This is a genomic window from Klebsiella sp. BIGb0399 (assembly GCF_003752615.1).
Classification (GTDB): Bacteria; Pseudomonadota; Gammaproteobacteria; order Enterobacterales; family Enterobacteriaceae; genus Klebsiella; species Klebsiella lignicola.
On record NZ_RKHT01000010.1, the window covers coordinates 115,344 to 230,686 of the forward strand.

The 115,343-nt window shown below is 55.6% G+C and carries 105 protein-coding genes, 4 tRNA genes and 1 pseudogene (2 of these 110 cut by a window edge); 56 read left to right on the forward strand and 54 right to left on the reverse strand.

From position 1 onward, the window contains the following. On the reverse strand, positions 1-22 hold the start of the coding sequence (locus EDF82_RS23000) for a zinc ribbon domain-containing protein YjdM (protein ID WP_123757800.1). It extends 314 nt beyond the left edge of the window; the window shows 22 of its 336 coding nt (coding positions 1-22); the start codon lies at positions 20-22; the stop codon falls past the left edge of the window. Between the two features lie 543 nt (positions 23-565). Here EDF82_RS23000 and proP point away from each other — a divergent pair. Further along, positions 566-2,068 (forward strand): glycine betaine/L-proline transporter ProP, encoded by a 1,503-nt coding sequence (gene proP / locus EDF82_RS23005; protein ID WP_123757801.1) that lies wholly within the window; start codon positions 566-568, stop codon positions 2,066-2,068. 59 nt (positions 2,069-2,127) lie between these two features. Here proP and melR read toward each other — a convergent pair whose 3' ends face one another. Then, on the reverse strand, positions 2,128-3,036 hold the full coding sequence (gene melR, locus EDF82_RS23010; RefSeq protein ID WP_123757977.1) for a transcriptional regulator MelR: 909 nt from the start codon (positions 3,034-3,036) through the stop codon (positions 2,128-2,130). A 241-nt stretch (positions 3,037-3,277) separates the two neighbouring features. On the opposite strand from melR, the gene EDF82_RS23015 reads away from it, so the two are divergent. Continuing rightward, positions 3,278-4,624: an alpha-glucosidase/alpha-galactosidase gene (locus EDF82_RS23015; RefSeq protein ID WP_123757802.1), complete on the forward strand. Its 1,347-nt coding sequence runs from the start codon at positions 3,278-3,280 to the stop codon at positions 4,622-4,624. A gap of 67 nt (positions 4,625-4,691) precedes the next feature. Here the strand turns inward: EDF82_RS23015 and cbpM are convergent, their stop codons facing one another. The 3 genes from cbpM to EDF82_RS23030 all read right to left on the reverse strand — a co-directional run bounded on the left by cbpM (position 4,692) and on the right by EDF82_RS23030 (position 6,735). After that, complete coding sequence (gene cbpM / locus EDF82_RS23020) at positions 4,692-4,997, reverse strand: chaperone modulator CbpM (RefSeq protein ID WP_123757803.1); 306 nt, start codon at positions 4,995-4,997, stop codon at positions 4,692-4,694. Continuing rightward, positions 4,997-5,914: a curved DNA-binding protein gene (gene cbpA / locus EDF82_RS23025; protein WP_123757804.1), complete on the reverse strand. Its 918-nt coding sequence runs from the start codon at positions 5,912-5,914 to the stop codon at positions 4,997-4,999. Before cbpA ends, cbpM begins: the two co-directional genes overlap by 1 nt. Positions 5,915-6,051: 137 nt before the next feature. After that, positions 6,052-6,735 carry a TerC family protein gene (locus EDF82_RS23030; RefSeq protein ID WP_123757805.1) on the reverse strand — a complete coding sequence of 228 codons (684 nt, stop codon included), beginning with the start codon at positions 6,733-6,735 and terminating at the stop codon, positions 6,052-6,054. A 181-nt stretch (positions 6,736-6,916) separates the two neighbouring features. On the opposite strand from EDF82_RS23030, the gene EDF82_RS23035 reads away from it, so the two are divergent. Beyond that, entirely contained in the window at positions 6,917-7,708 is a 792-nt protein-coding gene (locus EDF82_RS23035) for a DsbA family protein (RefSeq protein WP_123757806.1), read from the forward strand. 116 nt (positions 7,709-7,824) lie between these two features. Here the strand turns inward: EDF82_RS23035 and EDF82_RS23040 are convergent, their stop codons facing one another. Genes EDF82_RS23040 through EDF82_RS23080 form a run of 9 tightly spaced genes read right to left on the reverse strand, consistent with a single transcriptional unit; the run spans position 7,825 to position 16,925 of the window. Next, the gene (locus EDF82_RS23040) at positions 7,825-8,541 is read right to left on the reverse strand and encodes an EAL domain-containing protein (RefSeq protein WP_123757807.1); all 717 of its coding nucleotides are present in this window, start codon (positions 8,539-8,541) and stop codon (positions 7,825-7,827) included. Between the two features lies 1 nt (position 8,542). Beyond that, positions 8,543-10,204, reverse strand: a complete 1,662-nt coding sequence (locus EDF82_RS23045) for an O-antigen ligase (protein WP_123757808.1) — start codon at positions 10,202-10,204, stop codon at positions 8,543-8,545. Position 10,205: 1 nt separating this feature from the next. Continuing rightward, on the reverse strand, positions 10,206-10,730 hold the full coding sequence (locus EDF82_RS23050; protein WP_227540164.1) for a fimbrial protein: 525 nt from the start codon (positions 10,728-10,730) through the stop codon (positions 10,206-10,208). A 26-nt stretch (positions 10,731-10,756) separates the two neighbouring features. Continuing rightward, entirely contained in the window at positions 10,757-11,821 is a 1,065-nt protein-coding gene (locus EDF82_RS23055) for a fimbrial protein (protein ID WP_123757810.1), read from the reverse strand. Continuing rightward, positions 11,818-12,423 (reverse strand): fimbrial protein, encoded by a 606-nt coding sequence (locus EDF82_RS23060; protein ID WP_123757811.1) that lies wholly within the window; start codon positions 12,421-12,423, stop codon positions 11,818-11,820. The genes EDF82_RS23055 and EDF82_RS23060 overlap by 4 nt, the downstream gene beginning before the upstream one ends. A 23-nt stretch (positions 12,424-12,446) precedes the next feature. Beyond that, entirely contained in the window at positions 12,447-13,235 is a 789-nt protein-coding gene (locus EDF82_RS23065) for a molecular chaperone (protein WP_123757812.1), read from the reverse strand. Then, positions 13,232-15,718 (reverse strand): fimbria/pilus outer membrane usher protein, encoded by a 2,487-nt coding sequence (locus EDF82_RS23070; protein ID WP_123757813.1) that lies wholly within the window; start codon positions 15,716-15,718, stop codon positions 13,232-13,234. The genes EDF82_RS23065 and EDF82_RS23070 overlap by 4 nt, the downstream gene beginning before the upstream one ends. A gap of 40 nt (positions 15,719-15,758) precedes the next feature. Next, entirely contained in the window at positions 15,759-16,355 is a 597-nt protein-coding gene (locus EDF82_RS23075) for a fimbrial protein (RefSeq protein ID WP_227540165.1), read from the reverse strand. 21 nt (positions 16,356-16,376) lie between these two features. Then, positions 16,377-16,925: a fimbrial protein gene (locus tag EDF82_RS23080; RefSeq protein ID WP_123757814.1), complete on the reverse strand. Its 549-nt coding sequence runs from the start codon at positions 16,923-16,925 to the stop codon at positions 16,377-16,379. Between the two features lie 585 nt (positions 16,926-17,510). Here EDF82_RS23080 and EDF82_RS23085 point away from each other — a divergent pair. From EDF82_RS23085 to EDF82_RS23095, 3 genes are all read left to right on the forward strand, one after another. Then, positions 17,511-18,371 carry a winged helix-turn-helix domain-containing protein gene (locus tag EDF82_RS23085; RefSeq protein ID WP_227540166.1) on the forward strand — a complete coding sequence of 287 codons (861 nt, stop codon included), beginning with the start codon at positions 17,511-17,513 and terminating at the stop codon, positions 18,369-18,371. Further along, entirely contained in the window at positions 18,361-18,879 is a 519-nt protein-coding gene (locus EDF82_RS23090; RefSeq protein WP_123757815.1) for a FidL-like protein, read from the forward strand. The genes EDF82_RS23085 and EDF82_RS23090 overlap by 11 nt, the downstream gene beginning before the upstream one ends. 464 nt (positions 18,880-19,343) lie before the next feature. After that, positions 19,344-20,786 (forward strand): bifunctional UDP-sugar hydrolase/5'-nucleotidase, encoded by a 1,443-nt coding sequence (locus EDF82_RS23095; RefSeq protein WP_227540167.1) that lies wholly within the window; start codon positions 19,344-19,346, stop codon positions 20,784-20,786. 874 nt (positions 20,787-21,660) lie between these two features. Here the strand turns inward: EDF82_RS23095 and EDF82_RS23100 are convergent. The 7 genes from EDF82_RS23100 to aspA form a co-directional block, all read right to left on the reverse strand. Then, positions 21,661-21,736: transfer RNA gene (locus EDF82_RS23100), tRNA-Phe, on the reverse strand. A 115-nt stretch (positions 21,737-21,851) separates the two neighbouring features. After that, positions 21,852-23,939 (reverse strand): DUF1176 domain-containing protein, encoded by a 2,088-nt coding sequence (locus EDF82_RS23105; protein WP_123757817.1) that lies wholly within the window; start codon positions 23,937-23,939, stop codon positions 21,852-21,854. A 151-nt stretch (positions 23,940-24,090) separates the two neighbouring features. Then, the gene (locus EDF82_RS23110; protein ID WP_123757980.1) at positions 24,091-24,666 is read right to left on the reverse strand and encodes a transcriptional regulator; all 576 of its coding nucleotides are present in this window, start codon (positions 24,664-24,666) and stop codon (positions 24,091-24,093) included. A 35-nt stretch (positions 24,667-24,701) separates the two neighbouring features. Then, a complete protein-coding gene (locus tag EDF82_RS23115) occupies positions 24,702-26,513 on the reverse strand; it encodes a protein-disulfide reductase DsbD (protein ID WP_123757818.1) in 1,812 nt (603 codons plus the stop codon). After that, positions 26,489-26,812, reverse strand: a complete 324-nt coding sequence (gene cutA / locus EDF82_RS23120) for a divalent cation tolerance protein CutA (RefSeq protein WP_123757819.1) — start codon at positions 26,810-26,812, stop codon at positions 26,489-26,491. Before cutA ends, EDF82_RS23115 begins: the two co-directional genes overlap by 25 nt. Positions 26,813-26,904: 92 nt before the next feature. Further along, on the reverse strand, positions 26,905-28,206 hold the full coding sequence (locus EDF82_RS23125) for an anaerobic C4-dicarboxylate transporter (RefSeq protein ID WP_123757820.1): 1,302 nt from the start codon (positions 28,204-28,206) through the stop codon (positions 26,905-26,907). Between the two features lie 117 nt (positions 28,207-28,323). Then, on the reverse strand, positions 28,324-29,760 hold the full coding sequence (gene aspA / locus EDF82_RS23130; RefSeq protein ID WP_123757821.1) for an aspartate ammonia-lyase: 1,437 nt from the start codon (positions 29,758-29,760) through the stop codon (positions 28,324-28,326). Between the two features lie 337 nt (positions 29,761-30,097). On the opposite strand from aspA, the gene EDF82_RS23140 reads away from it, so the two are divergent. Next, entirely contained in the window at positions 30,098-30,568 is a 471-nt protein-coding gene (locus tag EDF82_RS23140) for an FxsA family protein (RefSeq protein WP_174509907.1), read from the forward strand. 75 nt (positions 30,569-30,643) lie between these two features. Here the strand turns inward: EDF82_RS23140 and yjeH are convergent, their stop codons facing one another. Then, the gene (gene yjeH, locus EDF82_RS23145) at positions 30,644-31,915 is read right to left on the reverse strand and encodes an L-methionine/branched-chain amino acid transporter (RefSeq protein WP_123757823.1); all 1,272 of its coding nucleotides are present in this window, start codon (positions 31,913-31,915) and stop codon (positions 30,644-30,646) included. A 218-nt stretch (positions 31,916-32,133) separates the two neighbouring features. Here yjeH and EDF82_RS23150 point away from each other — a divergent pair, with 218 nt between their 5' ends. The 3 genes from EDF82_RS23150 (at position 32,134) to EDF82_RS23160 (ending at position 34,600) form a co-directional block, all read left to right on the forward strand. After that, positions 32,134-32,427, forward strand: coding sequence for a co-chaperone GroES (locus tag EDF82_RS23150; RefSeq protein ID WP_003855929.1), 294 nt, complete (start codon positions 32,134-32,136; stop codon positions 32,425-32,427). Between the two features lie 39 nt (positions 32,428-32,466). Beyond that, positions 32,467-34,113, forward strand: coding sequence for a chaperonin GroEL (groL, locus tag EDF82_RS23155; RefSeq protein WP_123757824.1), 1,647 nt, complete (start codon positions 32,467-32,469; stop codon positions 34,111-34,113). A 133-nt stretch (positions 34,114-34,246) separates the two neighbouring features. Next, positions 34,247-34,600 (forward strand): DUF4156 domain-containing protein, encoded by a 354-nt coding sequence (locus EDF82_RS23160; protein WP_004856962.1) that lies wholly within the window; start codon positions 34,247-34,249, stop codon positions 34,598-34,600. 82 nt (positions 34,601-34,682) lie between these two features. Here EDF82_RS23160 and epmB read toward each other — a convergent pair whose 3' ends face one another. Further along, the gene (epmB, locus tag EDF82_RS23165; RefSeq protein ID WP_123757825.1) at positions 34,683-35,714 is read right to left on the reverse strand and encodes an EF-P beta-lysylation protein EpmB; all 1,032 of its coding nucleotides are present in this window, start codon (positions 35,712-35,714) and stop codon (positions 34,683-34,685) included. A gap of 40 nt (positions 35,715-35,754) precedes the next feature. Here epmB and efp point away from each other — a divergent pair, with 40 nt between their 5' ends. The 4 genes and pseudogenes from efp (at position 35,755) to sugE (ending at position 37,309) form a co-directional block, all read left to right on the forward strand. Continuing rightward, positions 35,755-36,321: an elongation factor P gene (efp, locus tag EDF82_RS23170; RefSeq protein WP_123757826.1), complete on the forward strand. Its 567-nt coding sequence runs from the start codon at positions 35,755-35,757 to the stop codon at positions 36,319-36,321. Between the two features lie 91 nt (positions 36,322-36,412). Then, positions 36,413-36,533 (forward strand): annotated as a pseudogene (locus tag EDF82_RS23175) (entericidin A/B family lipoprotein). Positions 36,534-36,704: 171 nt separating this feature from the next. Then, positions 36,705-36,851 carry a lipoprotein toxin entericidin B gene (ecnB, locus tag EDF82_RS23180; protein WP_004097935.1) on the forward strand — a complete coding sequence of 49 codons (147 nt, stop codon included), beginning with the start codon at positions 36,705-36,707 and terminating at the stop codon, positions 36,849-36,851. A gap of 140 nt (positions 36,852-36,991) precedes the next feature. Further along, the gene (gene sugE, locus EDF82_RS23185; protein WP_123757827.1) at positions 36,992-37,309 is read left to right on the forward strand and encodes a quaternary ammonium compound efflux SMR transporter SugE; all 318 of its coding nucleotides are present in this window, start codon (positions 36,992-36,994) and stop codon (positions 37,307-37,309) included. On the opposite strand, the gene EDF82_RS23190 is transcribed toward sugE, so the two are convergent. The 5 genes from EDF82_RS23190 to frdA all read right to left on the reverse strand — a co-directional run bounded on the left by EDF82_RS23190 (position 37,310) and on the right by frdA (position 41,246). Continuing rightward, positions 37,310-37,840 carry a lipocalin family protein gene (locus EDF82_RS23190; RefSeq protein WP_123757828.1) on the reverse strand — a complete coding sequence of 177 codons (531 nt, stop codon included), beginning with the start codon at positions 37,838-37,840 and terminating at the stop codon, positions 37,310-37,312. Positions 37,841-37,952: 112 nt separating this feature from the next. Next, complete coding sequence (gene frdD, locus EDF82_RS23195) at positions 37,953-38,312, reverse strand: fumarate reductase subunit FrdD (protein WP_004856982.1); 360 nt, start codon at positions 38,310-38,312, stop codon at positions 37,953-37,955. Between the two features lie 10 nt (positions 38,313-38,322). Next, on the reverse strand, positions 38,323-38,718 hold the full coding sequence (gene frdC, locus EDF82_RS23200; RefSeq protein ID WP_123757829.1) for a fumarate reductase subunit FrdC: 396 nt from the start codon (positions 38,716-38,718) through the stop codon (positions 38,323-38,325). A 10-nt stretch (positions 38,719-38,728) separates the two neighbouring features. Further along, positions 38,729-39,463, reverse strand: coding sequence for a fumarate reductase iron-sulfur protein (gene frdB / locus EDF82_RS23205; protein WP_032689849.1), 735 nt, complete (start codon positions 39,461-39,463; stop codon positions 38,729-38,731). Further along, the gene (frdA, locus tag EDF82_RS23210; protein ID WP_123757830.1) at positions 39,456-41,246 is read right to left on the reverse strand and encodes a fumarate reductase (quinol) flavoprotein subunit; all 1,791 of its coding nucleotides are present in this window, start codon (positions 41,244-41,246) and stop codon (positions 39,456-39,458) included. Before frdA ends, frdB begins: the two co-directional genes overlap by 8 nt. A gap of 276 nt (positions 41,247-41,522) precedes the next feature. Here frdA and epmA point away from each other — a divergent pair, with 276 nt between their 5' ends. Continuing rightward, positions 41,523-42,500, forward strand: a complete 978-nt coding sequence (epmA, locus tag EDF82_RS23215; RefSeq protein WP_123757831.1) for an elongation factor P--(R)-beta-lysine ligase — start codon at positions 41,523-41,525, stop codon at positions 42,498-42,500. Between the two features lie 80 nt (positions 42,501-42,580). Here the strand turns inward: epmA and EDF82_RS23220 are convergent, their stop codons facing one another. Beyond that, complete coding sequence (locus EDF82_RS23220; protein WP_123757832.1) at positions 42,581-44,680, reverse strand: alpha-galactosidase; 2,100 nt, start codon at positions 44,678-44,680, stop codon at positions 42,581-42,583. A 21-nt stretch (positions 44,681-44,701) separates the two neighbouring features. Then, entirely contained in the window at positions 44,702-45,940 is a 1,239-nt protein-coding gene (locus tag EDF82_RS23225; protein ID WP_123757833.1) for an oligosaccharide MFS transporter, read from the reverse strand. Positions 45,941-46,190: 250 nt separating this feature from the next. Here EDF82_RS23225 and EDF82_RS23230 point away from each other — a divergent pair, with 250 nt between their 5' ends. Continuing rightward, positions 46,191-47,171: a LacI family DNA-binding transcriptional regulator gene (locus EDF82_RS23230; RefSeq protein WP_123757834.1), complete on the forward strand. Its 981-nt coding sequence runs from the start codon at positions 46,191-46,193 to the stop codon at positions 47,169-47,171. A 15-nt stretch (positions 47,172-47,186) separates the two neighbouring features. Here the strand turns inward: EDF82_RS23230 and mscM are convergent, their stop codons facing one another. The 3 genes from mscM to rsgA all read right to left on the reverse strand — a co-directional run bounded on the left by mscM (position 47,187) and on the right by rsgA (position 52,621). Then, a complete protein-coding gene (gene mscM / locus EDF82_RS23235) occupies positions 47,187-50,513 on the reverse strand; it encodes a miniconductance mechanosensitive channel MscM (protein ID WP_123757835.1) in 3,327 nt (1,108 codons plus the stop codon). Between the two features lie 24 nt (positions 50,514-50,537). Further along, complete coding sequence (asd, locus tag EDF82_RS23240; protein WP_123757836.1) at positions 50,538-51,464, reverse strand: archaetidylserine decarboxylase; 927 nt, start codon at positions 51,462-51,464, stop codon at positions 50,538-50,540. A 95-nt stretch (positions 51,465-51,559) separates the two neighbouring features. Beyond that, the gene (gene rsgA, locus EDF82_RS23245) at positions 51,560-52,621 is read right to left on the reverse strand and encodes a small ribosomal subunit biogenesis GTPase RsgA (protein WP_123757837.1); all 1,062 of its coding nucleotides are present in this window, start codon (positions 52,619-52,621) and stop codon (positions 51,560-51,562) included. Positions 52,622-52,781: 160 nt separating this feature from the next. Between rsgA and orn the strand changes: the two genes are divergently transcribed. After that, entirely contained in the window at positions 52,782-53,327 is a 546-nt protein-coding gene (gene orn / locus EDF82_RS23255) for an oligoribonuclease (RefSeq protein ID WP_123757839.1), read from the forward strand. Positions 53,328-53,365: 38 nt separating this feature from the next. Here the strand turns inward: orn and EDF82_RS23260 are convergent, their stop codons facing one another. Continuing rightward, the gene (locus EDF82_RS23260) at positions 53,366-54,097 is read right to left on the reverse strand and encodes an arginine ABC transporter substrate-binding protein (protein WP_123757840.1); all 732 of its coding nucleotides are present in this window, start codon (positions 54,095-54,097) and stop codon (positions 53,366-53,368) included. A 295-nt stretch (positions 54,098-54,392) separates the two neighbouring features. Here EDF82_RS23260 and EDF82_RS23265 point away from each other — a divergent pair. From EDF82_RS23265 to EDF82_RS23275, 3 genes are all read left to right on the forward strand, one after another. Beyond that, a tRNA-Gly gene (locus tag EDF82_RS23265) sits at positions 54,393-54,468 on the forward strand. Positions 54,469-54,492: 24 nt separating this feature from the next. Beyond that, positions 54,493-54,568 (forward strand) — tRNA-Gly (locus EDF82_RS23270). A gap of 24 nt (positions 54,569-54,592) precedes the next feature. Further along, a tRNA-Gly gene (locus EDF82_RS23275) sits at positions 54,593-54,668 on the forward strand. Between the two features lie 270 nt (positions 54,669-54,938). Here EDF82_RS23275 and queG read toward each other — a convergent pair. Beyond that, on the reverse strand, positions 54,939-56,078 hold the full coding sequence (gene queG, locus EDF82_RS23280) for a tRNA epoxyqueuosine(34) reductase QueG (protein ID WP_123757841.1): 1,140 nt from the start codon (positions 56,076-56,078) through the stop codon (positions 54,939-54,941). A gap of 13 nt (positions 56,079-56,091) precedes the next feature. Here queG and nnr point away from each other — a divergent pair, with 13 nt between their 5' ends. The 15 genes from nnr to EDF82_RS23355 all read left to right on the forward strand — a co-directional run bounded on the left by nnr (position 56,092) and on the right by EDF82_RS23355 (position 73,981). After that, on the forward strand, positions 56,092-57,603 hold the full coding sequence (gene nnr, locus EDF82_RS23285; protein WP_187042226.1) for a bifunctional ADP-dependent NAD(P)H-hydrate dehydratase/NAD(P)H-hydrate epimerase: 1,512 nt from the start codon (positions 56,092-56,094) through the stop codon (positions 57,601-57,603). Then, positions 57,596-58,054 carry a tRNA (adenosine(37)-N6)-threonylcarbamoyltransferase complex ATPase subunit type 1 TsaE gene (gene tsaE, locus EDF82_RS23290; RefSeq protein ID WP_123757843.1) on the forward strand — a complete coding sequence of 153 codons (459 nt, stop codon included), beginning with the start codon at positions 57,596-57,598 and terminating at the stop codon, positions 58,052-58,054. Before nnr ends, tsaE begins: the two co-directional genes overlap by 8 nt. A gap of 11 nt (positions 58,055-58,065) precedes the next feature. Then, the gene (gene amiB, locus EDF82_RS23295; RefSeq protein ID WP_123757844.1) at positions 58,066-59,400 is read left to right on the forward strand and encodes an N-acetylmuramoyl-L-alanine amidase AmiB; all 1,335 of its coding nucleotides are present in this window, start codon (positions 58,066-58,068) and stop codon (positions 59,398-59,400) included. 10 nt (positions 59,401-59,410) lie between these two features. Continuing rightward, the gene (gene mutL, locus EDF82_RS23300) at positions 59,411-61,279 is read left to right on the forward strand and encodes a DNA mismatch repair endonuclease MutL (RefSeq protein WP_123757845.1); all 1,869 of its coding nucleotides are present in this window, start codon (positions 59,411-59,413) and stop codon (positions 61,277-61,279) included. Then, positions 61,272-62,222: a tRNA (adenosine(37)-N6)-dimethylallyltransferase MiaA gene (gene miaA, locus EDF82_RS23305; protein WP_123757846.1), complete on the forward strand. Its 951-nt coding sequence runs from the start codon at positions 61,272-61,274 to the stop codon at positions 62,220-62,222. Before mutL ends, miaA begins: the two co-directional genes overlap by 8 nt. 92 nt (positions 62,223-62,314) lie before the next feature. After that, a complete protein-coding gene (gene hfq, locus EDF82_RS23310) occupies positions 62,315-62,623 on the forward strand; it encodes an RNA chaperone Hfq (protein WP_004857035.1) in 309 nt (102 codons plus the stop codon). Between the two features lie 241 nt (positions 62,624-62,864). Continuing rightward, positions 62,865-64,145: a ribosome rescue GTPase HflX gene (gene hflX / locus EDF82_RS23315; RefSeq protein ID WP_123757847.1), complete on the forward strand. Its 1,281-nt coding sequence runs from the start codon at positions 62,865-62,867 to the stop codon at positions 64,143-64,145. Between the two features lie 65 nt (positions 64,146-64,210). Further along, a complete protein-coding gene (hflK, locus tag EDF82_RS23320; protein WP_123757848.1) occupies positions 64,211-65,467 on the forward strand; it encodes an FtsH protease activity modulator HflK in 1,257 nt (418 codons plus the stop codon). Between the two features lie 2 nt (positions 65,468-65,469). Then, positions 65,470-66,474, forward strand: a complete 1,005-nt coding sequence (gene hflC, locus EDF82_RS23325; RefSeq protein ID WP_123757849.1) for a protease modulator HflC — start codon at positions 65,470-65,472, stop codon at positions 66,472-66,474. A gap of 203 nt (positions 66,475-66,677) precedes the next feature. Beyond that, positions 66,678-66,875: a DUF2065 domain-containing protein gene (locus tag EDF82_RS23330; RefSeq protein ID WP_123757850.1), complete on the forward strand. Its 198-nt coding sequence runs from the start codon at positions 66,678-66,680 to the stop codon at positions 66,873-66,875. A 102-nt stretch (positions 66,876-66,977) separates the two neighbouring features. Then, positions 66,978-68,276, forward strand: coding sequence for an adenylosuccinate synthase (locus EDF82_RS23335; protein ID WP_123757851.1), 1,299 nt, complete (start codon positions 66,978-66,980; stop codon positions 68,274-68,276). Between the two features lie 217 nt (positions 68,277-68,493). After that, positions 68,494-68,919, forward strand: coding sequence for a nitric oxide-sensing transcriptional repressor NsrR (gene nsrR, locus EDF82_RS23340; RefSeq protein ID WP_123757981.1), 426 nt, complete (start codon positions 68,494-68,496; stop codon positions 68,917-68,919). Between the two features lie 38 nt (positions 68,920-68,957). Then, positions 68,958-71,402, forward strand: a complete 2,445-nt coding sequence (gene rnr, locus EDF82_RS23345) for a ribonuclease R (protein WP_123757852.1) — start codon at positions 68,958-68,960, stop codon at positions 71,400-71,402. Between the two features lie 78 nt (positions 71,403-71,480). Next, complete coding sequence (gene rlmB, locus EDF82_RS23350) at positions 71,481-72,212, forward strand: 23S rRNA (guanosine(2251)-2'-O)-methyltransferase RlmB (RefSeq protein WP_123757853.1); 732 nt, start codon at positions 71,481-71,483, stop codon at positions 72,210-72,212. Positions 72,213-72,343: 131 nt separating this feature from the next. Continuing rightward, positions 72,344-73,981, forward strand: coding sequence for an isovaleryl-CoA dehydrogenase (locus tag EDF82_RS23355; RefSeq protein WP_123757854.1), 1,638 nt, complete (start codon positions 72,344-72,346; stop codon positions 73,979-73,981). On the opposite strand, the gene yjfN is transcribed toward EDF82_RS23355, so the two are convergent. Both yjfN and bsmA read right to left on the reverse strand, forming a co-directional pair. Continuing rightward, complete coding sequence (gene yjfN / locus EDF82_RS23360; protein ID WP_174509889.1) at positions 73,972-74,247, reverse strand: DUF1471 family protease activator YjfN; 276 nt, start codon at positions 74,245-74,247, stop codon at positions 73,972-73,974. The genes EDF82_RS23355 and yjfN overlap by 10 nt on opposite strands. 137 nt (positions 74,248-74,384) lie before the next feature. Then, the gene (gene bsmA / locus EDF82_RS23365) at positions 74,385-74,693 is read right to left on the reverse strand and encodes a biofilm peroxide resistance protein BsmA (protein ID WP_222618205.1); all 309 of its coding nucleotides are present in this window, start codon (positions 74,691-74,693) and stop codon (positions 74,385-74,387) included. A 209-nt stretch (positions 74,694-74,902) separates the two neighbouring features. Between bsmA and yjfP the strand changes: the two genes are divergently transcribed. Next, a complete protein-coding gene (gene yjfP, locus EDF82_RS23370; protein ID WP_123757857.1) occupies positions 74,903-75,610 on the forward strand; it encodes an esterase in 708 nt (235 codons plus the stop codon). A gap of 65 nt (positions 75,611-75,675) precedes the next feature. Here the strand turns inward: yjfP and EDF82_RS23375 are convergent, their stop codons facing one another. Continuing rightward, complete coding sequence (locus tag EDF82_RS23375; RefSeq protein WP_123757858.1) at positions 75,676-76,869, reverse strand: MFS transporter; 1,194 nt, start codon at positions 76,867-76,869, stop codon at positions 75,676-75,678. A 138-nt stretch (positions 76,870-77,007) separates the two neighbouring features. Continuing rightward, on the reverse strand, positions 77,008-77,283 hold the full coding sequence (locus EDF82_RS23380; RefSeq protein WP_123757859.1) for a DUF1471 domain-containing protein: 276 nt from the start codon (positions 77,281-77,283) through the stop codon (positions 77,008-77,010). A 347-nt stretch (positions 77,284-77,630) separates the two neighbouring features. Here EDF82_RS23380 and rpsF point away from each other — a divergent pair, with 347 nt between their 5' ends. From rpsF to EDF82_RS23405, 5 genes are all read left to right on the forward strand, one after another. After that, positions 77,631-78,026, forward strand: coding sequence for a 30S ribosomal protein S6 (gene rpsF, locus EDF82_RS23385; RefSeq protein ID WP_004098001.1), 396 nt, complete (start codon positions 77,631-77,633; stop codon positions 78,024-78,026). Positions 78,027-78,031: 5 nt separating this feature from the next. Further along, positions 78,032-78,346, forward strand: coding sequence for a primosomal replication protein N (gene priB, locus EDF82_RS23390; RefSeq protein WP_041143726.1), 315 nt, complete (start codon positions 78,032-78,034; stop codon positions 78,344-78,346). A gap of 4 nt (positions 78,347-78,350) precedes the next feature. Further along, positions 78,351-78,578, forward strand: coding sequence for a 30S ribosomal protein S18 (gene rpsR / locus EDF82_RS23395; protein ID WP_002210155.1), 228 nt, complete (start codon positions 78,351-78,353; stop codon positions 78,576-78,578). Between the two features lie 39 nt (positions 78,579-78,617). Beyond that, a complete protein-coding gene (gene rplI, locus EDF82_RS23400) occupies positions 78,618-79,067 on the forward strand; it encodes a 50S ribosomal protein L9 (protein WP_041143727.1) in 450 nt (149 codons plus the stop codon). A 152-nt stretch (positions 79,068-79,219) separates the two neighbouring features. Next, the gene (locus tag EDF82_RS23405) at positions 79,220-80,170 is read left to right on the forward strand and encodes a DMT family transporter (RefSeq protein ID WP_123757860.1); all 951 of its coding nucleotides are present in this window, start codon (positions 79,220-79,222) and stop codon (positions 80,168-80,170) included. A gap of 33 nt (positions 80,171-80,203) precedes the next feature. Here the strand turns inward: EDF82_RS23405 and EDF82_RS23410 are convergent, their stop codons facing one another. Further along, positions 80,204-80,887, reverse strand: coding sequence for a LysM-like peptidoglycan-binding domain-containing protein (locus tag EDF82_RS23410; RefSeq protein ID WP_123757861.1), 684 nt, complete (start codon positions 80,885-80,887; stop codon positions 80,204-80,206). A 328-nt stretch (positions 80,888-81,215) separates the two neighbouring features. Between EDF82_RS23410 and fklB the strand changes: the two genes are divergently transcribed. Both fklB and cycA read left to right on the forward strand, forming a co-directional pair. Next, positions 81,216-81,836 carry an FKBP-type peptidyl-prolyl cis-trans isomerase gene (fklB, locus tag EDF82_RS23420; protein WP_123757862.1) on the forward strand — a complete coding sequence of 207 codons (621 nt, stop codon included), beginning with the start codon at positions 81,216-81,218 and terminating at the stop codon, positions 81,834-81,836. 306 nt (positions 81,837-82,142) lie between these two features. After that, the gene (cycA, locus tag EDF82_RS23425) at positions 82,143-83,546 is read left to right on the forward strand and encodes a D-serine/D-alanine/glycine transporter (RefSeq protein WP_123757863.1); all 1,404 of its coding nucleotides are present in this window, start codon (positions 82,143-82,145) and stop codon (positions 83,544-83,546) included. 123 nt (positions 83,547-83,669) lie between these two features. On the opposite strand, the gene ytfE is transcribed toward cycA, so the two are convergent. The 4 genes from ytfE to EDF82_RS23445 form a co-directional block, all read right to left on the reverse strand. Beyond that, positions 83,670-84,332, reverse strand: a complete 663-nt coding sequence (gene ytfE, locus EDF82_RS23430) for an iron-sulfur cluster repair protein YtfE (RefSeq protein ID WP_123757864.1) — start codon at positions 84,330-84,332, stop codon at positions 83,670-83,672. Between the two features lie 82 nt (positions 84,333-84,414). Continuing rightward, the gene (locus EDF82_RS23435) at positions 84,415-85,389 is read right to left on the reverse strand and encodes a DMT family transporter (RefSeq protein WP_123757865.1); all 975 of its coding nucleotides are present in this window, start codon (positions 85,387-85,389) and stop codon (positions 84,415-84,417) included. A 76-nt stretch (positions 85,390-85,465) separates the two neighbouring features. Next, positions 85,466-86,290, reverse strand: a complete 825-nt coding sequence (locus EDF82_RS23440; RefSeq protein WP_123757866.1) for an AraC family transcriptional regulator — start codon at positions 86,288-86,290, stop codon at positions 85,466-85,468. Between the two features lie 80 nt (positions 86,291-86,370). Further along, positions 86,371-87,219, reverse strand: a complete 849-nt coding sequence (locus EDF82_RS23445; protein WP_123757867.1) for an SDR family oxidoreductase — start codon at positions 87,217-87,219, stop codon at positions 86,371-86,373. Between the two features lie 84 nt (positions 87,220-87,303). On the opposite strand from EDF82_RS23445, the gene EDF82_RS23450 reads away from it, so the two are divergent. After that, complete coding sequence (locus tag EDF82_RS23450) at positions 87,304-87,693, forward strand: helix-turn-helix domain-containing protein (protein WP_123757868.1); 390 nt, start codon at positions 87,304-87,306, stop codon at positions 87,691-87,693. On the opposite strand, the gene EDF82_RS23455 is transcribed toward EDF82_RS23450, so the two are convergent. Then, entirely contained in the window at positions 87,690-89,642 is a 1,953-nt protein-coding gene (locus tag EDF82_RS23455) for a bifunctional 2',3'-cyclic-nucleotide 2'-phosphodiesterase/3'-nucleotidase (RefSeq protein WP_123757869.1), read from the reverse strand. The two genes, EDF82_RS23450 and EDF82_RS23455, sit on opposite strands and share 4 nt — an antisense overlap. A 189-nt stretch (positions 89,643-89,831) precedes the next feature. On the opposite strand from EDF82_RS23455, the gene cysQ reads away from it, so the two are divergent. Beyond that, positions 89,832-90,575 carry a 3'(2'),5'-bisphosphate nucleotidase CysQ gene (gene cysQ / locus EDF82_RS23460; RefSeq protein ID WP_123757870.1) on the forward strand — a complete coding sequence of 248 codons (744 nt, stop codon included), beginning with the start codon at positions 89,832-89,834 and terminating at the stop codon, positions 90,573-90,575. Here the strand turns inward: cysQ and EDF82_RS23465 are convergent. Further along, positions 90,565-91,122, reverse strand: a complete 558-nt coding sequence (locus EDF82_RS23465; RefSeq protein WP_123757871.1) for a YtfJ family protein — start codon at positions 91,120-91,122, stop codon at positions 90,565-90,567. The genes cysQ and EDF82_RS23465 overlap by 11 nt on opposite strands. Before the next feature lie 318 nt (positions 91,123-91,440). Between EDF82_RS23465 and EDF82_RS23470 the strand changes: the two genes are divergently transcribed. Further along, positions 91,441-91,647 carry a DUF1107 domain-containing protein gene (locus EDF82_RS23470; RefSeq protein ID WP_004857160.1) on the forward strand — a complete coding sequence of 69 codons (207 nt, stop codon included), beginning with the start codon at positions 91,441-91,443 and terminating at the stop codon, positions 91,645-91,647. 63 nt (positions 91,648-91,710) lie between these two features. Here EDF82_RS23470 and araC read toward each other — a convergent pair whose 3' ends face one another. From araC to msrA, 5 genes are all read right to left on the reverse strand, one after another. Continuing rightward, on the reverse strand, positions 91,711-92,583 hold the full coding sequence (gene araC, locus EDF82_RS23475; protein ID WP_123757872.1) for an arabinose operon transcriptional regulator AraC: 873 nt from the start codon (positions 92,581-92,583) through the stop codon (positions 91,711-91,713). A 29-nt stretch (positions 92,584-92,612) separates the two neighbouring features. Then, complete coding sequence (locus EDF82_RS23480) at positions 92,613-94,622, reverse strand: beta-galactosidase (protein WP_123757873.1); 2,010 nt, start codon at positions 94,620-94,622, stop codon at positions 92,613-92,615. Between the two features lie 18 nt (positions 94,623-94,640). After that, positions 94,641-95,876 carry an oligosaccharide MFS transporter gene (locus EDF82_RS23485; RefSeq protein WP_123757874.1) on the reverse strand — a complete coding sequence of 412 codons (1,236 nt, stop codon included), beginning with the start codon at positions 95,874-95,876 and terminating at the stop codon, positions 94,641-94,643. Between the two features lie 197 nt (positions 95,877-96,073). Continuing rightward, the gene (locus EDF82_RS23490) at positions 96,074-97,417 is read right to left on the reverse strand and encodes a hemolysin family protein (protein ID WP_123757875.1); all 1,344 of its coding nucleotides are present in this window, start codon (positions 97,415-97,417) and stop codon (positions 96,074-96,076) included. Between the two features lie 172 nt (positions 97,418-97,589). Then, complete coding sequence (gene msrA, locus EDF82_RS23495; protein ID WP_123757876.1) at positions 97,590-98,228, reverse strand: peptide-methionine (S)-S-oxide reductase MsrA; 639 nt, start codon at positions 98,226-98,228, stop codon at positions 97,590-97,592. Positions 98,229-98,438: 210 nt separating this feature from the next. Here msrA and tamA point away from each other — a divergent pair, with 210 nt between their 5' ends. Genes tamA through EDF82_RS23510 form a run of 3 tightly spaced genes read left to right on the forward strand, consistent with a single transcriptional unit; the run spans position 98,439 to position 104,292 of the window. Continuing rightward, positions 98,439-100,172: an autotransporter assembly complex protein TamA gene (gene tamA, locus EDF82_RS23500; protein ID WP_123757877.1), complete on the forward strand. Its 1,734-nt coding sequence runs from the start codon at positions 98,439-98,441 to the stop codon at positions 100,170-100,172. Further along, a complete protein-coding gene (gene tamB, locus EDF82_RS23505) occupies positions 100,169-103,945 on the forward strand; it encodes an autotransporter assembly complex protein TamB (RefSeq protein WP_123757878.1) in 3,777 nt (1,258 codons plus the stop codon). Before tamA ends, tamB begins: the two co-directional genes overlap by 4 nt. A 2-nt stretch (positions 103,946-103,947) precedes the next feature. Beyond that, on the forward strand, positions 103,948-104,292 hold the full coding sequence (locus EDF82_RS23510) for a gamma-glutamylcyclotransferase (protein ID WP_123757879.1): 345 nt from the start codon (positions 103,948-103,950) through the stop codon (positions 104,290-104,292). Positions 104,293-104,420: 128 nt separating this feature from the next. On the opposite strand, the gene ppa is transcribed toward EDF82_RS23510, so the two are convergent. After that, positions 104,421-104,948, reverse strand: a complete 528-nt coding sequence (gene ppa, locus EDF82_RS23515) for an inorganic diphosphatase (protein WP_123757880.1) — start codon at positions 104,946-104,948, stop codon at positions 104,421-104,423. A 403-nt stretch (positions 104,949-105,351) separates the two neighbouring features. Between ppa and ytfQ the strand changes: the two genes are divergently transcribed. From ytfQ to yjfF, 4 genes are all read left to right on the forward strand, one after another. Further along, positions 105,352-106,308 (forward strand): galactofuranose ABC transporter, galactofuranose-binding protein YtfQ, encoded by a 957-nt coding sequence (ytfQ, locus tag EDF82_RS23520; RefSeq protein WP_123757881.1) that lies wholly within the window; start codon positions 105,352-105,354, stop codon positions 106,306-106,308. A 182-nt stretch (positions 106,309-106,490) separates the two neighbouring features. Then, a complete protein-coding gene (gene ytfR / locus EDF82_RS23525; RefSeq protein WP_123757882.1) occupies positions 106,491-107,993 on the forward strand; it encodes a galactofuranose ABC transporter, ATP-binding protein YtfR in 1,503 nt (500 codons plus the stop codon). Positions 107,994-108,003: 10 nt separating this feature from the next. After that, positions 108,004-109,029, forward strand: a complete 1,026-nt coding sequence (gene ytfT, locus EDF82_RS23530) for a galactofuranose ABC transporter, ATP-binding protein YtfT (protein WP_123757883.1) — start codon at positions 108,004-108,006, stop codon at positions 109,027-109,029. Next, positions 109,016-110,014 (forward strand): galactofuranose ABC transporter, permease protein YjfF, encoded by a 999-nt coding sequence (gene yjfF / locus EDF82_RS23535; protein WP_123757884.1) that lies wholly within the window; start codon positions 109,016-109,018, stop codon positions 110,012-110,014. Before ytfT ends, yjfF begins: the two co-directional genes overlap by 14 nt. Positions 110,015-110,053: 39 nt before the next feature. Here yjfF and fbp read toward each other — a convergent pair whose 3' ends face one another. Next, positions 110,054-111,052, reverse strand: a complete 999-nt coding sequence (gene fbp, locus EDF82_RS23540; RefSeq protein ID WP_123757885.1) for a class 1 fructose-bisphosphatase — start codon at positions 111,050-111,052, stop codon at positions 110,054-110,056. Positions 111,053-111,227: 175 nt separating this feature from the next. Between fbp and mpl the strand changes: the two genes are divergently transcribed. Together mpl and EDF82_RS23550 are read left to right on the forward strand one after the other, a co-directional pair. Continuing rightward, entirely contained in the window at positions 111,228-112,601 is a 1,374-nt protein-coding gene (gene mpl / locus EDF82_RS23545; RefSeq protein WP_123757886.1) for a UDP-N-acetylmuramate:L-alanyl-gamma-D-glutamyl-meso-diaminopimelate ligase, read from the forward strand. Positions 112,602-112,674: 73 nt separating this feature from the next. Then, positions 112,675-113,217, forward strand: coding sequence for a GNAT family N-acetyltransferase (locus EDF82_RS23550; RefSeq protein WP_123757887.1), 543 nt, complete (start codon positions 112,675-112,677; stop codon positions 113,215-113,217). A 295-nt stretch (positions 113,218-113,512) separates the two neighbouring features. On the opposite strand, the gene yjgA is transcribed toward EDF82_RS23550, so the two are convergent. Continuing rightward, positions 113,513-114,064: a ribosome biogenesis factor YjgA gene (gene yjgA, locus EDF82_RS23555; RefSeq protein ID WP_123757888.1), complete on the reverse strand. Its 552-nt coding sequence runs from the start codon at positions 114,062-114,064 to the stop codon at positions 113,513-113,515. A 95-nt stretch (positions 114,065-114,159) separates the two neighbouring features. Between yjgA and pmbA the strand changes: the two genes are divergently transcribed. Further along, positions 114,160-115,343 carry the 5' portion of a metalloprotease PmbA gene (gene pmbA, locus EDF82_RS23560; protein ID WP_123757889.1) on the forward strand. The gene runs 169 nt beyond the window's last position, so only the first 1,184 of its 1,353 coding nucleotides appear in the window; its start codon is at positions 114,160-114,162; the stop codon falls past the right edge of the window.

Here is a 115,343-nt window from a genome sequence, read left to right on the forward strand (position 1 = left end):
GTGGGCAGTGTGGCAGTTGCATGGCGTTCCTCGTGATGGCTGATGAAAATAGGGCGTTGGCCCTTTAAACAGCGGCTGATAGCCGAAAGTGGGGGTGATTATAGCCTATTCACGTACTTTTGTCGGGCCTTTTTTTATGATAATAGCACCAGGGAAATGGCCGAATTAACCAGCGGTTATGCCAGAAATATGGCGCGCTGGCTATCACCCTGCTTATCCAGAAATAAACCATTCTGCGGTTATGTTCATGGAACCTATTAATTTTTCTCGACTAAACTATACGGTCTGTAATTTTTCGTGAAGTTGATCCCAAATTTAAACGCTGTTAGGGTAAAAAAGGAGAGTTCGTAAATTCAGCAAATTTATGACTAACGCTATTTATTGATAAATGCCATAGAGCAGGCGTCAACAGGTTCGGTTGTACGGACTGTCAGCAGACAGTGCAGGCAAACCTGCTACGCTTGAAAAGAGGAGCACAGCAACTCGCCGCTCCCAACGCACAACGCCACGGCTTTGCCGTATGGCGGCGATCTGTGCGCTCACGGCGAAGCTTTAGAGGAAAAATATGCTTAAAAGAAAAAAAATAAAGCCAATCACGTTGCGTGATGTCACCATCATTGACGATGGTAAGCTTAAGAAAGCCATCACCGCAGCATCGCTGGGTAATGCGATGGAGTGGTTTGATTTTGGTGTGTATGGTTTTGTGGCGTATGCTTTAGGTAAAGTCTTCTTCCCCGATGCCGACCCCAGCGTGCAGATGATTGCCGCGCTTGGGACATTCTCCGTTCCGTTCTTAATCCGTCCGCTAGGTGGCCTGTTCTTCGGCATGCTGGGGGATAAATATGGTCGACAAAAAATACTGGCTATCACCATTGTCATTATGTCGATCAGTACCTTCTGTATCGGCTTGATTCCGTCCTACGCCTCGATTGGTATCTGGGCGCCGATTCTGCTGCTGCTGTGTAAAATGGCGCAGGGCTTTTCGGTTGGCGGAGAGTACACCGGTGCATCGATCTTCGTTGCCGAATACTCACCTGACCGTAAGCGTGGCTTTATGGGCAGCTGGCTGGACTTCGGTTCGATAGCCGGGTTTGTGCTTGGTGCCGGCGTGGTGGTGCTGATCTCCAGCATCGTGGGTGAAGAGAGCTTCCTCGAGTGGGGCTGGCGCTTGCCGTTCTTCCTGGCGCTGCCGTTAGGGCTGATTGGCCTCTATCTGCGCCATGCGCTGGAAGAGACCCCGGCGTTCCAGCAGCACGTTGAAACCCTGGAGCAGGGCGACCGTGAAGGATTGCAGGAAGGGCCAAAAGTCTCGTTCAAAGAGATTGCGACCAAACACTGGCGTAGCCTGCTGACCTGTATTGGTCTGGTGATTTCCACCAACGTGACCTACTACATGCTGCTCACCTACATGCCGAGCTACCTGTCGCATAACCTGCATTACTCGGAAGATCATGGGGTGCTGATTATTATCGCCATCATGATCGGGATGCTGTTCGTCCAGCCGATTATCGGCCTGCTCAGCGACCGTTTTGGCCGCCGCCCGTTTATTCTTATCGGTAGCGTCGCGCTGTTCGTGTTGTCGATTCCGGCCTTTATCATGATTAACAGCAACGTGATCAGCCTGATTTTCGCCGGTCTGCTGTTGCTGGCGGTGGTGCTTAACTGCTTTATCGGCGTGATGGCCTCATCGCTGCCGGCGATGTTCCCGACCCATATCCGCTTTAGCGCCCTGGCGAGTGCCTTTAACATCTCGGTGCTGGTGGCGGGTCTGACGCCAACGCTGGCGGCCTGGCTGGTGGAAACCTCACAGAACCTGATGATGCCGGCGTACTATCTGATGGTGATTGCGGTTATCGGCCTGATGACCGGTCTGACGATGAAAGAGACGGCAAACCGCCCGCTGAAAGGGGCGACGCCTGCCGCATCGGATATCCAGGAAGCGAAAGAGATCCTGCGCGAGCATCACGATAATATTGAGCACAAAATCGAAGATCTCGACCAGGAAATCGCGGAACTGCAGGAAAAACGTTCCCGTCTGGTACAGCAGCATCCGCGTATCAACGAGTAAGCGCAGCCTCTGCTAAACATGCCGCCGTGGGCTTCCCCGGCGGCATTTTTTTTGCTGGTTTACAGGCCCTGTCGCCGCTGCTGGCTGAGTTTGCGGTACTGCTGCGGCGGCATGCCGACGTAGCGGGTAAAGGTGCTGTAGAAGCGGCTGCTGGAGCGAAACCCGGCGATCAGCGCAATGTCGAGAATCGTTTTGTCGGTATCGCTGAGCAGGGCGCGGACGTGGTTAATCCGCATCGCGGTGATGTACTGCTTCATGGTCTGCTGCATCACCCGCTGAAAAATCCCCATCGCATAGTTCGCGTTGAGTTTGACGTGTTCGGCGACGTCGGCGACGGTCAGCGCCTGATCGTAGTGGCTGGCGATAAACTCAAGCATCTGGCTGACGTAAAACTGGGCATGGCGCGAGACGCTGTGCTTGTGGGTGCGTGAGGTTTTGTTCACCAGAATCGGCTGCCAGCCGGAAAGGCTAAAGCGCTTAAGCATCAGGGCGATTTCATCGATGGCCAGCTGGCGGATCTGTTCGTTGTCGCTGTTCAGCTCCTGCTGCCAGCGCTGCACCTCAAAGGCGCTGAGCTGCTGGGCAGAGAGCGATTTGATGACCATCCCGTGAGTGACGTTATTGATCAGCTCACGGTCGAGCGGCCACGACAAAAACAGGTGCATCGGCAGGTTGAAGATCGCCATTTGCTGGCAATTGCCGGGGCGCGTCAGCTGATGCGGCGTACAGGCCCAGAACAGGCTGATATAGCCCTGTTTAATTTGCACCGCTTCGTTGTTGATGAGGTATTCGACATCGCCGTCAAAGGGGACGTTGACCTCAACCTGGCCGTGCCAGTGGCTGGTGGTCATGGCGTGCGGCGGGCGCAGTTCGATATCCATCCGCTGGTATTCGGAGTAGAGCGCCAGCGGGCTGCGGGTGTCTTTCTCGTCGCTGCTGCTCATGTACGGATCGTGATGTTTTTCCATGCAGAAATAGGTTCCTGAATCGTCACAGTTGCTGTTTTTTTGCACCGACATGCGTCTATCTTAGCGGAGAAAACGGCCCGTTTTCTCTCCTTTTCCGCCAATTTATTCTCATAAACTCAGATTTTGTGTGCGCCCACCGGCGATCTGAGTTTTCGGGAATGCTCCGTGGGGAAGGGGGCAGCGAGCCGAGCGGCGGGCATGTCACTCTACATGGACACAATGACATGATGGAGAACGCTCTATGTCTGCCCCAAAAATTACCTTTATCGGCGCGGGTTCAACGGTTTTTGTTAAAAATATCCTCGGTGACGTTTTTCAGCGCCCGGCGCTGAAATCGGCCCATATCGCGTTAATGGATATCGATACGACGCGGCTGGAAGAGTCGCATATTGTGGTGCGCAAGCTGATGGATTCCGTCGGCGCCGATGGTGAAATCAGCTGCCATCGTGACCAGCGGGTCGCGCTGCAGGATGCGGATTTTGTGGTGGTGGCCTTCCAGATTGGCGGCTATCAGCCCTGTACCGTGACCGATTTTGAAGTCTGTAAGCTGCACGGCCTGGAGCAAACGATCGCCGATACCCTCGGGCCTGGGGGGATCATGCGGGCGTTACGCACCATTCCGCACCTGTGGCAGATTTGCGACGACATGACCGCCGTGTGCCCGCAGGCCACCATGCTGAACTACGTCAATCCGATGGCGATGAACACCTGGGCGATGTATGCGCGTTACCCGCATATCAAGCAGGTGGGGCTGTGCCATTCGGTACAGGGAACGGCGGAAGAGCTGGCGCACGACCTTGACCTCGATCCGGCGGATTTACGCTATCGCTGCGCGGGGATCAACCATATGGCGTTCTATCTGTCGCTGGAGAGAAAGCTGGCGGACGGCAGCTACACTGACCTGTACCCGGAGATGCTCCAGGCCTACGCCGACGGGCGGGCGCCGAAACATCGCGAGAATTCGCGCTGCCAGAATATCGTGCGCTATGAGATGTTTAAAAAGCTCGGCTACTTCGTCACCGAGTCCTCTGAGCACTTCGCTGAATATACGCCGTGGTTTATCAAACCGGGGCGGGAAGACCTGATTACCCGTTACCAGGTGCCGCTGGATGAGTACCCGAAACGCTGCGTAGAGCAGGTGGCGAACTGGCATAAAGAGCTGGAGCTGTATAAATCCAGCGAGCGGATCGAGATTAAGCCGTCTCGTGAATATGCCAGCACCATCATGAACGCGATCTGGACCGGCGAGCCGAGCGTGGTTTACGGCAACGTTCGCAACGACGGGTTGATCGATAACCTGCCGCAGGGCTGCTGCGTGGAGGTGGCCTGCCTGGTGGATGCCAACGGCATTCAGCCCACCAAAGTCGGGAAACTGCCGGCCCATCTGGCCGCCTTAATGCAGACCAACGTCAACGTTCAGACGTTGCTGACCGAGGCGATCCTCAACGAAAATCGCGACTATATCTATTATGCGACGATGATGGATCCGCACACTGCGGCGGCGCTGGGGATCGAGGAGATCTATGCTCTGGTGGACGATCTGATTGCCAGCCACGGCGACTGGTTGCCGGAGTGGGTTCATCGTTAAGGGTATCGTTAAAGGAATCGTTAAAGAACCGTCGGGCCGTCTGGCCCGACGTTGCGGTTGCACGGGGTTAACCGTGAGTCAGAAAGCGGGCCAGCTGTTGCTGCAGCAGCCGGTTCTCGCGGGTCAGGCGGGCGTTTTCATCCAGTAGCGTTAAGGCTACCGCGATGCCCGGCCAGTCCAGCTCCAGCTCCCGACGCAGGCGCAGCGCGCGATGGACAATCACCACCGCGCTGTCATCGAACAGCCAGGCTTCAGCCTGCGGCTGGCGTGGCTCAATCACGCCCAGGCCGACGATCTCCCTCAGGTCATCCTCAGACACGCCGGTATGCAGACAAACTTCGCTTATGGTGAACGTCACCGTCATCTTAGTCATTATGCTTTCTCCCATGCTTTACGCGGCGCGAAGCCAGCCTCTGCATCGGCCAGCTGTTGCCAGAGTGCGCTGGTTTTGTCGTTCGGTTTCGGCGGCATGACGATTTTTATCACTGCATATAAATCGCCGGTCGTCGTTTTGCTTGCCAGCCCTTTACCTTTGATGCGCAGGCGTTGCCCCGCCTGGCTGCCCGGCGGGATAGTCAGGAGGATGCTCTCTTTGAGCGTCGGGATGGTGACCTTCGCACCCAGCGCGGCTTCCCACGGCGCCAGCGGCAGGACGATTTCCAGGTTATGACCGACAATATCGAACAGCGGATGCGGAGCAATATGGATAACCAGCCACAGATCGCCGTTCGGCCCGCCGTTTTCCCCCGGCGTCCCCTGGCCTTTCAGGCGGATACGCTGGCCGTCGCTGACCCCGGCGGGGATTTTCACATTCAGCGTTTTCGGGGTTTCGCTCTCGACCATCCCGAAGACGTTATAGACCGGCAGGGAGTAGCTGATGGTGCGGGTCTGCTCGGCGAGGGTCTCTTCGAGGAAGACCGCGACTTCAATCTCCAGATCGTGGCCGCGCGCGGCATGCTGGCGGCGGGCGTGGTGCGCCTGCTGGCCAAACATCGATGAGAAGATATCGTCAAAGTCCTGCTGGCTGTAGCTCTGCTCGTGGGTCTGCTGCTGACGACCAAACTGCGGATCGTTGCGGTGCTGCCAGAGCTGGTCATACTCGGCGCGACGCTGTTCATCTTTGAGCACTTCCCAGGCTTCGGCGAGGTCTTTGAATTGCGCTTCGGCATCGGTTTCTTTGCTGACATCGGGGTGATATTTGCGTGCCAGACGGCGGTAGGCGGTCTTGATGGTTTTTAGATCGTCCGTTGGCTTAACCCCTAGAATAGTATAATAGTCCTTTAATTCCATGGCGTTATCTCATTTGGATTGATGCAGTGGTCACAGCTTTCACCTCTAAGCTTAGGGCAAATGAGGGCGCGCGGAGCAGGAATGTGCGGGAAACTTGACGCCGTCGGGGTTGACGGCGTGTGTCGCGGGCAGGGTGGTTATTTGGCCGGGCGGGTCCGGTAGTTGCGGCGCAGTCCTTCCAGCAGCACCAGCGCGGCGCCAAGGGCGCCGGCAATCAGCGAGAGTGAGTCGGGCGCGTGCGGGAACAGGCGCACGATGGTCGGGTCGGTCACCCACATCGACCCGGCAATCCAGCCGATCAGCGCGCCGCCCAGCAGGATAACCACCGGGAAGCGGTTGAGGATAGCCAGCACCAGTTTGCTACCGGCAACGATAATCGGGATGCTGATCAGCACACCCAGCGCTACCAGCAGCAGGTGGCCTTTACCGGCGGCGGCGACGGCCAGCACGTTATCCAGCGACATGATTACATCGGCGACGGTTATGGTGACGGCGGTCCGCCACAGGCTGCCTGAGCTGCTGACCTCTTCATTCTCTTCCTGATTGGCAACCAGCTTGATGCCGATCCACAGCAGCAACAGGGCGCCAACAATTTTCAGCCACGGCAGTGAGAGCAGGTAGAGGGCGATGGCCAGCAGCAAAACCCGCGCTACGATGGCGCCGGCGGTGCCAATAATAATGGCTTTGGTCCGCAGTTCCGGCGGCAGCTTACGACACGCCATGGCAATCACCACCGCGTTGTCGCCGCCAAGCAGCAGATCGATTGCGATGATTTGCAGCAAAATGACGACGATATCCCACTGATTAACTAACTCATTCATGCCTGACTCATATCATTAAAAAAGATCTCAACGGGAAAGCGTACCCCTGTTGCGCCATCGTGTCATATTGAAAGACAAAGTTACTAATCAATGCATCGTGTCACGATGATTCCCTGGTAAAGAGTGTTACCTTGTCCCGTTAGGCTCACCTGCCGTTTTACTCATCGCAAGGATTACCCTCATGGCTGGCATGAAAAAAATACTGACTGGCGCATTGCTTGGCGTCACGTTACTTCCGGTTCTGGCAACGGCCGCAGAGGCTCCCGCCGCAACATTTACGCCGGAGCAAGAAGCGCGCATTGGCAAAATTGCCGCGGATTATTTAGTCGCGCACCCGGAGGTGCTGTTACAGGCCAGCCAGAAGCTGCAGCAAATTCAGCAAGAGCAGCAGGCGAGCGCGGCAACCCAGGCGGTAATGAAAAACCAGGCTGCGCTGACCCAGGATAAAAATACCCCGACCTATGGCCCGGCGGATGGTAAGGTCACCGTTATCGAGTTCTTTGATTACCAGTGCATCTACTGCAGCCGTCTGGCGCCGGTGATGGAGCAGGTGATCAAAGCGCATCCGCAGACCCGTTTTGCGTTTAAAGAGTGGCCTATTTTCGGCAGCCGTTGGGAAACCTCGCTGACCGCCGCGAAGACCGGCCTGCAAATTTATCAGCAGAAAGGGGCAGAAGCTTACCTGACCTACCATAACGGGATTTATGCTACCGGGCATAACGAAGGCAAGCTGACGGCGGCAGATGTTCAGCAGCAGGCGAAGAAAGTGAATTTCGACGCTAAAAAAGCGGCGGATGTTGACGCGGTGCTGCAGAGCACCAACACGCTGGCCCAGGAGATTGGTCTGAGCGGCACGCCGGGGGTGATCGTCATGCCGACCACCGGCGCGACCGAAGCGACTATTACCGTCTTCCCAGGGCTTGCAGATAAAGACTCGCTGGAAGCGGCGATTAAGAAGGCCGGCGGCAACTGATTGCTGGTCGTCGACAGCACCGCGAACCCGCCATTCGGCGGGTTTTTTATCGTGACGGCCTCCCGTCTTACAGCCCCGTTTGCAATATGTTGGTTGTGGTTCGCATACGCGATGCATCACGCGTGTTGATGGGACGTCGGCATGGTGCCGCGAAGTAAAAATCCTTGTACCGCATCGGCACCGCTCTCGAGGCTGAGGGCATAATCTTGCCGGGTCTCAACCCCTTCAATCACCACACGGCGGCCTATCTGGCGATAGCGGGCGATCAGTCGCGTCAGCTGGTGCTCTGCGGTTCTGAACTGGTGGAACAGCGTGTTCGAGATTTTTACGGCATCAAAGCCCATTCCTGATGATTGCCAGGCGGGCAGTTGCTGCGGATATAGATCATCCAGCCAGACGTTAAACCCTGCCCGACGGAGTATGCGCAGGGAGGTCAGCACATTGTGTTGTTCGCTGTGGCCGAGGTGCAGCAGGGTCCCTGGATCCTGGATTTCAATGATAATCCGCGCCGGGTCTGCCTGGGTTACCAGGGACTGCACAAAGGTCGGCTGAATGATCATGTTGAGAGAGAGATTGATCGAGAATCGCCCTGAGAGAGGGGTAACCTGGCGGACTTGCCACAAAAAGAGCTGCTGCTTCGCCTGAGCAGAAAGATGACGAAAGAACGCATCCAGTGAATCGCGCGTCTTGACCTGGCTTAAGACTTCCTGGACGTTGGGTTCAGCATCGGCGAAGAAGTGGATTAATTCCAGCCGGATGCCGCAAATTTGCTCCAGTTCATGATGACGCTCCGTTGCTGGCGGGGTCAGGGTATTGGCTCTCTGTCTGCTCATGTTAATCATTCCGTTGATTGAAAGGGCGTCGTTGGTCCTGTAGCCAGGCGATCCGACGGTCAAGCGGGTATTCAAGATAAAAGCGGGCCGCCAGCTGGCGGGCCGTGGCGACATCTTGCTGATGCAGGGCAATCAGAATGCGTGTGAAAGAGACATTCGGATCGGGGTGAATGCGGACGTAGTCGGTTGCCCAGCGGCGAAACGCGAGGAGCCAGCGCTCGTCTTTCGTCTGCTGGTAGCGCTGCAGATAGCCCATGTTGATATCGAACCGGTAGCGAGTGGCAAGCAGCCAGGCGTCAGGGGGGACCGGTGCCTGAAGTCGATACTGTTCGCCACGTCTTTCAAGGGCGGTCAGGCGCTGTTGGGTGTGCAGCGTGGTTAGCAGAAGCGGGATGAGCAGCAGCGTCAGGATTAGGGTTGTGATGCGGATCGTCGCCGTTGCGGTCCCGGTAAGCCGTTTTCCCTGAACCGGGCGATCGGCACAGCGTATCAGGATGATCAGTAGCAGCCAGTGCGGCGTTGATTGCCAGACAGGGTATTCCGTTAGCATATGAATCAAGACCGGCGTCCCGGCCAGTAAACAGGCGCGACGCCAGATATTGCCCGTCAGCCAGAGCCAGAGGCCGCCGGCGATAAAACAGGCAACCCCGAGTAGCCCGACAATGCCACCTTCCACCCACCACAGTATCAACTCGTTATGCGGGTGCGAAATCCGGCTCAGCCCGGTGTGGCCAAACTGCGTCAGGAACAGAGACGGAAAGCTGCCAACCCCGGAGCCTGACCAGGGATGGCGGGCAATCAGCGCCCATGAAAAGCGCAGGATCTCCCAGCGTGTCGAGGCGGAGGTCAGATGGTCAATTGTTGCGACGGACAGCAGGCGGTGCATGGCTTCGCCAGCGGCGACCCCCAGTAACAGCAGCAGCAATAACCGGAACAACGGCTGGCGTGCAGGAACCACCAGCAGCAGCAGGGGCCAGCCGATAAACAGGGCCAGGTATCCGGTTTGCGACTGGCACCCATGCACCACAAATCCCATCAGCACCATGCCAATACCGATGGCGATACGGTATCGGGGGCCGGTTCGCAAGGCCAGTACGGCGGAGATCAGCGTGCCGCTGGCCGTGAAGCTGGCCATCAGATTGACCTGCTGGAAAACGCCATACGGACGAGTCTCTCGCCATAACGGAAATTCCCAGAGCTGCGCGAGGGGCAGATGCAGGTACTGGATGAGAAACACCAGGCACTGGATCAGGCTGGCTCCCCATAGCATTGAGAGCAGGGCGGTCAGCGTTTTTCCCGTGAGCGGTATCTGCAGCAGCACCAGGTAAAAGAGGGCTCCGCCGATGAGCGCGCCGGCGACAAGTGTGGCCTCTGCACGCCAGATCGCTGCCGTCAGCAAACACAGCATCGTCAGCAGGAGCGTGCCCGCGAGCATAAAGCGCAATGGCGTGGTGATGCGCCAGGGGTGTCGGCGTAGCACGCAGGAGGCGCCGCCCATCACCAGCGCGGCATAGAGCCAGGCGATGATATTCAGCGGTAGCGACAGGCCACTCCCTCCGTTATTGGGCCAGTAAAGAGGGAGCGCCGCTCCCCAGAATGCCAGGCTCAGGCCCAGCAGGAAGCGGCGTGCCGGGGAGCGTGTCGGAGAAAAAAGAAGACTCATGCTATTGATAATTCAGGGTCCAGGTTCCACTGGCGCTGAAAGGACCATACTCGATGGTCTGGTTTTTCAGGGCCTCTGGCTCCGCCTCTACCCAGCTCAGGAAGGTTAAATCCATGGGGCCTTCGGTAATGGTCTGACGGGAAGTGCTTTGGCCCAATTGAATGGCATCGCCATTCTGCTCACTCAGCCCAATGGCGATGCCCGATGCGCTACCTGGCCCTGCGGAATTTAACGCCAGGTGGTTGGGCAGGTTCGCATTTTCTGTGCCGTTAAAGGTGACGGACAGGGTGGCAAAAACGTTGGGATTACAATCCCGTAATGAGAGGGTGAATGCGTGCGGCTGGCTACGCCCGGTCAGGTAGAGGTCTTTCACGGCAATATGGCCGAAATCAACTTCAATTTTGTCCGCGTTGGGCGCAAGGCTGCAGGCCAACGCCATGACGGTGCCGTGAAAATGCATATCGCCGCCAACGAGTTTGGTATCCGCTTTGACGGAACTGACGGGCAGCAGAAGGAGCAACGTCATGAATAGCCGGTATGTCATCAGGTACCTCACTGAAACTGTGCCACGACGGTGGCAGAGGCTTCAAATTCCCCCTCTTTCACACTGCCGACCCCGGGACTGGCAACCGGCGCGGCGGTGATATTCCAGTCCCCCTGGTTTTGATAGAACCCTTTGATGTTATAGAACTGATTGGGTACCACGGTGCGGCCGCTTTCCTCTTTGAGGATGATGCCGAGATCGTCGCGCTTTTGTCCGTTGCTCAGCGTGCCGAGAAACTGGTTGTTGAAACTGGCGGTTCCGGAGGCGGTACTGGTCTGGACCGCCAGATTGATATTCAGCGCGCCCTGGTCAAAGCTCCCGCCCTCGCATTCAACATGGATGGGGATGGATTTGCTAAAGTTGGTGCCGTTGAGCTTATCGCCAGAGCCGGGTAAGTTACCGAATTCAATCGTGATTTTGTCACCACGGTTAAAGGTGCATTTGTCCGGTACGGTAATAATCCCGGATTTAATCACCACGCGAGAAATAGAGGTGGTCGGCGTGGGACCGACCGTGCCCATTCGTCCCGCCACGTCGAGCAGCGACTGAGAGGCGATGTTGATGCCGTTAATAATCGGTTTGGTGACGATAAAGACCACTTTTCCTTTGGAGCCGCTTTCCACGTTTCTGACCTTCGCGACACCCGTGCGCGTCGAGCACGAGTTGTTGGTCAGGCGATTGGAGACATTGGTGAACGGCGCCCGGACGTAGTCGCGGTAATTTCCGGCAATCCACACCGACACTTCAACATCGAGGTATTCATTCAGGCGATAGCGATTGGGCCCCTCTGATGAGAGCGGCATGGTTGAAAGCGTGGAGTAATGGATCGCTCCCCGGCGAATATTCTCCAGGGGGCAGTGGAAATTGACCGTATACTGGCCGTTCAGATTCCAGGTGAAAGGGTTAGTCCGGCCACCGATATGGTTCTTGCTCATATCTAACGATTTCAGTTCGATATCATACTGATGCGGCATTCCCCCCTGCGGTTCACCTTCCCCTTGGGTGAATGCTGACGCGGCCAGAGGGCTGAGCAATAACGCCGAGCCGAGCAGCGCGTTGAAAAATACGGTCATAAATACTCCAGCTGCAGTCTGAGCAATCCGTGAAACTCACCCGCGCTCACTTCCGTCCCGGTCGATTCCAGCGCGGCGAGAAAGTGAATCGCATTGTTGCCAGGCTTAACGATCCACATGCGTTGTGGCTGGCTGAGGTGGATCAGCTGTTGGCCTTCATTCATCACACGGATGCCCGCTCCCTCGACATCACCATGAATACGCGCGAGATCGCTATTTTCCCGTGCGCTCTCCGCCATCAACGTTAATGACACCCCTTGTCCCGTTGTACTGTGTGCGAACAACGGGGCGGCAGAGGTTTGCCCGGCGACGTCCTGGAGCTTGTGGCCCGACCCTTTCAGACAATCGTTGAGGTTTAAGGTCACCAGCACCGGGTGGCTGCGATCGCCTGCCTGATGAAAAGCCCTGGCGGAAATCTCCCCGAGGTCGATGCTTTGGTCACGCGACGCCATGTCCAGCACGCACGGAGAAACATAAACACGCCCGTGGAAGTGAACGTTGCCATATTCACCAGAGACATGGCTCATATCCCGGCGGCCGTTATCGGCCTGAACCGCGCAGGCGTAGCCGGCCAGCAGCAGCGCGCATAGATGCTTTTTCATTGTTGAACCCCCGATCACGCGTGTTACCTGGGCTGCTGGGCGGCCGGCAATGCCCGGCAGGTATCGCCTGTGCAGCGGTATTTGAGTTCTGGATGACCGCCAAAATCATTCACGTACATCATGGTGAACTGGCTGATGCTGGCGTCGGTGACCTTGAAGTCCATCGAGGATTTGGGGGCCACCATCATTCCCGGGAAATCCGTCAGCCTGCCGCTGCCTTCTGCTTCCGGTTTGCGGCTTAGCCCAATCACGGTCACAAAGTAGGGGGTCGGGTTTTCCACTGACCACTGGCGCCCTTTTTTGTGAAACACCACCTGGTTTTGCCACACCGCACCGGGCTCCGGCGGCACAATGGCGGAAGGGCGATAGAACAGTTTGATGCGGGACTGCATCGCCAGCTGCAGCACATTGGGCTTATCCGGCTTGGGGGGAATTTCACGCACGTTAAGGTAGAACAGGCTTTCACGGTCCTGCGGTAACGCGGTAATCCCGCTGGTTTTGGTGACGCGGGCAATCCCTTTCTGGCCGCCATTAATGCGCTGCAAAGGCGGGAGCACCATCAACGGCGATGTCACTTTGGCGCCGCTGGCATCCTCTACCCAGGATTGCGCCAGGAATGGGGTCGTGGGGCTGGTATTCGATAAATTCGCGCTCACCGAGCGATCGTTCTCGTTGATGATGAGTCGGGTGCGGTCAAGGGCAACGCCTGCCCAGGCGGAATCGACGGCGGCGGCCAGTAGCAGGCCGCATGTAACGGACATCAGCCAACGCCGGACAGATAAATAAGATTGTTTTTTCATCACGCTATTCATTTTGCTGGTTGAGAGAATTGGCAAGGCAGTAAGACATTGCCCTGGGGGTTGATTTGTCGGGGAACCTGCAGGTGACACTGCGTCCGGCCTCCCCATACAACGGAGAGCGTTTCATCCGGCTTAACGCCAGCGATCCAGCTTTCACCGTTGTCCATGACCATGGCGACGCTGACGCCGTTGGCATTAAACACTTCTGCACCAAAAGGAGGGGCCGAACCGTCGGCAAGACGCAGCATGGCCATCATCTTTTCCCCTTGCGCCACGGCAAAGCGTTGGTAGCCGATGGCTCCTTCCGTTAGCGTGCTGGTGACAATCGCTTTGGTGGCGGCGATATCTTCATCCATGGCATCGACGTCAATCCGGGTATCAAAGCTGTTGTAGCTGACGATGTCTGGCACGACCGCAATCCCATAGCGGTTTGAGTGAGCCTGTTCGCCGTTGAGCGGGACGTTGGCGACGCCATCGGTATCGACCATCACGCGGGCGGTGTTCATCGAGGCCTGGCTGTTGTGCAGCGCGGCACCATGCCGCGTGGCGGTAAAACCACCGCGCACGGTGCCCCCGACGGAAAGGTAGCGATCCTGCTGCCAGCTGACGTTGGACTCCAGTTCCGCCATCATGCTGCGGTGCTGGTAGTAACCATCAAAGGCCGTTCGCCCCTCATCTGACAGGCCTGCACGTATGCGCCATGGGTTATTGCGATCGCGGTTATCCGAATAGGAAACCATCTGGCTGGTCCGGTTGCCGCTGTTTTGCAGTTGATATTCAGTCGAGCGCCCGTCTCGCCACGGGATGGACAGGGACAGAGAAAGACTGTCATCGCGCTTTCCCTGATATTCAGAACGATACGCCGCAAGGTTAGCGCTGACCCCTTCCACTCCGGCGAACGAGAAGGTATGCCCGACGGACAGGCCATAGCGGTCCTGCGAGCGCCGATCCCAGTAGTTCTGGTGGGCATAGGTCAGATACAGCGTGGTGGCAAGGCGCGGATCGTCAGCAAAAAAGGTTTTATTCCCGGTGAGGGTATACATCTCTTTTTCACGCCCGGAGCTGTCGTTGTTTTCATACTGCTCATCGAGGAACTGCGAGAAAGAGCGGAAATTTCGCTGGGAAAAACGATATCCGGCAAAGGTAATGGCGCTGTTGTACTCGTCAAAGGTCTTGGCGTAGCTGAGCTTGAAGGACAAGCCTTTTTGTTGGTTTTGATCTTTTACCCGGCTTATCGACTGGGTGACATCCGCCGAGAGTGCGCCAAGCAGGCTCAGGTCACGCCCGATCCCCACAGACCAGGCGTTGTAGCGATTACCGGTCAGCAGCGCGCCGCCATACAGGGACCACGCGTTGCTGACCCCCCATGAAAAGTCACCACTGTAAAACGTAGGCCCCTGGAGGTCGTGATTGTAGCGCGAAGGTTTCCCGACCGAGGTGTTGTAACGTACATAGCCCGGGCGCGTCAGATAGGGGATATCCGCGGTATTGACCTGAAAGGTCTGCACTGTCCCATCCTGCTCTTCCACCCGGACATCCAGGGTACCGCGCACCGAACTGCGTAAGTCTTCGATATTGAAGGGGCCTGCCGGGACGGTGGTTTGATAGATCACGCGTTGCTGTTGGCTCACCGTCACTTTGGCATTACTTCTGGCAATGCCGTGCACCTGTGGAGCATAGCCCTGCAGATTCGGCGGCAGCATACGCTCGTCGCTGGCGAGATTCGCGCCAGTAAAGCGAATAGAATCAAAGAGCTGTGAATTCAGGTAGATTTCACCAAGCGTGAGCTTTGCCGCCAGCATGGGCAGTGGGCGATAGGCGTAAAACTGATCCCAGTCGAAGCGTGTGCCTTGCGTATCGGAGGTGTAATTAGCCTGATACTGGCTACGAAAACGCCAGGCACCGATGTTAAATCCCGTCTGACCATAGCCGGACAGGGACTGGTAGCTACCGCCATCCTGCTGATAGCGTGTTGCCTGGCCGGACAGGTTGTAGTCAAAAATGAGCCCGGCGATACCGTTGTCCCAACGTTCAGGCGGCGTCCAGTTTGGGTCGCTGTATTTCATCCATGCCTGGGGGATGGTGATGTCCAGGACCCCGGCGCTATTGTTCAGCACAATGCCGGGTAAGTGCGAGATGTCGAGGCAGCGTTCAGAACGCGCCCGGACGTAGGTCAGCGCCTCTTCCTTTAGCGCTAACAGGTCGAGTTGTTCTGCGCTGAGGCAGGCCACTGTTTTATGCGGGTGGTCGGCATCGGTAATGTAGTGGATCTGCTGCTGAGCGATCTCCTGGCCGTTGATGTGCACATCCAGCAAATACTCTCCTGGAGCCACATAGTTACCTTCTGAAAAACGCTGTAAATCAACGTTTTGTCGGTCGCTGGCATCCAGTACGGCAGTATTGAATTCCACGGCATCGTCAGCGGTGGCTGGAGAAGAGCAGGCGAGGGTAATAAAAAGTGCCAGAAGCGTTTTGGATGTATTCAGATTAGTCATCTTTTTTACTCACCTTCAGGACCTTTATTACCAGAACTGCTTAGAGATAATTCACAACAAAATGCATGTTGGCGTTAAATTCACCGGAGCTGATATGTCCGTCCTCGGAAATCAAATGCGCGGTAAATCTGAGCGTATTTTTCCCTGGATTTAGCGCATAATCCGGCGAGGGAACGCCAAGTTGAATGGGGTTGCCATATTTATCAAATATCGTGATTGATAAATCTCCAGCATCAGTTTTCACACTTAAATGATCTTTGCGCTGGCGATCTGAGACACTATAAAAAGTAATGCTGGCACTATGAAATATACTGCCAGGGTGTTGTGAGTCGCCTAATGAACATCCCAGTAAATGAATGCTAAAATCATGTGCTGAAATATTTCTAGGGGAACCGCTGATATCTCTTGCTGAAATACTATTGAATTCCACCGTGAGATCCTGGTCATCATGATCAACATAACAAGCGGCTTCGATTATTGTTCCCTGCAAATGCATTTTCCCTGGCGTTTTGGCGTTGTTGCCGGTATTAGCCAGAGTCCATGTCGATGGAAGGAAAATAAAAAGCAAGAGCATCCGCCATCCAGGCATCACCGCACTCCCTTTATCGCATTGATAAAACGTTTTGAGCAGGTGCACTGAGGCACCTGCCCGATATCGTTACTGGTAATCGATCTGGAAGTTCACGGTGGACTCAAAGTCACCTGGTGTTACGGTATCGGAGGCGTTATTTGCCTGTAAATAAGCAACGAAGTCGATATCGGTTTTGCCATTAGCAATATTGACCTGGGATGCTGCTTCGCCCCATTTCACGTCCTGGTTACCGCTGTCAATCATGCCAATACCTGCGCCATGGGCAGTACCGGAAGTGAAGGCGGCGAGAGCGGCATTGTCCGGGTCGATGGTTGCCGGGGTATAGGTCACGGTTGCTGTTTTAGCGACGGTAGTATCGCAACCCTGCAGCATAATTTTTGCATGCTTGGTTCCGGCGCGCTGATTGTCTTTTAATTGCGATGTCGGGATTTCACCAAAATTAACCTGTACCGGGCTGGATTCCGGAGCCAGACCGCACGCAGAGTTGACCAGGGTACCGCTAAACTGAATTTTACCATTGGTCGGGTCAACATTTTTTGCTGCGAAAGCAGAGGTTGCAGTCATTGTCATACCGGCCATCAGCGCACAGGCGACAGCTACATTTTTCATATTCATGTTTATTCTAACCTTGTTTCTGTTTTGGGTTATTACAACGATGCTTCTGCAAAAGGTATTTCTTCGCCAGAAATACCTTTTTAGCGAATGGTCACGTCAGTTTCTTTACATCTTCTGGTGAAGACGGTCTGTGTGTCAGCCGGTAAATAATTAAAGTGTCATTATCTTGAGCTGCCATGTGCATCGTTTCGGTGACCTATATTAAGTCGGTAAGAAAATGAGACAATGCAAAGTTCGGGTTTGAATCAAACTCAGGGGAACCTGTTGCGGTGATGACGTTGTGGTGCGTTTTTATGCGAATTTAGCTGTATTTGTGCGCTGCGTGTGGATTTATATACTGTATTTATCTGTTTTTATGGTGCTTTTATCTGTCTTTGTGATTTTTATTTATCTGTGAACCCCATCTTCAGATATTTATAAATTCTTTGTAAATAAAAACAGGGAGATCAAAGTGTAGGGGTGACAATAAGATAGCCACTTTTTGCATGCAGAGTATTCAGTCATGAGGAAGGGGTTAATAAAATGTTATTAAGTGGATAATAAAGTGATCTTTGGCAAACGCAAAAATGATAAATGAATTGTGATATGCTTACGCCTCAATCATTTATTCAGGGAGATTCCTGTATCAAGGAGACATCATTGGTTTCTCATATCCCAATATGCAAGATTAAATCTGTGATAATTGACGGCGGGCTGGTGTTCAGGCCGCAAAAGAATTCGTTAAAAGACGTTGGGTCCGGGAAGACAGGCAATCTCAATAATGTCGCATCACAATTACTACTTTATTTGTTGCAAAACGGTAGTGAAGTGTCCACACGCGATGAGGTTCTGCTTAATGTTTTTCAACGTAATGGCGCCAGGGCAACGGATGCGAACCTGAATCAGCATATCTCTTTTATACGTAAAGTGATCACCTCTATTGGCCATCCGGCTGAGGTGATTGTGACGGTACCGCGAATGGGATTCAAAATCGGCGAGTTTGGTATTAATTTTCAGTTGCTCGAAGCACCTGAAAACGAGAAGGGACTCGCTGTTGATGCCGTTAACATAAAAGAACACAGCAGGAAAACAAGCCGCTGGGCGATCGGACTGACGGGATTAATTACCAGCATTGCGGTGCTGGCAACATACTGGTGGACCTGGATACCCAATAACATTCCGATGATTGACGTTTCGGTCCTGAGGACCATCGAGTGGCAACAATGCCACATTCATATTCTCGGGAATGCCAGTACCGACAATATTACGGATAAAAGTGCTCAGGATATTTTTAAGGATACCGGGATTGCGCCGGACTGTTCTGTGAAAAAAGACCTGTATCTCAATGCCTGGGCCAGTAATCATGATCTGATCAACTGGAAATTTGCTGCTGAGTGTGGGCGTAACAATGGCTATTACTATTGCCACAGCCAGTATCATCATCGTGAGGAGTGGTATGAAGACTGAGAGGGATCTGTCGCCATTTTTTTGGTCACTGGTGATCATCATTATTGGAGGGGCGGTGATAGCTTTTTTACTGGTAAGCCGTGATGCCAAAAAAAATGAAATTAGCTTTTCCTGTTCATCTGAATTCAGCTCATCTCTTGATATCCATAAATCAAAGATGAATCTTGAGGGGATTTTGTTGATTACCAGCTATCACTCCGGTAATTTTTCCTTGTCTGTACAGGGAACGCTGAAAGCTGAAGGTGGCCAGTATGTTGTTAACCGCAAGCTTTTCTTTCGCTATTCCCGGCCACTGGGACACGCGGCGGGCGTGTACAACATTAATCCATCAGGTCGTGAAAAGTCGCCGGATGATAATGCGCCAGATGCCATCGATTATCTTTTCTTTGATGCCTATGAGCGTGGGGATAAGCTGTATATGGTCAAACGCATTGATCGTGAAACGGTCATCATCGGTGACCAGTTTTCACCACGCTACGCCTGTGTGATGAACCATTTTACCCACTAGCGATAGCGTCATATCTTCTGGCATAAGACCGAATCCGTGAGAGGCAATAGGGAGGATGTTGTGTTCTCCTCCTTTAGTCGCTTTTGGTAAGAGACTGGAACATTTACGTTGAGGTCTGGAAGCGTTGTTTATAACTACAAATAGTGCCCTGATAACGATGAAACGGCTAAGAGAAACTGACAAATATAAAGTGATAAACTTCACATAACTAAATTCATTCGCTTTTATTCAGTCTGGCTGGTTCGATAAATTAAGTCATTACAGGATTGTGACTGAAAACAGGCAAAACCTGAAATCTGAATGACTCCGTCTGACGGGGGAGTGTGGATTTCAGGTTTTTTTGTTTTTGTTAACAGAAGGGAATGATTATTCGCTAGCTGAATATAAACAGGTAAGCGCTAAAGCTTTTAACAGGGAAAAATAAAATGCTGATAAGAAAATGGTTAGTATCCGCTTTGTTAATAATGAGTTCATGCTCATTATATGCCAGTGAAGTTGTCACGCTGACGCTGTTTCATACAGGGGACACCCACGGCAGAGGGATGAGCGATGAGAACATCGGATACGGAAAAATGAGTAAGTATATCAATACCTTTAGAGAGAAGTCAGAGCATGTTCTTTTGCTGGACGTTGGTGACGCGGTCAGTGGTATTCCCGTGACGGATCTGAGTGCTGGCCAGACAAATATCGATGCAATGAATATTATGAAGTATGATGTCTTTACGCCAGGAAACGCAGACTTTATTTTTGGCGGCCAGGCATTGCTGGCATTGAAAGAAAAATCCCGGTTTCCGTTTGTCACATCTAATGTCTGGTATCAGGATAAGCCAGCGTTTAATCCATTTATCATTAAAAACGTCGGCGGACTGAATATCGGTATTATTGGCGTCTCTCCGCTAAATGCGATGGTTGCAACGACGGATAATAAACTATCAGGCTTTCGGGTCAGCGATCCGCTTGAAGCCGTGCAGGAAGCCGTTGCCCGGATTAAAAACCAGACAGACCTTATCATTGTGCTGGCTCATCTGGGGAAAACAGACCCCGAAGTGAATATTACTAAGCTGACTGATGCCGTGGCGGATATCGATGTCATTATCGACGGGCATGACCATATTGCCGTGCCGGGTGGAAAACAGCTGGGTAAGACAATCATGGTGAATGCCGGGCAGTATGGCGAATATCTGGGACAACTCACCCTGACCGTTAAAGATAAAAAGATTACGGCCTGGCATGAACAATTGCTGGATAAGGCCGCATTGTCCCAGCTGGTTCCGGACCCGGAAACGCAGTCTCTTATCGACCGGGTGAATGCAGAAAATCAGGCGGTCCTTAGCCAGATCGTCATGACGCTGCCTTTTGCGCTGGATGGCGAGCGGGCGCATGTCCGGTCCGGGCAGACAAACCTGGGGTCAGTGCTGGCCGATGCTGAGCGTGAACACGCAAAGGCGGATATTGCCTTTACGGTCGGCGCTTTCCTGCGTGACAGTATCAGTGCCGGGCCGGTGACTTTTGGTCAGGTACTTAACGCGGTGCCATTCTCTCTGCCTCTGGTGACGCGGGATATGACCGGTCGTCAGGTCAAAGATTTTATCGAACATAATTATAGCGAGCCAAAGGTCTATACCGGTGCCTATGCCCATGTCAGCGGGCTGGCGTTTGAGGTGGATTTCTCCCGTCCTGTGGGCGACAGAATGATGAATATTCGTGTGAATGGTTCACCGTTTGAGATGAACAAAACATACCGGGTGGCCTGCAATGAACAGGTCAGCGACTTCGGGATCCGGGATATCGCCATCCGTGACCGCTATGAGGTGACGATGTCCACGGTGTTGACGGACTACGTCAAGCGCCATCCGGAGTTGATGCCGCCGAAAGCCCGGGTCCACTTTATCGGCCTGGAAAAGTAGCGCTGTGGGAAATTTAATTGTCCTGCCCGCACGCTTGTCGAGCGGGTCAGAAAGGGTGAGCGGTTTAGTGAGAATTACCTAATCAACACTGTGTTAAAACACAGTATTGACAGTGGGTTAATAACGAGTAGATTGACCTTATGGCCGGTAAGGAATTAATTTAGTTAGAGTGTTATAACCGGTATGATTTATCAGGTAAAACTTACCTGATAAAGTAAGTCAGATGCGATAAAGGCCACGAAGTAATTGTTGTTTGGGCTCTTCAGCATTGAGCAGAAAGTTTATGCCATGATATGAAGAGGTTTTAAGGCCACGTAGTAAAGCTCTACAATCGCATAATGTGGACGATGGCGCGATGATGTAAGGCCTTGTTGTTGATGGTTATTTTGCGGTTCGATTGGTGGCAGTTATGGCAACCAAAAGACAGCGAAGATAGTAAGGCAACGCATCAAAGAGTATATATCGCGCGGGCGATGTACTTAATTGAGAATCGTCGTCAGGATAATTCTCAATGAAATAAACAGGATAGAAATTTGTCTACTAGGATTTCAGGAGGATAGCAGCATCTGAAGTACCGATATATCCTGTGAAAACATGTACATCTTTAGCAGTAGTATTAAATAATTAAGTTGATTAATGTTAGATATTAATTTGAAAGTATCATAAAAGCCCCGGTGTTTTATTGCTGGGGCTTTTTCATTTTTGCGGCTAGTGGTGCCCGGACCCGGACTAACGCCGCAGGCGTTGAACAGCGCGCTTGTCGCGCTGGCCCCGAAGGGGTGAGCGGTTTACCGCGAATAATCGAACGGAGTTCGATGAAGAGTCCGGCTCTCAGAAAGCAAAAAACCCGCCATAGGCGGGTTCTTCTAAATAGTGGTGCCCGGACTCGGAATCGAACCAAGGACACGGGGATTTTCAATCCCCTGCTCTACCGACTGAGCTATCCGGGCAACGGGGCGCATTAAACCGTAATCCACTCTGTGCGTCAACCAAATTTCTTGATTTTCCTGCTGATTGCTTAACTTTGCGGCAGTTACGCCGCAAAAGGAGTATTTTACCTGGGTATCACATCATTCCGTTGTCGCCTTCACGGGGCTTCCAGCCGCTGATGGCCGAGATCGCATGGCGTACGCCGGAAATCGTGTAGCCGCCGATGACATCTTCATCTTCGCGGGGGGAGCTGATCATGATCTCGGCATCGACACCGTGACGATAGGCGCCGTGATGGCTGACCACCGTGCCGATAAAGCATTTTCCGGCGATCCAGACGGGAATATAGGCTACCGTTTCATAGACATAATAAGAGGCTACGCCGCTGTAGTAGTTATCCGCTTCATCAGATGAGGTGCCGGGCGGTATCGGGCAGATTGGCTCATCCCCGGCGTTGGCTTTTTTGTCTTTCAGCAGATTGCTTTGCATCAGATCCAGCGACTTGAGCAGGTCTGCCTGATCCTGGGGATTCAGCGCCGGGGAGAGCGGCTGGCCCTGTTCCGGTGAACTCAGGGTTTTCAGCGCATAACGATAGCGAATCGTCACCGCTGGCGTTCTGTCGGTCGGGCTGAAGGGCCGCAGCAGATAAAGATTGTCCTCGCCAAACTGGCCGTTGTACCACAGCGCATACACCTGGCCGTTGATTCTGACCCACTGATTCCACTGATTGGCGCCGCGCCCGTTGAGTGAAAACAGTGCGCCAGGTACTCCGGCGTCAAAATCATCGTCGTCGTCGCTGTCGCCCTGAACGACGCTATCAAACGTACTGTCGCCGCGTTTCAGTACCCCGGTATAGCTGAAGAGCCCGGTGCCGCCGATATAGCTGTCGATGATTAAATCGCGCTTGCCGTCGTTATCCAGATCGACCAGCGTAAAGCTGACCTTGCCATTTTCCGAGTCGGCATCGATATCGGAGTGGAGGAATGCCTGCCATTCATCGTCGCTGATATCGACAGCGGGTTTGCTGGTCGATACCAGGGAGTCATCGGCGTAGGTCAACGTGAAGTTGGTGATGTGCCCGGTCAGGGGGAATTGCTCGACCACCTTTTTTAATGCCAGCTCAGGGTTGGCCTTCTGCTCTTTCAGCACCGCGTTATACAACGCTTTCAGCGCGATGTTATCGGCCTCTTTCTGCTGTTTTGGCCGTACCTGGCTGACGAAGGTTGGCAACATCCAGGTGCCGCCAGGCGTGATTTCACGGCACATCCCGGTGCTGTACTTCAGACTCTGAACAAAGGTGGTGCCGTCCCAGACCCGCTCTTCACCGCTGACGCAGTCGGCGATGCCGCGGCCTTTATTGAAGAACGTGATCACGCCGTCGGCGTAGCTGGAGGCATCGGTGGTAATGGCGACAGGTGGCGTACGCAGGGCGTTATCCACCACCCACATCGCGTAGCCGTCGTTATAGGCCGCACGCCAGCACAGTGCCTGAATGAGTGAATGGCTCTTATCCAGCGGCGTAGATGTTATCTGGCGCTCCTGCGCTGGAATTGCGTTGTTCTGCCAGTCGTCACAATGGCTGTTCAGCTGCGGGATGAGCGCCGGCAACAGCTTCTGGCGCTGTTTTGCCGTCAACGGCTCGGCCGACGCGTTGTGTGGCGTTGGGGCGGCGATAATCTCCGGTGCAGGAAGTGGGTTAAGCGTGCCGTCATCGTCGGCATCGCCTTTGCGGACCAGCGCATCTGCGGTTCCGAGACGTTGCTGAAACTCATCTATCTTGAGGAATACCGCGCTGCTGCCGGCGCTGGAGAGCGGCTTACGCTGGCCATTGAGCGCGATCTCAATCTGCCGGCTGTGCTCCAGCGCCTCAATTAGCGCGGCGGTCTGGGGACTATCGAAACGGAAGTGGCTGTCGTCTTTCGCCTCCAGGGTGCCGCGATCCTGGCCGTCGATCAGCAGGCTCACCGTGGCATCGGAGGGAATATCATTATCGGTCTGGGCGAAAGTCACCTGGGCGTTTACGCGCTGCCCGGCGCCGGCGTCACGGGTCAGCAGGACGCTAATTTCACCGATGTTGACGCCATAGCCCGCGGCCCGGCAGGTGCCGGTGTTATCGCAGGCGACTTCCCAGTCTTTATAGGCGAAAGAAAACCCTTGAAGTGGTGCAGCCTGGAGCAATAACGGACACAGCCCGATGATGGCAGCCCAAAGGAGACGTCGCATTTCAATCCCGGTAGACAGAGTGGTGTAGGGGGATTATACGCTGCGGACATCAAGTTGCATCTGTGTTAGTCGGCCGTTCATTCCCCGTTTACCCACCAACGGGCATCGCCCTGAATGTCAGGCGCGTGTAACGACGACCTGCCGACCACGATCAGGTTAACGCACCGCCGCTCCGGCACTGGGCAAAGCGCAGAATGTCTTCTGCCAGCCGCTGCGCGGTATCGACATCTTCCTGGCTACGTTTGACCAGCATACGGCTCAGGCAGCCTTCGACGATCAGCTCCATCTGTTTGGCGACCATCGCTGGATCGTCCACTTCCAGCAGCGTCAGCAACTCGTGAGTATAGGCCAGCGAGGCCTGTTTTTGCTGTTCCGCCAGTTGATGGACAGGATGCTGCGCGTCCGGGAAAAAGGTACAGGCGGCGATAAACAAACAGCCGGGATAGCGATGGTTGCTCACGCATTTGGTCAATGCGCCGTAGCGAGCCAGCAGCTTTTGTTCCGGCGTGAGCGAGTCGTCGAGCAGCAACTGCCGACGCCAGACATCAACCTGATGGCTGAGATAGCGCAGCGCATCGTACAGCAGCGCGTCGCGATCGGGCCAAAAACGTTTGAGGTCATCGAGCGGGTAAGAGACGCGTTCGGCGACCATTTCCAGCGTGGTGTTGGCAATACCTTCGATTTCGAGAATTTGTATGGCTTCACCCAGGACATCTTCACGTTGCACGGTCTTCTCCTCCATTTTTCCTCCTAAAGTGTCGTTCACGGTTGCCAATCACGCAAATGGGCGCTGAATGCGGCTGCATCCATAAACCCGGTCACACGTTGCGCGGGCTGTTCTTCTCCCCGTGTATTAAAGAACAGAATCGTGGGCAGGCCGAGCACCTGCAGGTGCTTCAGCAATGCCACATCGTCGGCGCTGTTCTTCGTCACATCGATCTGCAGCAGAACGGTCCCTTTCAGGGCCTGTTGTACCTCTGCAGCGCTAAAGGTGTATTTCTCGAACTCTTTGCATGCCACGCACCAGTCGGCGTACAGGTCGAGCATCACCGGCTTGCCTTTTGCCTGTGCCAGCGCGCGATCGAGTTCTGCGACGTTACTGACGCGCGTAAAGGCCAGGTGCGCCTGCTGTTGCGCGGCGGGCGCGCCGAATGCCCAGTCCTGCAGCGGGCGAGCACTGACCAGCGCGGCGCCGAACATCATGATTTGCGCGATGCGCAGCCACGGACGAGTGGCGCCGAGCAAGGTAATAAAGGCCCAGCTAAAGAAGGCTACGCCCAGCATCGACCACAGGCGCAGCCCCCAGGGTTCACCGACGATACGCTCCAGTAAAAAGACCGGCAGCGCCAGGATCACAAAACCAAATGCGCTCTTCACGTGGCCCATCCATGGCCCGCTCTTCGGCAACAGACGGTTGCCAAAAACGGTCACCAGGATCAGCGGCAGCCCCATGCCCAGCGCATAGAGATACAGCGTGCCGCCGCCGAGCCACAGATTACCGCTTTGGGCAATATACAGCAGGATGGCGCTCAGCGGTGCGGTGGTGCAGGGCGAGCAGATCAGCCCGGCAATGGCCCCCATCGCAAAGACGCCGCCGGGGGAACCGCCCTGGCGTTTGTTGCTCATCAGCGTCAGGCGGGTCTGCACGGCAGAGGGGAGTTGCAGGGTAAACAGGCCAAACATCGACAGCGCCAGCAGGATAAAGACCACCGAGAGGCCAATCAGCACATAGGGGTGCTGCAGCGCCGCCTGGAACTGTAAACCGGCGGCGGCGACCACCAGGCCCAGCGCGGTATAGGTCAGCGCCATCCCCTGGACGTAGATAAACGCCAGCAGCAACGCCCGGGCAGTGGACAGCCGCTGTTTACCGCCGAGCACTATGCCGGAGATCAGCGGGTACATCGGCAAGACGCACGGCGTGAAGGCGATACCGATGCCGATCAGCAGCGCCCAAAGGGCAGTGAAGGGCAGGCTGGCCGGATCATCGCTGGCGTCGGGCTTCTCCTGTGGCGGAGTCGGCTGTACCGGCGGGGCGGTTTTGGCGATCAGCTCCGGACGTTTTTCTACCGGCAGAGGCGGATTAAATTTCGGCTGCCCGACGGCAGGAAGCGCTGCCGGAGTCGACGTTGACTCGCTGCCGGACGTCGCCAGCACCGCGCGAAGCGGGACGATTTTGGTCTCTGGCGGATAGCAAAAACCGGCGTCGGCGCAGCCCTGGTAGGTGACGGTGAGCGTCGCGCCTTTTGCCGCCTGGCTGAAGGTCACCGGTACGCTCAGGCTCTGACGATAGATCTCGCTCTTGCCGTAAAACTCATCTTCATGCCAGGTGCCCGGAGGCAACGTTGGTTCGACGAGCGTGGCCTCTGCCGCCGTCAGTTTGATCTGCTGGCGATAGAGGTAGTAACCATCCTTGATGTGCCAGGTCAGGTTGACGTCGTGCTGGTTCTGCTGGAAATCAAAAGCAAAAGCCTGATCCGCAGGAACGAAATTAGAACGACCAGGGGCGTCAAATAACCCGGCGAAAGCGGATGTGCTGCACAGCAGCAGAATCAGCGTAATGATGCGTTGAGCCATGAGAGGTAATCAGTGTCTCCGTGGGTGACGGGTAAAACCAAGAGTTCGGGTGTTTGATACGGGTGATGGGCCTTCAGACATTCCAGTAAGGCCTGCTGGTGAGCCAGGTCGGTTTTCAGCAGCATTTGAACTTCATACTCCTGTTCCAGCTTCCCTTCCCAGTAGTAGAGCGATGTTGCACCTGGCAGGAGGGTGGCGCAGGCGGCGAGCTTTTCTGCCAGCACTTTTGCCGCCAGATCCTGGGCGGTGGCTTCATCGGGCGCGGTACAGAGAACAACAACAGCATCAGGCGTAGTCATCGTGAACCTCGTATCAGCGAAAAGAGGCACTATAGCACGCAAGGTGGGGGATTAATGAAACGGGCCAGGAACTGGCCCGAATTTAAGCAGATTTACAGCATGATGCCGCCGAAAATGAACCCCAGAATGACGCACAGGGTAATGGCAATCACGCCGGGGATCAGGAACGCGTGGTTAAAGACGTATTTGCCGATGCGCGTTGAACCGGTGTCGTCCATCTCAACCGCCGCCAGCAGCGTCGGGTAGGTCGGCAGGACGAACAGCGCGGATACCGCCGCAAACGAGGCGATAGCGGTCAGCGGGGTGACGCCGAGCAGCAGCGCCGCCGGCATCAGCGCTTTGGTGGTGGCAGCCTGGGAGTACAGCAGGGTTGCCGCGAAGAACAACACCACCGCCAGCAGCCACGGATAGTTGTGCAGCAGGTCGCCGGCAACGGCCTGGATATCGGTGATATGCGCTTTGACGAAGGTATCGCCGAGCCAGGCGACGCCCAGCACGCAGACACAGGCGCTCATCCCGGATTTAAAGGTGCTGGCGTTGAGCACTTCGCCAGTATCGATTTTACAGGTGATGCTGATAAGCGTCGCAATGGTCAGCATGAACACCACGATCGCTTCGTTACGCGGCAGTACCGGGTTCTGAATCAGCCCGACGGTATCGCTGATCGCCGTAGCGTAGAACATTACCGCGACAATACCGACGAGAAACAGCAGCACCGAGCGTTTCGCATGAGGTTTCAGTTCGAACACCTGACTGCCGCGCAGCCTCACTTCACCTTTTGCCTGGCGCTCCTGGTAAATCGGGTCGTCTTTCAGTTCACAGCCGAGGAAGTTACAGACCACGGCGGTGAGCATCACGGCAATCAGCGTCACCGGAATACAGATCGCCAGCAGCGTCAGGTAGCTGACGCCAAGCGGTTCGAGGATCCCGGCAAAAAAGACCACGGCGGCGGAAATCGGCGAGGCGGTAATCGCAATCTGCGAGGCGACAACGGCGATAGACAGCGGGCGGGACGGGCGAATACCTTGCTCTTTCGCCACTTCGGTAATCACCGGCAGGGTCGAGAATGCGGTATGTCCGGTTCCCGCCAGAACGGTCATAAACCAGGTGACCAACGGGGCAAGGAAGGTGATGTATTTGGGATGGCGTCGGAGCATGCGCTCGGCCAGGCTGACCAGATAGTCCATGCCGCCGGCCACCTGCATCGCAGCAATCGCGGCGATAACCGCCATGATGATTTCAATGACGTCGAAAGGGATCGCGCCGGGTTTAATTTGAAAGATGAGCGTCAGGACGAGCACGCCCAGACCACCGGCAAAGCCAATGCCGATGCCGCCGAGCCTGGCTCCCAAATAGATAGCCAGCAGGACAACCACGAGTTCTGCTCCAAACATATGCGCCTTCCTTGTTTTTTAACAAGTTGATATTGAATTGTTGTGATTTGGTAAACCTAAGAATGCAAAAAAGGCATGTCATTGCTGACATGCCTTTTGGTAGTTTAACCCGAAAGCTTACTGTTCGCTTTCATCGGTATATCGCTTCGCTTTATAGGCCGGATGCATCAGGTTCTGGGCAGAGAAAATATCGTCCAGCTCTGCTTCGGTGAGCAGCCCGCGCTCCAGTACGACTTCGCGTACGCTCTTGCCCGTTTCGGCGCAAATCTTGCCGACGATATCGCCATTGTGGTGGCCGATAAACGGGTTCAGGTAGGTGACAATCCCAATTGAGTTATAGACATAGCCTTCACAGACTGCTTTGTTGGCGGTAATGCCGTTGATGCATTTTTCCAGCAGGTTGTAGCAGGCGTTGGTCAGGATATGGATAGACTCGAACATGGCCTGGCCAATCACCGGCTCCATGACGTTCAGCTGCAGCTGACCGGCTTCGGAAGCCATTGTGACCGTGGTGTCGTTGCCGATAACCTTAAAGCAGACCTGGTTAACCACTTCTGGCACCACCGGGTTGACTTTGGCCGGCATGATGGATGAACCCGCCTGCAGCTCCGGCAGGTTGATTTCGTTCAGGCCAGCGCGCGGACCGGAAGAGAGCAGGCGCAGGTCATTACAGATTTTGGACAGTTTCACCGCCAGGCGTTTCAGCGAGCTGTGGACCATCACGTAGGCGCCACAGTCTGAGGTCGCTTCAATCAGGTCTTCCGCCGGAATCACCGGCAAACCGCTGACTTCCGCCAGTTTTTGCACTGCCAGCTGCTGATAGCCATCCGGGGTATTCAGACGCGTACCGATGGCGGTGGCGCCGAGGTTCACTTCCAGCAGCAGCTCAGCGGTGCGCAGAATGCATTTGGTCTCTTCATTCAGCAGAACGTTAAAGGCGTGGAACTCCTGGCCGAGGGTCATCGGTACCGCGTCCTGCAGCTGGGTACGGCCCATTTTCAGGACGTCCTGGAATTCAACGGCTTTATGCTGGAAGCCTTCGCCCAACTGGTTGATGGCGTCGGTTAATTTCAGCAGTGAGGCATAAACGGCGATACGGAAGCCGGTCGGGTAGGCATCGTTGGTGGACTGGCATTTGTTAACGTGATCGTTGGGGTTCAGATACTGGTATTCACCCTTCTGATGGCCCATCAGCTCAAGGCCGATGTTAGCCAGAACCTCGTTGGTGTTCATGTTGACGGAGGTACCCGCGCCACCCTGGAACACATCAACCGGGAACTGGTCCATGCATTTACCGTTATTCAGTACTTCGTCACATGCGGCAATAATGGTGTTTGCGACGCTTTTAGGAATGGTTTGCAGTTCCTTGTTGGCCATCGCAGCGGCCTTTTTCACCATCACCATACCGCGCACAAACTCAGGTATATCACTGATTTTGCTATTGCTGATGTAGAAGTTTTCAATCGCTCTCAGAGTATGAACACCATAGTAGGCGTCAGCTGGAACTTCCCTGGTACCCAACAGATCTTCTTCGATACGAATGTTGTTTAACATGTGAACCTTCTTTTTCAAGCTGCCAATGAATTCACCAAATACACAGAATTTATGAGATTTAGCGTATTTTCTTGCCGAAGATTATTTCCTTAATCGGCCCGGTGCCCACGATCATATGCTGATGATAGCGAATGTCAGCAACCTTGATCACTTATTATGTATTGCAGGGTATAAGAATTATTAATCTGTGAAATGAGTCACCGCTTTGCCATTCATGACAAAATAAGCCTTTCCACAGATTGAAATCTGGCGTTTTAGCCCAATATTGATGTGATGCGAAAAGCAAACCAATGACTGCGGGGGCCGATAATGGCCGCCGCTAATGAAGGAGACGCCGGTGCGTTGGATTCCGTTAATTGCCATTTTTTTATACGTTTACATCGAGATATCGATCTTCATCCAGGTGGCCCACGTGCTTGGCGTGTTCATGACGCTGATTCTGGTGATCTTTAGCTCGGTGGTCGGGATGTCGCTGGTGCGTAACCAGGGCTTCAAAAACTTGATGCTGATGCAGCAGAAGATGGCGGCAGGGGAAAGCCCGGCCGCCGAAATGATCAAAAGCGTCTCGCTGATCATTGCCGGTCTGTTGCTGCTGCTGCCGGGGTTCTTTACCGACTTCCTCGGCCTGCTGTTGCTGTTGCCGCCGGTGCAAAAGCACCTGACCCTGAAGCTGATGCCGCATTTGCGCTTTAACCGGATGCCGGGCGGCGGTTTTAGTGCCGGAACCGGGGGCGGTGAGACCTTTGACGGCGAATACCAGCGCAAAGATGAAGAGCGCGACCGTCTGGACCACAAAGACGACCGCTAAGCTGTTCAGCCCGGTCATCCATTGCCGGGCACAACAGTTTATGAGCCGGATACGCGTTGCGCGGTCCGGCTTTTTTTATCGGTTTTTTATCGCAGATGAAGGCGTCTGGGCCGGTGGGCGGCGCTTCGGCAGCCACAACCAAAGGGCGGCCATCACGACCAGGGCATACAGACTTTTCCAGCCCACCATCGTCAACAGCAGCAGACAAAGTCCGCTCCCGACGATCGCCAGCACCCGGTAGCGCCCCTGTAACAAGCGGCAGCCTGCCAGCATGCACAGCAGATAAATCATAATAAAGATGCCGTTGGCATAGACGATCAGCGCGTCGAGATTGATATCAAGCCAGTAGATGCACAGCGTGCTGATGACGCAGCAGCCCAGTACCGCATTGAGCGCATTGCGGGGAATACGCTGCGGCGAAAGTTGCGCGAGGTAGCTTTCGGGCTTGTACTGCGCCTGGGACCAGACCAGGCGGGCAAAGCTCTGGATATAAATATTGAGGCTGGCGAAGCAGGCGAGATAGCCAATTACGCAGGCGACCCACAGTGCCTGCACGCCAAATAAGTGCACTACGATGGTCGGTAACGATGCGGCCGCGGCCATGTCGTCCCCGAAGGCATGAAAATGCAGAACCAGCACGGTGCAGGCCCAGTACACCGACCCGGCCAGTAACAGGCCGATCATCAGTGCGCGGGGGAAATCGCGCTCCGGGCGTTTAAATTCCGATGCCAGATGGGCAAAGGCTTCGAGACCGACAAAGCACCAGAACATCACCGATAGCGCAGAGAAAAGCTGGGAGCGATCGATTTCCGTCGTCGCCGGAAAGGGGATGTGCGCGAGGTTAATCCCACCGCGCCACCAGATGGCGGCGATCAGCGCTACGATAAGGATCGCGACCAGCGTTTGCAGGTTAGCGCTGGAGCTGGCGCCCCGCGAGCCGACCCACCAGACGATGGCCAGGGTGCCCAGCTCTGCCAGCAGCAGCTGGCTGTCGTGCCAGCCAAACAGGGCCTGCCCGAAGCCGGTAGCGATATGCAGGGCGGCAGGTAGCCCCACCGGAATGACCGACAGGAACAGCCAGCCGGTGACGCGTTCCATACGGGAACCGAACGCCATATTGACGAAGTGCGCGACGCCGCCGGCGCTGGGGAAATGGCGGCCCAGTACGGCAAAGACAATGGCAATCGGGAAGACCAGCAAAATCAGCGCAGGCCAGGCCCACAGGCTGTTGTCTCCCGCCACCAGGGCCGCCAGCGCAGGCACTGCGAAGACGCCGGTGCCAAGTAGCGACGTCGAAAGCAGCCCCACTCCCTGAGCCAGACCTAACTCCTGCTTCAAACCACTCATGATGCAATCCTGTCCCTGAAAAAATCGATGGTATCACAATCGTTTTTACTTATGACGACGGCCGTTTTTGTGAGTCAGCGCACGCGGAAAAAATTTTTTTTAACTTTGCCCCTTGAAGCGGGAAAACCTACCCCCATCTCTCAGGCACTAGCCGGAAAACCTTATACGGGCCGGTGTCACCCATAACTGATAATGACTTTCTCGAAGGAGAGCTATCAATGAGTATTCGTCCGTTACATGATCGTGTGATCGTCAAACGTAAAGAAGTTGAAACCAAATCTGCAGGCGGCATCGTTCTGACTGGTTCTGCAGCAGCCAAATCAACTCGTGGCGAAATCATCGCTGTCGGTAAGGGCCGCATCCTGGAGAACGGCACTGTGCAGCCGCTGGACGTTAAAGTTGGCGACATCGTTATTTTTAACGACGGCTACGGTGTGAAGTCGGAAAAAATCGACAATGAAGAAGTGCTGATCATGTCTGAAAGCGACATTCTGGCAATTGTTGAAGCGTAATTCGCGCGCGAAACTGAACGAATTTGAGGAATAGAAAAAATGGCAGCTAAAGACGTAAAATTCGGTAACGACGCTCGTGTAAAAATGCTGCGCGGCGTGAACGTACTGGCAGATGCAGTGAAAGTGACCCTGGGTCCGAAAGGCCGTAACGTGGTACTGGATAAATCCTTCGGTGCACCGACCATCACCAAAGACGGCGTGTCCGTTGCACGTGAAATCGAGCTGGAAGACAAGTTCGAAAACATGGGCGCGCAGATGGTTAAAGAAGTTGCCTCTAAAGCGAACGACGCTGCAGGCGACGGTACTACCACCGCAACCGTACTGGCTCAGGCGATCATTGCAGAAGGCCTGAAAGCCGTTGCTGCTGGCATGAACCCGATGGATCTGAAACGTGGTATCGACAAAGCTGTCGTTGCTGCTGTTGAAGAACTGAAAACGCTGTCCGTACCGTGCTCCGACTCTAAAGCTATTGCTCAGGTTGGTACCATCTCCGCTAACTCCGACGAAACTGTAGGTAAACTGATCGCTGAAGCGATGGATAAAGTCGGTAAAGAAGGCGTGATCACCGTTGAAGACGGTACCGGTCTGGAAGACGAACTGGACGTGGTTGAAGGTATGCAGTTCGACCGCGGTTACCTGTCCCCATACTTCATCAACAAGCCGGAAACTGGCGCTGTTGAGCTGGAAAGCCCGTTCATCCTGCTGGCTGACAAAAAAGTCTCCAACATCCGCGAAATGCTGCCAGTGCTGGAAGCCGTTGCGAAAGCAGGCAAACCGCTGGTTATCATCGCTGAAGACGTTGAAGGCGAAGCGCTGGCTACTCTGGTGGTCAACACCATGCGTGGCATCGTGAAAGTGGCTGCAGTTAAAGCACCGGGCTTCGGCGACCGTCGTAAAGCTATGCTGCAGGACATCGCTACCCTGACCGGCGGTACCGTTATCTCTGAAGAGATCGGTATGGAGCTGGAAAAAGCAACTCTGGAAGACCTGGGTCAGGCAAAACGCGTTGTGATCAACAAAGACACCACCACCATCATTGATGGCGTGGGTGAAGAAGGCGCTATCCAGGGCCGTGTTGCTCAGATTCGTAAGCAGATCGAAGAAGCAACTTCTGACTACGACCGTGAAAAACTGCAGGAACGCGTTGCTAAACTGGCAGGCGGCGTTGCAGTAATCAAAGTCGGTGCTGCTACCGAAGTTGAAATGAAAGAGAAGAAAGCACGCGTTGACGATGCGCTGCACGCGACCCGTGCTGCGGTAGAAGAAGGTGTTGTTGCTGGTGGTGGTGTGGCGCTGGTTCGCGTTGCCGCTAAACTGGCTAACCTGACTGCTCAGAACGAAGATCAGAACGTCGGTATCAAAGTTGCGCTGCGCGCAATGGAAGCTCCGCTGCGTCAGATCGTTTCCAACGCCGGTGAAGAGCCGTCTGTCGTTGCTAACAACGTGAAAGCGGGCGAAGGTAACTACGGTTACAACGCAGCAACTGAAGAATACGGCAACATGATCGACTTCGGTATCCTGGACCCAACTAAAGTGACCCGTTCTGCTCTGCAGTACGCGGCATCCGTTGCTGGTCTGATGATCACCACCGAGTGCATGGTTACCGACCTGCCGAAAAGCGATGCGCCTGATTTAGGTGCTGCTGGCGGTATGGGCGGCATGGGTGGTATGGGCGGCATGATGTAATCGTGCGCTATACCCCTTAGAAACAAAGAAACCCCCGGGCAGAAATGCTCGGGGGTTTTTCTTTTTCTCCTCTTTTTAGTATAAGGTGTACATCCGGGCCAGCGCGTCCAGCTCATTGATCATGGGGAATAACATGCAGGTAAGATATTTAGCAGGGATTGTCGGCGCAGCACTATTGTTAGCGGGTTGCAGTTCCAGCAACGAACTGAGCTCAGGCGGACAGAGCGTACGCTTTGTTGAAGACAAGCCGGGTGCGGATTGCCAGCTGTTGGGGACCGCGACTGGCAAGCAGAGCAACTGGTTGTCTGGTCAGAACGGTGATGAAGGCGGCTCCATGCGTGGCGCAGCTAACGCACTGCGTAACCAGGCAGCGGCAATGGGTGGCAACGTGATTTATGGCGTCAGCAGCCCGACGCAGAATCTGCTGTCGAGCTTTGTCCCGACCGACAGCGAAATGAACGGTCAGGTTTATAAGTGCCCGAACTGATGTGAGGTTGTGCCTTTCTCACCGTCGGTGAGAAAGCGGCCTGCACGTCGAGGGTCTGCCAGTTTATCCCCGGCAGACCTTTTCACGAATGTTGTTTCAAGCCTAAATCCAGCGGCGTCTTGCTTGGTTCGCCGCCAATCTCACGCGCCAGTTTTGGCACCATATAGCCTGACACCAGGGTCAACAGTTCGCGCATAATCGCCCGTGCTTCTTCATCATCGACCATAAAATGGGCCGCGCCCTGGACCTTATCCAGCACGTGCAGATAGTAGGGGATGACGCCAGCATCAAACAGCGCGTTGCTGAGATTCGCCAGCGTTTGCGCATTATCGTTAATGCCGCGCAGCAGGACGCTTTGATTCAGGAGCGTGACGCCCGCTTTACGTAAGCGCATCATCGCTTCACGAAAGTCGTTATCGATCTCATTGGCATGGTTAATGTGGTTCACCAGCAGTATCTGCAGCGACGATTGTTCAAACCGCGATACCAGCGTAGCGGTGATGCGCGCCGGAATGACAATTGGCAGACGGCTGTGGATGCGCAGACGCTTGATGTGCGGGATACCTTCCAGCTGCGTCAGCAGCCAGTCGAGCTCATGATCTTTCGCCATCAGCGGGTCACCGCCGGAAAAAATGATCTCATCGAGCTGCGGATGGGCGGCGATATACTCCAGCGCGGCCTGCCAGTTGCGTTTATTGCCCTGGTTTTCAGCATAGGGGAAGTGCCGACGGAAACAATATCGACAATTTACCGCGCAGCCGCCTTTCACCAAAAGCAGCGCCCGGTTGCGGTATTTATGCAACAAGCCAGGCACGACGCTGTGCTGTTCTTCCAGTGGATCGGTGGAGTATCCAGGGGCAGAGACAAACTCTTCCTGCGAGGTAAGTACCTGACGAAGAAGAGGATCATTGGGGTTTCCCGGTTCCATGCGAGCGATAAATGCCCGTGGAACACGCAGCGCAAACAGGCGCTTCGCATCACGCCCCGCCAATAAGTTTGCATCAGCGTCTACATTTAAAAGATGCAGCAGTTCATCAGGACTGGTCACAACATCGGCAAGTTGCGTTAACCAATCTTCTCTGGATGGGGTATTTAGGGTTACAATATGCGCCATTTTGTGGCTTAGCTACCAATTAACAATTTCAGAGGGCCTTATGGCGACTTACTATAGCAACGATTTTCGTGCCGGTCTTAAAATCATGATGGACGGCGAACCTTATGCGGTTGAAGCGAGTGAATTCGTGAAACCAGGTAAAGGTCAGGCTTTTGCTCGCGTTAAGCTGCGTCGTCTGCTGACCGGTACCCGCGTAGAGAAAACCTTCAAATCTACCGATTCCGCTGAAGGCGCAGACGTTGTCGATATGAACCTGACTTACCTGTACAACGACGGTGAGTTCTTCCACTTCATGAACAACTCTACTTTCGAGCAGCTGGCTGCCGACGAGAAAGCCGTAGGCGATAACGCTAAATGGCTGCTGGATCAGGCTGAGTGCATCGTGACCCTGTGGAATGGTCAGCCTATCTCCGTGACTCCGCCGAACTTTGTTGAACTGGAAATCGTTGAAACCGATCCAGGTCTGAAAGGCGACACCGCAGGTACCGGTGGTAAACCAGCAACGCTGTCTACTGGCGCTGTGGTTAAAGTTCCGCTGTTTGTTCAGATTGGTGAAGTCATCAAAGTGGATACTCGCTCTGGCGAATACGTATCCCGCGTGAAGTAATTCATGTTCTGAGATGGTTGGCGCAGCGGTGTGCTGCGCCTGCTATTGCACGTCAGGGTATGGTAAGCAAGGAACGGACAAGCAGGGGAAGATGAATAACTCAATTAAGCTTCTGATATTGCTCTCCCTGAGCGCAGTTTTGCAATACAGCCCGCGGCTTTGGTGAAGATATTCAGGGTCTGGGGCATGCCATTTCCCGTGCCGTCAGCTAGGCGCTTTTGCCAGGCTACATGATGCATCATCGCATCTGTTGTACCGTTGCACTTCCTTCTGTTGTTTCATCTCTCCTTTTCTCTTAAAAAACGCTGAGATCCCGCCATCCCGGGCCAGGTTGTCTATGCTTATAGGGCACGATAACTAAAACTGGTAATAAGGATGACATTATGGTGAAAAAAGCGATTGCAGCGTTCTTTACGGTTTTGGCCCTTTCTTCTGTGTTGACCGCATGTAATACAACACGTGGTGTTGGTCAGGATATTTCAGAAGGTGGTAGTGCCATCTCTGGGGCTGCGACTAAAGCTCAGCAATAGACCTCGACGGTACGGTTTATCGGCCGTACCGTTCTTCCTCTCTGCGACGTAGTTGCTTATAATACCTGCAATTTTCACACACCTTGCGGGACGACCCGTAAGCGTATCGCATCCGGGGACGGCCCCATCAAGGGGGTTCTGTGTCCTGGTTTGTTCTGTTTATTGCCGGTCTGCTGGAAGTGGTCTGGGCGGTTGGTCTGAAATATACCCACGGTTTTAGTCGCCTGGTGCCAAGCGTTATCACGATTGTCGCCATGGTGGTCAGCATGGCGATGCTGTCGTGGGCGATGAAGACGCTGCCTGTCGGCACCGCCTATGCGGTCTGGACGGGGATTGGCGCGGTAGGTGCCGCCATCACCGGTATCGTCCTGCTGGGCGAATCCGCCAGCGCTATGCGTATTGCCAGCCTGGCGTGCATCGTTGTCGGTATTATCGGGCTAAAGATCAGCGCACACTGACTAATAGTGCTGATTCACCCAGATAAGTTTACTGACGTCGAAACCTTGCCGGGTAGCAATGTCCAGCATCTGCTGTTTAACCTCCGGTGAGATTTGCGGCGAGCGGGCCAGCAGCCACAGATAATCGTGGTCTGGTCCGCAGACCAGCGCATGGCGATACTCTTTATCCAGCGCGATAACGTTGTAGCCGCCGTAGAAAGGGCCAAAGAAGGAGACTTTTAATGCTGCGCGGGTCGGTGAGCCGGTAAAGTAAGCCACGCCATCGGTTTTTTGCCACATCTCCCGGTCGGGGTTATAGCCTTTATTCACGACGTCCAACCCGCCATCGCCACGCAGGCTGTAGGTGGCGGTGACTTTTTCGAGACCGCTTTCAAACGAGTGGTCGAGACGGGCAATCTCATACCAGGTGCCAAGATAGCGCTGAGTGTCAAACGGGCTGACCACCGTCACGCCTTGCGGCGGTGTCGGCGTGCTACAGGCGACAACCAGAAACGACGCGGCAATAACCGCAATAATGGGCAGCACACGCATAGCATTTTCCTTGCTGGCTTTTTAGCTAAGTGTAGATTCTGCCTGGAAAAAAGCGGGGATATTTTCTGCAAAAGAGAGCCCGGTAACAGAATGCTACCGGGCATCTGGGACGTTAAATAAATAATACGCCGATCAGCGTCACGACCGTCAGAATGGCCGCCAGGCCGTAGAAGACCCATTTACCGTTCGGGACGTGGATTTTCAGGTCATGCATGGCGTGATGGATACGGTGTAACCCGCACCACAGCGGCAGGACGATCATCAGGAAGATGAAGGCGCGCCCGACAAAGCTCTGCGCAAAGCCCAGCACGCGCTCGTAGCTGAAAGCATCGCCTGGCGCCAGACCTAATGGCAGCAGGATACCTACCAGCAGCACCATCACCGGCGCGACAATCGCGCCCCACATGCCGCCGGCACCAAACAGTCCCCAGAAGACCGGCTCATCGGAACGTTTCGGGTTGGGATTGATCATTTCAGTCTCCTTACCAGAACAGGGCAACAAACAGGATCACCACGGTCACCAGCGCGGTCACCATCCAAAGCCCCTTAATCACCGGCTCTGGCCCCATTTTTTCACCTTTAAGAATGATATTGGCGGCTTTCGGCGCCAGCTCAAACCAGGTTTTGGTGTGCAGCAACGCGCCTGCCAGGGTGATCAGATTCAGGATCACCACCACCGGGTTCTGCAGGAAACCCACATAGCCCGCCCAGCTTTCTGCGCCGTGCTTCAGGGCAAACAGACCGTAAATCAGCACAATACTGAACCATACCGTCGGTACGGCGGTGCCTTCACGCACCATATAGAAGCGATAAAACGGCAGCTTTTTCCACCAGGTGGAGGTCATCGGCCGCACATAGGGTTTGCGTTTCGTCGTCATCATGCACTCCTTAGCGTGGTTTCAGGGTGGCGATAAGAAAGTCTTTCGAGCTTTCTACTTTGCCCTGCTGAATGGCAGCCGCCGGGTCGACATGCTTCGGACACACTTCCGAGCAGTAGCCCACGAAGGTGCAGGTCCAGACGCCATTCTGACCGTTCAGCTGCGCCATACGTTCCTTCTTACCGTGGTCGCGGCTGTCTTCGTTGTAGCGATGGGCGAGGGTGATCGCCGCCGGGCCGATAAACTCCGGATTCAAACCAAACTGCGGGCAAGCGGCATAGCACAGGCCGCAGTTGATGCAGCCGGAGAACTGATGGTATTTCGCCATCTGCGCCGGGGTTTGCTTGTTTGGTCCCTGGTCCGGGGTTCGCGGGTTGCCGATAATATAGGGCTTAATAGCTTCCAGGCTTTCGATAAAGTGGGTCATATCGACGACCAGATCGCGCTCGATCGGGAAGTTAGCCAGCGCCTCAACTTTTATGCCCTTGGTGTATTCACGCAGGAAGGTTTTACACGCCAGTTTCGGCACCTTGTTGACCATCATCCCGCAGGAGCCGCAAATCGCCATGCGGCAGGACCAGCGGTAGCTCAGGTCAGGCGCCAGGTTGTCTTTGATGTAGCCCAGCGCATCAAGTAGCGAGGTTTGCTCATCATACGGGACTTCATAAAACGCGCTGTGCGGTGCGGTGTCCACTTCCGGGTTGTAGCGCACCACTTCAATTTTGAGGTTTTTCATCTCAGCCATTTGCCGGCTCCTTCTTCTCGGCTGCTTCCGCTTCTGCACCATAGACACGTTTTGCTGGCGGCAGAGTGGTGATTTTCACATCGCCATATTCCAGACGTGTGGTGCCATCGGCATCGCGGAAGGCGAGCGTGTGTTTGAGGAAATTGACGTCATCACGTTCGGTGCAGCCTTCGTCGAGGCGCTGATGCGCGCCGCGCGACTCTTTACGGGCGATGGCGGAGTGCGCCATGCATTCCGCGACGTTCAGGCCGTGGCCCAGTTCGATGGTGTAGAGCAAATCGGTGTTGAAGACGCTGGAGTTATCGGTGATGCGCACGCGCTTGAAGCGCTCCTGCAGTTCCGCCAGCTTATCGATGGTTTTCTGCATCAGCTCCGGCGTACGGTAGATGCCGCAGCCTTCTTCCATCGACAGTCCCATTTCATCGCGAATTTTCGCCCAGTTCTCGTTACCTTCCTGATTGACGAGCGTTTTAAGGCGTTTTTCCACGTCGGCAGCCTGGGCATCCAGCGCTGTGCCGTTAGCTTCCCCGGCCTCAGCGGCGCGCTTCATGGCTTGTTCACCGGCAAGGCGACCAAATACCACCAGTTCCGCCAGCGAGTTAGAGCCAAGACGGTTCGCGCCATGCAGGCCGACGGATGAGCATTCGCCCACCGCAAACAGGCCCTTAATGCGGGTTTCACACTGCTGGTCGGTATCAATACCGCCCATGGTGTAGTGGGCGGTCGGGCGAACCGGGATCGGTTCTTTAACCGGGTCTACGCCGACATAGGCCTTCGCCAGCTCACAGATAAACGGCAGGCGCTCAAGCAGCTTTTTCTCGCCCAGATGGCGCAGATCGAGATACACCACGTCGCCGCGCGGCGTGGGGATGGTGTTACCTTTCCGCCACTCATGCCAGAATGCCTGAGACACTTTGTCGCGCGGGCCGAGTTCCATATATTTGTTTTTCGGCTCGCCCAGCGGCGTTTCCGGGCCCATGCCGTAATCCTGCAGATAGCGGTAGCCGTTTTTGTTGACCAGAATACCGCCTTCGCCGCGACAGCCTTCAGTCATCAGGATGCCGGAGCCTGGCAGGCCGGTTGGGTGATACTGTACAAACTCCATATCGCGCAGCGGCACGCCGTGGCTCAGCGCCATGCCCATGCCGTCGCCGGTGACGATGCCGCCGTTGGTGTTATAGCGATAGACGCGTCCTGCGCCGCCGGTGGCCATGACCACCGCGTTGGCGCGGATTTGCACCAGAGTGCCTTCCATCATATTCATCGCTACCAGGCCACGGGCCTGGCCATCATCGACCAGAATGTCGAGGACGAAGTGTTCGTCGAAGCGTTGAATTTGTGGGAACTGGAGGGAGGTCTGGAACAGGGTGTGCAGCATATGGAAGCCGGTCTTATCGGCGGCGAACCACGTGCGTTCGATTTTCATCCCCCCGAAGCGGCGTACGTTGACGCTGCCGTCCGGACGGCGGCTCCACGGACATCCCCACTGCTCAAGCTGGGCCATTTCCGTCGGGCAATGGTGGACGAAATAGTCGACGACATCCTGCTCGCAGAGCCAGTCGCCGCCGGCGACGGTGTCGTGAAAATGGTACTCAAAGCTGTCATGATCCTGCGCGACGGCGGCGGAACCGCCTTCTGCTGCCACGGTATGGCTGCGCATGGGATAGACTTTTGAAATCAGTGCGATTTTGGCATTTGGATTTGCCTGCGCCGCGGCAATGGCTGCGCGAAGACCTGCTCCGCCAGCGCCAATTACGGCAAGATCGGCTTGAAAAGTTTGCACGACATTCCTCCAGTTTTTGTTTATTTCGCCGCCGGACTGGCGAAAATGTATCACTGCTCCTTTATAGGTAAAGGAGTATAGCCGTAGGGTTGATGGGGAAAATTGATGTGTTCGATTTTTTTATCAATATGTGCGCCGGATTATTAGCTGCGGTTATGAATTTTGGTCAAAAATAAATTATCCGAATGCTTTACGGCGGCCAGTTTGCACAAAATTTGTTTCACCCGACGGTTACGAGTAGACTTCGTGCCCTTGTATGAAATCGGAGAAAGTAACATGAGCGAAACGGCAACCTGGCAGCCGAGCGCGTCCATTCCAAACCTGTTAAAACGTGCGGCGATAATGGCGGAAATTCGCCGTTTCTTCAGCGACCGTGGCGTGCTGGAGGTGGAGACGCCTTGCATGAGCCAGGCAACGGTGACAGATATTCACCTGTTCCCGTTCCAGACCCGTTTCGTTGGCCCTGGCTATTCGCAGGGGATGGATCTTTACCTGATGACCAGCCCGGAATACCACATGAAGCGTCTGCTGGCGGCAGGCTGTGGTCCGGTATTCCAGCTGTGTCGTAGCTTCCGTAATGAAGAGATGGGGCGGCATCACAATCCTGAATTCACAATGCTGGAGTGGTATCGTCCGTGCTACGACATGTACCGACTGATTAATGAAGTCGATGATTTACTTCAACAAGTGCTGGAGTGCCAGCCGGCGGAAAGCCTCTCTTATCAGCAGGCGTTCCTGCGCCATCTTGAACTGGATCCTCTGTCAGCAGATAAAACGCAGCTGCGTGAAGCGGCGGCGAAGCTCGATCTGAGCAATATCGCCGATACGGAAGAAGACCGGGACACCTTATTGCAGCTGCTGTTTACCATGGGCGTTGAGCCGCATATTGGTAAAGATCGTCCGACCTTTGTGTATCACTTCCCGGCAAGCCAGGCTTCTCTGGCGCAGATCAGCACGGAAGATCACCGCGTTGCTGAGCGCTTTGAGGTCTACTACAAGGGGATTGAACTGGCGAATGGTTTCCATGAACTGACCGACGCGCGGGAACAGCAGCAGCGTTTTGAACAGGATAACCGCAAGCGCGCGGCCCGCGGTCTGCCGCAGCAGCCGATTGATACCAACCTGCTGGGTGCGCTGCAGGCCGGTCTGCCAGACTGCTCCGGCGTGGCGCTAGGGGTCGATCGTGTCGTGATGCTGGCGCTGGGCGCCGAGAGTATCAGCGAAGTGATTGCCTTTACCGTCGATCGCGCCTAGGTCCTGTCACATACGCTGGCGTAGCGTTGAATAACGGAATCACATAGCCCGGCGTTCACTCTCGCCGGGCTATGAGAGAGTTAGCGGGATATCTCAAAAATGACCGCCGAGCGCGGCGGCAAAGTGACCGTCAGGACCTCCTGCTCATTGTGCCAGACGGCTTCATGTTGCACGGTGGCTGGATAACCCTGTCGTACGCTGCCTTTAAGCCCGGTCAACGGTAGCGCGCAGCTCTCCTGCGGTCCCTCTCGTCGCCAGACCGCCAGCCACACCTTGCCTTCTGTGGACTTCATGCCCAAAGCCACCCATTCGTCGGTAAAGCTCGAGAGCCCCAGCGGCCAGAACGGCAGCGCAGTGTTGATGTGCTGGCGCAACGTTTTGTAGTAGCGAATCGCCTCTTTGACCTGCTGAAACCCCCGCTCGGAGAGCTCCGCCAGATGGCCGCTCTGGTGAATGCGCAGCAGCATCGCCGAGACCTGATTAAAGATGACCGCCTGTTCATCATCATCGCGCAGTGGATAGGACCAGATAGCCGCCTGCTCCGGCGTGACGGCGGTAGGGGCGTTGGCGGCAATGGTGGCGTACTTCAGGTAATCTTCCTGATCGCTGGTTGACTGGATAGAGCAGCGGCTCAGCATGGCATAATCCATCCGCAGGCCGCCGCTGCCGCAGTTTTCAATGATCAACTGCGGATAGCGGGTAAACACGCGGTCCAGCCACGCCAGCCAGGCCCGGTTATGCTTCAGCAGACCGTCGCCGGCGCTATCGGCGTTCTGCTCGGTGCCAATGCCGGGCTCAATGTTGTAATCCATTTTGATATAGCCGACACCATATTCAGTGACCAGCCGGTCGATCACTTCATCGGCATGGCGAATGACCGCCGGGCTGGTAAAGTCCAACTGGTAACGGCTGCGGTCAAAGACCCGTTTACCGTGGCGCATGAAGAACCAGCTGTCGTCGGTTTCCGCCAGTTTAGGTGATTTCACACCCATGACTTCCAGTTCCAGCCACAGCCCAGGGATCATGCCTTTTTCGCGAATATAGCGAATCACATGCTGAATGCCTTCGGGGAAACGCTCTTCGCTCGGCAACCACTGACCCACGCCGTTCCACCATTCACCTTTGTCATACCAGCCGCAATCGATACAGAAATATTCGGCCCCCGCTTCAGCGGCGGCATCGATCAGCGGCAGCAGTTTTGCCGTTGTGGGATCGCCAAATAAGCAGTTCATGTAGTCGTTGAAGATAACGCCTAACTGCTGGTTATCATCATTGAGACGCCGGGTGCGGCGGCGATACTGGGTCAAGGTCGCCATGGCATCGGTGAAGCCCGCCTGGGTGACGCCTATCGCCACCGGAACAGAACAGAACGCGTCGCCGGGCTGCAGCTGTTTAAACCAGTGATGATAAAACTCATTCGGACCACCTAACTGCAGATAGAGTTGGTTGGCCTGATCGCCGATTTCCCAGTGCCATGAACCGTTATGCTCAATTTGCCAGAACAGGCCGGCGCCGGTGCAGCTATCTTCCAGATAGCCCATTGGCAGGTATTCTTTGCTCGACCACGCACCGGTATTACTGTAGTGCAGCGGTTTTGATGAACGCTGCAGCCCTTTCTGAATACAGGGCATGAACCCTAATTCATCAAACCGGTACTGTCGCCATTGCAGCTCACGGGTCCAGCTGTTGTGGGGAATATGCAATGTGAAGTTATCCCCCCAGTTTTTGGCGCTCTCTTTGGCAATGCCGTTAATCACAAAGCTGGAAAGATACTCTACGGTAAAGGCCTCATGACCTTGGTTACGAATGACGCTCCAGCTGCGGATCAGCGCCAAATGAGTATAAAACTGATAATGAACTTCAACCTGTGCGGCGGTGATGGTGTCATACAGGGTAAAAACCAGCTTGCGTCCGTCGCGATTGTGGGAGTCCTGGTGCTGCTGGTAGCGCAGCGTATAGCCCGGTGCCGTAGCGGTGAACCCGGCGCCATGTCGTTCAAGCGGCTTATCCAGCCCGGAAATATTGACCTCAACCAGATTAAAGCGCGATTGCTCATCGTGATTGGGGCCGATGGTGTCAGCATTAAACGGCAGGGCGGAAAAATGCAGCAGACGTGCCCGGTCGGCTAAATCGAAAACCATGGTAATACCGTTTTCAATGACGGATAAAAACTCTGACATATCAACTCCTGAATCGCAGGGTTATACGGTTGGCGCGGGGTGCAGCACCCGATTGCGCGATAACGTGAAAACAGAAATAACGGTGAAGCACAGCGCGATAATGCCGAGGACGGTATAGGACTGTTTGAAACCCATCGCATCGTACATACCGCCGATGGCGGTGCTCATGAAGATTTGGCTGAACTGCTTGGAGAACTGGAAGCCGATTAAGTACACGGTGGCAGACAGTCGCCAGTCGAAATTGGCGGAGATGTATTTCAGGGTGGCGATAATCAGAATCGAGCTTTCGAAGCCATGTAATAGCTTCATGGTGGAAATCATGATCGGGCCGGTGGCCATTGCGCTGCCGATAATACGGAAGGTCATGATAAAACCGCAGTACAGCAGGGCGTTTTTGGGGCCAATACGATTGACGATGGCCGGCGCGAAAAACATGGTTAACGCATCAAGGAAAATCTGTACGGTGTAGAGATAGCCAAATACTTCCGCTCCCCGTTCGCGGGTGGCGAAAAAGCTGCTGTAGTAGACAGCGAACTGTTGATCGTAGGTTTCATAAACGGCGCCAACGCCCACCATATACAGCACCAGAAACCAGAAGCGTCCTGTTTGCAGCAGGGCCAGCACATCGCCGCGCTCTATTTTTACCCGCTGCGGACTGAGCGCATCGTCTTGCATATGCAGGCCTGGGCGGAAGAAACAGAGCAACACGGCGAGGATCAGCCCGGCGCAGCTTGCCATGATAAAGATGTAGTTAGGGTTAATCGCAAAAAGCTTACCGGAAATAAAGGTACCGACCGCCGCCCCGATACCGCCCCACATTCTGGCACGGCCAAATTCAAACCCTTCGAGACGAGAAATTTTATCGATCCACGCCTCGCAGATCCCGCAGCCGCAACCAAACGTCAGGCCGATGAAGACGCCGCCCGCCAGAGCCCCGGCGATAATATTGATTTTGAGTAACGGGGCGAACACCCAGATCCACCAGGGGGCAAAAGCAATCATCAGCCCCGCCAGCATCCACATCAGGTGTTTACGGAAGTTAAGCTTATCGGCCAGGATGCCGAAGACGGGCTGGAAGACCACGGCGACAATAGCGATGCAGGTATACACCATGCCGACTTCGGTTGAGCGAATGCCAATTTTTTCCGTTAGCCATAATGACAGCCAGGGAAAGCAAGAACCCCAGCCGATAAAGAAAAAGAGAAACCATATGCTCGAGAGCAGGTAGTTCTCTTGCTTCATACCCTTTGCCGATAACATATAAAACCTCATTTTTAGTAAACAAGATATTGTTACCTTAAAAATTAACTTATCGTTTTGGGAAGAAGGCAATTATTGAAGCGTGAATAAGATCATGTTTCAAAACCAATTGAGCAATATATTTCATGGTGATAGCTAATATTTCCATATTAATCACGGCGGGATTTTTAGCTTAAAAAATCGAGGGTTGCTGTGGGTACGGCATAAATTTATAGTTAACGTAGTATGTTTATTTTTTATTGGGAGCGACATGACAAAGCCGGTCAGGATCAGAAGTATTGCTGAGGCGTGCGGGCTGTCCGTTGCCGCAGTATCCCGAGCCCTCAAAGGGCAGCCGGGGCTCAGGGAAGACACCCGGCAGAGAGTTATCGCGGTGGCGAAGGAAATGGGGTACGACTTTTCCCGTCTACGGGGAGATAAAATTAAGCGCGTCCTGTTTTTGCTCCATCGTCAGCATGATATTGCTCGTGCACTGCCATTTTATTCCCTGCTGTTGCTCGGCGTGGAGGACCACTGCCGTGAGCAAGGGATCGCCATGAGCTTTCTCTCCATCGGGCCTGGCGATAATGTCGATGAACAAATTGCATTGCATCATCCTGATGCCCTGATTTGTGCCGGATATTTTGAAAGCACGTTGATCATGGCGATACAGAAAACGAAGCTGCCGATGGTGCTGGTCGATTTATGGGCCCCTGATCTGCCCTGTGTGAATCTGGATAACCAGCATGGCGGATATCTGGCGACGCGCCATTTGATCGACACCGGGCGCAAGCGTATTGCCTTTCTTGCCAGCACTGCCGCCCACTACAGTATTCGTCAGCGGGAAAAGGGCTATCGTCAGGCGTTATATGAAGCGCAGATGATGATGCCGCCGGAATATGAAGTGATTGCTTCACCGCTGGTGGATACCAACCAGTCGCTGGTGACGGCAATGAACGAGCTACTGTCGCTACCGGTACCGCCGGACGCCATCTTCGCCTATAACGACGTGACGGCGATTGCGGCCATGAATATTTGTGAACGACGCGGGGTTCGTGTCCCACAGGATATTGCCATTATTGGCTTCGATGATATTGCACCTGCGGCGTGGAGTCGCCCGGCGCTGACCACCATTGCGGTCGACAAACATCAGCTCGGTTATCGGGCCGTGGGACTCTTGCTGGAAGGGGTGACACAGGCGGATGAAATGCTGCCCGTCACGCTGGTGGTGAGGGAAAGTACCGGGGGATAGCTCCCCCGGATGGCTTTACAGGCTTCCCGGCGCCCGGCCGGATTTCCCTGCTGAGGTCAGCGACTTACTGGTTTTGAGGCCGTCGATGCTTTCCAGACGCATCTGGAACGGTGGGAACGGCATGTCGATACCGTGTTCACGATAGCCCGCCAGAATCAGCTGGTGGATCTCATGGCGCAGCGGCATCCGGTGTCCCATCTCGGCGGCGTAAATACGCAGTTCGAAAATCTGAATACCCTGCTGCAGATCGACAAGGAACGCCTCTGGCGCAGGGGTATCGATCACCAGCGAACAACGGTGTGCCGCGGCGATCAGGATCTGCGTAACCTCTTCGGTGTTCGCATCCGCCGGCGCCGGAATGGTTAACACCACGCGGGTGACGGAGTCGGAGAGCGACCAGTTGATGAACTGCTCGGTGATAAAGGCCTTGTTGGGCACAATAATCTCTTTGCGGTCCCAGTCACTGATGGTGGTGGCGCGGGTATTGATTCGGGTCACGCTGCCGGTCAGATCGCGGATTGTCACCGTATCGCCAATACGTATCGGTTTTTCAAACAGAATAATCAGGCCAGAGATAAAGTTGGCGAAAATTTCCTGAAGACCAAAACCAAGCCCGACACCCAGCGCAGCAACCAGCCATTGCAGTTTCGCCCATTCAATCCCGATCATCGAGAAGCCCATCAGGCCACCGACCAGCATCAGCAGATATTTGGTGATGGTGGTGATGGCATAGCCGGTACCCGGCGTGAGATCGAGGTGCTGCAGCACCGCCAGCTCCAGCAATGCCGGGAAATTTCTCACCAGTTGAGTGGTGATGATTATCACCAGAATGGCGATCAATACCGCGCCGAGGGTAATCGGCTCCAGGCTCTCAACGCCCTGTACCGTAGAGGTGACATCCCATAACGAGATGTTCTCGAGGAAGCCGAACGCGGAATGAATTTCTGACCACAGCACGATCACCGACACCAGCGCGATGAGCATTAGCAACGAACGCACCAGGCGCAGAGACTGGGTACTGATGGCGTCGAGATCGATCTCGCTGACTTCGTTCTCCGCGGACCCTTCCGGACTGCTGGTATGAACCACATCATCTTCCCCGCGAGCACGCTGGGCGAGAATTTCCGCCCGCCGGTGTTTCGCACGGTCGAAGGCCAGCCGGCGGCGCTGAATCAGCATCCAACGGCGGATAATGTGGTACACCACTAACAGCAGGAACCAGATAGCCACCGAGGTTTCCAGCCTCGCCAGCAGCGCCTGAGCGGTAGCCAGATAGCCGATCGCCGCCGCCAGCATGGCGATTAACGGCGCGCCAAGCAGCAGGTTCCACAGCATGCGGTTGATCATGTTCTCGCCGCTCCCGGATTTATCGAGATACAGCGGGATCCCGGCGTGTTTCAGGCTCCACGTCACCAGCGCCAGCGCCCCGCAAATCAACAGGAAACAGAGACGCCCGAGTGAGGCGGAAAACTCACGATCGTTAAGATTATCAAACATAATCAGCGCGATAATCAGCGGCACGATCAGCCCGATGCTCATCAGGTAGTAGCGCATAGCTTTGGTGACCCGACTACGCGGCCAGCCAAAGTGGGCGATAAACAGGCCGTTTGGCCGGGCGAAGGTGGCGCAAATCATCACTACCCACAACAGCGGGACCGTCGCTGTGACGCTATCGCCGATCGCCACCGCCAGCGGATAGGGCCAGGCGGACTGCAGACCAAAGCCCAGGGTCATCCACAGCACCGGAAGGGGAGATGCCACCAGAATCGACCAGAACACGGTACGCAGCGTCAGCCAGAAGTGATCCTGAGTGACTTTGCCAACCCGGGCGCTGGAACGCTCCAGAAAACGGGTGAAATGGCGACGGGAGCTGATGCTGAAGCCCACCAGAATCAAGGCACCAAACAGCGGGAGCAGTGTCTCTTTGCTGGTCAACATCATGGCGCTGGCTTTGCCAAGCTGGCTGACGGTATCGAGAGACACCAGACGGCGCAGGTCGTGGACGATTTCCAGCGGCCATGAGAAACCGATAGGGCTGACGTCTGAGGTCCAGAACAGATAGCGGTGGGTCGCTTCGTTGATCTCTTTCAGCGCATCTTCCAACTGACTATTGGAAACTTTCAGCTTGGTCAGTTCCAGAATCAGCGTGTCGCCACCCTGCAGCAGTGAATTAAGCAGTTCGTTCTGCGTGCGCAGCTGCGCTTCAAGAATGCGGTTTTGTTCGCTGGTGAGCGGTTCGCCGTCGGCCTGGCGTATGAGCCGCAGCTGTGGCTGGTTGCCGAGCAGATCTTCAAAGTGCAGGCGCTGTACCCGCAACTGAGCCATCTCGGTATCCAGCTGCTGTGGTTTTGGCATTTCCGGCAGACGGGCCACCTGGGCACGTAAGGCTTCACCCAGCAGGTTAGACGACCCGAGCCACTGAGATTGTTCGCGCAGGGTATTCAACGCCTGACGTACCTGGAGCGTCTGATTGGTGGCCTGGCGTTGCTGTGAGGCCACCAGGTCCATACGCTGGGCCTGCTGATTCAGCGCCTGAGAGAGTTCTCGGTTAACCTTAAACTGCTCTACAAGCTCCGGCGGCAGGTTTTCGCTGTTCTCTGCCAGCAGCTCGGTACTTTCCAGCGCTTTTTCCGCTTCGCGTTGGCGCTGGCTATTGAGCTGATTGCGTAGCGCCTGCAGGTAGCCGTCGAGGAGCTTGCTCTGTTTTTGCGCTAACTCGCCGCGCATGCGCGACAGTTCCTGACGATTGTTCGCCGAGAGCTGCGCCAGATCCAGTTCGTTCACCAGCGCTTTCAGGCGCGAGGATTCCGCCTGTAGGCCAAGATTCTGCGCCTGTGCCAGCGGCGTATTGCTGGTCTGCGCGCCGACCCGACGCTCCACTTCGTTGAGCTGACGGCGTGCGTCAGTTTGCTGTTGCGGAAGCTGGTTCAGGGAGTCGGCGATATCGCGCGCGCGCTCCTGCTCTTGCTGTGCCTGACGACTGGCTTCGAGCAGCTGGCTGCTGACCTGCAGGATCTCCTGGTTCAGCGCATCGGAAGAGAGGCTGGTTGAGACCTGGCGCGGTTCGTCGGACAGATTATTGAGCTGCGAGCGCAGCGTCTGGAAAAGCTTGGGGAAGTTGTCGATAACCTGCTGATACTGACGCGCGCGCTCGAGGGAAGCACTTCGTTCCTCAAGCGCGTTCAGTGCAGCTTGTAACGCTTCAACGGTACCAGGCTGGGCGGGTTTTGCCGCCTTCGCCTGTTCAAGTTCCTGAGCGATCTGTTTCGCGTCGGGGGCTGTCGCTGCGTACGCCCCGAAACTGAGGCTCCAGGCCAGCAGAAAAATAGATATCAGGCGCACGGCATAACCCTTTTTAGTCAGGAATTAACCTTCGTCTTGTGTGGCATCGTTCAGTGGGGTGGCGTCGTCTTCGACCGCGGACAGCGTCTCGACGGCAGTCGCCAGCGGCTGACCGAGCTGCGTGACGGAGAGGCTTTGCAACTGCTCAACCAGCTTCACTTTACCCGGTGCGAACAGGTTGATAACGGTAGAACCGAGCTTAAAGCGGCCCATCTCCTGGCCTTTCAGCAGCGCGATAGAACCTTCGCTGTCGCCTGCCGGCCAGGTCCAGCGTTTGATGATGCCTTCACGCGGCGGGGTGACCGTACCGGACCACACGGTTTCAATGCTGCCGACAATCGTTGCGCCCACCAGAATTTGTGCCATCGGGCCAAATTCCGTATCAAACAGGCAGATCACGCGTTCGTTACGGGCAAACAGATTCGGCACGTTCCGGGCGGTCAGGTGGTTCACGGAGAACAGATCGCCTGGCACATAGATCATTTCACGCAGGATGCCGTTGCACGGCATGTGCACGCGGTGATAGTCGCGCGGTGACAGGTAGGTGGTGGCGAAGTTGCCGTTACGGAACAGGTCGGCCATCTGGTAGTTACCTGCCAGCAGGGCTTCCAGGGTGTAGTTGTGGCCTTTCGCCTGCAGAATTTTATCGTCTTCGATGGCGCCCAGCTGACTAATGGCGCCGTCGGCAGGCATGACCAGCACGTTAGGATCCGTGTTAACGGGACGCACTTCTTCACGCAGCGGGCGCACGAAGAAATCGTTAAAGGTGCGGTAGCTGGCGGTATCTGGCCTCTGCGCCTCTTTCATATCGACCTTGTAGCATTTCACAAACAGATCGATGACCAGTTTCGTCAGCCAGCCCGCTCGCTTGCTCGCACCCCAGCCTGCGAGGCGGGTGAGCCACAGTTTAGGCAGAATGTATTGCAGTGAAAGTTTAAGATCGTTTAACAAGGTAGCCTCCAGGCCATGATTTGTCGTTCCTGACCCCGCAAACGCGCGGGGACCTGAAAAAAGGGGGACGATTCTAACGATGCTCAGCTTAATTGTCAGTCATCGGATGATGAAAAGCTTTTACGCGTTTTTACCTGTACCTGCGTCATGCTTTCCAGGATGCGGTGATAGTTTGCAAAACGGCTCTCAGCAATTTTGCCATTTTCCACTGCTTCGCGAATAGCGCAGCCTGGATCGGTATCGTGCTTACAGTCGCGATATTTGCAACGGCCTAAATAATCGTGGAATTCGACAAAGCCGTGGGTAATTTGTTCCGCTTCCAGGTGCCATAACCCGAATTCACGTACGCCAGGGGAGTCGATCACATCGCCCCCGTGCGGGAAGTGATAGAGACGTGCCGCGGTGGTGGTGTGCTGGCCCAGCCCTGAGTTGTCAGACACATCGTTGGTCAGGATCTGATCTTCATGCAGACCCAGCAATGCGTTCAGCAGGCTGGATTTCCCCACCCCGGACTGCCCGGCAAAAATACTGATGCGGTCAGTGAGCGCGTCTTCAAGCGGTTTCAGACCATCCTGCGTGCGGCTTGAAACCATCAGCACGCGGTAGCCGATACCACGATAGATATCCATCTGCTCGTTAACGAAGGCCATGCCGTCGGCATCCAGCAGATCGGTTTTGTTGAGCACAATCAGAGGCTCAACATCCAGCGTTTCGCAGGCCACCAGATAGCGGTCAATAATGTTTAATGACAGCTCGGGCAAGATAGCGGAAACGATCACGATTTGATCGATGTTGGCAGCGATAGGTTTGACGCCGTCGTAGAAGTCCGGGCGTGTCAGGACGGAGGTTCGGTCGTGTACCGCCTCAACAATCCCTTTGACGTTGACGCCGTCAGCGGCATCTTTGCCGGGTCTCCAGACCACGCGGTCGCCGGTCACCAGCGAACGGATAGTACGGCGAATGTTGCAGCGGTGAACGTTACCGTCGGCGGATTCGACATCGGCATGCATACCAAACCGGCTGATAACGATGCCTTCGGACGTTTCGCCAAACAGGTTGTCATCGTAATCGGCCTTCTCCGAAGTCGTTTTCAGGCGGCGCTGATGATTGGCCTTCACGCGGCGCTGTTGGCCTTTGGAGAGCTTATTTTTACTCAATCGAACTGGCTCCTGGTCGCCCTGAGTGGGCAAAACCTCTATGATACACGCGATCTAAGATGAATATCGACCCGTCATCTTGCAAGATGCTGGTGCATTGTTCCGCCTGCATCCTGAAATTTTACGGGCCAGAATGGTAAAATTATGGGTGGAAAATAGCATGAGTGCAGATGAAAACAACCTGATTTGGATTGATCTTGAAATGACAGGGCTGGATCCAGAGCGCGATCGCATTATTGAAATCGCCACCCTGGTGACCGATGCGCACCTTAACATCCTGGCAGAAGGGCCGACGATTGCGGTACACCAGTCCGACGCGCAGCTGGCGCTGATGGATGACTGGAACGTGCGTACCCATACCGGGAGCGGCCTGGTTGAGCGCGTGAAGGCCAGCACTCAGGGTGATCGTGAAGCAGAGCTGGCGACGATCGAATTTCTTAAACAGTGGGTGCCGGCAGGTAAATCACCGATCTGCGGGAACAGCATTGGTCAGGATCGTCGCTTCCTGTTCAAATATATGCCGGAGCTGGAAGCCTATTTCCACTACCGCTACCTTGACGTCAGCACTCTGAAAGAGCTGGCGCGCCGCTGGAAGCCGGAAATCCTCGATGGCTTTAAAAAGCAGGGCACTCATCAGGCGATGGATGATATCCGCGAGTCGGTGGCTGAGCTGGCCTACTATCGCGAACACTTTATTCAACTGTAATCCCAACGCCGGGGTCAGTTGGCCCCGGCGCAGATCCTCTATTTAAACCACTTCTGTTCCATGGCCTGGAAGTCCGGCGAGGCTTTCACCGCCTCCAGCGCGGCATTCATCGTATTAAGCAACTCCGGGTCGTCTTTACGCACCGCAATGGCGTATTGCTTACCGTAATAGTTCGGATCGGTGGCCCGTTCATCCATCATCGCGTAGTCAGGATTATCCGGCAGCCACTGGTCCAGGGTCGTCTGGTCGCCCATCACACCATCCACGCTTCCTGCTTTCAGGGCTCCGAGGGCGGCGTCGCTATTGGCGTACATCTGCATGTTCACCCCTTTTTGTTTGTCCTGCAGGTAATGCTGATGAATGGTGCCTTTGACGACGCCGAGCGTTTTGCCCTTCAGGTCGGTGAAATGATGGGCGGCACCTTTCGCAGTGACTACCACGCCAGAGAGCGCCTGACGATAGGGCTGAGTGAATGCCACCTGTTTCTCACGCATCGGAATCACCTCGATACCGGCGATGATGGCGTCGAACTTTTTAAAGCGGAGCGCCGGGATCAGTGTATCGAAGTGCTGCGGGGTGAATTTGCACTCGGCCTGCATCTGTTTGCACAGTGCTTTGGCCAGGTCGATATCAAAACCTGAGGGTTGGTTTTTGGCGTTGACGGTTTCAAAGGGCGGATTGGCCGTAGTGGTACCAAAATGCAGCGTCGTCGCGGATGCTGTTCCTGCAGCAAGCGTGGTCAGCAGCAGGACCGAAAGCGCTCTTTTCATGTTAATTCCCTGTTTGTCATTGTGGTTGACCGTCTGCGGGTATCGCGACCCACAAATCTGAGCGATTTTGCGCCCTTAGCGGAGCCGGAAAAAGTTATTTTGCCTTGTTCGGCGCTTATTTGTACAATTTGACGCTGCGGTTGGCGATAAAGTGTCCATTCAGACAAAAAACACAAAAAAGTGTTCGCCGGGGGGTTGCAGCTCCATCGAATTCTCGTATAATGCGCCTCCCGTGACGAAGCAGAAATGCAAATCACGACGCCGTAGAAATATGGCCAGAAATACCCAGAAGTACGCGGGAATAGCTCAGTTGGTAGAGCACGACCTTGCCAAGGTCGGGGTCGCGAGTTCGAGTCTCGTTTCCCGCTCCAAAATTTGAAAAGTACCATACCCAAGCGGGAATAGCTCAGTTGGTAGAGCACGACCTTGCCAAGGTCGGGGTCGCGAGTTCGAGTCTCGTTTCCCGCTCCAAAATTTGAAAGTCACCATACCCAAGCGGGAATAGCTCAGTTGGTAGAGCACGACCTTGCCAAGGTCGGGGTCGCGAGTTCGAGTCTCGTTTCCCGCTCCAAGTTTTCTTCTCATCCTCAGTTTATCCACAGTGCAAATCGCATCTGCGATGCTTTTCCGCATCACATCAAAAATACTGTAAACAGAGTTATCCACAGGTTAGCGTCTGCGCATTTCCAGATGAATAACTTCATTTTGTAAATAATATCAGTCCATCGTATTGAAATTTAATAATAAAAATTCATTTCAAAGTGTTATCGCGATCACTTGACGAACGTCTGTATGTTGAAACGCAATGTGTTTTTGTTTTTATTCACAGCCTGTGAATGAATCAGGCATCCCTTGGCAGTCCTTTTTCAATCACCCGAACCAGCCGCTGTTTTTTCGGCAACTGCACTTCAATGACGTCAGTATTTCGCTTCTCGATTTGCTGGGCGACCGCCCACTCAATGTGTTCATCGAGTAGTGGGTGCTCACCTCGGCGACTCTCCAGCGCGCTGAGATGCGCGTCATCCCAGGCGGCATTGCCCAGCGCAACGGCAATATTACGCAGCCAGCGCAGATGACCAATGCGGCGGATCGCGGACCCTTCGGTAACTTTCAGAAAATGCGCTTCGCTCCAGGCAAACAGCTCCACCAGCGGCGGGGCGTGCAGCGCTTTACGCGGGCTGAAGTCCTCTTCATCGGTTAGCTGCGAGAAGCGGTTCCACGGACAGATGAGCTGGCAGTCGTCGCAGCCATAGATACGGTTGCCAATGAGCGGACGAAACTCTTCTGGTATTGCCCCTTCCAGTTCGATGGTCAGATAGGAGATACAGCGGCGGGCATCGACGGTATACGGTTCAACGATCGCCCCGGTCGGGCAGATCGTCATGCAGGCCACGCAGCGCCCGCACGCTTCCTCTACCGGGCTATCGATGGGAAGAGGGATATCGACCAGCAGTTCGCCGAGGAAAAAGAACGACCCGGCATCGCGATTAAGAATAAGCGAATGCTTACCAGTCCAGCCCAGACCGGCTTTTTCCGCTAACGGGCGCTCCAGAATGGGCGCAGAATCGACAAACGGTCTAAAATTGAGCGAAGTACACTGTTCCTGAATCATCTCACCGAGTTTTTTCAGGCGGTTACGTAGCAGCTTATGATAATCACGCCCAAGGGCATAACGGCTGACGTAACCCAGCGAGGGATCTTTCAGGGTGCGGGCGAAAGCGGCGTTGGCGGGGAGATAGTTCATCCGCACGCTAATCACGCGTAACGTACCGGGCTGAAGCTCATGGGGACGGGCGCGCATCATACCGTGACGCGCCATCCATTCCATCTCGCCGTGGTATTGTTTGTCCAGCCATGCCTGCAGTTTAGGTTCGCTGGCGCTGAGATCGGTGTCGGTAATGCCGACCTGCTGGAACCCTAGTTCAGTGCCCCATTGCTTGATTTGCTGCGCTAACGTATTGAGATCGAGGGGCTGAGACATGATGGACCATACAATGACAAAAAACCCTGTCAGTATACCACACTTCATTTGGCCTGCAGATGCGCTGCGACGCGCCGAAAAAGCGGCGGCGGACAGCCTCGGCCTGACGCTGTTTGAGCTGATGCAGCGCGCCGGCGAGGCAGCTTATCAACATGCCCGGGCCGACTATCCTGCCAGCCAGCACTGGCTGATTCTCTGCGGCCACGGCAATAACGGCGGCGACGGCTATGTGGTGGCGCGTCTGGCGCAGGCCGACGGTATTCGCGTGACGCTGCTGGCAGTCGAGAGTGATAAGCCGCTGCCGGAAGAGGCCGCCGCCGCCCGTGAAGCCTGGCTGGATGCCGGCGGGACTATTCATGCGGCGGAAATCCCCTGGCCGCAGGATATCGATCTGATTATCGACGGGCTTCTTGGTACCGGGTTACAGAGTGCGCCGCGGGAAAATGTCGCCACGCTGATCCAGCGTGCGAATGCCCATCCGGCCCCGGTGGTGGCGCTGGATATTCCTTCCGGACTCAATGCGCAAACGGGGGCGACCCCTGGGGCGGCGATCGACGCTGCCTGTACGGTCACGTTTATTGGCCTCAAACCAGGGCTACTGACAGGGAAAGCCCGGGATGTGGTTGGTCGGCTTTATTACCATGCCCTCGGGCTGGAAAGCTGGCTGGCGGGCCAGACGGTGCCGCTACGGCGTTTCGACGCCTCGCAACTGGCCGACTGGCTCCCGCCAAGACGCCCGACATCGCACAAAGGCGATCACGGTAAGCTGGTGATTATCGGTGGTGATTGCGGCACCGGAGGCGCAATTCGCATGGCCGGTGAAGCGGCGTTGCGGGCCGGGGCCGGTCTGGTGCGAGTGCTTACTCACAAAGACAATATTTTTCCCATTATTGCGGCCCGGCCTGAGCTGATGGTCCACGAACTGACAACCCAGATCCTCGATGAGAGTCTGCAATGGGCCGATGTGGTGGCGATTGGCCCCGGGCTCGGGCAGCGCGAATGGGGCGCTCAGGCGCTGCGTCAGGTGGCGCACTTTCCTAAACCAATGGTCTGGGATGCGGATGCGTTGAACCTGCTGGCAATCACTCCCGATAAACGTCACAATCGTGTGCTGACGCCGCACCCCGGTGAAGCCGCCCGTCTGTTGAACTGCAGCGTGGCAGAAATTGAAAGCGATCGCTTACTTTCTGCGCAACGTCTGGTAAAACAGTACGGGGGCGTGGTCGTGCTGAAAGGCGCGGGTACGGTGGTGGCCAGCGAAGCAGGTGAGATGGGTATTATCGATGCTGGCAACGCGGGCATGGCCAGCGGCGGCATGGGCGATGTGCTGACCGGCATTATCGCCGCGCTATCAGGACAACGACTGACGCCGTATGATGCTGCCTGCGCCGGATGTGTTGCGCATGGCGAAGCCGCTGACCGGCTGGCTGCCCGTGATGGCAGCCGTGGGATGCTGGCGACCGATCTTTTTTCCACGCTCAGGCGTGTTGTTAACCCGGATGTGATTGACCTAGACCATGATTAACCGAGTGATTCCTTTACCCGACGAGCAGGCAACTTTAGACCTTGGTGACCGCCTTGCGCAGGCCTGTTCCGGCGCCACGGTCATCTATCTGTATGGCGATTTAGGCGCGGGTAAAACGACCTTTAGTCGCGGTTTTCTCCACGCCCTCGGCCATCGCGGCAATGTCAAAAGCCCGACGTATACGCTAGTAGAGCCTTACACCCTCGAAAATCTGATGGTGTACCACTTTGATCTCTATCGTCTGGCGGATCCTGAAGAGCTCGAATTTATGGGGATCCGTGATTATTTTGCAAACGATGCCATCTGCCTGGTGGAATGGCCTCAACAAGGTGCGGGTGTACTGCCTGAGCCGGATGTCGAAATCCATCTTGAGTATCAGGCACAAGGGCGTGAGGCGCGCGTGACGGCGGTCTCCTCATTAGGTGAGTCTGTATTGACGCGTTTAGCCTGAGGGATAACGGGATGATCCATCGTATAACCAGTTGGCTGGCCGCTGCGCTGATGCTGTTAAGCATTCAGGCGACTGCGGCAAGTCTGTCCGATATCCAGGTCTCCAATGGCGATCAACAGGCCCGTATCACCATCAGCTTTATTGGCGATCCTGAATACTCGTTTAGCGCGCAGGGGAAACGTACCGTGGCGCTGGATATTAAGCAGAGCGGCGCGCTTCAGGGGCTGCCGTTGCTGTTTAGCGGCAACAATCTGGTGAAGAGCATTCGTGCGGGGACGGCGGCGGATACACAGACGCTGCGCCTGCTGGTCGATCTGACCGAAAATGGCAAAACACGTGCCGTGAAACAGCAAAATGGCTCGAACTATACCGTCGTCTTTACTATTAATGCCGATGCACCGCCGCCACCTCCACCGCCACCACCGGTGGTCGCAAAGCGGGTGGAAGCACCGATAGTGCCTGTACGTCCGACAGCGCCGGCACGTAACCCATTTAGCGCATCTGGGAGTGAACGACCCACCGCGATGACCAACAACCAGAGCACGACGCGCCCGGTGACACGCGCGGTGGCCACGGATGAAAAAGTCATTATTGCGATCGATGCCGGTCACGGTGGCCAGGATCCTGGCGCTATCGGACCGAATGGTACCAAAGAGAAAAATGTCACCATCGCGATTGCCCGCAAGCTGCGCACGCTGCTCAATGCCGACCCGTTGTTTAAGCCGGTGCTGACTCGCGATGGCGACTATTTTATTTCGGTAATGGGCCGCTCAGACGTGGCGCGTAAGCAGAATGCGAACTTCCTGGTGTCGATTCACGCCGATGCGGCGCCGAACCGCGATGCTACCGGTGCATCGGTGTGGGTGCTGTCCAACCGCCGTGCAAACAGCGAAATGGCGGGCTGGCTTGAACAGCACGAGAAGCAGTCTGAACTACTCGGTGGAGCGGGGGATGTGCTGGCAAACAGCCAGTCAGACCCTTATCTCAGCCAGGCGGTACTGGATTTACAGTTCGGCCATTCTCAGCGCGTCGGGTATGATGTCGCGACAAACGTATTAAGCCAGCTGCAGCGGGTGGGCGATCTGCACAAACGTCGCCCTGAACACGCTAGCCTGGGCGTTCTGCGCTCGCCGGATATCCCGTCGATCCTCGTGGAAACCGGCTTTATCAGTAACAACGGGGAAGAGCGCCTGTTGGGCAGCGATAATTATCAGCAGCAGATTGCCGAAGCCATTTATAACGGCCTGCGTAACTACTTTATGCAGCACCCGCTACAATCGGCCCCCCACGGTGAGCCAGCGCAAACCGCCAGCGCCACGTCGCCTGGCAGGACGTTGATCAATTAAGGAGTCAGTCATGCCGATTCAGGTTCTACCGCCGCAGCTCGCCAACCAGATTGCCGCAGGTGAGGTGGTGGAACGTCCGGCGTCGGTGGTGAAGGAGCTGGTAGAAAACAGTCTCGATGCTGGCGCCACGCGGATTGATATTGATATCGAACGCGGCGGCGCAAAACTTATCCGCATTCGTGATAACGGCTGCGGTATCAAAAAGGATGAGCTGGCGTTGGCGCTGGCTCGCCACGCCACCAGTAAAATCACCACCCTCGACGATCTGGAAGCCATTATCAGCCTCGGTTTTCGCGGCGAAGCGCTGGCCAGTATCAGCTCGGTTGCCCGGCTGACGCTCACCTCTCGCACCGCGGAGCAGCAGGAAGCGTGGCAGGCATATGCTGAAGGTCGCGATCAGGAGGTGACGGTCAAACCGGCGGCACACCCGGTTGGCACCACTCTCGAAGTGCTGGATCTGTTCTATAACACCCCGGCGCGACGCAAGTTTATGCGTACCGAAAAGACCGAATTTGGCCATATCGATGAGATCGTCAGACGCATCGCACTGGCGCGCTTCGACGTCACGATTAATCTCAGCCACAACGGCAAAGCGGTGCGTCAGTATCGTGCTGTGCCAGAAGGTGGGCAACGCGAGCGGCGGCTAGGTGCGATCTGCGGTATGCCGTTTCTGGAACATGCCCTGGCGATTGAGTGGCAGCATGGCGACCTGACGCTGCGCGGCTGGGTGGCGGATCCGCTGCATACCAACCCGGCACTGGCGGAAATTCAGTACTGCTATGTGAATGGCCGCATGATGCGCGATCGGTTAATTAATCACGCGATTCGTCAGGCCTGCGAAGATAAGCTCGGGGCGGATCAGCAACCGGCGTTTGTCCTCTATCTTGAGATCGATCCGCACCAGGTGGATGTCAACGTCCATCCGGCGAAGCATGAAGTCCGTTTCCATCAGTCGCGCCTGGTGCATGATTTTATCTACCAGGGCGTATTGAGCGTGCTCCAGCAGCAGCTTCAGGCGCCGCTGGTGAAGGACGATGACGAGATGGCGCCGTCGCGGCCGCAGATTCCGGAAAACCGGGTGGCAGCGGGAGGTAACCATTTCGCGCAACCCGCGCTGGCGCGTGAGCCTGCCGCGCCTCGTTATTCCAGCGATACGCCACGCACTCCCACCAATCCTGCAGCCGCAGGGGCGGCCAGCTGGCCGCATGCGCAGCCGGGCTACCAGAAACAGCAGGGCGCGCTCTATCGCCAACTGTTGGATACTCCCGCGGCAGAGCGTAAAAACGTTGTGCCGACGCCGGCGGCGGAAGGGTTATCCGGCCATAGCCAGAGCTTTGGCCGCGTGCTGACTATTGTCGGCGGCGATTGCACGCTGCTGGAGCGCGACGGCAAGCTGGCGCTGCTGTCGTTGCCGGTCGCGGAGCGCTGGTTACGGCAGGCACAGTTGACGCCGCAGGTCGAGCCGGTTTGCGCGCAGCCTCTGTTGATCCCGCTGCGTCTGAAGGCTTCCGCGGCGGAAAAAGAGGCGCTGGGTAAAGCCCAATCGGCCCTGGCAGTACTGGGTATCGATGTGCAACCGGACGCGCAACATTTAACGGTGCGCGCCGTGCCTTTACCCTTAAGACAACAAAATTTACAAATCTTGATTCCTGAACTGATAGGCTACCTGGCGCAGCAAAAGGCATTCGACGTCGGCAACATCGCGCAGTGGATTGCGCGTAATCTGGCAAGCGAGCATGCGCAGTGGAATATGGCGCAGGCGATTACCGTTCTGGCAGACGTTGAACGTTTGTGCCCGCAACTGGTAAAAGCGCCGCCGGGTGGTCTGTTACAACCTGTTGATTTACATTCGGCGATGAATGCCCTGAAAGATGAGTGATGTCACTACGGCGAGCCTGCCTAAGGCAATATTTTTAATGGGCCCAACGGCCTCCGGTAAAACCGCATTAGCGATTGCGTTGCGTAAAATTTTACCGATAGAGTTGATTAGTGTTGATTCCGCCCTTATCTATCGAGGAATGGATATCGGTACTGCCAAGCCGGATGCCGCGGAGCAGAGTGCCGCGCCGCATCGGTTGCTGGATATTCGCGATCCAGCAGAGGCTTATTCCGCGGCTGATTTTCGCCGCGATGCGCTGGCAGAAATGGCGGATATCGTCGCTGCCGGGCGCATTCCGCTACTGGTTGGCGGAACCATGTTGTATTTCAAAGCGTTGTTGGAAGGTTTATCGCCGCTACCGTCGGCGGACCCTCAGGTCAGGGCCAACATTGAGCAGCAGGCAGCAGAGCAGGGGTGGCACGCATTGCACCGGCAGCTACAGGAGATCGATCCCGTTGCCGCCGCGCGTATTCATCCAAATGATCCGCAAAGACTTTCCCGAGCACTGGAAGTTTTTTTCATTTCGGGTAAAACTTTAACGGAACTGACGCAAACGTCAGGAGACGCTCTGCCTTACCAGGTGCATCAGTTCGCCATCGCCCCGGCGAGCCGTGAACTGCTCCATCAGCGCATTGAACAGCGTTTTCATCAGATGTTGGCTTCGGGTTTTGAAGCAGAAGTACGGGCGCTTTTTGCCCGCGGAGATTTGCATACGGACATGCCTTCCATTCGTTGTGTTGGATACCGCCAGATGTGGTCATACCTTGAAGGCGAGATCTCGTATGATGAAATGGTTTATCGAGGTGTTTGCGCGACGAGACAGTTAGCTAAACGTCAGATCACCTGGTTGCGTGGCTGGGAAGATATTCACTGGTTAGATAGTGAACACCCTGAACAGGCGCTCTACAAAGTATTACAGGTAGTTGGTGCGAGCCAGGACTGAACGTGTACAATTAAACGGTATCGTGCGTAATTTTTTTTAAGAATCGTAAGGTTCTGAGTACAAAACAAGCATACATATAAGGAAAAGAGAGAATGGCTAAGGGGCAATCTTTACAAGATCCGTTCCTGAACGCTTTGCGTCGGGAACGTGTTCCGGTTTCTATTTATTTGGTGAATGGTATTAAGCTGCAAGGGCAAATTGAGTCTTTCGATCAGTTCGTGATCCTGTTGAAAAACACGGTCAGCCAGATGGTCTACAAGCACGCAATTTCTACTGTTGTCCCGTCTCGCCCGGTGTCTCACCACAGCAATAATGCTGGCGGCGGTACAAGCAACTATCACCATGGTGGTAGCGCGCAGGGTTCTTCTGCGCCGCAGCAAGACAGCGAAGATACCGAGTAAGGTTTCGCTGTTTTTCCATGCCGGGGAGCCAGGTTTTACCGATGCATTTCAGGTTTCAGGTAAGCGGCATGTCGTGACTCCCCAGTCATTTACGTCAGTGAATGACTGGGTACAACACATTTGTCAGACGCATATTGAAAGCGGTGTTTGGTGACCCGTATGGGTCAGAGCACCAACGCATGCGACCTGAAAGACGACGGGTAACTGGGTTCTCCGCTGGTATTTGATAAGGGGTTTATGCTTGTTTGACCGTTATGATGCCGGTGAGCAGGCGGTGCTGGTACACATCTATTTTTCGCAAGACAAAGATATGGAAGACCTTCAGGAGTTTGAATCCCTGGTCTCCTCTGCCGGTGTCGAAGCAATGCAGGTGATTACCGGTAGCCGTAAAGCACCGCACCCAAAATATTTTGTTGGTGAAGGTAAGGCTGTCGAAATTGCGGAAGCCGTAAAAGCGACCGGCGCGTCAGTCGTGCTGTTCGATCATGCTCTGAGCCCGGCTCAGGAACGAAACCTGGAACGTTTATGCGAATGCCGGGTTATCGATCGCACAGGTCTTATTTTAGATATTTTTGCCCAGCGCGCACGTACCCATGAAGGGAAACTGCAGGTTGAGCTGGCACAGCTACGCCATATGGCCACGCGCCTGGTTCGTGGCTGGACCCACCTTGAAAGACAAAAAGGCGGGATTGGTTTGCGCGGCCCGGGTGAAACCCAGCTCGAAACTGACCGTCGACTGCTGCGTAACCGGATCATGCAGATCCTGGGGCGGCTGGAAAAGGTGTCAAAACAGCGTGAACAAGGACGGCGGTCTCGAGCCAAAGCCGATATTCCAACCGTCTCGCTGGTGGGTTACACCAACGCCGGAAAATCAACGCTGTTCAATCAGATAACCGAAGCCGAGGTTTATGCTGCGAACCAGCTGTTCGCAACGCTGGATCCAACGCTTCGTCGCATTGATGTCGCCGATGTTGGCGAGACCGTGCTGGCGGATACCGTCGGCTTTATTCGCCATCTGCCGCACGATCTGGTTGCCGCGTTTAAAGCCACCCTGCAGGAGACGCGTCAGGCGACCCTGCTGCTGCATGTGATTGATGCAGCCGATGTCCGCGTGCAGGAAAACATTGATGCAGTTAATACGGTACTCGCTGAAATCGAGGCCGATGAAATTCCGATGCTGCTGGTAATGAACAAAATCGACATGCTGGATGATTTTGAACCACGTATCGATCGGGATGAAGAGAATAAACCGATTCGGGTCTGGCTCTCCGCCCAGACCGGAGTTGGCGTACCACTGCTTTTTCAGGCTTTGACGGAACGACTTTCCGGTGAAGTGGCACAGCACACGCTGCGTCTACCGCCACAGGAAGGGCGACTGAGAAGTCGGTTCTATCAGCTTCAGGCGATAGAAAAAGAGTGGATGGAGGATGACGGCAGCGTGAGTCTGCAGGTGCGCATGCCGATCGTTGACTGGCGTCGCCTCTGTAAACAAGAGCCAGCGCTGGTTGATTACGTGATTTGACCTTGCAGCTTGCCTGAAGATATTAACCCCTGTGGGGATATCAAAAACAAATATGGAGCATATACATGGCGTGGAATCAGCCCGGTAATAACGGACAGGACCGCGACCCGTGGGGGAGCAGCAATAACCAAGGCGGCAACTCCGGGGGAAATGGCAATAAAGGTGGTCGCGAGCAGGGGCCGCCCGATCTGGATGATATCTTCCGCAAGTTAAGTAAAAAACTTGGCGGTCTCGGTGGCGGTAAAGGTGGCCAGGGGGGCGGTAGCAGCTCTCAAGGACCACGCGGCCCGATGGGCGGACGCATTGTCGGCATCGTTGCCGCCGCTGCGGTAATTATCTGGGCAGCCAGCGGTTTCTATACCATCAAGGAAGCGGAACGTGGTGTGGTAACACGCTTTGGTAAATTCAGTCATCTGGTTGAGCCTGGTCTTAACTGGAAGCCGACCTTTATCGATAACGTGCAGGCCGTTAACGTTGAATCAGTACGTGAACTGGCGGCTTCTGGCGTCATGCTGACGTCCGATGAAAACGTCGTACGCGTTGAGATGAACGTGCAGTATCGCGTGACCGATCCTGAGCGCTACCTGTTTAGCGTAGCCAGCGCAGACGACAGCCTGCGTCAGGCGACCGACAGCGCCCTGCGTGGCGTTATTGGTAAGTACACGATGGACCGCATTCTGACCGAAGGTCGTACCGTTATTCGTAGCGATACCCAGCGTGAGCTGGAAGAGACGATTCGTCCGTACAACATGGGTATCACTCTGCTGGACGTCAACTTCCAGACGGCTCGTCCGCCGGAAGAGGTGAAAGCCGCATTTGATGATGCGATTGCCGCTCGTGAGAACGAACAGCAGTACATCCGTGAAGCTGAAGCGTATACCAACGAAGTGCAGCCGCGAGCCAATGGTCAGGCGCAGCGTATCCTTGAAGAGGCGCGTGCGTACAAGACTCAGACCGTACTCGAAGCGCAGGGTGAAGTTGCTCGCTTTGCGAAAATCCTGCCAGAGTATAAAGCTGCGCCGGAAATTACCCGTGAACGTCTGTATATCGAAAGCATGGAAAAAGTGCTGAGCCACACCCGCAAAGTGCTGGTTAACGATAAAGGCGGCAATCTGATGGTTCTGCCTCTGGACCAGATGCTGAAAGGCGCTGGCACCCCAGCGGCAAAGAACAGTAGCAGTGGTGCCAGCGATCTGCTGCGCCTGCCGCCTGCGTCAAGCTCAAGCAGCGCCAGCACGACGTCGACCACTACGGACGGCAATATCATGGACCAACGCCGCGCTAACGCGCAGCGTAACGACTACCAGCGTCAGGGGGAATAACGATGCGTAAACCTGTTATTGCGATAGTGGTTATCGTGCTGGTAGTGCTTTACATGTCTGTCTTTGTTGTCAAAGAAGGCGAGCGTGGTATTACGCTGCGCTTTGGTAAAGTCCTGCGCGATAGCGAAAATAAACCGCTGGTCTATGCGCCGGGTCTGCACTTCAAGATCCCGTTCATTGAATCAGTGAAAACGCTGGATGCGCGTATTCAGACCATGGACAACCAGGCCGATCGCTTTGTGACTAAAGAGAAGAAAGACCTGATCGTTGACTCCTACATTAAATGGCGTATCAGCGACTTCAGCCGCTACTACCTGGCAACCGGCGGCGGCGACGTCTCCCAGGCCGAGGTACTGCTGAAGCGTAAGTTCTCTGACCGTCTGCGTTCTGAAATTGGTCGCCTGGACGTGAAAGATATCGTGACCGACTCCCGTGGTCGTCTGACCCTGGAAGTACGCGATGCCCTGAACTCCGGTTCTGCAGGGACTGAAGATGAAGTCAGCACCCCGGCTGCCGACGATGCTATCGCCAAAGCGGCGGAGCGCGTGGCGACAGAAACCAACGGTAAAGTCCCGGTGATTAACCCGAACAGTATGGCGGCACTGGGTATTGAAGTCGTTGACGTGCGTATCAAGCAGATCAACCTGCCGGCGGAAGTGTCTGAAGCGATTTACAACCGTATGCGCGCCGAGCGTGAAGCGGTTGCTCGTCGTCACCGTTCACAAGGCCAGGAAGAGGCTGAGAAGCTGCGTGCTACCGCGGACTATGAAGTCACCAAGACACTGGCTGAAGCGGAGCGTCAGGGCCGTATCATGCGTGGTGAAGGTGATGCAGATGCCGCTAAGCTGTTTGCTGATGCATTCAGCCAGGATCCAGGCTTCTATGCCTTTATCCGTAGCCTGCGTGCCTATGAGAACAGCTTCCAGAGCAATCAGGATGTGATGGTGCTCAGCCCGGACAGCGATTTCTTCCGTTATATGAAATCACCTGCGGCGACTACTCGCTGATTTGTGGATGATATGATGAAAAGGCGCCTTTACAGGCGCCTTTTTTTATAGGCAAATCTAATAAACAGCCGCAGCACAATCGGTTATGGTCTTTTGTGCGCGAAAGCAGTACATAATCAAGGCGAAATGCCGGACAATGCGGCAAAAGTCCAATTTACACGTTGCTCTGCCGCAGCGGTCAGCTTTCTCTCTAAGGGTCAATAATGAATTCAACAATCTGGCTGGCACTGGCGCTGGTTTTAGTTCTGGAAGGGCTCGGGCCACTGCTTTATCCACGTGCCTGGCGGCGAATGATTGCGACAATGACCCAGCTTCCGGATAATTTATTACGCCGTTTTGGCGGTGGTCTTGTGGTCGCTGGGTTCGTCATCTACTACATGTTGACGAAATCGTTAAGCTGATCAAAAAGTGGTCAGACTTGCCTGATATTGGCTGCAAAAAGTGCTGTAACTCTGAAAAAGCGATGGTAGAATCCATTTTTAAGCAAACGGTGATTTTGAAAAATGGGTAACAACGTCGTCGTACTGGGCACCCAATGGGGTGACGAAGGTAAAGGGAAGATCGTCGATCTCCTGACTGAACGGGCTAAATATGTCGTGCGCTACCAGGGTGGTCACAACGCTGGCCATACTCTCGTAATCAACGGTGAAAAAACCGTCCTCCATCTTATTCCATCAGGTATTCTCCGCGAAAACGTTACCAGCATTATCGGTAATGGCGTTGTGCTGTCTCCAGCTGCGCTGATGAAAGAGATGAAAGGTCTGGAAGACCGTGGTATCCCTGTTCGTGAGCGTCTGCTGCTGTCTGAAGCCTGCCCGCTTATCCTCGATTATCACGTAGCACTTGATGTGGCTCGTGAGAAAGCACGTGGCGCGAAAGCTATCGGTACTACCGGTCGCGGTATCGGCCCTGCGTACGAAGATAAAGTCGCTCGTCGCGGTCTGCGCGTGGGCGATCTGTTTGATAAAGCCACCTTTGCTGACAAGCTGAAAGAAGTGATGGAATATCACAACTTCCAGCTGGTGAATTTCTACAAAGCAGAAGCGGTTGACTATCAGAAAGTGCTGGATGATGTGATGGCGATTGCCGACATCCTGACGGCGATGGTTGTTGATGTGTCCGATCTGTTGGACCAGGCGCGCAAGCGTGGCGACTTCGTGATGTTCGAAGGCGCGCAGGGTACTCTGCTGGATATCGACCACGGTACCTATCCGTACGTGACCTCGTCCAACACCACTGCTGGTGGCGTGGCGACAGGTTCCGGTCTGGGTCCGCGTTATGTCGATTACGTTCTGGGGATCATCAAAGCCTACTCCACTCGCGTTGGTGCAGGTCCGTTCCCGACAGAGCTGTTCGATGAAACCGGCGAGTTCCTGTGCAAGCAGGGTAACGAGTTCGGCGCCACCACTGGCCGTCGTCGTCGTACCGGCTGGCTGGATATCGTGGCGATCCGTCGCGCGGTGCAGATCAACTCCCTGTCTGGCTTCTGCCTGACCAAGCTGGACGTGCTGGACGGCCTGAAAGAAGTGAAAATCTGCGTCGGTTACCGTATGCCAGATGGCCGCGAAGTGACTACCACGCCGCTGGCTGCTGATAACTGGGAAGGCATTGAGCCGATCTATGAAATCATGCCGGGCTGGTCTGAAACCACCTTCGGTGTGAAAGCACGTAGCGGCCTGCCGCAGACAGCGCTGAACTATATCGCTCGCATTGAAGAGCTGACCGGTGTACCGGTTGATATCATCTCTACCGGTCCTGACCGTTCTGAGACGATGATTCTGCGCGACCCGTTCGACGCATAATCAATAACCTGGGGCGCCGTTCAGGCGCCCTTGTTTTTGCTGTTCACCCGCCCCATTTCAAATAAATTAGCGGCCTGAGCGCTGGCTGGTTTATCATCAATACAGTATCAATATCGTTTTTACCCGAGGATCAATGCTCTAAAGCATTCAGGATGCGCCCGTTCGCGCAGCAACTGAAGCCAGAGTGCTGACCGTTCCCCCTTACCCTGAGGTTGATGTGCAGTTAACGAGTTTTACGGATTACGGATTACGTGCGCTGATCTACATGGCGTCGTTGCCGGATGGAAGAATGACGAGTATCTCCGAAGTGACGGAGGTTTACGGCGTTTCCCGTAATCATATGGTTAAAATAATCAATCAGTTAAGCCGTGCTGGTTACGTTATGGCCGTGCGGGGGAAAAACGGGGGGATTCGCCTGGGTAAACCAGCGCAAGCTATTCGTGTTGGTGATGTTGTCCGCGATCTGGAGCCGTTATCGCTGGTCAATTGCAGCAGCGAATTTTGCCACATTACTCCCGCCTGCCGCCTGAAAAAGGCGCTTGCTGAAGCTGCGCAAAGTTTTCTTAAGGAACTAGATAACTACACGCTGGCTGATTTGGTTGAAGAAAATCAACCGCTTTATAAATTATTACTGGTGGAGTGACGTAAACTCACATCAGAGATGACAACGGAGGAACCGACATGTCACAAGATCCTTTCCAGGACCGCGAAGCTGAAAAGTATGCGAATCCAATCCCAAGCCGGGAATTTATCCTCGATCATTTAACAAAACGTGAAAAACCGGCCAGCCGCGAAGAGCTGGCGATAGAACTGAATATCGAAGGAGAAGAGCAGCTCGAAGGGCTGCGTCGTCGTTTGCGCGCGATGGAGCGTGACGGACAACTGGTCTTTACCCGTCGCCAGTGCTACGCGCTGCCGGAACGTCTGGACCTGCTTAAAGGCACCGTTATCGGCCACCGCGATGGCTACGGCTTCCTGCGCGTCGAAGGACGCAAAGACGACCTTTATCTCTCTTCCGAGCAGATGAAAATGTGTATTCATGGCGATCAGATCCTGGCGCAGCCGCTGGGTGCCGATCGTAAAGGCCGTCGCGAAGCGCGCGTGGTGCGTATTCTGGTGCCGAAAACCAGCCAGATTGTCGGCCGTTACTTCACTGACGCCGGCGTCGGTTTCGTCGTGCCCGACGACAGCCGTCTGAGCTTTGATATCTTAATTCCGCCGGAAGAGGTCATGGGCGCGCGGATGGGCTTTGTGGTGGTGGTTGAACTGACCCAACGCCCAACCCGTCGTACCAAAGCCATCGGCAAAATCGTTGAAGTGCTGGGCGACAACATGGGCACCGGCATGGCGGTCGATATGGCGCTGCGCACCCACGAAATCCCTTATACCTGGCCACCGGCGGTGGAAAAACAGGTCTCGGTGCTGAAAGAACAGGTACCGGAAGAGGCCAAAGTGGGCCGCGTAGACTTACGTGACCTGCCGCTGGTCACGATCGATGGCGAAGATGCCCGCGATTTCGATGATGCGGTCTACTGTGAGAAAAAACGCGGTGGCGGCTGGCGCCTGTGGGTTGCGATTGCTGATGTCAGCTACTATGTCCGCCCCGGCACGCCGCTGGATGCGGAAGCGCGTAGCCGCGGAACGTCGGTCTACTTCCCGTCTCAGGTTGTCCCGATGCTGCCGGAAGTGCTTTCCAACGGCCTGTGCTCCCTGAACCCGCAGGTCGATCGCCTGTGCATGGTGTGTGAGATGACCATCTCCTCCAAAGGGCGCCTGACCGGATATAAATTCTATGAAGCGGTGATGAGTTCACACGCGCGCCTGACCTATACCAAAGTGTGGCATATGCTGCAGGGCGATCAGGAACTGCGTGAGCACTATGCGCCGCTGGTGAAGCATATTGAAGAACTTCACACTCTCTATAAAGTGCTGGATAGCGCCCGTGAAGAACGCGGTGGGATCTCATTTGAGAGTGAAGAAGCGAAGTTCATCTTCAACGCTGAACGTCGTATCGAACGCATTGAGCAGACGCAGCGTAACGATGCGCACAAGCTGATTGAAGAGTGCATGATTCTGGCGAACATCTCCGCCGCGCGTTTCGTTGAGAAGGCGCTGGAGCCCGCGCTGTTCCGTATTCACGATAAGCCGAGCACCGAAGCGATCACCGCGTTCCGCTCCGTGCTGGCGGAACTGGGCCTGGAGCTACCTGGCGGGAATAAGCCAGAGCCGCGAGACTATGCTGAGCTGCTGATTTCGATTGCTGACCGTCCGGATCATGAAATGCTGCAGACGATGCTGCTGCGCTCCATGAAGCAGGCGGTGTACGATCCGGAAAACCGTGGTCACTTTGGCCTGGCGCTGCAGTCCTATGCCCATTTCACTTCACCGATTCGTCGTTACCCGGATCTGTCGCTGCACCGGGCGATCAAGTATCTGTTGGCGAAAGAGCAGGGTCATAAAGGCAACAGCACCGAAACCGGCGGCTGGCACTACAGCATGGACGAAATGCTGCAGCTGGGCGCGCACTGCTCGATGACCGAGCGCCGTGCCGATGAGGCCACCCGTGAAGTGTCTGACTGGCTGAAATGTGATTTCATGCTGGATCAGGTGGGCAACGTCTTCAAAGGCGTGATTGCCAGCGTCACCGGCTTTGGTTTCTTCGTGCGTCTTGATGAACTGTTTATCGATGGCCTGGTTCATGTTTCATCCCTCGATAATGACTACTATCGTTTCGATCAGGTCGGGCAACGCCTGATAGGTGAATCCGGTGGCCAGACTTACCGTCTGGGCGACCGCGTGGAAGTCCGCGTGGAAGCGGTCAATATGGACGAGCGTAAGATCGACTTCTCGCTGATCTCCAGCGAACGCGGTCCGCGCAACGTCGGTAAGACCGCGCGGGAGAAAACCAAAAAGGCGAACACCGCAGGTAAACCTTCTGGCCGTCGTCGCCAGGCGGGCAAGCAGGTGAACTTCGAGCCAGACAGCGCTTTCCGTGGTGATAAGGGTAAACCGAAGCCGGCGAAAGCGAAGAAAGACAAGAGCGCTAAAAAGCCGTCAGCCAAGACGCAGAAAATCGCGGCGGCGACCAAGGCGAAGCGTGCGGCGAAGAAAAAAGTCGCTGAATAAGCATCGATCAATGTTGCAGACCGGGGCGCCCGGTCTGCAAAGCCGAAACGGCAATACCAACACGTAACGAGTACATCAATGAGTGAAATGATTTACGGCATCCACGCGGTGCAGGCCCTGCTTGAACGCGCTCCAGAGCGTTTTCAGGAAGTTTATATTCTGAAAGGCCGTGAAGATAAACGTCTGCTGCCGTTGATTCACGCCCTGGAAGCGCAGGGTGTGGTGATTCAGGTCGCTAACCGTCAGTTCCTTGACGAGAAAAGCGAAGGGGCAGTACATCAGGGGATCATCGCCCGCGTGAAACCGGGACGGCAGTACCAGGAGAACGATCTGCCTGACCTGCTGGCCTCCCTCGATCAGCCGTTCCTGCTGATTCTGGATGGCGTCACCGACCCGCACAACCTGGGCGCCTGCCTGCGTAGCGCGGATGCCGCCGGCGTTCATGCGGTGATTGTGCCGAGAGACCGCTCTGCACAGCTCAACGCGACGGCGAAAAAAGTTGCCTGTGGCGCGGCAGAGAATGTCCCGCTTATCCGCGTGACAAACCTGGCACGCACCATGCGTTTGCTGCAGGAAGAGAACGTCTGGATCGTCGGGACCGCCGGTGAAGCTGACCACACGCTGTTCCAGAGCAAAATGACCGGCCCGATGGCGCTGGTGATGGGCGCAGAAGGCGAAGGCATGCGTCGTCTGACCCGCGAACATTGCGATGAGCTGATCAGCATCCCGATGGCCGGCAGCGTTTCTTCCCTGAACGTCTCGGTGGCGACCGGTATTTGCCTGTTTGAAGCGGTGCGCCAGCGTAGCTAAACACCTTGTTTCGCTAAGCGCAAAAATGCAAAACCATCCCTCGGGATGGTTTTTTTGTGACTGCTTTCGCGGGCGAGGTTGGTTCAGGGTGACCATACTTAATGGCAACGCCATTGAGGGAGGGAAACACCATGCACTGGCAGACGCACACCGTCTTTAACCAACCCACGCCGCTGTGCAATAGCAACCTGTTCCTGTCGGATACCGCCCTGCGTGAAGCGGTAGGGCGCGAAGGTGCGGGATGGGATAGCGATTTACTGGCCAGTATCGGCCAGCAGTTGGGGACCGCGGAATCGCTGGAGCTGGGGAGGCTGGCGAACAGCAATCCGCCGGAGCTGCTACGCTACGATGCCAGCGGCAACCGGCTGGATGATGTCCGTTTTCACCCTGCCTGGCACCTGTTGATGCAGGGGCTTTGCGCAAACCAGGTCCATAACCTCGCCTGGCAGGACGAGGCCCGCAGCGGGGCGTTTGTCGCGCGTGCCGCCCGCTTTTTGCTCCACGCTCAGGTGGAGGCAGGGACATTGTGCCCGATAACCATGACCTTCGCCGCCACACCGCTGTTGCAGCGCGCGGTGCCTGAACCGTTCAGCGACTGGCTGTCACCGCTGCTAAGCGACCGCTACGATCCGCACCTTGCCCCAGGCCAGCAGAAACGCGGGGTGTTAATTGGCATGGGAATGACGGAAAAGCAGGGGGGATCTGACGTTCTGATTAACACCACCCGGGCAGAAAAAACGGCGGAAGGTTTTTACCTTCTGACCGGACATAAGTGGTTTTTCTCGGTTCCGCAAAGCGATGCGCATCTGGTGCTGGCCCAGGCGCCGGAAGGTCTCTCCTGCTTTTTCGTGCCCCGCTTGCTTCCCGACGGGCAGCGTAATGCGCTGCACCTCGAACGGCTAAAAGATAAGCTGGGGAATCGCGCTAACGCCAGCAGCGAAGTGGAGCTGTTTGAGGCCCATGGCTGGCTGATTGGCGATGAAGGCGATGGTGTGCGGCAGATCCTGAAAATGGGCGGCCTGACCCGTTTCGATTGTGCGCTGGGTAGCCACGCCTTAATGCGCCGGGCGTACTCGGTCGCGCTGTACCATGCGCTGCAACGCCAGGCCTTCGGTAAATACCTGGTCGATCAGCCGATGATGCGCCAGGTGCTGGGTCAGATGGCGCTGCGTCTGGAAGGGCAAACCGCCTTTTTGTTCCGCCTGGCGCGGGCGTGGGATCGCCGTGATGATGTTAACGAGGTGCTGTGGGCCCGGTTGTGGACGCCGGCGGCGAAATTTGCCATCTGTAAAGCCGGGATGCCGTTTGTTGCGGAGGCGATGGAGGTGCTGGGCGGCATTGGCTACTGCGAAGAGAGTGAGCTACCGCGTCTGTATCGCGAGATGCCGGTCAACAGCATCTGGGAAGGCTCCGGTAATATTATGTGCCTGGATGTGATGCGGGTGTTGAGCAAGCATCCGGCGGCGCTGGAGCTGCTGGCGGCAGAGTGTGCCGAGGTGAAAGGGCAGAATCGTCACTTTGACCGTGCCTGGCGGCAGCTGCAGCAGCTGTTACGGCGGCCCGCTGAAGAGCAGGGCAGAGAGATTACCCGTCTGGTTTATATGCTCGGTGTCGGGGCGCAGATGCTGCGTTACGCCTCACCGCCGCTGGCGGAAGCCTGGTGTCGGATGATGCTCGACACGCGCGGCGGTATGCGTCTGGATGCGCCGACGCTGGACGATTTATTGCTACGTGCGATGGGACGTGGGCGCCAGGCGCCTCAGGCGTAGAGAATCGCCTGTACCCGCCAGTTATCCGGCTGCTGCTCTTCGTACATCTGTACGATGCGGTACCACGACGCGCCTTGCTCATCGGCCTTCACGGCGATGGCATGTTCAACGTCCTGCTGGCTGCCGGCAATGTTATTCACGGAAATCAGGCCAATTTCATTCAGGCCAGTGACGCAATCCGCACTGGCGAATTCCGCTGATTGTGCCGTGGTGTTGGCAGTTGCTGCGCTCAGCAGCAGACTGGGTAGGGTAAAAGATCGTTTCATCGTCAGCTCCATTTCACGTAGTCCTGAGGGCAGTCCGTTGCTAACGTTCTGCCAGGGTATGGCTGGCTGAACGTTATTATGCACAGGAGAACGTGAATGGATGCAAAGCAGTGTAAATCTGGGTTAAATTTTAACCGTTACTTACGGTATAAAATCGCCTGCGAATACCACTGGCCGGGAACCATGGTGTCATCAATCATAATGATGACGTAGTAATCCGCTTTCGCTGTCTCTGCTTTGACTTTTAGCGCAGCTTCTACATCCATCGGTGAGCCATACAGTAAGACGCTCACTGTTCCTATCTTCTGTAGACCCTGCGTCTGATTACGCTGGATCTCTTGCGGATGGTCGGTTGCGGGTGGCGGCGCTTCTGGCGTTCCCTGTAGGGCACTACAGCCAGTTAAGGCGAGAACCAGTAACCACGGTGTAAACCTACGCATAACCATATCTCGTTTCCTGATAGTCATAGTGTAGTGGTAGCCTGAATGTCATTTCCGGGGAATGTTCCCGAACTGTTATCTCGAACGCGAATTTCGAATGAAAATATCGTGAAAGCGTAATCTGGTTCTCAACATTATGAATCACCGTGAACCTGGTTTCCTGGTGAATATGTCGCTTCCGGGCATGTCACCCCTTGAGTGAAAGGAGATGGTCAATGATTGCTCTTGAAGTACGTCACCTCGCGGGGGGAGAAGTGCTGCACGCCTGCCCGCAGGATGCGCTGGATAAACCGTTGCCCTGCATCATATTTTATCATGGTTTTACCTCCTCGAAGTGGGTATATAGCTACTTCGCCGTGGCGCTGGCGGAGGCCGGTTTTCGGGTGATCATGCCCGATGCCGCGGAGCATGGTGCGCGTTACGATGGGGATGAAGGCGGGCGGATGCAGCGTTTCTGGCCGATTCTGCTGCACAGCTTTCGCGAGTTTCCTGCGCTGCGCGAAGCGGTTTTCGCACAAGGTTGGGTCGAGGGTGAACGGTTGGGTGTCGGTGGGGCGTCGATGGGCGGAATGGCGGCGCTGGGGATCATGACCCATCATCGGGAGCTGAAAAGCGTGGCCTGTCTGATGGGCTCCGGCTATTTTACCTCGCTCTCGCAGAGCCTGTTTCCGTCTCCGGAATTCGATGTTGAGCAGCTTGCAGAATGGGACGTTGACCACGATCTCAGCGCGGTGGCTGACAGACCGCTGCTGCTATGGCACGGTGAGGAGGACGATATTGTGCCCCCTGAAGGGACGTTCCGCCTGCAGCAGGCGCTACAGGACAGTGCGGATCTGACCTGCGTCTGGCAGCACGGCGTGGGCCACCGGATCACGCCGGAAGCGCTAACGGCAACGGTGGCGTTTTTCCAGCGTCATCTGTAAACGGCAATCACCTGAAAGCCGATCCTCAAAGTGCTTGAGGATCGCTTTCTGTCCTGGCGTCCGGCTTAGTTTTGCTGGTAAGCGGATGGCATACAGCGCATGCCAATCAGCGTCAGGACGCAGATTATCGCGCCGGCGTAAAACGTCGAGGCGGCGCCAAAAACTTCCCACAGCACCCCGGCTCCGGCGCTCGCCAGCAGCAGCGCGATGCCGCTCATCAGGTTGAACATCCCGAAGGCGGTGCCGCGCAACTCCGGCGGAGCAGTATGTGCCACCATCGCCGCCAGCAGACCCTGCGTCATCCCCATATGAATGCCCCACAGCGCGACGCCCGCAAGAAGCGTGCTCCAGTGGCCGCTGAGCGCCAGTACGATATCGGCGGCGATCAGCACCAGCAGGCCCCATTGCAGCATTTTGCTGTGGCTCATGCTGTCCGATAACTTACCGAATGGATAGGCGGTCAGGCTGTAAACCAGATTCATCGCGACCATCACCAACGGGATGGCGAACAACGGGATTTCCATCTGCTGGGCGCGCAGAACCAGAAAGGCTTCGCTGAAGCGGGCGAGGGTAAAGATTGAGCCGATCGCCACCACCCACCAGTAGGCGGCGGACAGCTTTTTTAGATTCTCGCGGCGCAGGGGATTCGTGCGTTTTTGGGCGACCGGCGTTTTTGGCTCTTTTAACCCAAAGCCCAGTAACGCGATAGAGAGCGCGGCGGGGATCACTGCGACCCAGAAAATAGACTGGAAATCGTTATCCCACAGGAACATCAGCGCGACGGCAAGCAGCGGCCCCAGAAACGCGCCAATGGTATCCAGCGCCTGACGCAGCCCGTAGGCGGCGCCGCGGATTTCCGGCGGCGTGACGTCGGCGACCAGCGCATCCCTTGGCGCTCCACGGATGCCTTTGCCGACACGGTCGATCATCCGGGCGCTAAACACCACGCCGGAGGTGGGAGCTATGGCGAAAAGCGGCTTGCTCAGCGCCCCCAGGCCGTAGCCGAGTAGCGCCAGCCCTTTGCGTTTGCCCACATAATCGCTGATGACGCCGGAAAAGACTTTTAGCATCAGCGCGGTGGCTTCAGCAACGCCTTCGATAATTCCGATAATAATGACGCTGGCCCCCAGGGTAGTGGCCATAAACAGCGGGAGCAGGCTGTGGATCATCTCTGATGACACATCCATCAGCAAGCTAACGCCACCAAGAACCCACACGCCTTTGGGGATACGACTTAGCGTGGCAAAACGCGAAACCATGAATGACTCCGGATAATCATGCGATTAAAAGGGGATTAAATCAGGTTACGGTGATGCTGATAAGTCATAAATAAAATAATTATCAATCGCATTAAGACTTCGCCCTTGTGGTCGGGCGAAGTCAACGATTCAGAGGGGTTAGCGGTAAATCGCCGCTTCTGCGTGTATCAGACCGTTGCTTTCCGGTTCGTGAATCAGGATTGGCTGGAAGTATTTTGCGCCTCGCGCATCGCTCAACTGATTCAGAGCCTGATCGGCTTCTTGTTCAGTCGCCATATTATGGTTGATATAGATAACGCCAAGGCTCTGCACATCGTCCATATTCCGTGCCTGGCGCCCATCGATCTTGATGGCTGCCTGCGCGCTCGCGCTCAGTAAGACAGCAGCCAATGCAGCAATGATGATGTTTTTCATACTCTACGCTCCTGACGTTCTGTCGGCCATGCTGGCGTTAATCCGGGGTCCTCTTGGGTTATCGATGGCTTTGACTTAAGTGTAATCTCTGGCTGTCGCGGCATCGCGACCATTTCTGATGGAGTTGTTCAAAAAAACGTCGCTACCGTTGTTGATTAATTTTAAATCACTGACTTAATACGGCTTTGCGGATAGTGCGAATTATTTGCGCAATTTGCTTGTCTTAATTGGCTTTCGTACGTATTATGACGCGTCAATTTTTCAGCCGCCCTTTAACCACGTTCCTTGCCTCCATGGGCCGCGGCTGACCCAGACAGGAGGCTGAATAATCCGTAAGGAGCAATTCGATGCGTCATTACGAAATCGTTTTTATGGTCCATCCTGACCAGAGCGAACAGGTTCCGGGTATGATCGAACGTTACACTGGTGCAATCACTGCAGCAGAAGGTACGATCCACCGTCTGGAAGACTGGGGCCGCCGTCAGCTGGCTTACCCGATCAACAAACTGCACAAAGCTCACTACGTTCTGCTGAACGTTGAAGCCCCGCAGGAAGCGATCGATGAGCTGGAAACAAACTTCCGCTTCAACGACGCCGTTATCCGCAGCATGGTAATGCGTACTAAGCACGCTGTTACCGAAGCATCTCCGATGGTTAAAGCGAAAGACGAGCGCCGTGAGCGTCGCGAAGATTTCGCAAACGAAACCGCAGATGATTCCGAAGCTGGGGATTCTGAAGAGTAATCCTGATGACCAATCGTCTGGAGCTGTCCGGCATTATATGCAGGACGCCAATTCGTAAGGTCAGCCCGTCAGGAATTCCACACTGCCAGTTCGTGCTTGAGCATCGTTCAGTGCAGGAGGAAGCCGGTTTTCACCGGCAGGCATGGTGCCAAATGCCCGTTATTATTAGCGGACACCAAAACCAGGCCATTACTCACAGTATAACGGTCGGTAGTGCAGTAATCGTTCGGGGGTTCATTTCTTGCCACAAGGCAAAGAACGGCCTGAGCAAAATGGTTCTGCATGCCGAGCAGATTGAATTGATAGATTCTGGAGACTAGCCAAATGGCACGTTATTTCCGTCGTCGCAAGTTCTGCCGTTTCACCGCGGAAGGCGTTGTAGAGATTGATTACAAAGACATCGCTACGCTGAAAAACTACATTACCGAAAGCGGTAAAATTGTCCCGAGCCGTATCACCGGTACTCGTGCAAAATACCAGCGTCAGCTGGCTCGCTGCATCAAGCGCGCTCGCTACCTGTCCCTGCTGCCATACACTGATCGTCATCAGTAATCGGCCGCCGTCTATTAACGACTTTAAGAGGATAAGGTAATGCAAGTTATTCTGCTTGATAAAGTAGCAAACCTGGGTAGCCTGGGTGATCAGGTTAACGTTAAAGCGGGTTATGCTCGTAACTTCCTGGTACCGCAGGGTAAAGCTGTTCCTGCTACCAAGAAAAACGTTGAATTCTTCGAAGCGCGCCGCGCAGAACTGGAAGCTAAACTGGCTGACGTTCTGGCTGCTGCTAACGCACGTGCTGAAGCAATCAATGCACTGGGCAACGTTACCATCGCGTCTAAATCAGGCGACGAAGGTAAACTGTTCGGTTCCATCGGTACCCGCGACATCGCTGACGCTGTAACTGCAGCTGGCGTTGCCGTCGCTAAGAGCGAAGTTCGTCTGCCGAACGGCGTTCTGCGCACCACCGGTGAGCACGAAGTGGACTTCCAGGTTCACAGCGAAGTATTCGCGAAACTGGTTGTAAACGTTGTAGCTGAGTAATTTATTACTGAGTTCGCGTCGAGACGCCGGCCTTGTGCCGGCGTTTTGCTTTTCTGCATCACGTCTTTGAACAATCTTTTCCTTGTATGGTGGCTATTCCGCGTGCTTTCTGGATAATAAAATAAAACGCTATTTTATTTTTGGTGACGCGAATGGATGCCCCCTCAGTTTTTTCCCGTAAGAAAGTGGCTTACGCCTGTGCAACCCTGTGTTGTTTATTATGGGGAAGCTCTTATCCGGCAATAAAAAGCGGCTATGAACTGTTTCATATCGCCACCGATGATGTGCCGTCAAAACTGGTCTTTGCAGGTTACCGTTTCCTGTTTGCCGGGTTGCTGTTGCTGCTCTTTGCCCTGGCACAACGAAAACCGGTTGCGCGCCTGAATCCCCGGCAATGTGCACAGCTGGCGATACTTGGCGTAACGCAAACCTCCCTGCAGTACATTTTCTTCTACATCGGGCTGGCGTTTACCACCGGCGTGAAGGGCTCGATCATGAACGCCACCGGGACCTTCTTTAGCGTCTTGCTGGCGCACTTTATCTATCAGAACGACAAACTGAGCTACAACAAAGCCATCGGCTGTATTCTCGGCTTTACCGGCGTGATGCTGGTGAACTTTAGCCATTCGCTGAGCGATTTTAGCTTTGTCTGGCAGGGGGACGGTTTTGTGGTGCTGGCGGCGTTTATTCTGTCGGCGGCGACACTCTACGGAAAGCGTATTTCACAAACGGTCGATCCCACGGTGATGACCGGCTGGCAGCTGGCGTTTGGCGGTCTGGTGTTGCTGGTTGGGGGTTACTTCACCGGTGGCGAGTTGGTTATCCACAGCACCACGGCGCTGCTGGTGCTCGCCTATCTGACGCTACTCTCTTCGGTGGCTTTTGCAGTGTGGAGCGTATTACTCAAGCACAATCGCGTCAGTATGATTGCGCCGTTTAACTTTGTGATCCCGGTTGCCGGAACCGTGCTGTCAGCGATTTTCCTCGGTGAGAACATCTTTGAGATCAAATATGTGATTGCGCTGGTGCTGGTTTGTGTCGGGATTCGGTGGGTAAACAGAGAAGGGACGCCGCGCGTCAAAAAATCCAGGCAGGCCGGGTGACACACCCGGCTATGCCACATGCTTTAGCGCGCGTTATCGTGCGCGGATAAAGCTGCCATTCGCCTGGCGGGTGAACAGCACCTGCTGCCCGCTGCCGGTATCAATCGTCAGACCCGTCACCACACCGTTGGCATTCTGGCGAATCTGCACCGTCTGCCCGGTTTGCAGCGAACTTAACGGCTTACCCGCGCCTTCGACCTGGGCCATGGCGTAGACGTCAGTCGGCGGAAGATTATGGTCGCGGAACAGCTGAGCCAGGGTTTTACCGGCTTCGATGCGGTAGGTGCGCCACTGTTGCTCAATCCCCGGCGCGGATTGCTGTTGTTGTTGCTGCTGCTGCTGCTGCTGTGGCTGAGAGTAGGCCTGGCTTTGACTCTGGCCCTGGTCCATCGGCTCATCCTGAACAGGCTCAGGCGCCACCGGGGCCATTTGGTCGGCATCATTGACCGTAGGCGTGTTGGTAATAGGCGGCAGCGGCATGCCCTGCTGGGCCGACTGCGGCTGGGACTGTGATTGCAGGTCGATACTGGCTTCGCGGCTATTTTGCATTGGGCTGCTGCTATCTTCTGAAGGCAGCAGTATGCCGATAATCACCAGCAACGCGCCGGCAATAATGCCCCGACGATGCATTGGCGGCAGCGGATCCATGATGCGAATATGATCCGGGGCGTGCCAGATCTTCGCCAGGGTAGGTGTGATATCAAAGCGCCCGGGCATGGCTTTCCTCCTGCTCCGCATATTTTTATCCTGCTCAGTAGAGTATAGATGGCTAACTTCCTGATGGCCGAGACAAAGATATGTTTCGTGAGGTTAACCTGATATCTCCTATTGTTTCTGTTTCCCTTAGATTTGTCATCATCTCCGCGACAAAGTTTTACCCGTCGTGCTATGGCTGATATGCTTCCCACCACTTTATACCCGTCATACTTCAGGTTGCAGGCGCGTTGGCTGCACTCGAATTATCCAGGGTATCTATTCCGGCTTTTTCCGCTGCTGTCGCATGAAGCCGTGGAGTATGAAACTCTCACCCAACAAAGGAACAAAGATGGCAACCCCGACTTTTGACACGATTGAAGCGCAGGCAAGTTATGGTATCGGCTTGCAGGTTGGACAACAGCTGAGCGAATCTGGCCTGCAGGGGCTGCTGCCGGAAGCACTGGTTGCCGGCATTGCTGATGCGCTGGAAGGCAATCAGCCGCAGGTGCCGGTGGAAGCCGTTCACCGCGCGCTGCGTGAAATCCACGAACGTGCTGATGCCGTGCGTCGCGAACGTTTCCAGGAAATGGCGGCTGATGGCCAGAAATACCTCGACGAAAACCGCGAGCGTGAAGGTGTGAACAGCACCGAATCCGGCCTGCAGTTCCGCGTTCTGACCCAGGGCGAAGGCGCGATCCCGGCACGTACCGACCGCGTACGCGTGCATTACACCGGTAAACTGATCGACGGTACCGTGTTTGACAGCTCTGTGGCGCGCGGCGAACCGGCTGAATTCCCGGTAACCGGCGTTATCGGCGGCTGGATTGAAGCGCTGACCCTGATGCCGGTCGGTTCCAAATGGGAACTGACTATTCCGCACGAGCTGGCCTATGGCGAGCGCGGTGCTGGTGCATCCATTCCTCCGTTCAGCACCCTGATTTTTGAAGTTGAACTGCTGGATATTATCTAAACAGCAGGGGCTTCCTCTCCCGTTTGGGGGAGGAAGCGACTAAAAATAGCGAAAAAAACTTAAGTTGAGAGTTTGCTGGTGTTTTATATTGCTCGCTCGCGTTTTAGGTGTATTTTTGTGAGCTGTTTCGCGTGACTGGAGTGATATAACACTCACTTTAAACATATATTTAACATTATATCTAAATCATAGTATTCATCCCTCCGATTCTTACCTAATATCGATAAGCCCATTTTCAGGGCAATAGCGAATGACGGGCCATCAGAGCCTGAACAACACAGACAGGTACAACAGGAAGAAAATCACATGGTAGATCAGGTTAAAGTCGCTGCCGCAGAGCAGGCTCCGACTGAACAATCGCTACGGCGAAATCTCACGAATCGACATATCCAGCTTATTGCTATCGGTGGCGCCATTGGTACCGGGCTGTTTATGGGCTCCGGCAAAACCATCAGCCTTGCCGGTCCATCCATCATTTTTGTTTATATGATCATCGGCTTTATGCTGTTTTTCGTTATGCGTGCCATGGGCGAATTACTGCTGTCGAACCTCGAATATAAATCATTCAGCGATTTTGCCGCCGACCTGCTGGGGCCGTGGGCAGGGTATTTTACCGGCTGGACCTATTGGTTCTGTTGGGTTGTGACCGGGATGGCCGACGTGGTGGCCATTACCGCCTACGCCCAGTTCTGGTTCCCCGGGCTGTCCGATTGGGTGGCCTCGCTGGCGGTTATCCTGCTGCTGCTGAGCCTTAACCTGGCCACCGTGAAAATGTTCGGTGAAATGGAGTTCTGGTTCGCGATGATCAAAATCGTCGCTATCGTGGGGCTGATTGTTGTCGGCCTGGTGATGGTGATGATGCATTTCAAATCGCCGACCGGTGTCGAGGCGTCGTTTGCCCATCTGTGGAATGACGGCGGCTGGTTCCCGAAAGGCATCAGCGGGTTCTTTGCCGGCTTCCAGATCGCGGTCTTTGCGTTTGTCGGTATTGAGCTGGTGGGCACCACCGCTGCGGAAACCAAAGATCCGGAGAAATCCCTGCCGCGCGCGATTAACTCTATCCCGCTGCGTATCATCATGTTCTACGTCTTCGCGCTGATCGTGATTATGTCGGTGACGCCGTGGAGCTCCGTGGTGCCGAGCAAGAGCCCGTTCGTCGAGCTGTTTGTGCTGGTGGGCCTGCCGGCTGCCGCCAGCCTGATTAACTTTGTGGTGCTGACATCGGCCGCCTCTTCGGCCAACAGCGGCGTGTTCTCGACCAGCCGTATGCTGTTCGGTCTGGCGCAGGATGGTCAGGCGCCGTCGATGTTTGCCAAGCTGTCGAAGCGTGCGGTACCGGCGAAAGGGCTGACCTTCTCCTGCATGTGCCTGCTGGGCGGTGTGGTGATGCTGATGGTTAACCCAAGCGTAATTGCTGCGTTCACCATGATTACCACGGTGTCGGCGATCCTGTTTATGTTCGTCTGGACCATTATCCTCTGCTCCTATCTGGTCTACCGCAAAAAGCGTCCGCAGCTGCATGAGCAGTCGAAATACAAGATGCCGCTGGGCAAACTGATGTGCTGGGTTTGTATGGCCTTCTTCGTCTTCGTTCTGGTACTGCTGACGCTGGAAGCGGACACTCGCGAAGCGCTGATTGTGACGCCGCTGTGGTTCGTTCTGCTGGCGGTGGGTTGGTTCTTTGCCGGTAAGAAGCGTCTGGCGAAATAAAAATCTTCGGCAGAGATTTTTAACGTTGCTTGCAACGGCCCGTAGGGAGACGGGCATAAAAAAGGCCACTGCGGTGGCCAATAAGACTGACACTGTCGAGGGCGCCTGCGGGCGCCTTTTTTGTTAGTTTCCGGCGAGGGCGCGCGGGAACAGCACGTTGTTCTCCAGGCTGATGTGTTCCATCAGATCGTCAATCAGTTCATTAATGCCGTTGTACATCGCTTTCCAGGTGGTGCAGGCTTCCGGCGGCGGCGTCACATTGTTGGTGACGTGCTTAATCACCTCCAGCAGCTCACCCGCTTCGTCGTGTTCGCTTTCCATGACGCTGACAGGCCCTGCGGCTTGCGTCCCCATGCCCTGCTTAATCATCGGGAACAGGATCTGTTCCTCTTTCATCATGTGGCTGGAGAGCTCCTGGTGCAGCATGGTCAGGTATTTTGTCAGGCCGACGGGCACGTTGGGTTTGTCAGCATGCACACGCTCAACTTTGGTGGCCTGCAGGATAAGCTCCGGCAGTTGCTCGCGGTGGCGGTCGTGGTAACGCACGATAATGTGGTCGATGATTTCCGCATACGGCACGACACGCCAGTCGCGTTCTACCGGTGTTTCTGCCAGCTGCGCCAGCTCGGCTTCAATCACCGCGACGTCCAGGTCTTTGCGCGTTGCCGCGCGATCCAGCGTCTGCTTGCCGCCGCAGCAGTAGTCCATGTCATATTTACGGAATAACGCGGAGGCGCGCGGGATAGTCAGCGCCAGTTCGCCTAAAGGTTGGTCACGAAAAGCCATAGCGGATACCTCGTCTTTAAAAATATAAGATGCATATTAAATGCATCTTATAGATAAAGGAATACCCCTTTAGGATACCAGGCTATTTTTTATGCCCGCAGACCGGCTCCAGCACCGGCAATTTTTGTGGTCGGGAGCGCACCGCGTAGACCACGCCGATCACCAGCAGCAGAATGCCGCTCAGGGTCAGCAGCGGCGGCATGCTTTGCCGCAGCAGGAAGGTATACAGCAGGCCGGCCAGCGTTTCGAAGACGATCAGCGGCCCGAGGATCACCGTAGGAAGCTTCTGGCTGGCGATGTTCCAGCACAAGGCGCCCACCCACGAACAGAGCACGGCAATAGCCAGCATCAGCGTCACGAAAAGCACCGGCCGCGGGCCGAAGGGAAGCGGGAAGTCGGCCTGTTGAGCCTGCAACCACCCACAGGCAACCAGATAGCCCGCCAGCGAAACCGGTAAGGTCACCAGCGCCTGCGCCGTCGCCCACATCATCGGATGCTTGTCCGGGTTTTCCCGCAGCCAGCGGGCATTACGTAAGGCGTACCACGCCCAGCAGGCCACGGAGATCAACGCCAGCCCAATGCCGGAACCATAGCGCCAGACGCTGAAGTTGGGCAGGCCCTGGCGAAGTTCAGCGATGTTGACGCATACCAGGCCGATGGCAATGCAGGAGAGCGCCGGGAACAGGCGTCGCCACGGCAGTTTGCCATCACGCTGGCTATAGAGCAGGTTTGCCATCACCGGCAGCACCACCGGCAGCGTGCCGATAATCATGGTCGATACCGGCGCGCCGGTGCGCTGGATGGCGCTGGCAAGGCAGACGTAATAGATAAGATTGCCCATCATGGTCAGCCCCAGCGCCGTCCACCAGTCTCGTCCCGACAGCTGACGCAGTCGCGCGCGACCCAGCCAGGCCAGCGGCAGCGCAATCAGCCCCAGCGCCAGATAGCGCCCCATCGATTGCAGCACCGCCGGGTATTCCGGGATCAGCACCGGGCCGACAAAGATCAGTCCCCACATCAGCCCTGCCAACAGGGCATACAACACACCGCTAATCATCACATCATCCGCACTCGTTTCAGTTGGCGTAAAGTGTAGAAGAGGGTGGGGCGGAAATATTGTATGAGGTTGCGCATTAGCGCCGGGCGACCTGCTTTTGATAGCGAACCGGGGTGATGCCGTAGCGGCGGGTAAAGGCGCGGGTCAGGTGCGACTGATCGGTCAGGCCAGCGGCGGCGGCCACTTCGGCGGCGGGCATACCGTGGGTGAGGAAGGCTTTGGCTCGCCACAGGCGAATGGCCATCAGCATCTGATGCGGCGTGACGTGGAAGTGGGCCTTAAACTGGCGCTGAAAATGGTATGGGCTCAGGGCGGCAACCTGTGCCAGCTCATCCAGCGAGACGGCGTGCATATAGTTGTCGTGCAGATAGTCGCGCACCCGCTCGAAGCGGTGGGAGGCTTCAGCCAGCACCGGCGCGTGATGGGCCAGCGGGCGGAAGGTATCGATCAGGTCCAGCAACAGTCCCTGCTGGGCCAGCGGGTCATCGGTGTGCCATAAGCCATAAATCAGCTGGCACAGTTGCTGCGAGCGTCGGGGATCCTGGCGTACCACCTCGCTAAACCACCAGTGGCGTACGCCGGTGATCTCTTCCAGCTTGTCAGGCTCCAGATAGACCATTCTGTAGCGCCAGCCGTCAGCGGTCGCCGCTTCACCGGTGTGCAGTTCATCCGGGTTCATGGTGACGATGGAGTTTACCGGGGCGACGTACTGGCTGCCGCGATAGCGAAAGCGCTCGGCGCCCAGCTCTATCGCGCCAATACCGAAGGCTTCGTGAGTATGGGGTTCGAAGGCGTAGCGGGAAATATGGGCATGATACAGCTCAACGCCGGGCACCTGCGCCAGATGGCGAAAGCGCGCGCTGTCTCTCTCATCGTTGAACTGTTCCGGTACGCCCTGCATTGAGTCACTCCCGACGGATCTCCAGTTATTATTGGGGATGACCCGCCGGGATGCTACAAAAATTAACCTTTTTGCAACGGTTACAGAATGGCGCTGATGCTTTCCGCCAGCGAAGTCGTCGGACGGCCAATCAGCGTGCTCAGGGTATGACTGTCGTCAAACAGGCCGCCTTTTTCGGCGCCGCTGTCCGAATCGGCGAGCATCTCCGCCAGTCCGGCTGGCAGGCCAACGCTCTTCAGCGCCGCCGCAAAATCGGCTTCACTGAGATTCTGATAGACCACGTTTTTACCGCTTTGCTTGCTCAGCTCTGCGGCCAGTTCGCTCAGGGTCCAGGCGTTATCGCCGGCCAGCTCATACACTTTCCCGGCGTGGCCCTCTTCGGCGATCACGCGCGCTGCCGCTAAGGCATAATCGGCACGGGTTGCCGTGGCGATTTTCCCTTCACCGGCAGCACCGATAAAGACGCCATGCTCCAGTGCCGGCGGGGCGCTGGCGAGATAGTTCTCGGTGTACCAGCCGTTGCGCAGCAGTGCGTAAGGGATGCCGGAGTCGGCGAGTAATTTCTCGGTCTCCACATGCTCAACGTGCAGGCCCAGCGGAGAGGTATCCGCGTGCAGCAGGCTGGTGTAGGCAATGAATTTCACGCCGGCCGCTTTAGCGGCATTGATGACGTTACGGTGCTGCGGCGTGCGCTGGCCGATTTCATTGGAGGAGATCAGCAGCAGCTTGTCCACACCCTGCAGGGCGGCGGTAAATGCGGCTTCGTCGGTGTAGTCGGCCTGGCGAACCACCACGCCTTGTTGGCTCAGGGATTCGGCTTTCGCCGGGTTACGCACAATGGCCACAATCTGGCTGGCCGCGGTGGTCTGTAACAGATTCTGTAGTACCAGGTGGCCAAGCTGGCCGGTAGCGCCGGTAATTGCGATCATGGGTCTTCTCCTTCGTGTTCAGTAGCAGTTGTGGTAAGCTAACACCTTAGCTAACTTTTAGTAAGTACGTACAAAAAGGTAAGTATGAAGAACGTGAATCCCACTCTGAGTGAACAGCTGCGCGACGGTAACCTGTTTGCCGAGCAGTGCCCGTCACGCGACGTGCTTAAACATGTGACCAGCCGCTGGGGAGTCTTAATTCTGGTGGCGTTACGCGGCGGTACCCATCGTTTTAGCGAGCTGCGTCGTAAGATGGGCGGCGTGAGTGAAAAAATGCTGGCGCAATCGCTGCAGGCGCTGGAGCAGGATGGCTTTATCAATCGGCTCTCCAGACCGGTGGTGCCGCCACACGTCGAGTATAGCCTGACCCCGCTTGGCGAGCAGGTAAGCGAGAAAGTGGCGGCGCTGGCCGACTGGATCGAGCTGAACCTGCCCGCGGTTCTGGCGAACCACGAGCAGGTGGCTGAGGTTTAAGGCTTCGACTGACCCAGATCCAGCTGGTAAATGGCAAAGCCGATATCGTCGGTGGCAACCTGGTGCATCGGATACTGTGCTTTTTCTTTGATGAACGCCGCCGCTTTCTCACCCGGCGAGGTCTCAAAGCGAATATCCAACGGCACCGTGCCGTGAAGCGGCGCCAGGCGCCAGTTATTATCGGCGGACGGGTGAATAGCACCGGATTTTTTCGATTCGGCGCCGATCCATGCCGCCAGTACCGAGCGGTTTTCGTCAGGGGAAGCAAACGCAATATGGCTATCGCCGGTACCGGCAAACTTGCCGCCGTAGGCGCGATAGTTATTGGTGGCGACGAGGAAGGTGGCGGTCGGGTCGACAGGTTTACCGTTAAAAGTTAGATCCTTAATGCGTTCCGCCTGCGGGTTAACCATCTGGCATTCGCCGTCGTAGCGCGCCGGCTGGCTGACATCAATCTGGTAGTTCACACCGTCAATCACATCAAAGTTATAGGTGCGGAAACCGTCCCAGTTGATTAATGACTGCGGTTTGCTGCTGGTCAGGTCGATGCGATTGAACTGTCCGGCGGAACATTCCAGCCACTCTTTGACCTCTTTGCCGCTGACTTTCATTACCACCAGCGTATTGGGATAAAGGTACAGGTCGGCGGCGTTACGGAAGGTGAGCTGGCCCTTTTCGACTTCGACGAAGCTGGCCGGGTCGTTCTTACGACCGCCAACTTTAAACGGCGCGGCGGCGGAGAGCACCGGCAGTTTCGCCAGATCCGGATCGCCCTGAATATAGTGTTCGACATAGGCCTTCTGCGCCATGTTTACCACCTGCACGGTGGGGTCATCCTGCACCAGCGCCAGGTAGCTGTACATGTTATCGGCAGACTGGCCGATGGGTTTGCTGACGAACTCACGGGTTGCATCGTGATCGGCTTTGAGCACCTGCACCAGCTTCGCGTCTTCTGCCGCCAGCGATTTCTTCGCCACCGCGTCATAGATCGGGCGCGCTTCAGCTTTGGCCTGCGCGACCTGCCAGTGGCCAGCATCGTTATTCAGCACCAAATCGACGATGCCCAGGTGGTCGCCCCACATGCCGGGCATCACGGCGGGAATGCCGTTCAGCGTGCCTTTTTCGATATCCGCGCCCTTAATGCTGGCGAAATCTTTCCCCGGGAATACCGCATGCGCGTGGCCGAACATAATGGCATCCACGCCGGGCACCTGGCTTAAGTAGTACACCGAGTTTTCCGCCATCGCCTGGTACGGATCGGCGGAGAGCCCGGAGTGGGCAATGACCACCACCACATCGGCGCCTTTTTCACGCATTTCCGGCACGTATTTCCGCGCGGTTTCGGTGATGTCGTTGACGCTGACTTTACCGCTGAGATTAGCTTTATCCCAGGTCATAATTTGCGGCGGCACAAAGCCGATATAGCCGATGCGTAGCGTCTGGGTTTTGCCATCGCTGTCCTGAACCTGGGTCTCTTTGATCAGGTACGGCGTGAACATCGGCTGGCCGGTTTTGCTATCGATAACGTTGGCGTTCACGTAGGGGAACGTCGCCCCGGCCAGCGCCTTGTGCAGGAAATCGAGGCCATAGTTGAATTCGTGATTGCCGAGGTTGCCCACTGTGTAATCCAGGGTATTCATCGCCTTATAGACCGGATGAACATCGCCTTTGTTGAGCCCTTTTGCCGCCATATAGTCGCCCAGCGGGCTTCCCTGAATAACGTCGCCGTTATCGACCAGCACGCTGTTTTTGACCTCCTGGCGGGCTTTTTCGATAAGCGTGGCGGTGCGAACCAGACCAAACTTTTCGGTGGCGGCGTCTTTGTAATAATCGAAATCCATCATATTGCTGTGCAGATCGGTGGTTTCCATGATCCGCAGATCGACGGTGGCGGCGTTCACGCTGGCCGCGACCAGCGTGGCCAGTAACGTTACGCTAAACTTCATCATCAGAGGCATCCTTTTCATGAGCAATGGCACAGTAGAAAATGTATGTACATTCTGTTGCTTACAGAAGTGTGAATCATGCCGAAATTTGCACGATGAAACCGCCATTACTATCACAGATAGCGGAACTCGCACCGATGCGATATAACTAAAACAACGAGTTAACGCCACTGTAACCAGACGAGGTGGAGAATGTTAGAACAAGTATGTGAGCTTGCACGGCGTGCAGGTGATGCCATCATGGATGTCTATGATGGGAAGCAACCGATGGACGTAGCCAGCAAGAAAGATGATTCTCCGGTTACCGCGGCGGATCTCGCGGCTCACAGCGTGATTATGAGCGGCCTGCTGGCGTTGACGCCGGACATCCCGGTGCTGTCTGAGGAAGACCCGCCCGGCTGGGACATCCGCCAACACTGGCAGCGTTACTGGCTGGTGGATCCGCTGGATGGCACCAAAGAATTTATCAAACGTAACGGTGAGTTCACCGTCAATATTGCGCTGATTGAGAACGGTAAACCGGTGCTTGGCGTGGTCTATGCCCCGGTGATGAAGGTGCTGTACTGCGCGGAAAACGGCAAGGCCTGGAAAGATGAGTGCGGCCGGCGCAAGCAAATTCAGGTGCGTGATGGCCGACCGCCGCTGGTGGTCATCAGCCGCTCTCACGGCAACGACCCGGAACTGCAGGAGTATCTGGAGCAGCTCGGCGAACATCAAACCACGTCCATCGGCTCATCCCTGAAGTTTTGCCTGGTGGCGGAGGGTCAGGCCCAGCTTTATCCGCGCTTCGGGCCGACCAGCACCTGGGATACCGCGGCTGGTCATGCGGTTGCGGTTGCTGCCGGGGCGCACGTTCACGACTGGCAAGGGCGTACTCTGGACTACACGCCGCGTGAGTCGTTCCTCAACCCCGGCTTCCGGGTCTCTATTTACTAAGCAGTTTGTGCAGCAGCGCGACCACCTGCTGCACTTCCTCCTGGGTGAGTGCGCCATCTTTGGCCCACTGCACGCGGCCCTCGCTATCCAGCACGACAATGGCTGAACTCTCTTCCTGCAGCTGCCAGGCTTTGCGGGCCAGGCCGTTGCTGTCGACAATAAACTGCGACCAGGGGTAGAGCTGTTTGTTGCTCTCAATGCTGCTGCGCACGAACATACCGGAGCCTGGGATGGCATCATCGGTATTGACGATGGTGGTGGTCTGGTAGCGATCGTGCGGGAATTTCGCCGCCTTGATCGCCTCGATCAATGTGGCGTTTTTCTCTTTTGCCGAGGTGCGCCCGGCGATGTGTTGCACCACGCGAACTTTTCCTGCCAGCTGCGAGCTATTCCAGTTTTTGTAGCTAAACTTATCATTATCCAGCATTAATTCTCCCCGGTCGGCTATGCCAACCGGCGCGACGCGCTGGCCATCAACAAAGTTATGCGCTGATGCTATCAGCGGGAACAGGAGGCAGGAAGCCGCCAGAAATGTACGTAGGGTCATGATGGGTCCTTATTGTATGCAGGTGATCCGACCACTTGGTCTGGCTTTAAGCATAAGTGCGATTTACCGGTGTGACACGCAATCAGAAGGCCAGTTTGCGTGTTAACGCACATATTCGAAGAAAATCGGCCACTTATACTCATTTCTACGTATGTTTGAAACGATAGTTCTTAATTATTGTCATCAAAAGGTAAATAAACTTATGCATGCTGGGTATTACAAAGGTTCTGAACTATAGTTTTAGGGCATTAAATTTGCGCTCCAGAATCGTGGGCTAAGTGTGGCACCACAAGAGCGTAACCCTGGCAGGAGACAACAATGAAAATTTTCCAACGCTACAATCCGCTGCAAGTGGCGAAGTACGTGAAGATCCTGTTCCGCGGACGGTTATACATCAAGGATGTTGGCGCTTTTGAGTTTGATAAGGGAAAAATCCTTATCCCGAAGGTCAAGGACAAGCAGCATTTGTCTGTGATGTCTGAGGTTAATCGTCAGGTCCTGCGTTTGCAGACCGAGATGGCGTAACCTGAAGAACGATGTAGCTATGCGGTAAAAAAAGACGGCTCCCCACGGGAGCCGTTGATGTTTCTAGTCCTTCATCATCGCATAACGTTTACGGTATTCGCCCGGCGGAATGCCGTTATGTTTGCGGAAAATCCGGGTGAAATAGACCGGGTCAGCGTAGCCGACCGACAGCGCAATTTTGTTTAACGGCAGCGAAGTACTCTGAATCAGCCATTTTGCCCGGTTGATGCGCTGCGCCTCGCGCCAGGCGTACACCGTCTGCCCGAGTTCATTTTTGAACAAGTGGGCCAGCCTTGACGGCGAGATGAAGACCATCGCTGCCAGGGTCTCAATTTTTACTTCCTGAGCAATGTGCTCGTTGAGATATGCACAGACGGCGTTAATCCTCGGGTCGTGAGCGTGGCGATTGCTGATGGGCTGAAGCTGAAAACAGTTGAGGATCAGGCGTTCCAGCGCATTCATGGCCAACGCTTCCGACAGCGGGGCGCTAGCAGAATGGTGGCGAATGACCTCATAGAACAGATCGTGCAGATTTTGCTGTTGTTCGGGGTCGGTAATCGTGGTTTTGCCAATATTATGGGTCGTCTGATCCCATTTCAGCCAGTCTATCCAGTAGGGGCGAGGGATAAAGTAGATCCACAGATGGTCCCAGTGATCGCTGTGTTCATCCCGCCCGTAATGATGCGGAACGCCGGGCGGAAAGAGCAGCATATCGTTCTCGCGACACAGCAGGGAGCCGTCACCGGCTTTGGCGCGGGCCTGGCCACGCAGGGTGAAATTAATAATGTAGCCTTTCATCCCCTGCGGGCGGTTAATGTAGTAATCCAGCGTTGAACCGCGAGTGATGGGCGTAAAGCCCGCGACAACCCAGGCGTTGAAGGTAAAGGTCTTCATCAACGGCGAGAAATTCAATAGCTCATTGATATCCAGTTCCATTGTTTCCTCGTCTGAGCGCCGCGATGCGTTTAACTTTCGATGATACTAAATTCCCAGGCCTTGAGACGCAACGGCTGGCCGACGTGAACGCTCTCGCCGCTCAGGACATTTTCCCCGGCGGTCTCGCTGATGACATCCAGCGGGTCGGCAGAGTAGTTGAACAGAAAATTCACGATGTTGCCGTCGCGATTGCGCATCTTTCTGACCACCAGCGGATAGCGGTATGCCGACGTACGCGAACGCAGCGTCTGGTCGGCGGTGAGTAAATCAAACAGCTGGCTGATGAGCCTCTTGTGCGGCAGGAAGCCCACGTAGATGGCGCGGCCCTGACCATAGTCCGCATCAGTGGCGGCGGCATACTCGCCCCACGCGGGGTGCTGATAGCGCAGCAGGGTGCGGGTGTTGGCCTCCGGGGTCAGCAGCTCCATCCACAGTTCTGCCTGATTATTCTCGCTGCAATCAAGCTGCGCGCAGCACGACGCCACGGTGGTCTCTTCCGAGAGGGTGAACTGGCTGTAGCTGACGCCGCAGGCCTGGTGCAAAATCCCCGGCTGCGTGCTGTGACGCACCTTGACGTTTTCATCGCTAAAGCCTGATTTAAAGCCAATCAACGCTCTACCGCCCTGGGCAATATAGCGATTGATACGGTTTAACAGGCCATCATCGGCAGCGTAAAGACCAGGAATAATCAACGTGCGGTAGCGCGAGGTCTCCTCGTTGACATCGTGGATGATGTCGAGACTAACGTTATCGTCGTACAGCGCATCATGGAAGCGGCGGAAAATATCGTTATAGACATTGCCCTGGGCATCACCGGGCCGGAACTGATTCAGCGCGTCCATCGCGTCGTTGCTGACCAGCAGGGCGACGTCGTTTTCTGCCCGCAGGTCGGCCAACTGCGGGGCCAGACGGGCAAAGTCAGCGCCGATAGTAGTGGCTTCCTGCCAGGTAGGGTTACGTGAAAAATCGTGGCTTAACAAGCCCTTCCAGTAGGTCTCAAACGAATTGTGGATCGAATGCCAGTGCCAGTAGGAGACCATGGTTGCGCCGGAGGCAATATGGCTGAAGGCCTGCAGCCGGAGCTGGCCCGGGAACGGCGTCCACTGGGCAAATCCCTGTGCCTGCGTCTCCAGTACGAAGTAATTCTGCCCTTGCTTCAGCGAACGGGTGATGGCGCCGCCAAAGGCGATTTCCCGCCCGGTGAGGTGTTGCTGGCTGGGGTGATAGATATCGACCCCGGCAATATCCAGCGCCTGCGCGGCGGCGAAGTGATCGACCCGCGGCTGAACGCCATAAGAGTAGCCCCGCCATTCAAAATCGAAGTTATGGGTGACAAACTGCTGCGGCTGCGCATACTCGCGCACGATCTCCGCCTGCCAGGCCAGGTACTCCGTCACCTGCTGACGCTGATAACGCGAGAATGCGCAGGCGAGGCTGGCGTTAATGGTGTTCTCAACCGGCGGGAAATCCTGCCAGCTGTCGATACGGTTGCTCCAGTAGTTCAGGCCAAAATCGTGATTCAACTGGTCGAGGTCCGGGTACTGTTCCTGCAGGCTGCGTACGAACCCTTCCTGCATATGGCGGCCGATATTATCGTAATGCTTGGTTTCGTTATCCAGCTGCCAGCCGATAATCGCCGGGTGATGCTGAACATGCGCCATCAGGGTACGGATAATGTTTTCGGCATAGCGTCGGAAGGTTGGGTTGACGATATCCATAATTTGCCGCGGGCCATATTTCTGCTGCCCCTCGACGGTGGTAACCATAATGTCCGGATGTTTAGCCGCCAGCCACGCCGGGACCGCATAGGTGGGCGTGCCGATAATCACCGCAATGCCGGCCTGGTGCATCGCGTCCAGCACCCGGTCGATATGGTAGAAGTTGTAAACACCTTCCTGAGGCTCCAGGGTGCTCCAGGTGGACTCGGCAATGCGCACGACGTTAATCCCCGTTTCACGCATTAAGGCGATATCTTTCGCCAGACGATCCTCCGGCATATATTCGTCGTAATAGGCCACGCCATAAAATAATGTCGACATGCAGGTTACCTCCTTGAATTAATGAGCGGGCGCCGGTGGTTGCGGAGCAAAAATGCGCGCGTTGTTCAGCGTAATGGCCGAGATAAGGGTGAAGCACAGGGCAATGCTGCCCAGTACGATATAGCTGCTGGTAAACCCCATGCTCTGGTACATATGGCCGATACCGGTGGAAAGAAAAATAGAACTAAAGCTTTTCGAAAACTGGAATCCGATTAAATAAACCGTGGCGGAAAGCAGTGGGTTGAAGTTGGCGGTGATATATTTTAATGCGGCAACCAGTAATACCGAACTTTCAAAGCCGTGGAGCAGTTTAATCAGACTGATGGAGACCGGGCCAACGGCCCAGGCCGAACCAATGATGCGCAGGCTCATGATCATCCCGCAATACAGCAGGGCGTTTTTCGGGCCAATTTTATTGACAAACCACGGTGCAAAAAACATCACCACCGCATCAAGGAAAATCTGCCCGGTGGTTAAATAGCCAAAGACTTCCGCACCGCGTGCTTTACTCTCAAAGAAGTGGCTGTAATAGATAGCGAACTGCTGGTCGTAGGTTTCATACACCGCACCGACCCCAATCATGTAGATGGCGAAGAACCAGAACTTCTTCATCTTCAGCAACGAGGTGGCGTCCTGCAGGGTAACCGGCGTGGCTTTTCCTGATGACATTGCGCCTTGTGCACGGGGGCTGATCTGCATTTTCCAGACAATCACCAGCAGGCACACCCCGGCGCCGCTCGCCAGCCAGAAAATCATATTCTGATCGATACCGTAGAGCTTACCGGCGGCAAAGGTGCCGATAGCGGCGCCAATGCCACCAAACATCCTGGCACGGCCAAATTCAAAGCCTGAGGCGCGACTGACCTTATCAATATAGGCTTCGCAAATGCCGCAGCCGGCACCGTAGGCCATACCGATATAGATACCGCCAGCCAGTGCTCCGAGAAAGACGTTAACTTTTAATAATGGCGCGAAGACGTAAATCCAGTAAGGGGCGAACAAGGTAATAATAATAGCCAGCATCCACATCAGGTTCTTCCGATAGACTAATTTATCGGAAACAAACCCAAATAACGGCTGGACGCAAACGGCAATAATAGCGGTAAAGGAATATACGAGACCGACGTCGGTGTAATTGATGCCGATGGTTTCTGTCAGCCATAATGATAAATAGGGATAACAGCATCCCCAGCCAATAAAGAAAAAGAGAAAGAACAGACAGCTGATATAGTAATTTTTATTTGCTTCTATCATGGTAACCCTCGTTTCCTGAGAACCGGAATATGATTGTAGAGACGCGAGCAAAGTTACCTTTTTGCGTAAAGGGGAGTCATGAACGTTTCGCTATGGAGTAGTAAAAATCTGCTATCGGTTGAGTGGCGTGAGCCGCTTCACATTCGGCAAATAAAAAAGGCAGAGAGAGTCTCTGCCTTTGGTGTTGGGGATGGGGGTTATGCGGGTTCTTTTTCGCTATCCGTGGATTCGGTCTGCTTCGGGACCAGCACCGTCGGTTTGTTGTCGATCCGCGTCACCAGCAGCTGGTCGATTCGGTAGTTGTCGATATCCACCACCTCGAACTTATAGCCGGAGAACTTCACCGCATCGGTGCGTTTTGGGATCTTGCGCAGCATATACATCATAAAGCCGCCGATGGTTTCATAATTACCGGACTGCGGGAACTCGTCGATATCCAGTACGCGCATCACGTCATCGATCGGCGTGCCGCCGTCAATCAGCCATGAGTTCTCGTCGCGCGCGACAATCTGCTCTTCCAGCCCCTGGCCGACCAGATCGCCCATCAGGGTGGTCATGACGTCATTCAGGGTGATAATCCCCACCACTAACGCGTACTCGTTCATGATCACCGCGAAGTCTTCACCCGCCGTTTTAAAGCTTTCCAGCGCCTCTGACAGCGTCAGGGTATCCGGAACAATCAGCGTATTGCGGATCTGCACGCCGCCGGTCAGCACCAGGCTCTGGTTTGCCAGCACGCGGTTGAGCAGGTCTTTTGAGTCAACGTAGCCGATGATATGGTCGATATCTTCGTTACAGACCAGAAACTTGGAGTGCGGATGTTCCGCCACCTTGCTCTTCAGGCTCTGCTCATCTTCGTGCAGATCGAACCAGATAATATTTTCGCGCGAGGTCATGGAGGACGGAACGGTACGGGATTCCAGCTCGAACACGTTCTCAATCAGTTCATGCTCCTGCTTACGCAGCACGCCGGCCAGCGCGCCGGCTTCGACCACCGCGTAAATATCGTCGGAAGTAATATCGTCCTTGCGCACCATCGGTATTTTAAACAGGCGGAAGATATTGTTGGCCATGCCGTTGAACATCCACACCAGCGGGCGGAACACCATCAGGCAGAAGCGCATCGGGTTGATGATGCGCAAAGCTACCGCTTCTGGCGCAATCATACCGATGCGTTTCGGAGTCAGGTCAGCAAACAGGATGAACAGGCTGGTGACCAGAGTAAAGGAGATAATAAAGCTGAGCTGATCGGACAGTTCCGGCGACATGTAGCGGCTTAACAGGCTGTTGAAAGCCGGTGAAAATGCTGCATCGCCGACGATACCGCCGAGAATGGCCACCGCGTTCAGGCCAATTTGCACGACGGTGAAAAACATCCCAGGGTTTTCCTGCATTTTGAGAACGCGCTGCGCGTTCACATTGCCATCATCGGCCAGCAGTTTGAGTTTGATTTTACGTGAGGCGGCCAGTGAGATTTCCGATATCGAAAAAAATGCACTGACGGCAATCAGACAAAGTATTACTAAAATACTGTTTAACATAGTTTATCTAGCCGTTGGGGCCAGATCCTCGGAAGGGAAGTTGATAACGCTAATGTGGCATACATAAAAAACCGGTCCGAAGGCGCTGGACCGGCTATAACACAGGGTAGTATAGCGTAAGCTACTGTAAAGCCGCCAGAGCGTTAATTACTCACCTTAGCGATTCACCGTTTCAGGCCTGCGGAGGCAGACAAACGCCAATCCCGCCAAGGCCGCAGTAGCCGTACGGATTTTTGTGCAGGTACTGCTGGTGGTCATCCTCGGCATAGTAAAACGGCTTCGCTGAGGCAATTTCGGTGGTGATGGTACGAGTATCGTTGGCGTCGCGCATCGCCGCCTGGAAGCTGGCCAGACTGGCCCTGGCCGCCTGATCCTGCTCCGGAGTCAGCGTATAGATCGCCGAGCGGTACTGGGTGCCATGGTCGTTACCCTGCTGCATCCCTTGCGCCGGGTCGTGATTTTCCCAGAACACCTGCAACAGCTGCGCGTAGCTGATGACCTGCGGATCGTAAACGATACGTACCGCTTCGGCATGGCCGGTGTCACCCGAACAGACTTCACGATAGGTTGGATTCGGCGTGTAGCCGCCGGTATAGCCTGCGGCGGTGCTGTAAACGCCTGGCTGCTGCCAGAACAAGCGTTCAACGCCCCAGAAACAGCCCATCGCGAACAGCGCAACGTCCATCCCGTCAGGGACATTGGTCATCGAGTGGCCATTAACGGCGTGGAGTGTTGCCACCGGCATGGGCGTGTTGCGTCCTGGCAGCGCATCCGCCTGGGCGACAAGATGCGTTTTATCAAATAGACTCACGGTTGGCCTCTCAAAAACATAAGTTGTGGTTAAGGTTGTAACGAAGCGTGTCTTTTTACACAATAAACGCGCTCGATACGTCTAGATTTATATATAAGAATTATTTGGGTTCGCGTCACTTTTTCAACCCTAAGTTGTTGGGGTTTTGTTAAGCCGTGGAACGGCGCTTTCGTTTCCTGCGGGGGGAAACAAGGGAATTCAGGAGAAAACGTGCTACAAATCCGCCAGTTATGTGTCACCAGCCTTTTGCTGGTCAGCGGGGTCGCTAGCGCCGCGAGCGTGCGTTTGCAGGTTGAGGGGTTGTCCGGAGAGCTGGAAAAAAACGTCCGAGCTCAACTTTCTACGATCCAGAGCGATGAAGTTACGCCGGATCGTCGATTCCGCGCGCGCGTGGATGATGCGATTCGCGAAGGGTTGAAAGCCCTGGGCTACTACGAACCAACCATCGACTTCGATCTCCGTCCGCCACCGAAAAGTGGCCGGCAGGTGCTGATTGCGAAGGTCACACCCGGTGAACCCGTGCGCATTGGCGGCACGGAGGTGATTCTGCGCGGCGGAGCGCGTACTGACCGTGACTATCTGGATTTGCTAAAAACGCGTCCGGCGATTGGCACCGTGCTTAACCAGGGCGATTATGACGGTTTCAAAAGCTCCCTGACCCGCGTTGCGCTGCGTAAAGGCTACTTCGACAGCGAATTCAATAAAAGCCAGCTTGGCATCGCGCTCGGTCGTCACCAGGCGTTCTGGGATATCGACTACAACAGCGGCGAGCGCTATCGTTTTGGCGACGTGACGTTCAGCGGGTCGCAAATTCGCGATGAATATCTGCAAAACCTGGTGCCCTTCAAGGAAGGGGATTACTACACCTCTGAAGATCTGGCGGAGCTAAACCGCCGTCTGGCGGCTACCGGCTGGTTCAGCTCGGTGGTGGTGGCGCCGGAGTTTGATAAATCACGTAAGACCAAAGTGCTGCCGTTGCACGGCGTGGTCTCGCCGCGCAAAGAGAACACCGTTGAAACCGGGGTCGGTTATTCGACGGACGTCGGGCCGCGGATCAAAGCGACCTGGAAAAAGCCATGGATGAACTCCTACGGCCATAGCCTGACCTCCAGCCTCAGCCTCTCCGCACCGGAACAGCAGCTCGATTTTAGCTACAAAGTCCCTCTGTTAAAAAACCCGCTTGAACAGTATTACCTGATGCAGGGCGGCTTTAAGCGCACGGACCTCAACGACACCAAAGCTGACTCCTCAACGCTGGCGGTATCGCGTTACTGGGAGCTCTCCAGCGGCTGGCAGCGCGCCATCAACCTGCGCTGGAGCCTCGACCACTTTACCCAGGCCAACGTCACCAACACCACGATGCTGATCTATCCTGGGGTGTCGGTAAACCGTACCCGCTCGCGCGGCGGCCTGATGCCGACCTGGGGCGACTCTCAGCGCTATTCGGTGGATTACTCCAACACCATGTGGGGCTCGGATATTAACTTCATCGTCGCGCAGGCGCAGGATGTGTGGATCCGTACGCTCTACGACCGCCACCGTTTTGTGGTGCGTGGCAACCTCGGCTGGATTGAAGCCGATGATTTCAACAAAGTCCCGCCGGACCTGCGCTTCTTCGCCGGGGGCGATCGCAGCATCCGCGGCTACAAATACAAATCGATCTCGCCAAAAGATGACGATGGCAAGTTAATCGGTGCTTCCAAGCTGGCCACCGGCTCGCTGGAGTATCAATACAACGTCAGCGGAAAATGGTGGGGCGCCGTGTTCGTCGACAGCGGCGAAGCGGTGAGCGATATCCGTAAGAGTGATTTTAAAACCGGCGCCGGCGTCGGCGTGCGCTGGCAGTCGCCGGTTGGCCCGATCAAGCTGGATATTGCCGCGCCGGTCGGCGACAAAGAAGAGCACGGTTTACAGTTTTACATCGGTCTGGGGCCTGAATTATGAGTTTATGGAAGAAGATAAGCCTCGGAGTACTGATCTTTGTGGTCCTGCTGCTGGGGACGGTGGCGTTCCTGGTGGGGACGACCAGCGGGTTGCATCTGGTGCTGAAGGCGGCGGACCGCTGGGTTCCTGGCCTGGAGATCGGCAAGGTCACCGGCGGCTGGCGTGATTTGACGCTGCAAAACGTACGCTTTGAACAACCGGGCGTGGCGGTCACCGCCGGGCAGTTCCATCTGGCGGTCAAGGTCCGGTGCCTGTGGGATAGCAGCCTGTGTGTGAATGACCTGTCGCTGCGCGATATCTATGTGGCGATCGATACCAGCAAAATGCCACCTGCTGCGCCGGTGGAAGAAGAAGACACGGGGCCGCTGAATCTCTCGACGCCGTATCCCATCACCCTGAGCCGCATTGCGCTGCAAAACGTTAACGTCAAAATTGATAACACTGCCGTGTCGGTGCGGGACTTCTCCACCGGCCTGAACTGGCAGGAGAAGAACCTGACCCTGACCCCGACCTCGTTACAGGGACTGCTGATTGCGCTGCCGAAGGTGGCGAAAGTGGCGCAGGAGCAGGTGGTTGAACCGAAGATTGAAAACCCTAAACCGGAAGAAAAACCGCTCGGCGAGACGATGAAAGATCTCTTCTCGAAGCCGGTGCTGCCGGAAATGACCGACGTACATCTGCCGCTGAACCTTAATATTCAGGAGTTCCGCGGCGAGCAGCTGCGGGTCACCGGCGATACCGACATGACCGTCTACAGCCTGCTGCTGAAAGTCAGCAGCATCGACGGGCACATGAAGCTGGACGCGCTGGATATCGACTCCGATCAGGGCAAAGTCAACGCCTCGGGCAGCGCGCAGCTGCAGGATAACTGGCCGGTCGATATCACCCTCGACAGCACGCTGAACATCGACCCGCTGAAAGGCGAGAAGGTGAAGCTGAAAGTCGGCGGCGAGGTGCGTAAAAAGCTGGACGTAGCCGTGGATTTAGCCGGCTCTGTCGCCATGACGCTGCGTGCCGACGCACAGCTGGCGGAAGCCGGGCTGCCGCTGAATATGGAGCTGAAGAGCAAGCAGCTGTACTGGCCGTTTAGCGGCGAGAAGCAGTTCCAGGCCGACGACGTCCTGCTGAAATTTAACGGCAAGATGACCGACTACACCATGGCGTTCAGCACCGCGGTGAAGGGACAATCGCTGCCGCCGGCGAAGATCACCCTCAACGCCAAAGGGAACGAACAGCAGCTGAACCTCGATAAGCTGACGGTGGCGGCGCTGGAAGGGAAAACCGAGCTGAAAGCGCTGCTGGACTGGCAGCAGGCGATCAGCTGGCGCGGCGAGCTGAAGCTTGACGGCATTAACACCGCCAAAGAGGTGCCGGACTGGCCGTCAAAACTGAACGGGATGATCAAAACCCAGGGCAGCCTGTACGGCGGTAGCTGGCAGATGTCGGTTCCGGAGCTGAAAATCACCGGTAACGTGAAGCAGAATAAGGTCGATGTCAGCGGTTCCCTGCAGGGCAACAGCTACATGCAGTGGAAAATCCCCGGTCTGCATCTGGCGCTCGGTAAGAACAGCGCCGACGTGAAGGGCGAGCTGGGGGTCAAAGAGCTGGACCTCGACGCCACCATTGATGCACCGAATCTGGATAATGCGCTGCCGGGCCTTGGCGGCACGGCGAAAGGGCTGCTGAAAGTTCGCGGTACCGTCGACGCGCCGCAGCTGCTGGCGGATATCACCGCCCGTGCGCTGCGCTGGCAGGAGCTGACGATAGCGCAGGTCAATGTGAAAGGCGATGTGAAGTCCAGCGACCAGATTGGCGGCAATCTGGATGTGCGGGTGGACCGTATCAGCCAGCCAGGAGTCAATATCAGCCTGGTGCAGCTGAACGCCAAAGGTAACGAGAAGCAACATGACCTGCAGCTGAAAGTCCAGGGTGAGCCGGTTTCCGGGCAGCTGTCGCTGGCGGGAAGTTTCGACCGCAAAGCGGAGCGCTGGAAGGGGACGCTGAGTAATACCCGCTTCCAGACCCCGGTCGGGCCGGTTTCGCTGACGCGTAACATCGCGCTGGATTATCGCAACCTTGAGCAAAAAATCAGTATCGGGCCGCACTGCTGGAGCAACCCGAATGCCGAGCTGTGCGTACCGCAAACCATCGACGCGGGAGCCAGCGGGCGGGCGGTTGTTAATCTGAACCGCTTTGACCTGGCGATGCTGAAGCCGTTTATGCCGGAGGCGACCCAGGCCAGCGGCGTGTTTAGCGGCAATGCCGATGTCAGCTGGGACACCACCAAAGAGGGGCTGCCGCAGGGCAAGATAACGCTCAACGGCCGCAACGTAAAAGTGACGCAGGTGGTCAACGACGCGCCGCTGCCGGTGGCCTTTGATACCCTGAACCTCACCGCCGACCTGCATAACAACCGCGCCGAGCTCGGCTGGCTGATTCGCCTGACCAACAACGGTCAGCTGGATGGCCAGGTCCAGATCAGCGATCCGCAGGGGCGGCGTAACCTCGGCGGGAATGTGAACATCAACAACTTCTCGCTGGCGATGATTAACCCGATCTTCTCCCGGGGAGAGAAAGCGGAAGGTAAGCTTAACGCGCACCTGCGCCTTGGTGGTAACCTGCAAAGCCCGCAGCTGTTCGGTCAGATGCAGCTGGGCGGTATCGATGTCGACGGTAACTTTATGCCGTTTGATATGCAGCCGAGCCAGCTGGCGATGAACTTCAACGGCACCAGCTCCACGCTGCAGGGCACCGTGAATACCAGACAGGGCCAGATTAGCCTGAGCGGGAATGCTGACTGGACCCAGATTGACAACTGGCGAGCGCAGATTGCGGCGAAGGGCAGCCGGGTCCGCATTACCGTGCCGCCGATGGTGCGCCTCGACGTGTCGCCTGACGTGGTCTTTACCGCCACGCCAAGCTTGTTTAGTCTGGATGGCAGCGTGGATGTACCGTGGGCGCGTATCGTCGTCAACGAGGTGCCGGAAAGCGCTGTTGGGGTCTCTTCGGACGAAGTGATGCTGAATAACGATCTGCAGCCGATTAAGCCGCAGAGCGCCGGGATCCCGATCAACAGCAATCTGACGATTCATGTTGGCAACAACGTACGCCTGGATGCCTTTGGCTTGAAAGCGCGCTTGACCGGCGATCTGAAAGTCGCTCAGGATAAACAAGGTCTGGGCCTGAACGGGCAGATCAATATTCCGGAAGGGCGCTTCCACGCCTACGGCCAGGACTTGATCGTGCGTAAAGGCGAGCTGCTGTTCTCCGGGCCGCCGGATCAGCCGTTGCTGAACATCGAAGCGATTCGTAACCCGGATGCGACGGAAGATGATGTCATAGCCGGGGTGCGGGTAACCGGTTCTGCCGATCAGCCGAAGGCAGAAATCTTCTCTGACCCGGCCATGTCGCAGCAAGAAGCGCTGTCTTACCTGCTGCGTGGCCAGGGATTGAGCAGCGATCAGGGTGACGGAGCAGCGATGACATCAATGCTTGTTGGCCTGGGGGTTGCACAAAGTGGTCAGGTTGTGGGTAAAATCGGCGAGACGTTTGGCGTAAGCAATTTGGCGTTGGATACCCAGGGGGTAGGTGACTCCTCCCAGGTCGTAGTCAGCGGCTATGTACTGCCAGGTCTGCAGGTAAAATATGGAGTCGGTATCTTTGACTCCCTGGCGACGTTGACTCTACGTTACCGTCTGATGCCTAAGCTATATATGGAAGCGGTGTCTGGCGTAGACCAGGCTCTCGATTTGCTCTATCAGTTTGAGTTTTAGCAATGCGAATATTTGTTTACGGCAGTTTACGACGCAAACAAGGCAACAGCCACTGGATGACTAACGCTCAGTGGCTGGGCGATCATAGTGTCAACGATTATCAGCTGTACAGTCTGGGCCACTATCCAGGCGCGGTGCCGGGCGAAGGCACAGTACATGGTGAAGTGTATCGTATTGACGCATCAACGCTGGCCGAACTGGACGCGCTACGCACCAAAGGCGGTGAGTACGCACGTCACTTGATCCAGACGCCTTATGGCAGTGCGTGGATGTATGTCTATCAGCGGCCCGTAGAGGGCTTTACGTTGATAGAGAGCGGTAACTGGTTAGACAGAGACCAGTATTAACAACGGCAACGCCACCTTCGGGTGGCGTTGTTTTTTTGTCGCCCGCCGCCACCCGGGAAAGCGGCCCGCGGCAGAAACAAAAACACCGCCCTGAGGCGGTGTTTTTCGCTAACCTGAGTGCGGCAGAATTACTTCTTAGCGCGCTCGAAGGAAGCAATGATTTCAGCTTTCGCTGCTTCAGCATTGTCCCAACCGTCAACCTTAACCCATTTGCCCGCTTCGAGGTCTTTGTAGTGCTCGAAGAAGTGGGTGATCTGGGCTTTCAGCAGTTCTGGCAGGTCGTTCACATCTTTGATGTGATCGTACTCTTTGCTCAGCTTGGTGTGCGGTACAGCAACCAGTTTCGCATCTTCACCAGATTCGTCGGTCATCTTCAGCACGCCAACCGGACGGCAGCGGATCACAGAGCCTGGCTCCAGCGGATACGGCGTCGGGACCAGCACGTCTACCGGGTCACCGTCCAGGGACAGGGTGTGGTTGATGTAGCCGTAGTTGCACGGATAGAACATCGCGGTGGACATGAAACGGTCAACGAACAGTGCACCGCTCTCTTTGTCGACTTCGTATTTGATAGGATCTGCATTCGCCGGGATTTCGATCACGACGTAGATATCTTCCGGCAGATCTTTACCCGCAGGTACGTTGAGTAAGCTCATGTCTGTTTCCTTTAAAATGTATGGCAAACAAGTGCCGGGTATTATAGCCAACTCACATCGAATGTCTTCGCTTCTTTTTGTTCCGCGCACCCTCCGGTTGTCTGAATTTTCCCGCAAAAAACAACCTTAAAATCCATAAACATAGCCGCATCCTGAATAAATTAATGTAACCGCTTACATTGCATCTGTTTGATTTCTCAAGATGGGAAAAATTTCTCCGCGTACGTCGGTGGCGGCGCTTTGCGCGAAGCCTTATCCGCTCTCAGCTGCCATAAACCCCGCTCTTTAACATTTAATTTACTTTTTCGAAGTGTGATGTAACGCATTCAGTTACATCACGGGTTGTCTATAGTTTGTCCGCAGATGACGATTTCACTCAACGTTACCCTACGAGGATCTTTTTATGTGGAAGCGCTTACTTCTTGTCACAGCAGTTTCCGCAGCTATGTCGTCTATGGCGATGGCTGCCCCTCTGACCGTAGGATTTTCACAGGTCGGGTCTGAATCCGGCTGGCGTGCCGCTGAAACCAACGTGGCGAAAGAGGAAGCCGCGAAACGCGGTATCACTCTGAAGATTGCCGACGGCCAGCAAAAACAGGAAAACCAGATTAAAGCCGTCCGCTCCTTTATTGCTCAGGGCGTCGACGCGATCTTTATCGCTCCGGTGGTTGCGACCGGCTGGGAGCCGGTGTTGAAAGAAGCCAAACAGGCCAAAATCCCGGTGTTCCTGCTCGACCGCTCGATTGATGTTAAAGACAAAGATCTCTACATGACCACCGTTACCGCCAATAACGTGCTGGAAGGTCAGCTGATTGGCGACTGGCTGGTGAAAACGGTCGACGGCAAACCGTGTAACGTCGTCGAGCTGCAGGGCACCGTGGGCGCGAGCGTGGCGATTGACCGTAAGAAAGGCTTTGCCGAGGCGATAGCGAAGGCGTCGAACATCAAGATTATCCGCTCGCAGTCCGGTGACTTTACCCGCAGTAAAGGTAAAGAGGTCATGGAGAGCTTTATTAAAGCGGAGAACAACGGCAAGAACATCTGCATGGTCTACGCGCACAACGATGACATGGTGATTGGCGCCATCCAGGCCATTAAAGAAGCGGGTCTGAAACCGGGCAAAGATATTCTGACCGGCTCCATCGACGGCGTACCGGATATTTATAAAGCGATGATGGCGGGCGAAGCGAATGCCAGCGTCGAGCTGACGCCAAATATGGCCGGGCCGGCGTTTGATGCACTGGAGAAATATAAAAAAGACGGCACGCTGCCTGAGAAGCTGACCATTACCAAATCGACGCTGTATCTGCCGGACACGGCGAAAGAAGAGTTAGAGAAGAAGAAAAACATGGGCTACTGAGTAGCGAAAAACAGGCCACGTTCCCGGTGACGCTCCGCTTACCGGGCGACAGGTTCACCGCCGTCGACGGATCGGGTAGCCCGGACAGGCGCGTCGCGCCGCCTCCGGGATTATCCCGATTGCTAAAGTACGGCTGAGCTCCCTCTCCTCCCAACAGGAGAGGGCAAAGGTGAGGGGAGATCATGAACGGCGAATCACATCAGGAAATCCTTCGCACGGAAGGGCTCAGCAAGTTTTTCCCCGGCGTCAAAGCGCTGGATAACGTCAATTTTAACCTACGACGCGGCGAAATCATGGCCCTGCTCGGTGAAAACGGGGCCGGTAAGTCGACGCTGATTAAAGCCCTCACCGGCGTCTACCACGCCGATCGTGGGGCGATCTGGCTGGAAGGGCAGGAAATATCGCCAAAGAATACCGCTCATGCCCAGCAGTTGGGGATCGGCACGGTCTATCAGGAAGTGAACCTGCTGCCGAACATGTCGGTGGCGGATAACCTGTTTATCGGCCGTGAACCGCGTCGTTTTGGCCTGCTGCGGCGCAAAGAGATGGAAAGGCGCGCCACCGCGCTGATGGAATCCTACGGTTTTTCCCTCGACGTGCGCGAACCCCTGAACCGCTTTTCGGTCGCGATGCAGCAAATTGTCGCCATCTGCCGGGCGATTGACCTGTCGGCGAAAGTGCTGATCCTTGATGAACCCACCGCCAGTCTGGATACCCAGGAGGTGGAGATGCTCTTCACCCTGATGCGCCAGCTGCGTGACGACGGCGTCAGCCTGATTTTCGTCACCCATTTCCTCGACCAGGTATATGCCGTCAGTGACCGGATCACCGTCCTGCGCAACGGCGGGTTTGTCGGCTGTCGGGAAACCCGCGAGCTGCCGCAGATTGAGCTGGTGAAGATGATGCTTGGCCGCGAGCTGGAGCATGATGCGTTGCACCGCGCGGGCCGCACTCTGCTTAGCGATAAGCCGGTTGCCGCCTTTGCCGGCTACGGCAAGAAGGGGGTCATCGCGCCGTTTGACCTCGAAGTTCGCCCCGGCGAAATCGTCGGCCTGGCGGGGCTGCTGGGATCCGGGCGCACCGAAACTGCCGAAGTGATCTTCGGGATTAAACCGGCGGACAGCGGGAACGCGTGGATCAAAGGTAAACCGCAGGGGCTGCGTTCGCCGCATCAGGCCTCGTGCCTGGGGATTGGTTTCTGCCCCGAAGATCGTAAAACCGACGGCATTATTGCTGCGGCTTCGGTGCGGGAAAATATCGTGCTGGCGCTGCAGGCTCAGCGCGGCTGGTTACGGCCGATCCCACGGCGTGAACAAAATGACATTGCCGAACGCTTTATTCGCCAGCTGGGGATCCGCACTCCCAGCGCGGAACAGCCGATCGAGTTTCTCTCCGGCGGCAACCAGCAGAAGGTGCTGCTTTCCCGCTGGCTGCTGACCAAACCGCAGTTCCTGATCCTCGATGAACCGACGCGCGGCATTGATGTCGGCGCGCATGCGGAGATTATTCGCCTGATTGAAACCCTGTGCGCCGATGGCCTGGCGCTGCTGGTGATCTCCTCGGAGCTGGAAGAGCTGGTGGGCTATGCCGATCGGGTGATTATTATGCGCGATCGCAAGCAGGTCGCGGAGATCCCGCTGGCGGAGCTCTCCGTCCCGGCGATCATGAACGCTATTGCGGCATAAGGAGTAACCCATGATGCCAGGATCTCTTCCCCAAACCGGCCAGCCAAAACGGCGCTTCAACTGGCCGAAAGGCATGCCACAAATTATCGCCCTGGTGCTGGTACTGGTGGTGGATAGCCTTGTGGCACCGCACTTCTTTCAGATTGTGCTGCAGGACGGGCGTCTGTTCGGCAGCCCCATTGATATTCTCAACCGCGCGGCGCCGGTGGCACTGCTGGCGATCGGCATGACGCTGGTTATCGCGACCGGCGGGATTGACCTGTCGGTGGGGGCGGTGATGGCGATTGCCGGCGCCACGGCAGCCTCGATGACCGTCGCCGGGCATGCCCTGCCGGTGGTGCTGTTGACCGCGCTGGCGGCAGGGGCGCTGGCGGGGCTATGGAACGGCATTCTGGTAGCGATCCTCAAGATCCAGCCCTTCGTGGCGACGCTGATCCTGATGGTGGCCGGGCGCGGGGTCGCGCAGTTGATCACCGCCGGGCAGATCGTCACCTTCGATTCGCCGCATCTGGCGTGGCTCGGCAGCGGCTCGCTGTTTCTGCTACCAACGCCGGTGCTGATCGCCGCCGCCACGCTGCTGCTGTTCTGGTTGTTCACCCGCAAAACGGCGCTGGGCATGTTTATCGAAGCGGTGGGGATCAACATTCGGGCAGCGAAAAACGCCGGGGTGAATACGCGGATCGTCGTGATGCTGGCCTATGTGCTGAGCGGCATCTGTGCGGCGATCGCCGGGGTGATCGTGGCGGCGGATATTCGTGGCGCCGATGCTAATAACGCCGGACTGTGGCTGGAGCTGGACGCGATCCTTGCGGTGGTGATCGGCGGCGGATCACTGATGGGCGGGCGCTTTAACCTGCTGCTGTCGGTGGTGGGCGCGTTGATCATCCAGGGAATGAATACCGGGATCCTGCTGTCGGGCTTCCCGCCGGAGATGAATCAGGTCGTCAAAGCGGTGGTGGTACTGTGCGTGTTGATCGTCCAGTCGCCGCGCTTTATCGGTTTACTTAAAGGGGTGCGCGGCCATGATAAAACGTAATTTACCGTTGATGATCACCCTGGCCGTGTTCGTGCTGGGCTACCTGTATTGCCTGACCCAGTTTCCGGGGTTTGCCTCGACGCGGGTTATCTGCAACATCCTGACCGATAACGCCTTTCTTGGCATCATTGCCGTCGGGATGACCTTTGTGATCCTCTCTGGCGGGATCGATCTCTCGGTCGGGTCGGTGATCGCATTCACCGGCGTGTTCCTGGCAAAAGCCATTGGTAGCTGGGGGATCAACCCGCTGCTGGCTTTTCCGCTGGTGCTGATGATGGGCTGCGCGTTTGGTGCCTTTATGGGGCTGCTGATCGACGCGCTAAAAATTCCGGCCTTTATCATTACCCTCGCCGGCATGTTCTTTCTGCGTGGCGTCAGCTATCTGGTGTCTGAGGAGTCGATCCCGATTAACCATCCGGTCTACGACACGCTGTCCGATCTGGCGTGGATGATCCCCGGCGGCGGGCGCCTGAGCGCGATGGGGCTGCTGATGTTGCTGGTGGTGGTGGCGGGGATATTTATGGCGCACCGTACCCGTTTCGGCAACGAGGTTTATGCCATTGGCGGCAGCGCCACCTCGGCCAATCTGATGGGCATTTCGACCCGGAGCACCACCATTCGTATTTATATGCTCTCCACCGGGCTGGCGACGCTGGCGGGGATCGTGTTCTCGGTCTACACCCAGGCCGGCTATGCGCTCGCCGGGGTCGGCGTGGAGCTGGATGCTATTGCCTCGGTGGTGATTGGCGGTACGCTGCTGAGCGGCGGCGTGGGAACGGTGCTGGGGACGTTGTTCGGGGTGGCGATTCAGGGGCTGATTCAGACCTACATTAACTTCGACGGCACGCTGAGCTCGTGGTGGACGAAAATTGCCATCGGCATTCTGCTGTTTATTTTCATCGCGCTGCAGCGCGGATTGACGGTGCTGTGGGAAAACCGCCAGAACTCTCCGGTCACGCGGGTGAGCGGGACGGCACATCGTTAGCGGAATATTCCCCTCCCGGACGGGAGGGGAAGGGATAGCTTAGGCGTCCGGGAACGCTTTGATGAGGTTCTCGACGTCTTCAACCATATGGTCGTTACCGACGAAGAAAGAACGGCGCTGGTGCAGGCTGGTCGGGACGATATCCAGAATGCGCTCTTTACCGTCGCTGGCTTTACCGCCCGCTTGCTCCGCGAGGAACGCCATCGGGTTGCATTCGTACAGCAGACGCAGCTTGCCTTCCGGGTGGCTGGCGGTGCTTGGGTACAGGTAGATGCCGCCTTTCAGCAGGTTGCGGTGGAAATCCGCTACCAGTGAACCGATATAGCGCGAGGTGTACGGACGCTGGGTGCCGGTGTCTTCTTCCTGGCAGAACTTGATGTACTTCTTCACGCCCATCGGGAACTTGATGTAGTTCCCTTCGTTAATGGAGTAAGTATTGCCTTTTTCCGGGAAGCGCATGCGCTCCTGGGAGAGGCAGAACACGCCGAGGGAAGGGTCGTAGGTGAAGGCGTGGACGCCGCAGCCGGTCGTATAGACCAGCATGGTCGAGGAGCCGTACACCACATAGCCGGCAGCGACCTGCTGGCTGCCCGGCTGCAGGAAATCTTCAACGGTGACCGGCGTACCTACCGGGGTTATGCGACGATAGATGGAGAAGATCGTCCCCACAGAGACGTTAACGTCGATGTTAGAGGAGCCATCCAGAGGGTCCATGAGCACCACGTATTTCGCGTGTTCACAACCTTCAAAGACCACGATTTCATCTTCTTCTTCGGAGGCGATCCCCGCCACGATATCGCGTGCTCGCAGTGCGGCCTTTAATTTTTCATTGGCGAACAGGTCGAGTTTTTGCTGAACCTCACCCTGGACGTTTTCAGCACCGCTGGCACCCAGGATATCGACCAGACCGGCCTTGTTGATATCGCGGTGGATGATCTTGGCGCCTAACTTTATCGCCGACAACAAAGCAGTAAGCTCGCCGGTTGCGTGGGAGAACTCGTGTTGCTTTTCGACAATAAATTCACCTAACGTTTTCATAACCCGTTCCCTGCATGTTTATGTGAAGTAAAACGAACGCAACAATCTTAACAAAGAATAAAAAAAGTTCGCACTGGTGAATCGCGCCAGCAAAAAACGGAATCGCCTGAAATGCATTTCTCTGATGCCATACATATGGGTAAAATGTGCGCCAGATGAAAAAGGGAAACGACGAATGCGCATTCATATTTTAGGTATCTGTGGCACGTTTATGGGGGGACTGGCCATGCTGGCTCGCTCCCTCGGTCATGAGGTAACGGGGTCGGATGCTAACGTCTATCCGCCAATGAGTACCCTGCTGGAAAACCAGGGGATCAATTTAATTCAAGGATATGATGCCAGCCAGCTGGAGCCTCGGCCGGATCTGGTGATCATTGGTAACGCGATGACGCGCGGTAATCCGTGCGTGGAAGCGGTGCTGGAAACCAACATTCCGTACATGTCCGGCCCGCAGTGGCTGCATGATTTCGTCCTGCGCGATCGCTGGGTTGTGGCGGTTGCCGGCACCCACGGTAAAACCACCACCGCCGGAATGGCAACGTGGATCCTCGAAGCCTGTGGCTATAAGCCAGGTTTCGTGATTGGCGGCGTACCGGGTAACTTTGACGTTTCCGCCCGTCTGGGCGACAGCCCGTTCTTTGTTATCGAAGCGGATGAGTACGACTGCGCCTTCTTCGATAAACGCTCCAAATTCGTTCATTACTGCCCGCGCACGCTGATCCTCAATAACCTTGAGTTCGATCACGCGGATATCTTTGACGACCTGAAGGCTATCCAGAAGCAGTTCCACCATCTGGTGCGCATCGTGCCGGGTCAGGGCAAAATTATCCTGCCGGAAAACGACATCAATCTGAAACAGACTATGGCGATGGGCTGCTGGAGCGAGCAAGAGCTGGTGGGCGAACAGGGCCACTGGCAGGCGAAGAAGCTGAATGCCGATGCGTCACAGTGGGAAGTCTGGCTCGACGGTGAGAAAGCCGGGGAAGTGAAGTGGGATCTGGTGGGCGAACACAACATGCATAACGGTCTGATGGCGATTGCCGCGGCTCGTCATGTTGGCGTGTTGCCGGCCGATGCGGCCCAGGCGCTGGGCGGCTTTATCAACGCCCGCCGTCGTCTTGAACTGCGCGGTGAAGCCAACGGCGTCACCGTGTATGACGATTTTGCCCATCACCCGACGGCGATTCTGGCTACCCTGCAGGCGCTGCGCGGTAAAGTCGGTGGCACCGCGCGGATCCTCGCCGTGCTGGAACCGCGCTCCAACACCATGAAAATGGGCGTCTGCAAAGACGATCTGGCGCCGTCCCTGGGGCGCGCCGATGAAGTGTTCCTGCTGCAGCCTCAGCATATTCCGTGGCAGGTTGCGGAAGTGGCGGAAGCCTGCGTCCAGCCGGCGCACTGGAGCGCCGATGTCGATGTGCTGGCCGATATGGTGGTCAAAACCGCACATCCGGGCGACCACATTCTGGTGATGAGCAACGGCGGCTTCGGCGGCATTCATCAGAAGCTGCTGGATAAGCTGGCAAGCAAGGCTGCGGCGGCAGAATAACCGCCACACGCGCCTCTCTCTGCCCTCCTTGTGAGGGCAGATTTCTTTTTGTGCCTCAGGAATGGATGCCCTTATGCTCATATCGCGACACATCACCGCGACCGACTCGCCGCACTTTCCTGCTGTGGATGCCCTGTATGCCAGGGCGTTTCCGTGGCATGAGCAGCGGGAACCGGCGGCCAGGCAGCAGGCGCTGTGCGATCCGCACTACGCGCTGGAAGCATGGTTTGATGGGGACGTGTTTATCGGCCTGAGCGGCTGCTGGCAGTTTGCTGGCTACTGCTATATTGAACATCTGGCGATTGACGCTACGCTGCGCTCTCGTGGCTACGGCAAGCGCTTGTTGGCTGACATTCTCAAGCGTGCGCCGCTGACCATTCTGGAAATCGATCCGTTAACCACGGAGATTGCCCGTCGGCGTCTGCGTTTTTATGAAACGATGGGTTTTCATGCTAACCGCTGGCCGCATTGTCATCCGACCTATCATGCGGGGCTGGCCGATCATGAATTGCTGGTGCTGAGCTACCCGCAGGCGATCGATGCCGGGCAATATCAGCGTTTCGCGCAGGATTTACACCAGCAGGTGATGGCCGGAGTGGGCATACAGAAACCGTAGCCCCGATAAGGCGCAGGGCGTCGCTATCCAGGGCATTCCCCCGGTGGCGCTGCGCTGACCGGGCTACAGGTACTACGGGTACGGTGCGGGAGGTTCCCCGGTGGCGCTGCGCTGACCGGGCTACAGGTACTACAGGTACGGTGCGGGATGTTCCCCGATGGCGCTACGCTGACCGGGCTACAGATACTCCAGGTACTACCGGTATGGTGCGGGATGGTAGCCCGGATAAGGCGCAGGGCGCCGCCATCCGGGGCATTCCCCGGCCGCACGATGTGACCGGGGTGGCGGAAAGGGATTAGTTTTCGCCTTCGGCCAGCTCACGCAGATACTGGAAGATCAGGCGCGCGGATTTTGGCGGCTTGTTGCCTTCTTTCTCTTTCTTCGCGTTACGGATCAGCGAGCGCAGCTGCTGACGGTCGGCGTCAGGCCACAGATTCAATACTTCCGGTACCGCGTCATCGCCTTCGGCAATCAGACGGTCGCGAATCATCTCCAGCTTATGGAACAGCGCAACCTGTTGGTTGTGGCGGTTCTTCAGCTTATCTAACGCCTGGCGAATCGGATCGACATCGCGGCTGCGCAGCATTTTACCAATCAGCTGCATCTGGCGGCGGCGACCTTCTTTCTTGATACGTTGGGCGAGTTCAATGGCGTCACGCAGGTCGGTATCGAGCGGGATCTTATCCAGCGCGTTCTTCCCAAGCTCTACCATTTCGGCGCCAAGACGCTTTAGTTCTTCCGCGTCACGTTTAATTTCACTTTTACTGACCCAGATAATTTCATCGTCTTCATCTTCGACGTCATCACCGGGAACGTCGTCGAGCCAGTCATCGGGCTGCTTTGTCATCTCAGGCTCCTTAAAAAAAGAGGCTAATGTTACCAGTTAAGGCGCGCACTGAAAAACGGTTCTCTGTTAGACTTCAATTAACTCCTTCCTACATTATGGCATTAGCGATGAAAGTCATCTCTCAAGTTGCACAACAGCGCAAGGCGCTGGAAGAGGCCGTGACCACGGCGCTGGAACTGGCGGCAGGCAAATCAGACGGCGCGGAAGTCTCCGTCAGCAAAACCACCGGCATCAGTGTCAGCACCCGCTACGGCGAGGTGGAGAACGTCGAATTTAACAGCGATGGTGCGTTAGGCATCACCGTTTATCATCAGAACCGCAAGGGCAGCGCCTCCTCCACCGACCTCAGCCCGCAGGCCATTGCCCGCACGGTGCAGGCGGCACTGGATATCGCCCGCTACACCTCACCGGATCCGTTTGCAGGTGTGGCAGATAAAGCCCTGCTGGCCTTTGACGCCCCGGATCTCGACCTGTTCCACCCGGCGGAAGTGACCCCGGATCAGGCGATTGAGCTGGCCTCTCGTGCTGAACAAGTGGCGCTGCAGGCCGACAAACGCATCACCAATACCGAAGGCGGCAGCTTCAACAGCCACTACGGCATTAAGGTATTCGGCAACAGCCACGGCATGTTGCAGAGCTACTGCTCAACCCGTCATTCGCTCTCCAGCTGCGTGATCGCCGAAGAGAACGGTGACATGGAGCGCGATTACGCCTACACCATCGGCCGCGCGATTGAAGATTTGCAGACGCCGGAGTGGGTCGGTGACGAGTGCGCCCGTCGGACGTTGTCGCGCCTGGCGCCGCGCAAGCTTTCGACCATGAAAGCACCGGTGATTTTTGCCAACGAAGTGGCTACCGGGCTGTTTGGTCACCTCGTCGGCGCAATTGCCGGCGGCGCGGTCTATCGCAAATCGACCTTCCTGCTGGACTCTCTCGGTCAGCAGATCCTGCCGGAGTGGCTGACCATTGAAGAGCACCCACATCTGCTGAAAGGCCTGGCCTCCACGCCGTTTGACAGCGAAGGCGTGCGAACGGAACGCCGCGACATCATTAAAGATGGCGTGCTGACCCAGTGGCTGCTGACCAACTACTCGGCGCGTAAGCTGGGCATGACCAGCACCGGACACGCGGGCGGCATCCACAACTGGCGGATCAACGGCCGCGGCCTGAGTTTTGAAAAGTTGCTTAAAGAGATGGGCACCGGACTTGTCGTTACCGAATTGATGGGGCAGGGTGTCAGTGGCGTGACCGGTGATTATTCACGCGGCGCATCCGGTTT

Excerpts from the sequence above, each read along its gene's own strand:
- EDF82_RS23260 (WP_123757840.1), bottom strand. The coding sequence starts at position 54,097 with ATGAAAAGAGCGCTTTCGGTCCTGCTGCTGACCACGCTTGCTGCAGGA.
- EDF82_RS23440 (WP_123757866.1), bottom strand. The coding sequence starts at position 86,290 with ATGCAGGGCGTACCGGAACAGTTCAACGATGAGAGAGACAGCGCGCGC.
- rplI (WP_041143727.1), top strand. The coding sequence starts at position 78,618 with ATGCAAGTTATTCTGCTTGATAAAGTAGCAAACCTGGGTAGCCTGGGT.
- EDF82_RS23450 (WP_123757868.1), top strand. The coding sequence starts at position 87,304 with ATGAAGAACGTGAATCCCACTCTGAGTGAACAGCTGCGCGACGGTAAC.
- tamB (WP_123757878.1), top strand. The coding sequence starts at position 100,169 with ATGAGTTTATGGAAGAAGATAAGCCTCGGAGTACTGATCTTTGTGGTC.
- aspA (WP_123757821.1), bottom strand. The coding sequence starts at position 29,760 with ATGTTAAACAACATTCGTATCGAAGAAGATCTGTTGGGTACCAGGGAA.
- EDF82_RS23080 (WP_123757814.1), bottom strand. The coding sequence starts at position 16,925 with ATGAATATGAAAAATGTAGCTGTCGCCTGTGCGCTGATGGCCGGTATG.
- ppa (WP_123757880.1), bottom strand. The coding sequence starts at position 104,948 with ATGAGCTTACTCAACGTACCTGCGGGTAAAGATCTGCCGGAAGATATC.
- ytfR (WP_123757882.1), top strand. The coding sequence starts at position 106,491 with ATGAACGGCGAATCACATCAGGAAATCCTTCGCACGGAAGGGCTCAGC.
- ytfE (WP_123757864.1), bottom strand. The coding sequence starts at position 84,332 with ATGGCTTTTCGTGACCAACCTTTAGGCGAACTGGCGCTGACTATCCCG.
- EDF82_RS23375 (WP_123757858.1), bottom strand. The coding sequence starts at position 76,869 with ATGGTTTCGCGTTTTGCCACGCTAAGTCGTATCCCCAAAGGCGTGTGG.
- rpsR (WP_002210155.1), top strand. The coding sequence starts at position 78,351 with ATGGCACGTTATTTCCGTCGTCGCAAGTTCTGCCGTTTCACCGCGGAA.
- priB (WP_041143726.1), top strand. The coding sequence starts at position 78,032 with ATGACCAATCGTCTGGAGCTGTCCGGCATTATATGCAGGACGCCAATT.
- EDF82_RS23040 (WP_123757807.1), bottom strand. The coding sequence starts at position 8,541 with ATGAGCAGACAGAGAGCCAATACCCTGACCCCGCCAGCAACGGAGCGT.
- EDF82_RS23455 (WP_123757869.1), bottom strand. The coding sequence starts at position 89,642 with ATGATGAAGTTTAGCGTAACGTTACTGGCCACGCTGGTCGCGGCCAGC.
- araC (WP_123757872.1), bottom strand. The coding sequence starts at position 92,583 with ATGGAACTGGATATCAATGAGCTATTGAATTTCTCGCCGTTGATGAAG.
- EDF82_RS23490 (WP_123757875.1), bottom strand. The coding sequence starts at position 97,417 with ATGTTAAACAGTATTTTAGTAATACTTTGTCTGATTGCCGTCAGTGCA.
- efp (WP_123757826.1), top strand. The coding sequence starts at position 35,755 with ATGGCGACTTACTATAGCAACGATTTTCGTGCCGGTCTTAAAATCATG.
- EDF82_RS23035 (WP_123757806.1), top strand. The coding sequence starts at position 6,917 with ATGGCTGGCATGAAAAAAATACTGACTGGCGCATTGCTTGGCGTCACG.
- cysQ (WP_123757870.1), top strand. The coding sequence starts at position 89,832 with ATGTTAGAACAAGTATGTGAGCTTGCACGGCGTGCAGGTGATGCCATC.
- bsmA (WP_222618205.1), bottom strand. The coding sequence starts at position 74,693 with ATGGTTATGCGTAGGTTTACACCGTGGTTACTGGTTCTCGCCTTAACT.
- miaA (WP_123757846.1), top strand. The coding sequence starts at position 61,272 with ATGAGTGATGTCACTACGGCGAGCCTGCCTAAGGCAATATTTTTAATG.
- EDF82_RS23355 (WP_123757854.1), top strand. The coding sequence starts at position 72,344 with ATGCACTGGCAGACGCACACCGTCTTTAACCAACCCACGCCGCTGTGC.
- EDF82_RS23085 (WP_227540166.1), top strand. The coding sequence starts at position 17,511 with ATGCTTACGCCTCAATCATTTATTCAGGGAGATTCCTGTATCAAGGAG.
- EDF82_RS23050 (WP_227540164.1), bottom strand. The coding sequence starts at position 10,730 with ATGACGTTGCTCCTTCTGCTGCCCGTCAGTTCCGTCAAAGCGGATACC.
- EDF82_RS23125 (WP_123757820.1), bottom strand. The coding sequence starts at position 28,206 with ATGTTTGGAGCAGAACTCGTGGTTGTCCTGCTGGCTATCTATTTGGGA.
- EDF82_RS23070 (WP_123757813.1), bottom strand. The coding sequence starts at position 15,718 with ATGACTAATCTGAATACATCCAAAACGCTTCTGGCACTTTTTATTACC.
- fklB (WP_123757862.1), top strand. The coding sequence starts at position 81,216 with ATGGCAACCCCGACTTTTGACACGATTGAAGCGCAGGCAAGTTATGGT.
- EDF82_RS23060 (WP_123757811.1), bottom strand. The coding sequence starts at position 12,423 with ATGAAAAAGCATCTATGCGCGCTGCTGCTGGCCGGCTACGCCTGCGCG.
- ecnB (WP_004097935.1), top strand. The coding sequence starts at position 36,705 with ATGGTGAAAAAAGCGATTGCAGCGTTCTTTACGGTTTTGGCCCTTTCT.
- yjfP (WP_123757857.1), top strand. The coding sequence starts at position 74,903 with ATGATTGCTCTTGAAGTACGTCACCTCGCGGGGGGAGAAGTGCTGCAC.
- EDF82_RS23410 (WP_123757861.1), bottom strand. The coding sequence starts at position 80,887 with ATGCCCGGGCGCTTTGATATCACACCTACCCTGGCGAAGATCTGGCAC.
- EDF82_RS23380 (WP_123757859.1), bottom strand. The coding sequence starts at position 77,283 with ATGAAAAACATCATCATTGCTGCATTGGCTGCTGTCTTACTGAGCGCG.
- mutL (WP_123757845.1), top strand. The coding sequence starts at position 59,411 with ATGCCGATTCAGGTTCTACCGCCGCAGCTCGCCAACCAGATTGCCGCA.
- yjfF (WP_123757884.1), top strand. The coding sequence starts at position 109,016 with ATGATAAAACGTAATTTACCGTTGATGATCACCCTGGCCGTGTTCGTG.
- queG (WP_123757841.1), bottom strand. The coding sequence starts at position 56,078 with ATGTCTCAGCCCCTCGATCTCAATACGTTAGCGCAGCAAATCAAGCAA.
- cbpM (WP_123757803.1), bottom strand. The coding sequence starts at position 4,997 with ATGACTAAGATGACGGTGACGTTCACCATAAGCGAAGTTTGTCTGCAT.
- EDF82_RS23030 (WP_123757805.1), bottom strand. The coding sequence starts at position 6,735 with ATGAATGAGTTAGTTAATCAGTGGGATATCGTCGTCATTTTGCTGCAA.
- EDF82_RS23230 (WP_123757834.1), top strand. The coding sequence starts at position 46,191 with ATGACAAAGCCGGTCAGGATCAGAAGTATTGCTGAGGCGTGCGGGCTG.
- frdC (WP_123757829.1), bottom strand. The coding sequence starts at position 38,718 with ATGACGACGAAACGCAAACCCTATGTGCGGCCGATGACCTCCACCTGG.
- fbp (WP_123757885.1), bottom strand. The coding sequence starts at position 111,052 with ATGAAAACGTTAGGTGAATTTATTGTCGAAAAGCAACACGAGTTCTCC.
- frdB (WP_032689849.1), bottom strand. The coding sequence starts at position 39,463 with ATGGCTGAGATGAAAAACCTCAAAATTGAAGTGGTGCGCTACAACCCG.
- EDF82_RS23065 (WP_123757812.1), bottom strand. The coding sequence starts at position 13,235 with ATGAATAGCGTGATGAAAAAACAATCTTATTTATCTGTCCGGCGTTGG.
- melR (WP_123757977.1), bottom strand. The coding sequence starts at position 3,036 with ATGGAAAAACATCACGATCCGTACATGAGCAGCAGCGACGAGAAAGAC.
- proP (WP_123757801.1), top strand. The coding sequence starts at position 566 with ATGCTTAAAAGAAAAAAAATAAAGCCAATCACGTTGCGTGATGTCACC.
- nnr (WP_187042226.1), top strand. The coding sequence starts at position 56,092 with ATGACAAAAAACCCTGTCAGTATACCACACTTCATTTGGCCTGCAGAT.
- rnr (WP_123757852.1), top strand. The coding sequence starts at position 68,958 with ATGTCACAAGATCCTTTCCAGGACCGCGAAGCTGAAAAGTATGCGAAT.
- EDF82_RS23335 (WP_123757851.1), top strand. The coding sequence starts at position 66,978 with ATGGGTAACAACGTCGTCGTACTGGGCACCCAATGGGGTGACGAAGGT.
- amiB (WP_123757844.1), top strand. The coding sequence starts at position 58,066 with ATGATCCATCGTATAACCAGTTGGCTGGCCGCTGCGCTGATGCTGTTA.
- EDF82_RS23485 (WP_123757874.1), bottom strand. The coding sequence starts at position 95,876 with ATGATAGAAGCAAATAAAAATTACTATATCAGCTGTCTGTTCTTTCTC.
- cycA (WP_123757863.1), top strand. The coding sequence starts at position 82,143 with ATGGTAGATCAGGTTAAAGTCGCTGCCGCAGAGCAGGCTCCGACTGAA.
- orn (WP_123757839.1), top strand. The coding sequence starts at position 52,782 with ATGAGTGCAGATGAAAACAACCTGATTTGGATTGATCTTGAAATGACA.
- hflK (WP_123757848.1), top strand. The coding sequence starts at position 64,211 with ATGGCGTGGAATCAGCCCGGTAATAACGGACAGGACCGCGACCCGTGG.
- EDF82_RS23015 (WP_123757802.1), top strand. The coding sequence starts at position 3,278 with ATGTCTGCCCCAAAAATTACCTTTATCGGCGCGGGTTCAACGGTTTTT.
- EDF82_RS23225 (WP_123757833.1), bottom strand. The coding sequence starts at position 45,940 with ATGTTATCGGCAAAGGGTATGAAGCAAGAGAACTACCTGCTCTCGAGC.
- epmB (WP_123757825.1), bottom strand. The coding sequence starts at position 35,714 with ATGGCGCATATTGTAACCCTAAATACCCCATCCAGAGAAGATTGGTTA.
- frdD (WP_004856982.1), bottom strand. The coding sequence starts at position 38,312 with ATGATCAATCCCAACCCGAAACGTTCCGATGAGCCGGTCTTCTGGGGA.
- ytfT (WP_123757883.1), top strand. The coding sequence starts at position 108,004 with ATGATGCCAGGATCTCTTCCCCAAACCGGCCAGCCAAAACGGCGCTTC.
- yjgA (WP_123757888.1), bottom strand. The coding sequence starts at position 114,064 with ATGACAAAGCAGCCCGATGACTGGCTCGACGACGTTCCCGGTGATGAC.
- EDF82_RS23445 (WP_123757867.1), bottom strand. The coding sequence starts at position 87,219 with ATGATCGCAATTACCGGCGCTACCGGCCAGCTTGGCCACCTGGTACTA.
- EDF82_RS23480 (WP_123757873.1), bottom strand. The coding sequence starts at position 94,622 with ATGTCGACATTATTTTATGGCGTGGCCTATTACGACGAATATATGCCG.
- EDF82_RS23330 (WP_123757850.1), top strand. The coding sequence starts at position 66,678 with ATGAATTCAACAATCTGGCTGGCACTGGCGCTGGTTTTAGTTCTGGAA.
- EDF82_RS23405 (WP_123757860.1), top strand. The coding sequence starts at position 79,220 with ATGGATGCCCCCTCAGTTTTTTCCCGTAAGAAAGTGGCTTACGCCTGT.
- EDF82_RS23190 (WP_123757828.1), bottom strand. The coding sequence starts at position 37,840 with ATGCGTGTGCTGCCCATTATTGCGGTTATTGCCGCGTCGTTTCTGGTT.
- hfq (WP_004857035.1), top strand. The coding sequence starts at position 62,315 with ATGGCTAAGGGGCAATCTTTACAAGATCCGTTCCTGAACGCTTTGCGT.
- EDF82_RS23220 (WP_123757832.1), bottom strand. The coding sequence starts at position 44,680 with ATGTCAGAGTTTTTATCCGTCATTGAAAACGGTATTACCATGGTTTTC.
- EDF82_RS23095 (WP_227540167.1), top strand. The coding sequence starts at position 19,344 with ATGAGTTCATGCTCATTATATGCCAGTGAAGTTGTCACGCTGACGCTG.
- EDF82_RS23090 (WP_123757815.1), top strand. The coding sequence starts at position 18,361 with ATGAAGACTGAGAGGGATCTGTCGCCATTTTTTTGGTCACTGGTGATC.
- EDF82_RS23105 (WP_123757817.1), bottom strand. The coding sequence starts at position 23,939 with ATGCGACGTCTCCTTTGGGCTGCCATCATCGGGCTGTGTCCGTTATTG.
- yjeH (WP_123757823.1), bottom strand. The coding sequence starts at position 31,915 with ATGAGTGGTTTGAAGCAGGAGTTAGGTCTGGCTCAGGGAGTGGGGCTG.
- EDF82_RS23435 (WP_123757865.1), bottom strand. The coding sequence starts at position 85,389 with ATGATTAGCGGTGTGTTGTATGCCCTGTTGGCAGGGCTGATGTGGGGA.
- cbpA (WP_123757804.1), bottom strand. The coding sequence starts at position 5,914 with ATGGAATTAAAGGACTATTATACTATTCTAGGGGTTAAGCCAACGGAC.
- groL (WP_123757824.1), top strand. The coding sequence starts at position 32,467 with ATGGCAGCTAAAGACGTAAAATTCGGTAACGACGCTCGTGTAAAAATG.
- EDF82_RS23045 (WP_123757808.1), bottom strand. The coding sequence starts at position 10,204 with ATGAGTCTTCTTTTTTCTCCGACACGCTCCCCGGCACGCCGCTTCCTG.
- rlmB (WP_123757853.1), top strand. The coding sequence starts at position 71,481 with ATGAGTGAAATGATTTACGGCATCCACGCGGTGCAGGCCCTGCTTGAA.
- EDF82_RS23465 (WP_123757871.1), bottom strand. The coding sequence starts at position 91,122 with ATGACCCTACGTACATTTCTGGCGGCTTCCTGCCTCCTGTTCCCGCTG.
- EDF82_RS23055 (WP_123757810.1), bottom strand. The coding sequence starts at position 11,821 with ATGACCGTATTTTTCAACGCGCTGCTCGGCTCGGCGTTATTGCTCAGC.
- mpl (WP_123757886.1), top strand. The coding sequence starts at position 111,228 with ATGCGCATTCATATTTTAGGTATCTGTGGCACGTTTATGGGGGGACTG.
- EDF82_RS23550 (WP_123757887.1), top strand. The coding sequence starts at position 112,675 with ATGCTCATATCGCGACACATCACCGCGACCGACTCGCCGCACTTTCCT.
- epmA (WP_123757831.1), top strand. The coding sequence starts at position 41,523 with ATGAGCGAAACGGCAACCTGGCAGCCGAGCGCGTCCATTCCAAACCTG.
- rpsF (WP_004098001.1), top strand. The coding sequence starts at position 77,631 with ATGCGTCATTACGAAATCGTTTTTATGGTCCATCCTGACCAGAGCGAA.
- hflC (WP_123757849.1), top strand. The coding sequence starts at position 65,470 with ATGCGTAAACCTGTTATTGCGATAGTGGTTATCGTGCTGGTAGTGCTT.
- EDF82_RS23510 (WP_123757879.1), top strand. The coding sequence starts at position 103,948 with ATGCGAATATTTGTTTACGGCAGTTTACGACGCAAACAAGGCAACAGC.
- EDF82_RS23470 (WP_004857160.1), top strand. The coding sequence starts at position 91,441 with ATGAAAATTTTCCAACGCTACAATCCGCTGCAAGTGGCGAAGTACGTG.
- tsaE (WP_123757843.1), top strand. The coding sequence starts at position 57,596 with ATGATTAACCGAGTGATTCCTTTACCCGACGAGCAGGCAACTTTAGAC.
- EDF82_RS23115 (WP_123757818.1), bottom strand. The coding sequence starts at position 26,513 with ATGGCTCAACGCATCATTACGCTGATTCTGCTGCTGTGCAGCACATCC.
- yjfN (WP_174509889.1), bottom strand. The coding sequence starts at position 74,247 with ATGAAACGATCTTTTACCCTACCCAGTCTGCTGCTGAGCGCAGCAACT.
- ytfQ (WP_123757881.1), top strand. The coding sequence starts at position 105,352 with ATGTGGAAGCGCTTACTTCTTGTCACAGCAGTTTCCGCAGCTATGTCG.
- cutA (WP_123757819.1), bottom strand. The coding sequence starts at position 26,812 with ATGACTACGCCTGATGCTGTTGTTGTTCTCTGTACCGCGCCCGATGAA.
- EDF82_RS23160 (WP_004856962.1), top strand. The coding sequence starts at position 34,247 with ATGCAGGTAAGATATTTAGCAGGGATTGTCGGCGCAGCACTATTGTTA.
- EDF82_RS23150 (WP_003855929.1), top strand. The coding sequence starts at position 32,134 with ATGAGTATTCGTCCGTTACATGATCGTGTGATCGTCAAACGTAAAGAA.